This is a genomic window from Billgrantia desiderata (assembly GCF_900108215.1).
GTDB classification, from domain to species: Bacteria; Pseudomonadota; Gammaproteobacteria; order Pseudomonadales; family Halomonadaceae; genus Halomonas; species Halomonas desiderata.
Window position 1 is genome coordinate 57,672 of sequence record NZ_FNVC01000010.1, and the last position, 92,002, is coordinate 149,673.

The 92,002-nt window shown below is 66.3% G+C and carries 82 protein-coding genes (1 of these 82 running past the window's edge); 37 read left to right on the forward strand and 45 right to left on the reverse strand.

Annotated features, from left to right (window positions below; all coding sequences use genetic code 11):
* Nucleotides 1–699, forward strand: the 3' portion of a protein-coding gene (locus tag C4S71_RS11005; RefSeq protein ID WP_103969139.1) for a 2-hydroxyacid dehydrogenase. Its footprint begins 237 nt before the window's first position; 699 of the gene's 936 nt are visible here — the last part of the coding sequence; its start codon lies off the left edge, out of view; its stop codon occupies nucleotides 697–699.
* 75 nt (nucleotides 700–774) lie between these two features.
* On the opposite strand, the gene C4S71_RS11010 is transcribed toward C4S71_RS11005, so the two are convergent.
* Nucleotides 775–2,676, reverse strand: a complete 1,902-nt coding sequence (locus C4S71_RS11010) for a methyl-accepting chemotaxis protein (RefSeq protein WP_235014313.1) — start codon at nucleotides 2,674–2,676, stop codon at nucleotides 775–777.
* Nucleotides 2,677–3,065: 389 nt separating this feature from the next.
* On the opposite strand from C4S71_RS11010, the gene C4S71_RS11015 reads away from it, so the two are divergent.
* The 17 genes from C4S71_RS11015 (at nucleotide 3,066) to C4S71_RS22605 (ending at nucleotide 24,837) form a co-directional block, all read left to right on the forward strand.
* Nucleotides 3,066–3,629 (forward strand): nicotinamidase, encoded by a 564-nt coding sequence (locus tag C4S71_RS11015; RefSeq protein WP_103969141.1) that lies wholly within the window; start codon nucleotides 3,066–3,068, stop codon nucleotides 3,627–3,629.
* Nucleotides 3,626–4,990, forward strand: coding sequence for a nicotinate phosphoribosyltransferase (locus C4S71_RS11020; protein ID WP_103969142.1), 1,365 nt, complete (start codon nucleotides 3,626–3,628; stop codon nucleotides 4,988–4,990). Before C4S71_RS11015 ends, C4S71_RS11020 begins: the two co-directional genes overlap by 4 nt.
* A 72-nt stretch (nucleotides 4,991–5,062) precedes the next feature.
* The gene (locus C4S71_RS11025; protein ID WP_103969143.1) at nucleotides 5,063–5,746 is read left to right on the forward strand and encodes a hypothetical protein; all 684 of its coding nucleotides are present in this window, start codon (nucleotides 5,063–5,065) and stop codon (nucleotides 5,744–5,746) included.
* A gap of 84 nt (nucleotides 5,747–5,830) precedes the next feature.
* Nucleotides 5,831–6,757, forward strand: a complete 927-nt coding sequence (locus C4S71_RS11030) for a LysO family transporter (protein WP_103969144.1) — start codon at nucleotides 5,831–5,833, stop codon at nucleotides 6,755–6,757.
* Nucleotides 6,758–6,925: 168 nt separating this feature from the next.
* Nucleotides 6,926–8,191 (forward strand): ABC transporter substrate-binding protein, encoded by a 1,266-nt coding sequence (locus tag C4S71_RS11035; protein ID WP_103969145.1) that lies wholly within the window; start codon nucleotides 6,926–6,928, stop codon nucleotides 8,189–8,191.
* Between the two features lie 19 nt (nucleotides 8,192–8,210).
* Nucleotides 8,211–9,188, forward strand: a complete 978-nt coding sequence (locus tag C4S71_RS11040; protein WP_103969146.1) for a carbohydrate ABC transporter permease — start codon at nucleotides 8,211–8,213, stop codon at nucleotides 9,186–9,188.
* Nucleotides 9,188–10,030 (forward strand): carbohydrate ABC transporter permease, encoded by an 843-nt coding sequence (locus C4S71_RS11045; RefSeq protein ID WP_086510095.1) that lies wholly within the window; start codon nucleotides 9,188–9,190, stop codon nucleotides 10,028–10,030. The genes C4S71_RS11040 and C4S71_RS11045 overlap by 1 nt, the downstream gene beginning before the upstream one ends.
* Before the next feature lie 94 nt (nucleotides 10,031–10,124).
* On the forward strand, nucleotides 10,125–11,735 hold the full coding sequence (locus C4S71_RS11050; protein ID WP_103969147.1) for an alpha-glucosidase family protein: 1,611 nt from the start codon (nucleotides 10,125–10,127) through the stop codon (nucleotides 11,733–11,735).
* Between the two features lie 76 nt (nucleotides 11,736–11,811).
* Nucleotides 11,812–12,918 (forward strand): ABC transporter ATP-binding protein, encoded by a 1,107-nt coding sequence (locus C4S71_RS11055; protein WP_103969148.1) that lies wholly within the window; start codon nucleotides 11,812–11,814, stop codon nucleotides 12,916–12,918.
* A 30-nt stretch (nucleotides 12,919–12,948) separates the two neighbouring features.
* Nucleotides 12,949–14,601, forward strand: coding sequence for an alpha-amylase family glycosyl hydrolase (locus C4S71_RS11060; RefSeq protein WP_103969149.1), 1,653 nt, complete (start codon nucleotides 12,949–12,951; stop codon nucleotides 14,599–14,601).
* A 75-nt stretch (nucleotides 14,602–14,676) separates the two neighbouring features.
* A complete protein-coding gene (locus tag C4S71_RS11065; protein WP_103969150.1) occupies nucleotides 14,677–15,966 on the forward strand; it encodes an ABC transporter substrate-binding protein in 1,290 nt (429 codons plus the stop codon).
* 180 nt (nucleotides 15,967–16,146) lie between these two features.
* The gene (locus tag C4S71_RS11070) at nucleotides 16,147–17,199 is read left to right on the forward strand and encodes a LacI family DNA-binding transcriptional regulator (protein ID WP_176342856.1); all 1,053 of its coding nucleotides are present in this window, start codon (nucleotides 16,147–16,149) and stop codon (nucleotides 17,197–17,199) included.
* 324 nt (nucleotides 17,200–17,523) lie between these two features.
* Nucleotides 17,524–18,777 (forward strand): efflux RND transporter periplasmic adaptor subunit, encoded by a 1,254-nt coding sequence (locus tag C4S71_RS11075; protein ID WP_235014315.1) that lies wholly within the window; start codon nucleotides 17,524–17,526, stop codon nucleotides 18,775–18,777.
* Nucleotides 18,774–21,881 carry an efflux RND transporter permease subunit gene (locus tag C4S71_RS11080; RefSeq protein ID WP_103969151.1) on the forward strand — a complete coding sequence of 1,036 codons (3,108 nt, stop codon included), beginning with the start codon at nucleotides 18,774–18,776 and terminating at the stop codon, nucleotides 21,879–21,881. Before C4S71_RS11075 ends, C4S71_RS11080 begins: the two co-directional genes overlap by 4 nt.
* On the forward strand, nucleotides 21,878–23,305 hold the full coding sequence (locus tag C4S71_RS11085; protein ID WP_103969152.1) for an ATP-binding protein: 1,428 nt from the start codon (nucleotides 21,878–21,880) through the stop codon (nucleotides 23,303–23,305). Before C4S71_RS11080 ends, C4S71_RS11085 begins: the two co-directional genes overlap by 4 nt.
* A 12-nt stretch (nucleotides 23,306–23,317) precedes the next feature.
* Nucleotides 23,318–24,037: a response regulator gene (locus C4S71_RS11090; RefSeq protein WP_086510102.1), complete on the forward strand. Its 720-nt coding sequence runs from the start codon at nucleotides 23,318–23,320 to the stop codon at nucleotides 24,035–24,037.
* A 155-nt stretch (nucleotides 24,038–24,192) separates the two neighbouring features.
* A complete protein-coding gene (locus C4S71_RS22605) occupies nucleotides 24,193–24,837 on the forward strand; it encodes a hypothetical protein (protein ID WP_191223290.1) in 645 nt (214 codons plus the stop codon).
* A gap of 80 nt (nucleotides 24,838–24,917) precedes the next feature.
* On the opposite strand, the gene C4S71_RS11100 is transcribed toward C4S71_RS22605, so the two are convergent.
* The 3 genes from C4S71_RS11100 to C4S71_RS11110 all read right to left on the reverse strand — a co-directional run bounded on the left by C4S71_RS11100 (nucleotide 24,918) and on the right by C4S71_RS11110 (nucleotide 28,144).
* Complete coding sequence (locus C4S71_RS11100; RefSeq protein ID WP_086510103.1) at nucleotides 24,918–26,237, reverse strand: TRAP transporter large permease; 1,320 nt, start codon at nucleotides 26,235–26,237, stop codon at nucleotides 24,918–24,920.
* On the reverse strand, nucleotides 26,234–26,830 hold the full coding sequence (locus C4S71_RS11105; RefSeq protein WP_086510104.1) for a TRAP transporter small permease subunit: 597 nt from the start codon (nucleotides 26,828–26,830) through the stop codon (nucleotides 26,234–26,236). The genes C4S71_RS11100 and C4S71_RS11105 overlap by 4 nt, the downstream gene beginning before the upstream one ends.
* A 114-nt stretch (nucleotides 26,831–26,944) precedes the next feature.
* Nucleotides 26,945–28,144 carry a TRAP transporter substrate-binding protein gene (locus tag C4S71_RS11110; RefSeq protein ID WP_103969153.1) on the reverse strand — a complete coding sequence of 400 codons (1,200 nt, stop codon included), beginning with the start codon at nucleotides 28,142–28,144 and terminating at the stop codon, nucleotides 26,945–26,947.
* 499 nt (nucleotides 28,145–28,643) lie between these two features.
* Between C4S71_RS11110 and betT the strand changes: the two genes are divergently transcribed.
* Complete coding sequence (gene betT, locus C4S71_RS11115; protein WP_086510141.1) at nucleotides 28,644–30,689, forward strand: choline BCCT transporter BetT; 2,046 nt, start codon at nucleotides 28,644–28,646, stop codon at nucleotides 30,687–30,689.
* A 180-nt stretch (nucleotides 30,690–30,869) separates the two neighbouring features.
* Entirely contained in the window at nucleotides 30,870–32,615 is a 1,746-nt protein-coding gene (gene dauA / locus C4S71_RS11120; RefSeq protein WP_086510106.1) for a C4-dicarboxylic acid transporter DauA, read from the forward strand.
* Between the two features lie 6 nt (nucleotides 32,616–32,621).
* Here dauA and C4S71_RS11125 read toward each other — a convergent pair whose 3' ends face one another.
* The 3 genes from C4S71_RS11125 to C4S71_RS11135 all read right to left on the reverse strand — a co-directional run bounded on the left by C4S71_RS11125 (nucleotide 32,622) and on the right by C4S71_RS11135 (nucleotide 34,452).
* Nucleotides 32,622–33,041, reverse strand: a complete 420-nt coding sequence (locus C4S71_RS11125) for a secondary thiamine-phosphate synthase enzyme YjbQ (RefSeq protein ID WP_086510107.1) — start codon at nucleotides 33,039–33,041, stop codon at nucleotides 32,622–32,624.
* Between the two features lie 146 nt (nucleotides 33,042–33,187).
* Entirely contained in the window at nucleotides 33,188–33,625 is a 438-nt protein-coding gene (locus tag C4S71_RS11130) for a cupin domain-containing protein (RefSeq protein WP_086510108.1), read from the reverse strand.
* A 35-nt stretch (nucleotides 33,626–33,660) separates the two neighbouring features.
* Nucleotides 33,661–34,452, reverse strand: a complete 792-nt coding sequence (locus C4S71_RS11135) for a methyltransferase domain-containing protein (protein WP_103969154.1) — start codon at nucleotides 34,450–34,452, stop codon at nucleotides 33,661–33,663.
* Between the two features lie 170 nt (nucleotides 34,453–34,622).
* Between C4S71_RS11135 and C4S71_RS11140 the strand changes: the two genes are divergently transcribed.
* The 3 genes from C4S71_RS11140 to C4S71_RS11150 are packed head-to-tail and all read left to right on the forward strand — an operon-like array spanning nucleotide 34,623 to nucleotide 36,841.
* Entirely contained in the window at nucleotides 34,623–35,324 is a 702-nt protein-coding gene (locus C4S71_RS11140; protein WP_200825279.1) for a sigma-70 family RNA polymerase sigma factor, read from the forward strand.
* On the forward strand, nucleotides 35,321–35,584 hold the full coding sequence (locus tag C4S71_RS11145) for an anti-sigma factor family protein (protein WP_103969155.1): 264 nt from the start codon (nucleotides 35,321–35,323) through the stop codon (nucleotides 35,582–35,584). The genes C4S71_RS11140 and C4S71_RS11145 overlap by 4 nt, the downstream gene beginning before the upstream one ends.
* Before the next feature lie 12 nt (nucleotides 35,585–35,596).
* On the forward strand, nucleotides 35,597–36,841 hold the full coding sequence (locus tag C4S71_RS11150; RefSeq protein WP_103969156.1) for a MerC family mercury resistance protein: 1,245 nt from the start codon (nucleotides 35,597–35,599) through the stop codon (nucleotides 36,839–36,841).
* A gap of 34 nt (nucleotides 36,842–36,875) precedes the next feature.
* Here C4S71_RS11150 and adhP read toward each other — a convergent pair whose 3' ends face one another.
* The 7 genes from adhP to pedF form a co-directional block, all read right to left on the reverse strand.
* Complete coding sequence (gene adhP, locus C4S71_RS11155) at nucleotides 36,876–37,904, reverse strand: alcohol dehydrogenase AdhP (RefSeq protein WP_103969157.1); 1,029 nt, start codon at nucleotides 37,902–37,904, stop codon at nucleotides 36,876–36,878.
* A 151-nt stretch (nucleotides 37,905–38,055) separates the two neighbouring features.
* The gene (gene exaC / locus C4S71_RS11160) at nucleotides 38,056–39,576 is read right to left on the reverse strand and encodes an acetaldehyde dehydrogenase ExaC (protein ID WP_103969158.1); all 1,521 of its coding nucleotides are present in this window, start codon (nucleotides 39,574–39,576) and stop codon (nucleotides 38,056–38,058) included.
* Between the two features lie 248 nt (nucleotides 39,577–39,824).
* Nucleotides 39,825–41,603: a PQQ-dependent methanol/ethanol family dehydrogenase gene (locus tag C4S71_RS11165; RefSeq protein ID WP_086510114.1), complete on the reverse strand. Its 1,779-nt coding sequence runs from the start codon at nucleotides 41,601–41,603 to the stop codon at nucleotides 39,825–39,827.
* A gap of 278 nt (nucleotides 41,604–41,881) precedes the next feature.
* On the reverse strand, nucleotides 41,882–42,826 hold the full coding sequence (locus C4S71_RS11170) for a quinoprotein relay system zinc metallohydrolase 1 (RefSeq protein ID WP_103969159.1): 945 nt from the start codon (nucleotides 42,824–42,826) through the stop codon (nucleotides 41,882–41,884).
* Nucleotides 42,827–42,828: 2 nt separating this feature from the next.
* Entirely contained in the window at nucleotides 42,829–43,632 is an 804-nt protein-coding gene (locus tag C4S71_RS11175; RefSeq protein WP_160113379.1) for a quinoprotein dehydrogenase-associated SoxYZ-like carrier, read from the reverse strand.
* A gap of 5 nt (nucleotides 43,633–43,637) precedes the next feature.
* Nucleotides 43,638–44,630, reverse strand: a complete 993-nt coding sequence (locus C4S71_RS11180) for a substrate-binding periplasmic protein (protein WP_086510116.1) — start codon at nucleotides 44,628–44,630, stop codon at nucleotides 43,638–43,640.
* A gap of 42 nt (nucleotides 44,631–44,672) precedes the next feature.
* Nucleotides 44,673–45,134 (reverse strand): cytochrome c-550 PedF, encoded by a 462-nt coding sequence (gene pedF / locus C4S71_RS11185; protein ID WP_235014324.1) that lies wholly within the window; start codon nucleotides 45,132–45,134, stop codon nucleotides 44,673–44,675.
* A gap of 309 nt (nucleotides 45,135–45,443) precedes the next feature.
* Between pedF and C4S71_RS11190 the strand changes: the two genes are divergently transcribed.
* From C4S71_RS11190 to C4S71_RS11210, 5 genes are all read left to right on the forward strand, one after another.
* Nucleotides 45,444–45,923, forward strand: a complete 480-nt coding sequence (locus C4S71_RS11190) for a cupredoxin domain-containing protein (protein ID WP_103969161.1) — start codon at nucleotides 45,444–45,446, stop codon at nucleotides 45,921–45,923.
* A 44-nt stretch (nucleotides 45,924–45,967) separates the two neighbouring features.
* The gene (locus C4S71_RS11195; protein ID WP_103969192.1) at nucleotides 45,968–47,152 is read left to right on the forward strand and encodes an ABC transporter substrate-binding protein; all 1,185 of its coding nucleotides are present in this window, start codon (nucleotides 45,968–45,970) and stop codon (nucleotides 47,150–47,152) included.
* 64 nt (nucleotides 47,153–47,216) lie between these two features.
* A complete protein-coding gene (locus tag C4S71_RS11200; protein WP_086510120.1) occupies nucleotides 47,217–48,200 on the forward strand; it encodes a YVTN family beta-propeller repeat protein in 984 nt (327 codons plus the stop codon).
* Nucleotides 48,197–48,925: an ATP-binding cassette domain-containing protein gene (locus tag C4S71_RS11205; RefSeq protein WP_103969162.1), complete on the forward strand. Its 729-nt coding sequence runs from the start codon at nucleotides 48,197–48,199 to the stop codon at nucleotides 48,923–48,925. Before C4S71_RS11200 ends, C4S71_RS11205 begins: the two co-directional genes overlap by 4 nt.
* Nucleotides 48,922–49,728 (forward strand): ABC transporter permease, encoded by an 807-nt coding sequence (locus C4S71_RS11210; protein WP_103969163.1) that lies wholly within the window; start codon nucleotides 48,922–48,924, stop codon nucleotides 49,726–49,728. Before C4S71_RS11205 ends, C4S71_RS11210 begins: the two co-directional genes overlap by 4 nt.
* An 18-nt stretch (nucleotides 49,729–49,746) precedes the next feature.
* On the opposite strand, the gene C4S71_RS11215 is transcribed toward C4S71_RS11210, so the two are convergent.
* From C4S71_RS11215 to C4S71_RS11225, 3 genes are read right to left on the reverse strand one after another with little or no spacing between them, the layout of a single operon-like run.
* Nucleotides 49,747–50,424, reverse strand: coding sequence for an ABC transporter ATP-binding protein (locus C4S71_RS11215; RefSeq protein ID WP_103969193.1), 678 nt, complete (start codon nucleotides 50,422–50,424; stop codon nucleotides 49,747–49,749).
* Entirely contained in the window at nucleotides 50,417–51,193 is a 777-nt protein-coding gene (locus C4S71_RS11220) for an ABC transporter permease (RefSeq protein ID WP_103969164.1), read from the reverse strand. The genes C4S71_RS11215 and C4S71_RS11220 overlap by 8 nt, the downstream gene beginning before the upstream one ends.
* Nucleotides 51,190–52,176 carry an ABC transporter substrate-binding protein gene (locus tag C4S71_RS11225; RefSeq protein WP_200825280.1) on the reverse strand — a complete coding sequence of 329 codons (987 nt, stop codon included), beginning with the start codon at nucleotides 52,174–52,176 and terminating at the stop codon, nucleotides 51,190–51,192. Before C4S71_RS11225 ends, C4S71_RS11220 begins: the two co-directional genes overlap by 4 nt.
* A gap of 131 nt (nucleotides 52,177–52,307) precedes the next feature.
* Between C4S71_RS11225 and C4S71_RS11230 the strand changes: the two genes are divergently transcribed.
* On the forward strand, nucleotides 52,308–52,976 hold the full coding sequence (locus tag C4S71_RS11230) for a rhodanese-like domain-containing protein (protein WP_103969165.1): 669 nt from the start codon (nucleotides 52,308–52,310) through the stop codon (nucleotides 52,974–52,976).
* The gene (locus C4S71_RS11235) at nucleotides 52,943–53,623 is read left to right on the forward strand and encodes a response regulator (RefSeq protein ID WP_103969166.1); all 681 of its coding nucleotides are present in this window, start codon (nucleotides 52,943–52,945) and stop codon (nucleotides 53,621–53,623) included. The genes C4S71_RS11230 and C4S71_RS11235 overlap by 34 nt, the downstream gene beginning before the upstream one ends.
* On the opposite strand, the gene C4S71_RS11240 is transcribed toward C4S71_RS11235, so the two are convergent.
* From C4S71_RS11240 to pqqA, 9 genes are all read right to left on the reverse strand, one after another.
* Nucleotides 53,605–56,199 (reverse strand): hybrid sensor histidine kinase/response regulator, encoded by a 2,595-nt coding sequence (locus C4S71_RS11240; RefSeq protein WP_103969167.1) that lies wholly within the window; start codon nucleotides 56,197–56,199, stop codon nucleotides 53,605–53,607. The genes C4S71_RS11235 and C4S71_RS11240 overlap by 19 nt on opposite strands.
* Nucleotides 56,186–57,373: a nitric oxide-sensing protein NosP gene (gene nosP / locus C4S71_RS11245; RefSeq protein WP_103969168.1), complete on the reverse strand. Its 1,188-nt coding sequence runs from the start codon at nucleotides 57,371–57,373 to the stop codon at nucleotides 56,186–56,188. Before nosP ends, C4S71_RS11240 begins: the two co-directional genes overlap by 14 nt.
* Nucleotides 57,374–57,492: 119 nt before the next feature.
* Nucleotides 57,493–59,232 carry a PAS domain-containing hybrid sensor histidine kinase/response regulator gene (locus tag C4S71_RS11250; RefSeq protein WP_200825281.1) on the reverse strand — a complete coding sequence of 580 codons (1,740 nt, stop codon included), beginning with the start codon at nucleotides 59,230–59,232 and terminating at the stop codon, nucleotides 57,493–57,495.
* Nucleotides 59,233–59,254: 22 nt separating this feature from the next.
* On the reverse strand, nucleotides 59,255–60,418 hold the full coding sequence (gene ercA, locus C4S71_RS11255; RefSeq protein WP_086510128.1) for an alcohol dehydrogenase-like regulatory protein ErcA: 1,164 nt from the start codon (nucleotides 60,416–60,418) through the stop codon (nucleotides 59,255–59,257).
* 290 nt (nucleotides 60,419–60,708) lie between these two features.
* Nucleotides 60,709–61,848 carry a pyrroloquinoline quinone biosynthesis protein PqqE gene (pqqE, locus tag C4S71_RS11260; RefSeq protein WP_103969169.1) on the reverse strand — a complete coding sequence of 380 codons (1,140 nt, stop codon included), beginning with the start codon at nucleotides 61,846–61,848 and terminating at the stop codon, nucleotides 60,709–60,711.
* Nucleotides 61,845–62,117, reverse strand: coding sequence for a pyrroloquinoline quinone biosynthesis peptide chaperone PqqD (gene pqqD, locus C4S71_RS11265; RefSeq protein WP_086510130.1), 273 nt, complete (start codon nucleotides 62,115–62,117; stop codon nucleotides 61,845–61,847). The genes pqqE and pqqD overlap by 4 nt, the downstream gene beginning before the upstream one ends.
* Nucleotides 62,114–62,881 (reverse strand): pyrroloquinoline-quinone synthase PqqC, encoded by a 768-nt coding sequence (gene pqqC, locus C4S71_RS11270; protein ID WP_086510131.1) that lies wholly within the window; start codon nucleotides 62,879–62,881, stop codon nucleotides 62,114–62,116. The genes pqqD and pqqC overlap by 4 nt, the downstream gene beginning before the upstream one ends.
* A 69-nt stretch (nucleotides 62,882–62,950) precedes the next feature.
* Complete coding sequence (gene pqqB / locus C4S71_RS11275; protein WP_103969170.1) at nucleotides 62,951–63,880, reverse strand: pyrroloquinoline quinone biosynthesis protein PqqB; 930 nt, start codon at nucleotides 63,878–63,880, stop codon at nucleotides 62,951–62,953.
* A gap of 54 nt (nucleotides 63,881–63,934) precedes the next feature.
* The gene (gene pqqA / locus C4S71_RS11280) at nucleotides 63,935–64,006 is read right to left on the reverse strand and encodes a pyrroloquinoline quinone precursor peptide PqqA (RefSeq protein WP_010627037.1); all 72 of its coding nucleotides are present in this window, start codon (nucleotides 64,004–64,006) and stop codon (nucleotides 63,935–63,937) included.
* Between the two features lie 378 nt (nucleotides 64,007–64,384).
* On the opposite strand from pqqA, the gene C4S71_RS11285 reads away from it, so the two are divergent.
* A complete protein-coding gene (locus tag C4S71_RS11285; RefSeq protein WP_103969171.1) occupies nucleotides 64,385–65,635 on the forward strand; it encodes a PQQ-dependent sugar dehydrogenase in 1,251 nt (416 codons plus the stop codon).
* Nucleotides 65,636–65,659: 24 nt separating this feature from the next.
* Here C4S71_RS11285 and C4S71_RS11290 read toward each other — a convergent pair whose 3' ends face one another.
* From C4S71_RS11290 to C4S71_RS11300, 3 genes are all read right to left on the reverse strand, one after another.
* Nucleotides 65,660–67,825: an ATP-binding protein gene (locus tag C4S71_RS11290; protein WP_103969172.1), complete on the reverse strand. Its 2,166-nt coding sequence runs from the start codon at nucleotides 67,823–67,825 to the stop codon at nucleotides 65,660–65,662.
* Nucleotides 67,826–67,862: 37 nt separating this feature from the next.
* Nucleotides 67,863–68,264: a putative pterin-binding protein gene (locus C4S71_RS11295; RefSeq protein WP_234239431.1), complete on the reverse strand. Its 402-nt coding sequence runs from the start codon at nucleotides 68,262–68,264 to the stop codon at nucleotides 67,863–67,865.
* 234 nt (nucleotides 68,265–68,498) lie between these two features.
* Nucleotides 68,499–69,314, reverse strand: a complete 816-nt coding sequence (locus tag C4S71_RS11300; RefSeq protein WP_086510150.1) for a DUF2189 domain-containing protein — start codon at nucleotides 69,312–69,314, stop codon at nucleotides 68,499–68,501.
* A gap of 361 nt (nucleotides 69,315–69,675) precedes the next feature.
* Here C4S71_RS11300 and C4S71_RS11305 point away from each other — a divergent pair, with 361 nt between their 5' ends.
* The 4 genes from C4S71_RS11305 (at nucleotide 69,676) to soxZ (ending at nucleotide 73,357) form a co-directional block, all read left to right on the forward strand.
* Nucleotides 69,676–70,050: a c-type cytochrome gene (locus C4S71_RS11305; RefSeq protein ID WP_086510151.1), complete on the forward strand. Its 375-nt coding sequence runs from the start codon at nucleotides 69,676–69,678 to the stop codon at nucleotides 70,048–70,050.
* 8 nt (nucleotides 70,051–70,058) lie between these two features.
* A complete protein-coding gene (locus C4S71_RS11310; RefSeq protein ID WP_086510152.1) occupies nucleotides 70,059–71,375 on the forward strand; it encodes an NAD(P)/FAD-dependent oxidoreductase in 1,317 nt (438 codons plus the stop codon).
* Nucleotides 71,376–71,487: 112 nt separating this feature from the next.
* Nucleotides 71,488–72,513, forward strand: coding sequence for a YeeE/YedE family protein (locus tag C4S71_RS11315; protein WP_103969173.1), 1,026 nt, complete (start codon nucleotides 71,488–71,490; stop codon nucleotides 72,511–72,513).
* A gap of 16 nt (nucleotides 72,514–72,529) precedes the next feature.
* The gene (gene soxZ / locus C4S71_RS11320) at nucleotides 72,530–73,357 is read left to right on the forward strand and encodes a thiosulfate oxidation carrier complex protein SoxZ (protein ID WP_103969174.1); all 828 of its coding nucleotides are present in this window, start codon (nucleotides 72,530–72,532) and stop codon (nucleotides 73,355–73,357) included.
* A gap of 84 nt (nucleotides 73,358–73,441) precedes the next feature.
* On the opposite strand, the gene C4S71_RS11325 is transcribed toward soxZ, so the two are convergent.
* From C4S71_RS11325 to C4S71_RS11340, 4 genes are all read right to left on the reverse strand, one after another.
* On the reverse strand, nucleotides 73,442–73,870 hold the full coding sequence (locus C4S71_RS11325) for a universal stress protein (protein ID WP_086510155.1): 429 nt from the start codon (nucleotides 73,868–73,870) through the stop codon (nucleotides 73,442–73,444).
* Between the two features lie 13 nt (nucleotides 73,871–73,883).
* The gene (locus C4S71_RS11330; protein ID WP_103969175.1) at nucleotides 73,884–76,484 is read right to left on the reverse strand and encodes a TRAP transporter permease; all 2,601 of its coding nucleotides are present in this window, start codon (nucleotides 76,482–76,484) and stop codon (nucleotides 73,884–73,886) included.
* Between the two features lie 132 nt (nucleotides 76,485–76,616).
* The gene (locus C4S71_RS11335) at nucleotides 76,617–77,597 is read right to left on the reverse strand and encodes a TAXI family TRAP transporter solute-binding subunit (RefSeq protein ID WP_103969176.1); all 981 of its coding nucleotides are present in this window, start codon (nucleotides 77,595–77,597) and stop codon (nucleotides 76,617–76,619) included.
* Nucleotides 77,598–77,886: 289 nt separating this feature from the next.
* The gene (locus tag C4S71_RS11340; RefSeq protein ID WP_103969177.1) at nucleotides 77,887–79,275 is read right to left on the reverse strand and encodes a KamA family radical SAM protein; all 1,389 of its coding nucleotides are present in this window, start codon (nucleotides 79,273–79,275) and stop codon (nucleotides 77,887–77,889) included.
* A 286-nt stretch (nucleotides 79,276–79,561) separates the two neighbouring features.
* Here C4S71_RS11340 and C4S71_RS11345 point away from each other — a divergent pair, with 286 nt between their 5' ends.
* Nucleotides 79,562–80,083: a macro domain-containing protein gene (locus tag C4S71_RS11345; RefSeq protein WP_103969178.1), complete on the forward strand. Its 522-nt coding sequence runs from the start codon at nucleotides 79,562–79,564 to the stop codon at nucleotides 80,081–80,083.
* A 147-nt stretch (nucleotides 80,084–80,230) separates the two neighbouring features.
* On the opposite strand, the gene C4S71_RS11350 is transcribed toward C4S71_RS11345, so the two are convergent.
* The 3 genes from C4S71_RS11350 to C4S71_RS11360 form a co-directional block, all read right to left on the reverse strand.
* Complete coding sequence (locus tag C4S71_RS11350) at nucleotides 80,231–81,535, reverse strand: TRAP transporter large permease (protein ID WP_086510160.1); 1,305 nt, start codon at nucleotides 81,533–81,535, stop codon at nucleotides 80,231–80,233.
* Entirely contained in the window at nucleotides 81,525–82,004 is a 480-nt protein-coding gene (locus C4S71_RS11355; protein ID WP_086510161.1) for a TRAP transporter small permease, read from the reverse strand. Before C4S71_RS11355 ends, C4S71_RS11350 begins: the two co-directional genes overlap by 11 nt.
* Nucleotides 82,005–82,077: 73 nt before the next feature.
* Nucleotides 82,078–83,088 (reverse strand): DctP family TRAP transporter solute-binding subunit, encoded by a 1,011-nt coding sequence (locus tag C4S71_RS11360; protein ID WP_103969179.1) that lies wholly within the window; start codon nucleotides 83,086–83,088, stop codon nucleotides 82,078–82,080.
* Between the two features lie 191 nt (nucleotides 83,089–83,279).
* Here C4S71_RS11360 and C4S71_RS11365 point away from each other — a divergent pair, with 191 nt between their 5' ends.
* A complete protein-coding gene (locus C4S71_RS11365; RefSeq protein ID WP_086510163.1) occupies nucleotides 83,280–84,137 on the forward strand; it encodes a DMT family transporter in 858 nt (285 codons plus the stop codon).
* Between the two features lie 21 nt (nucleotides 84,138–84,158).
* Here the strand turns inward: C4S71_RS11365 and C4S71_RS11370 are convergent, their stop codons facing one another.
* The 9 genes from C4S71_RS11370 to C4S71_RS11410 all read right to left on the reverse strand — a co-directional run.
* The gene (locus C4S71_RS11370; RefSeq protein WP_086510164.1) at nucleotides 84,159–85,199 is read right to left on the reverse strand and encodes a LacI family DNA-binding transcriptional regulator; all 1,041 of its coding nucleotides are present in this window, start codon (nucleotides 85,197–85,199) and stop codon (nucleotides 84,159–84,161) included.
* A 76-nt stretch (nucleotides 85,200–85,275) separates the two neighbouring features.
* A complete protein-coding gene (gene kce / locus C4S71_RS11375; RefSeq protein WP_103969180.1) occupies nucleotides 85,276–86,208 on the reverse strand; it encodes a 3,5-dioxohexanoate:acetyl-CoA acetone transferase in 933 nt (310 codons plus the stop codon).
* A 56-nt stretch (nucleotides 86,209–86,264) separates the two neighbouring features.
* Nucleotides 86,265–87,038 (reverse strand): SDR family oxidoreductase, encoded by a 774-nt coding sequence (locus tag C4S71_RS11380; RefSeq protein WP_086510166.1) that lies wholly within the window; start codon nucleotides 87,036–87,038, stop codon nucleotides 86,265–86,267.
* A 39-nt stretch (nucleotides 87,039–87,077) separates the two neighbouring features.
* A complete protein-coding gene (locus C4S71_RS11385) occupies nucleotides 87,078–88,349 on the reverse strand; it encodes a TRAP transporter large permease (RefSeq protein WP_103969181.1) in 1,272 nt (423 codons plus the stop codon).
* Complete coding sequence (locus C4S71_RS11390) at nucleotides 88,349–88,852, reverse strand: TRAP transporter small permease (protein ID WP_086510168.1); 504 nt, start codon at nucleotides 88,850–88,852, stop codon at nucleotides 88,349–88,351. Before C4S71_RS11390 ends, C4S71_RS11385 begins: the two co-directional genes overlap by 1 nt.
* A 59-nt stretch (nucleotides 88,853–88,911) precedes the next feature.
* Nucleotides 88,912–89,910: a TRAP transporter substrate-binding protein gene (locus C4S71_RS11395; protein WP_086510169.1), complete on the reverse strand. Its 999-nt coding sequence runs from the start codon at nucleotides 89,908–89,910 to the stop codon at nucleotides 88,912–88,914.
* Between the two features lie 345 nt (nucleotides 89,911–90,255).
* Nucleotides 90,256–90,801, reverse strand: a complete 546-nt coding sequence (locus C4S71_RS11400) for a DUF192 domain-containing protein (protein ID WP_103969182.1) — start codon at nucleotides 90,799–90,801, stop codon at nucleotides 90,256–90,258.
* Nucleotides 90,798–91,532 (reverse strand): GntR family transcriptional regulator, encoded by a 735-nt coding sequence (locus C4S71_RS11405; RefSeq protein WP_086510171.1) that lies wholly within the window; start codon nucleotides 91,530–91,532, stop codon nucleotides 90,798–90,800. The genes C4S71_RS11400 and C4S71_RS11405 overlap by 4 nt, the downstream gene beginning before the upstream one ends.
* 101 nt (nucleotides 91,533–91,633) lie before the next feature.
* Nucleotides 91,634–92,002, reverse strand: a 369-nt coding sequence (locus C4S71_RS11410) for a pyruvate kinase alpha/beta domain-containing protein (protein ID WP_304481836.1), incomplete at its 5' end; no start/stop codon positions are given.

The following is a 92,002-nucleotide window of genomic DNA, read 5'->3' on the forward strand; positions in this document are numbered from 1 at the left end:
GGCGTACCCATCGTCAAGCTGCGCGATGCCGGCATGGCCGAGCTGATCGGCGACTACGTGCGCTATGGGGTGCTGCACTTTCAGCGCGACTTCGACCGCTACCGCCGCCAGCAGGCGAGTCGGGAATGGCATGAGCATAACGTCACTGCCAAGCGCGACTGGCCGGTGGGCGTGCTCGGCCTTGGCGCCATCGGCGCCAGGGTGGCCGCCATGATCGCCGCCGACGGTTTTCCCGTGCACGGCTGGAGCCGCTCGCCCAAGTCGCTCGAGGGCATTACCTGCCACCACGGCGACGAGGGCCTGGTCGAGCTGCTCGGCCAGATTCGCACCCTGGTGCTGCTGCTGCCCGGCACCAACTCGACCCGCCATATCATCAATGCTGCGGCACTCGCCGCCCTGCCCGAAGGCGCCAGCCTGATCAACCCTGGCCGCGGCAGCCTGATCGACGAGGCGGCACTGCTCGCAGCGCTGGGTGACGGCGAACGGGAAGGCCGGCTGCGTGGTGCCATCCTCGACGCCTTCCCCGAGGAGCCGCTGCCCGAATCGAGCCCGCTGTGGCGGCATCGGCGCATCTGGGTGACGCCGCACATGGCCGGGCCGACCCCGCTGGACGAGGCCGTCGATCAGGTGGCCGAAGCGATCCGCGCCTTCGAGGCCGGCGACGAAGTGGAGAGCGTCGACCCCGAAGCGGGCTACTGATATCGACGCCGGCCTGCGCCGGCAGTAACTGAAACGGCGGGCCCTTGGCCCGCCGCTGCTATCGTCGCTGCCGGTTCAAGCCGGCTGGAGCAAGCGCTCCATGCCGCGATACTCGAGCCGCGATACATCCGAGACTTCCATCATCGACGCGGGCTGCCCCAGGCTGTCGCTGACGCGGAAGCGGGAGATCAGCCTGGCCATCTCTCCGGCCTGGTCGTCCAGCGAACGGCTCGCGGTGGCGACCTGCTCGACCAGCGCCGCGTTCTGCTGGGTGGTGGCCTCGAGCTGGGCCACGGCCTGATTGATCTGCTCGATACCCGCCGACTGTTCGACGCTGGCCGAGGAGATCTCCGCCACCAGATCGGAGACTCGGCGCACGTCCTGGGAGATGGCGGTCAACGCCTCGAAGGTACGCCCCACCAGGCCGTTGCCCGCCTCCACCCTCTGAGTGGTGTTGCCGATCAGTTGGCGAATGCGCTCGGCCTCTTCGGCGCTGCGGCTGGCCAGCTTGCGTACTTCACCGGCCACCACGGCGAAGCCGCGCCCGTGCTCGCCGGCGCGGGCGGCCTCGACCGAGGCATTGAGCGCCAGCAGATTGGTCTGGAAGGCGATGCCGTCGATGGCTTCGACGATGGCCGTGACCTGCCGGTTGGCCTCGAAGATCTGCTGCATGGCCTGGCGCGCCTCCTCGGCCACCCGGCTGGCCTGCTCGGCCTGGGCCACTGCCTGCTCCGTCATGCTGTTGGCCTGGCGCGCATTGTCGGCGGACTGACGCACGGTGGAGGTCATCTGCTCCATGCTGGTGGCGGTTTCCACCAGCGAGGCGGACTGCTCCTCGGTACGACTGGCCAGATCCTCGTTGCCCTGGGCGATCTCGCCGCTGGCCGAGCCTACGCCGCGTGCCCCCTGCTGAATCGAAGCCACCAGTGCTTCCATGCTGTCCGTTGAGTGATTGAAGGCAGCATAGAGCCGCGACAGCTCGTCGCTGCCGGGTACTGCCAGCCGCTGGGTCAGATCGCCGCCGCGCGACTCGATCAGGGCAAGCGCCCGGCGCAGGGGCACGACCATGCTGCGCACCAGCAGGATGGAAAGCACGACGGAGACCAGAATGGCCGCCAGGGCCAGACCGGCGAACGTCCATAGCCCAATGCGAGCCTCGCTTGCCAGACCATGGGCACGGACCTGTACATAGTCGGCCAGCGCCAGCTCCACTGCGCGCAGCCGCTCCAGCTTGCCGGTCTGGGCGTCAAACCAGCGTTCCGCGCGAATGCCATAGCCGCCGTCGATGCCTTGACGCATGGCGATCTGGCGCATCATGGTCAGCTCGCCATTGGCCTCGTGTTCGGTGGTGGCGGCACGATACCGAGCCCACATCTCGGCGTCGGCCTGGATGAGGAAGCTCTCCTCGAACGCTTCCTCTTCGCCGAGCAGGCGGAGAAAGCGGAAATAGACATCCTGTGACATGCTGTTGGCGGCGAAAGCGCTGGCCAACAGCGCCCGCTCTATACCCGCCGTCTCCTTGAGCTCGAGCAGGGAGTAATAGGCACCCAAGCCACGGGAGAGCTCGCCGGCATTGCTCAGCGAACTCAGCCGCCCCACGATCTCGGTCAGGTATGCGTTGATGTCGGTGTAGTAATCAAGGGCATCGAGCCCGCCAATCTCGAGGGCATCTACCTGGCGACGCTTATCGGCCACCTCAGCCAGCAGCGCATCGATCTCCTGCTGTCGCTGGGTAATACCGACGTCGCCACCCACATCGATGCCGGTCCAGGCTGCGCGATAGGCCTCGATCTGCTCGTCGACCAGGCCACGCTGGGCGGCCAGCCGCGTGCCGAAGGCCTCGCCGCGGCTACCGATGAAGCCGACCGACAGGCCGCGCTCCACCTGCAGCTCGTGTATCAGACCACCGAGCTGCACCGACAGACCGGTGAAGCGGTCGACCTGCTGCATGTTGTTGGCAACTTGTTGTCTGTCCATGATGCCGCTCGCGGCCAGCCAGACGATGATGCAAAGGGGCAGTGCCAGCACAAGCATGAACTTGCGTGACACTGGAATGCGGTGAAGGAGGTTTTTCATGTGTTGGAACCCTGCCAAGCTCGAAGATATCGGGAGTCGGGACGTGGCTGGCGTAGCATGCCGTTGTAGTTGTGATATCCGTCGGCCGTCGTGGCGCTGCCTGTCGGCGCGCGAAGGCTTCTTCGGCCGCGCAGCGGGAATCTTGAGAACCGGAGTTCGCCATTCGTCCTGGAATTTGACCGTCATCATTCTTTTCGCCGCGCCGCGGAAATCTGCTTGACCTTCCTACAACGAAGACCGCTAAAGGCATACGCTGTCAGTTACCATTCGTGATCTGCTGGAGGTACGTCATGGCCAAGGTGGAGTACGGACCCGATACCGCACTGCTGGTCGTCGACATGCAGAACGACTTCTGCGAGGGCGGGGCCCTGCCCGTTAAAGGGGGGAGCGCGCTGGTGCCAGGCATCAATGCCGAAATCGATGCCGCCAGGCGCGCCGGTGCGCTGGTGGTGGCCTCGCGGGACTGGCATCCCGTCGACCACATGAGCTTCGTACATCGCGGCGGCCACTGGCCTGTGCACTGCGTGCAGGACACCCCGGGGGCAGGTTTCCACCCCCAGTTGTCCCTGCCCGACGACGTCATACGTCTGAGCAAGGCCACTGCCTTCGACTCCGACGCTTACTCCGCCTTCGAGGGCACCGGCCTGGCCGACTACCTGCGCGAGCGCGGCATCGTACGCGTCGCAGTCTGCGGGCTGGCCATGGACGTCTGCGTCAGGGCCACCGCGCTGGCGGCGCGTCGTGAGAGTTTCTACGTGATCGTGCTCGATGCACTCACGGCGACGGTTGCGCCGGACGCCCGCGGCCACTGCCGGCGCGAGCTAGAAGAAGCCGGCATCGAAGTACGAAAATGAGTGAGGCGACTCCGCTGCAGGTCGAGGACGACGAGCTGGCACTGCTGACCGACCTGTACCAATTGACCATGCTCGAGGCCTACTGGAAGGAGTCGATGCGGGAGCGGGCCACCTTCAGCCTGTTCTTTCGCAAGATGCCTTCCACGCGCCGCTTCATGCTCGCCTGTGGCCAGCAGCACGCCGCGGCAACGATCAGTCGGCTGCGGTTCACCCCAGCGGTGCTGAGGCGCCTCGCTGCGACAGGTCGCTTCCACCCCGAATTCCTCGCCTGGCTCGGCGAATGGCGCTTCAGCGGCGATATCTGGACGCTACCCGAGGGCACGCCGGTGTTCCCCAACGAACCGCTGCTGGAGGTGGACGCCCCTATTGCGGAAGCGCAGTTGATCGAGAGCCTGCTCATGAATCTGGTGCAGCTCGAGACGGTACTGGCCTCCAAGGCCGTGCGTATCGTAATGGCGGCGCGCGGCCGCCCGGTGGTGGACTTCGGCCTGCGCCGCATGCACGGTGTCGATGCCGCCGTGCGTGGCATACGCGCCTACCGCACGGCGGGTCTGTCCGGGACCAGCAACGTGCTGGGCGGCCTGCGGCATGACCTGCCACTGAGCGGCACCATGGCGCACAGCTATATCCTCGCTCACGACAGCGAGACTAACGCGTTCCGTGCCTTCGCCCGGCATTTTCCCGGTACCACGCTGCTGGTGGACACCCACGACACCCTCGAAGGTGTGCGTCAGGTCATCGAACTGCTTCAGGAGGAGCCGGATCTGCGCATCGAGGCCATCCGCCTGGACTCCGGCGATCTCGGCGAACTCGCCCGACGCTCCCGCACGCTGCTCGACGCAGCCGGCCAGACGCATGTCAAGATCATCGCCAGCAGCGGCCTGGACGAATACGAGATCGCCACTCTGCTCGATGCCGACGCGCCGATCGATGCCTTCGGTGTCGGCACCGCCATGGGCGTCTCGGCCGATGCCCCGGTGCTAGACCTCTCCTACAAGCTGGTGGAGTATGCCGGCGTGCCCCGGGTCAAGCACTCGACCGGCAAGGTCAACCTGCCCGGGCGCAAGCAGCTGTTCCGTCGACGGGACCAACAGGGCAACGTCACCGGCGATATCATCGCCCGGCGCGAGGAAGTCATTCCGGATGCCGAGCCGCTGCTGGTGCCGCTGGTGCGCCATGGCCGGCTGGATGAGGCCCACATGGGCGATGCAGGCCGAGCCCGCGAACGGGTCGCCGCCATCTTGCCTCGGCTACCCGAGCGGCTGCGTCGACTGGAGCCTCACGATGACGCCGCCTATCCGGTCATCCTGAGCCCGGCGCTGGAGAGCCTGGCCGCTTTCACCAGGCAAAGCATGGAATAACCGTGCATCACGGAACCAGGTGGGCTGGCGAGGTTCACAGCTACTGTCGCCAACAGCCAAACGGTTCCCGACATGACACCATCATCACGAGCCCTGGCTCGTCTGACTCTCTCCGTTCTGCTGCTGGCCTGGCTTCCGGTCAAGGCCGTGGCGGCCGCGCCCCAGCCCGACGCGCAACTGCAGCCGTTCAGCGCCAGTTACCGCCTGGAAGTGAGGGGCTGGCCCAACGCCACCATCGAGCATGACCTGACTCGGGAGAGCGGCCATTGGCAGAGCCGCATGCAGGCCGCCATCGCCGTGGCCCGAGGCAACGAGCGCAGCCGTTTCATCGTCACGCCTGAGGGCGTGCATTCGGTGAACTACGCCAGCGGCTACTCGCTGTTCGGTGTGGGCGGCAACTATCGTTTGGGCAGCAGCGAACTGGCCGAGCTGCCGGACCGCCAGGCCGCTCTGATCGAACTCTCGCGACGCGCCCTGAACGGCGGCTGCGAGCGCGATACCTGCCGCCTGGTCTACCAGGATCACCGCGGCCGCGAGGAGACCCTCGACTACCGCCTGCTCGGCACCGACGTACTGCAGTTGCCCGCCGGCGAGTTCCAGGCGCTCAAGGTAGAAGTCAGGGAGCCGGACACGCCGGAGCGCAGTATGGTGTTTCACTTCCACCCCGAGTACCCCGGCCTGCTGCTGGCAGTGGACTACCAGCGCGACGGCGAGCGCCGCAGCCGGCTCACCCTGACCTCACTCAGGACCGACTGAGCACGAGACCCGGCGCCGGGCACGAAAGCCTGGTAGAGTTGGCGGTTTTCGCCGCCCTGAGCGGCCGGGCTGAAGGATACCGTCATGCTGTCGGGGCTTTTGATCGTGCTGCTGCCACTGGTGCTGGGCTATCTGGTGCCGGTGCGAAGTCCCGACGTTCTGGCCATCATCAATCGCGGCGTCAGCGCTTCGGTCTACGTCATTCTGCTGTTGATGGGCATCAGCCTGGCGGGGCTGGACGAGCTGGGCCGCGAGCTGTCGCGCATGGGCGGACAGGCACTGACTCTGTTCACGGTGATCACCGCCTGCAACCTGCTGGCGCTGGGGTGGCTGTCGCAGCGTCTGGCCCTGCGCATGGGACCCTCTCCGGTGGTGGCCAATGCGCCTACCACCAAACTGGCCGCACTGGCCGGCTCCCTGGCCCTGGTAGCGGTGGTGGCGGGCGGCGTGCTGATCGGCCTGGCGCTTGCCTGGCTGGGCGGCGATGCCATCTTTCAGCATGCCGAGCTTCTGGCCGAATGGGTGCTCTACGTGCTGCTGGCGCTGATTGGCTGTCAGTTGCGCAACTCCGGCATGCCGCTGCGCCAGATCCTGCTCAACCGCCACGGGCTGGCCATTGCCATGACCCTGGCCGTGAGTTCGCTGATCGGCGGCTTGCTCGCCGCTCCCCTGCTGTCGCTGAGCTGGAACGAGGGCCTGGCGATGGCATCGGGCTTCGGCTGGTATTCGCTCTCGGCGATCCTGGTCGGCGATCAGCTCGGCCCCGTGTTCGGCGGAGTGGCCTTCTTCAACGATCTCAGCCGCGAGCTGCTGGCCTTCATCCTGATCCCGCTGTTCATCAAGCGCCACGCGCCCCTGGCCATCGGCTACGGCGGCGCGACCTCCATGGACTTCACCCTGCCGGTGATCCAGCAGCACGGTGGCGTGGCCTGCGTGCCCATCGCCGTGGTCAGCGGCTTCATCCTCTCGCTGCTGTCGCCGCCGCTGATCCTGTTCTTCCTGTCGCTGTGAGCCGCGGGAGCTATGCTCAGGAAGCAACGGCAAGCGCCAAGCCCACTGTTAGCCGAAAGTCTAGGTTGAACTCTCCAGGCAGAAACGGCTAACTGAGCGGCGAACGATCTTAATCGTTTAAGTCTCCTCAGCCGCCATCGATAACAACAAGCCGACAAGGATACCTGCATGTACAAGAAGACGTTGCTCTCCACCCTCGTCGTTGCCGGAGCCGCCAGCTTCAGTCACGCCCAGGCCGCCGACCTGACCATTTCCTGCGGTGCCGTGGGCGCCGAACTGCAGCTCTGCCAGCAGGGCGTGCGGGCGTGGGAAGAGAAGACCGGTTACAGCGTCGACGTGGTCTCGACCCCCAACTCCTCCACCGAACGCCTGTCGCTCTACCAGCAGATCCTCTCCGCCAACTCCACCGACATCGACATCATGCAGATCGACGTCGTATGGCCGGGCCTGCTCGCCAACCATCTGCTCGACCTGCGCGAAGTGCTGGGCGACGACGCCGGTGAAGGGCACTTCTCCGCCATCGTCGAGAACAACACCATCGACGACCGCCTGGTCGCGATGCCCTGGTTCACCGATGCCGGCGTGCTCTACTACCGCGCCGACCTGCTCGAGCAGTACGGCTTCGAGCCGCCGGAAACCTGGGAAGAGCTGACTGAAGTCGCCCGCGAGATCCAGAACGCCGAGCGCGAGGCAGGCAACAGCCGTATGCATGGCTTCGTCTTCCAGGGCCGCGCCTACGAGGGGCTGACCTGTAACGCCCTGGAGTGGGTGGCCAGTCACGGTGGCGGCACCATCGTCGACCAGGACGGCGAGATCACCATCAACAACCCGCAGGCCGCCGCGGCACTGGACCTTGCCGCCTCCTGGATCGGCGACATCTCGCCCAACGGCGTACTCAACTACACCGAGGAAGAGGCCCGCGGCGTGTTCCAGGGCGGCAACGCCGTGTTCATGCGTAACTGGCCCTATGCCTGGGCGCTGGCTCAGAGCGAGGGCAGCGAGGTACGCGGCAAAGTGGGCGTGACCCAACTGCCCTACAGCGGCGACGGCAGCACTGCCGCCACGCTGGGCGGCTGGAACCTGGCGGTGTCGCGCTACAGCGAGAACCCTGAGCTCGCCGCCGATCTGGTGGCCTTCCTGGCTGGCGAAGAGGAGCAGAAGCGGCGCGCCATCGAGGGTGCCTACAACCCGACCCTCGAAACACTCTACCAGGATGACGAGGTACTCGAGGCGGTGCCCTTCTTCGGCGAACTCTACGAAACCTTCGTCAATGCCGTGGCGCGGCCTTCGGCGCCCACCGGCGATGCCTATGGCCGCGTCAGCAACGCCTTCTTCAGCGCCACTCACGACGTGCTCTCCGGCAACCGCAGCGGTGAGCAGGCGATGAGCGACCTGGACCACGAGCTGGCCCGTCTCAAGCGCCGCAACTGGTAACCCCCTTCAGGAGCCCGCCATGTCGACTCCCGTGACCGAAAGCGCGCCGATCCCGGCGCGCCCCCTACCGGCAAGCTATCGCAGTACCAAGGTGAGGCGGCAGCGAGTACGCGCCGCCTGGCTGTTCCTGGCGCCGATGCTGGTGACCCTGGCCATGGTGGCCGGCTGGCCTCTGCTGCGCACCTTCTACTTCAGCTTCACCGACGCCTCGCTGTCGGACATGAGCGATACCCTGTTCATCGGGCTGGAGAATTACCTGGTCTACGACGACGGCCGCTGGTTCGGCGTGCTGGCCGATCCCATCTGGTGGCGGGCGGTGTGGAACACCGTCTACTTCTCGGTGGTCTCGGTGTCGCTGGAAGTGGTGTTCGGGGTCATCGTCGCCCTGGTGCTCAACGCTGAGTTCAAGGGTCGTACCCTGGTACGCGCCGCGGTGTTGATCCCCTGGGCGATTCCGACCATCGTCTCGGCGCAGATGTGGGCGTGGATGCTCAACGACCAGTTCGGCATCATCAATCATCTGCTGATGGCGCTCGGCATCATCGCCAGCCCCATCGCCTGGACCGCCGATGCCAACTACTCCATGTGGGCGGTGATCATGGTCGACGTGTGGAAGACCACGCCGTTCGTCGCCCTGCTGGTGCTGGCGGCACTGCAGATGCTGCCCAAGGACTGCTACGAAGCGGCCGAGGTCGACGGCATCCACCCGGTCAAGGTGTTCTTCCGCGTCACCCTGCCGCTGATCACCCCCGCACTGATGGTGGCGGTGATCTTCCGCCTGCTCGACGCGCTGCGCGTGTTCGACGTGATCTACGTGCTCACCTCCAACTCCACCAGCACCATGTCGATGTCGATCTACGCTCGTCAACAATTGGTGGAGTTCCAGGACGTAGGCTACGGCAGTGCCGCTTCCACCCTGCTGTTCCTGATCATCGCCCTGGCGACCATCGCCTATCTCTACCTGGGCCGCAAGCAACTGCAACTGGGAGGTGACTGATGACCTCGCGCCAGCTTTCCAAACTCGCAGCGCGTGCCGGCTTCTGGCTGCTGGTGGCCTTGATCGTGGTGGTCGCGGTATTCCCGTTCTACTACGCCATCAAGACCTCCTTCACGCCTTCCGGCGACCTGTTCCGGGTCGAGCTGTGGCCCACGCGAGCCACGCTTGCCAACTACGCGCAGATCTTCTCCCAGCGCAGCTTCCTGCAGGCGATCTTCAACTCGATCCTGGTTGCCACCAGCGTGGTGTTCATCGCGCTGCTGCTGGGCATCACCGCCTCCTACGCCCTGGGGCGGGTACGCTTTCGCGGCCGCACCTCGGTGCTGCTGATCATCCTCGGCGTGTCGATGTTCCCGCAGGTGGCGGTGCTCTCGGGCCTGTTCGAGGTGATCCGCGCGCTCAACCTCTACAACAACCCGGGCGGGCTGATCCTGAGCTACACCATCTTCACCCTGCCCTTCACCGTGTGGGTGCTGACCACCTTCATGCGACAGCTGCCCCTGGAGCTCGAGGAGGCCGCGATCATGGACGGCGCCACGCCCTGGGTGACCATCACCAAGGTGTTCCTGCCGCTGATGTGGCCGGCCATGGCGACCACCGGGCTGCTCGCCTTCATTGCCGCCTGGAACGAGTTCCTCTTCGCCCTGACCTTCACCCTGACCGACAGCCAGCGCACGGTACCGGTAGCGATCGCTCTGCTCTCCGGCGGCAGCGCCTACGAGCTGCCCTGGGCGCCGATCATGGCCGCTTCGGTGGTGGTGACGGTACCGCTGGTGGTGCTGGTGATCATCTTCCAGCGGCGCATCGTCTCGGGACTGACGGCCGGCGCGGTGAAGGGATGAATCGGAGCGGCTGAACCTCGACACGAACGAATTGTCCACGGCGACTCGTACCTGACGAACAACCCAGCCATCGCGGCTTGACCAAGGGAAAACCATGCAAGACAACACCTTCTGGTGGCGCGGCGGCGTCATCTACCAGATCTACCCGCGCAGCTTCATGGACAGCAACGGCGACGGCGTCGGCGACCTGCCCGGCGTCACCGAGCGACTCGACTACGTCGCCTCGCTGGGCGTGGACGGCATCTGGCTGTCGCCCTTCTTCACCTCGCCGATGCGCGACTTCGGTTACGACATCAGCAATTATCGCGACGTCGACCCACTGTTCGGTACCCTGGCGGACTTCAAGGCCCTGCTGGAACGCGCCCATGCACTCGGCCTCAAGGTGATCATCGACCAGGTGATCAGCCACACCTCGGACCAGCACCCCTGGTTCCAGGAGAGTCGCATGAATCGCGACAACCCGCGTGCCGACTGGTACGTGTGGGCCGACCCCAATCCGGACGGCACCGCGCCCAACAACTGGCTGTCGATCTTCGGCGGACCGGCCTGGACCTTCGACAGCCGGCGTCAGCAGTACTACCTGCACAACTTCCTGTCGAGCCAGCCCGACCTCAACTTCCACAACCCCGAGGTGCGCGCCGCCCAGCTCGACAACATGCGCTTCTGGCTGGAGCTGGGGGTCGACGGCTTCCGCCTCGACACGGTCAACTTCTACTTCCACGACCAGCACCTGCGCAGCAACCCGGCGCTGACCATCGACGCCACCCGCACGCTGGGCGCGCCCAAGGAGAACCCCTATACCTGGCAGCGCCACATCTACGACATCAGCCGCCCCGAGAACGTCGAGTTCCTGCGCGAGCTGCGGGCGCTGATGGACGAGTACCCCGGCACCACCACGGTGGGCGAGATCGGCGACGACACGCCGCTGGAGCGCATGGCCGAGTACACCTCGGGCGGCGACAAGCTGCACATGGCCTATACCTTCGACCTGCTCAACGCACCGCGCTCGCCGGACTACATTCGCGGCGTGCTCGAGCGCTTCCAGCAGTTCGCCGGCGATGCCTGGCCGTGCTGGGCGCTGTCCAATCACGACGTGGTGCGCAGCGCCACCCGCTGGGGCAGCGAAGAGTGCGCCTTCGCCTATCCCCGCGTGGCGCTGGCCCTGCTCTTCTCGCTGCGTGGCAGCGTCTGTCTGTACCAGGGCGAGGAGCTCGGCCTGCCCGAGGCCGAGGTGCCCTTCGAGCGCATTCAGGACCCCTACGGCCTGCCACTGTGGCCCGACTTCAAGGGCCGCGACGGCTGCCGCACGCCGATGCCCTGGGACGATACCCCGCTGGCCGGTTTCTCTGACGTGGAGCCGTGGCTGCCGGTGGCCGAACCGCACCTGGCCATGTCGGTGGCACGCCAGCAGGATGAGCCGGACTCGATGCTCAACGCCACCCGCCGCCTGCTGCGCTTCCGCCACCAGCATCCGGCCCTGTTCGACGGCGACATGACGCTGCTCGACCTGGGCGAAGCGCTGGTCGCCTTCACCCGTCAGCGTGGCAGCGACAGGCTGCTGTGCGTCTTCAACCTCACCGGCCAGCCCCAGAGTGCCACGCTGCCCGAGGTGCGCGAGGCGCTGCAGGAGCACGGCTTCCAGTACGAGGTGAGCGGCGGCAGGTTGCATTTACCACCGTACCAAGCCGCCTATTTCCGGCTCTAGGAGTGCCTTTTCAGGCTGCGTAGTGGCAATGTCTTGACAACAACGACCGGCCGTATAGCGGCCGAGGATGAATCGAATGGCAAGCGTCACCCTCGACAAAATCAACAAGGTCTTCGGCAGCACGCACATCATCAAGGATGTGGACCTGGCGATCGGTGAAGGCGAATTCGTGGTCTTCGTCGGCCCTTCGGGCTGCGGCAAGTCCACCCTGCTGCGCCTGATCGCCGGGCTGGAGTCGATCACCGATGGCGAGCTCTCCATCGGCGATCAGGTGGTCAACGAGCTGCCGCCGCGGGAACGCGGCGTGGGCATGGTGTTCCAGTCCTACGCGCTCTACCCGCACATGACCGTGTACGAGAACATGGCCTTCGGCCTCAAGCTGGCCAAGACCGCCAAGGAGACCGTACATGAGCGGGTGATGGCGACGGCACGCATCCTGCAGCTCGAGGAGCTGCTCGAACGCAAGCCCAAGGCGCTCTCCGGCGGCCAGCGCCAGCGCGTGGCCATGGGCCGCGCCATGGCCCGGGAGCCGCGCATCCTGCTGTTCGACGAGCCACTCTCGAACCTCGACGCCTCGCTGCGGGTACAGATGCGCAACGAGATCGCCCGTCTGCACAAGCGGCTAGGCTCGACCATGGTCTACGTCACTCACGACCAGGTCGAGGCGATGACCCTGGCCGACAAGATCGTGGTGCTCAATGGCGGTCGCGTGGAGCAGGTGGGCAGTCCGCAGGAGCTCTATCAGCGCCCGGCAACCAAGTTCGTGGCCGGCTTCATCGGTTCGCCGACGATGAACTTCCTGCCCGCGCGCCTGCTCGGCGCCGATGCCACCGGCTGCCGGATCGGCGCCAACGGGCTGACCGAGCTGGCGCTGCCCCAGGATGCCTCAGGGCATGCCCAGGGGGCTGCGCTGACGCTGGGCATTCGCCCCGAGCACCTGCGCCTGAGCGAGGCCCAGGGCAGTGAGGGCTTCGAGATCGTCAACGTCGAATACCTGGGCAACGAGGTCTACGTCTACCTCGAGCCCAAGGAGGGCGAGACCCTGCTGATTCAGCGCGGCGAAGCACCCACGACGTGGCGGGTCGGTCAGCGCGTGACGCTGGCTCCCGATCCCGAGCACGTGCACCTGTTCGACGCCGGCGGCCGGGCGCTGTCGGTCAAGGCGGCGCGTGCCGTCGCTTGATGACAGGCCGAAATCCCTCAGGAGAAGAGCATGGCGATACGACAGCTTGGCGGCGACCCTGACTGGTGGCGAGGCGCAGTGATCTACCAGATCTATCCGCGCAGTTTTCAGGATAGCCGTGGCGCTGGCATCGGCGATCTCCAAGGGGTAATCGACCGGCTCGATTACATTGCATCGCTGAACGTCGACGCCATCTGGCTGGCCCCCTTCTTCACCTCGCCCATGAAGGACTTCGGCTACGACGTCAGCGATTATCGCGGTGTCGACCCGACTTTCGGCACCCTCGATGATTTCGACCGACTGGTAGAGGCCGCGCATGCCCGCGGTCTGAGGGTGACCATCGACCAAGTGCTCTCCCACTCCTCGGATCAGCATCCTTGGTTCGCCGAAAGCCGGTCGAGCCGCGACAATCCCAAGGCCGACTGGTACGTCTGGGCCAATGCCCGCCCCGACGGCTCGCCCCCCACCAACTGGCAGGCGATCTTCGGTGGCTCGGCCTGGCAATGGGACACTCGTCGCTGCCAGTACTACCTGCACAATTTCCTGGTGGAACAGCCTGACCTCAACTTTCGCAACCCCGAGGTAGTGGAGGCAATCCTCGAGGAGGTACGCTTCTGGCTCGAGCGCGGTGTCGATGGTTTTCGTCTTGATGCCGTCAACTTCTGCACGCATGGTCCGCTCAAGGACAATCCTCCCCGGGAGAAGATCGTCGAGGGCTTCATCGGCGTGCGCCCTGACAACCCCTACGCCTTCCAGAGGCATCTGTACGACAAGACCCAGCCGGAAAACCTGGCCTTCCTGGAGCGGCTGCGCGCGTTGCTCGACGAGTACCCCAGCACTACCACTATCGGCGAAGTAGGCGACGACGACTCACTCGGCGTAATGTCCGAGTACACCCAGGGCGGCAAACGCCTACATATGTGCTACTCCTTCAACCTGCTGACCGACAAGGCTACTCCCGCGGACCTGCTCGCCCCTCTAACCGAAATGGAAGCGCGCATCGGCGACGGCTGGCCTTGCTGGGCGGTGGGCAATCACGACATTACCCGTGTCGCCACGCGTTGGAACGTTGCTAGCGATATGGCAAAGCTGCGCCTCTATCTGGCCTTCCTGCTCACCCAGCGCGGCAGCATCTGTCTCTATCAGGGTGAGGAACTAGGCCTCACCGAGGCCGAACTCACCTTCGAGCAGTTGGTGGACCCAGCCGGCATCACCTTCTGGCCAAGCTACAAGGGCCGAGACGGATGCCGCACCCCCATGCCCTGGGTAGCCGATGCACTCCACGGCGGTTTCACTACCGCGACGCCCTGGTTGCCGGTACCTGAGGCGCACCTCGCCCTGGCGGTGGATAGGCAGGAGCGCGACCCCGGCTCGCTGCTCAACGCCTATCGGGATTTTCTGCTCTTTCGCCGCAATCAGCCTGCCTTGGTCAAGGGCGATATCCACTACCACCCGCTGCAAGGTGACGTCATCTGCTTCGAGCGCCTGCATGGCGATGATCGCCTGCTGGTAGCACTGAACTTCGCCAATGATCCCTGCACCCTAAGCGCTCCGCTCGACGCCAGGCCGCTGGCGGGGGCGCCATCCCTGGTCAATGGCCGCTGGACGGCGGAACGGCTCGAGCTGCCTGCCTTCGGTATTGCCATCGCCCGCTGTCCAAGTGATTTGCCCTGGCAGCCCTGATGCCTGACCGCGTTGCGCTGTCGCCTTGTCCAGAGCCAGATCACCACAACAAGCACAATCCAAGGACCCCACTCCATGACTTGCTTTTCCCGCACTACCCTTGCCCGACAGGTGCTGTTCGGCGCCTTGGTGGCCAGTGGTCTCACGCTTGTCACTACCCAGGCGCAGGCTGCCACAATCACCATTGCCTGCGGTGACGGTGGCAGCGCCGACTTCTGCCCGGAGCTGGCCCGGCAGTGGGCCCAAGAGACCGGCCACGAGGTGGCGGTGGTCACCACTCCCCAGTCGGGCACCGAAACGCTCTCCCTCTACCAGCAGCTGCTCGGCAGCAAGTCCAGCGACATCGACGTACTGATGGTGGATACCGTCTGGCCTGGCCTGCTCGCCGCCCATCTGATAGACCTCGCCGACTACCTGCCCGAAGATGCCTCTGAGGGCTTCTTCCCGGCAATGATCGACAACAATACCGTGGATGATCGTCTGCTTGCCCTACCCTGGTATTCCGACGCTGGCCTGCTCTACTACCGTCGCGACCTACTCGAGAAATACGGCCACGACGTTCCCGAGACCTGGGAGCAACTGACCGAGATCGCCCGCGAGATCCAGAACGCCGAGCGTGAGGCGGGCAACGAGCGCATGCACGGCTTCGTCTTTCAAGGCCGCGCCTACGAGGGCCTGACCACCAATGCCCTGGAGTGGATCGCCAGCTACGGCGGCGGCACCATCGTCGACGATGACGGCAACATCACCGTCAACAATCCTCAGGCCGCCGAGGCGCTGACACTGGCCGCCAGTTGGGTTGGCGACATCGCACCGCGGGGCGTGCGCAACTACATGGAAGAAGAGGCCCGAGGGCTCTTTCAGTCGGGCAATGCAGTGTTCATGCGCAACTGGCCCTATGCCTGGGCACTAGGTCAGGCCGACGGCACTGCTATCCAAGGCAAGTTCGGCGTCGCCCCTCTGCCACACGGCTCGGCAGGAGAGTCGGTAGCCACCCTGGGCGGCTGGAGCTGGGCGGTGTCGCGCTATTCAAAAAATCCCGACCTGGCTGCCGAACTGGTGGCTTACTTGACCGCCGAGGCCCAGCAAAAAGCTCATGCCATCCGCTTCGGCATGAACCCCACTCGGGTAACGCTCTATCAGGACAAGGAGGTACTCGAGGTCCAACCCTTCATCGGCGAGCTCTACGACACTTTGGTGAGCGGCGTGCCGCGCCCGGCCAACGTCACCGGTGAGCACTACACGCGAGTCTCCAACGCCTTCTTTAACCGCGTTCACGACGTGCTCTCCGGCGACCTAACAGCGGAGCAGGCTCTGGGGCAGTTGGAGCGCGAACTCAACCGCATTAGCCGGCGCGGCTGGTGAGTCATCGCGCACACCACAGTCTCTCCCCTTTCCTCTACGAACAGGTGGGGCCAACCGGCCCCACCGTACACAGGTAAAGTTGAAGACGCTGGCATAGAGGCCTGGCAAACCACTGGTCGACAGGTTATGCTAGGCTGCTAACTAAATCGATAAAGCATTCAAAATGGAGACGCTTTCCTCGTGTCCGCACATCGCCGTATCACACTCAAGGATCTGGCCCGCGAGCTCGGCGTCTCCACCGCCACCATATCCAATGCCTTCAACCGGCCCGACCAGCTCTCGCCCGGTCTGCGCGAGCGCATTCTCGCCGAGGCCAAGCGGCTGGGCTATCGCGGTCCCGACGCCAAGGCACGCAGCCTGCGTACCGGGCGTTCGCGCATCATCGCGGTGATTCTGGCCGAAAGCCTCACCTACAGCCTCAACGATGCGGTTTCCAGCGAGTTCCTCTCCGGCGTGGCCGAGGTGCTCGACAGCCAGGGCCATACCCTGCTGCTGCTCTCGGCGCGGCAGGTCAATTGCCAGCTGGTCGACTCGGCAAGCATGGCCGACGGCTTCATCGTCTACGGCCTGATGCCCTCCGCCGAGCTGTTCGACTCGCTGCCCCTGCACGCCGCGCTGGTGGCGGTCGACTTCAACGTGGCGGGCCATCCTTCGATTCATGTCGACAACGAACCTTCCTGCTTCGAGATCGCCGACCACGCGCTGACGGCCGCCCCACGCAAGCGACCGGGCATCGTCAACCTGCGCCTCACGGCGGAACCCTGCAATGGAAGAATCGATCCGCAGTACACCCTGCTCTCGGCCGAACTCACCATTACCCGCTCGCGGCTGGCCGGCTTTCATGCCGCTCTGGAAAAGCACGACTTCGACCTCGAACGGATCCCGATGTGGAACGTGGAGGAGAATACCTTCGAGGTGTGCGCCCCGGTGATCGAGGAGATTCTCGATCTGCCCGACGCCGAGCGCCCCGACCTGCTGCTGTGCATGTCGGACCGTATCGCCCTGACCGCTCTGACCCTGGCCGAGCAGCGCGGCCTGCGCATTCCCGACGACCTGTGTCTGATCGGCTTCGACGGTATCGCCGAGGGCCAGTATCGGGCTCCGCGGCTGACCACGGTGCGCCAGGAGAGCAGCGAGAAAGGACGCCTGGCGGCGCGCATGATCCTGGGCCTGGAGCCGAGCCATTCACGCCTGCTGACGACCGAGATGATACTGGGCGAGACCTGCCCCTAAGGGAACCACTGCACAAATGCCTGCGCGAGCGAATCGCTGCGTTGCGCGGTGCTCGGAATCCTCACATATACCCCATATGCTCCGGTTGACTCGAAGCCTGGGCTTCTCGCCCCTTCGGGGCCAGCCTACGGCTGTTTGTCGCTTCGCTCGGTACTGCGCTCCGTGCGCCTTGCGCTTCATCTCGCTCGCCGACTTGTTCAGCGCTTCCTAGGAGCTGGTCATCAAATAGCAGGCTCGCTTGCACGTTGCTTGCACACTTCATGACCATTGGCTGCATCGCCTTGCGAGATGCTGCATGGGCCCACCCTTCGCCACGAGCCCACGATGCCAGCCTTCCCTCTGTCCTCCATGTCTACTCCCGGTCGCACCGGCCGCCGCCAACGGGGGCGCTTGACCTTGGGCGCTCTGCTGGCCGTGCTGGTGCTGGCGGCAGGCGCGGCCGGGGCCTGGTGGCTGGTCTCGCAGCCGCCCCGCATCGAGCGCCGGGCACCGGTCGAACCGCCCGCCCCGCTGGTGGACACCGTACTGGCACAACGTCAGGCGGCCGCGCCAGCGCTGTACGGCTTCGGTCGGGTGATCGCCGAGCGCGAGGCGCACCTGGCCAGCCGCGTGAGCGGCGAGCTGCTCGAATTCACTGACGCAGCGCTACCCGGCCGCGTGGTCGAGGCCGGCAGCGTGCTGGCACGACTCGACGATGCCGACCTGCGTCTGGCCCTGCGCGAGGCCGAGGCCGCGCTGGCCCAGGCCGAGGCGGCACTGGCCATGGAGCGCGGCGAGCAGCAGCGCGCCGAGACGGAGTATCGCAGCTTCGGCCGCGAGCTCTCCGCCGAGCGCCGCGCGCTGGTGCTGCGCCAGCCGCAGCTGCGTCAGGCCGAGGCCGAAGTGGAGCGCGCCCGTGCCGCCCGCGACCGGGCGCGGCTGGAGCTGGAGCGAGCCACCCTCACCGCCCCCTGGCGGGGGATGGTGCAATCGCGTCTGCTGGGCAGCGGCAGCATGGTGAACAACGGCACCGAGCTGTTGCATCTGGTCGACGTCTCGCGCTTCTGGGTTCGCGTCTCGCTGCCCGGCGAAGCGCTGGGCTGGCTGCACGCCGCCGACGCCAACGGAGCGGGCAGCGGCGTGACGCTCTCGACACGCACCTGGCCCGGCGGCGAGACCCGCCGCGGCGAGGTGATCGCCGTCCTGCCGGCGCTGGAGGAACAGGGCCTGCAGGCCCAGCTGCTGGTGGCGGTCGACGACCCGCTGGGGCTCGACAACGGCGCACCGGCCCTGCGCCTGGGCGACGTGGTGCGCCTGGAGTTCGAGGCGCGCGCGCAGGACGGCCTGTTCGTGCTGCCTGCCGCGGCCCTGCGTCCGGGTGACGAGCTGTGGCTGCTCGACGAGGAGGAGCGTCTGCGCCGCCGCACGGTGAACGTGATCCATCGCGGCGAGACGCGGGTGCTGATCGCCGACGGCCTCGAGGACGGCGAACGAGTGGTCACCTCGCAACTGGGCCAGCCGCGTACCGGCATGCGCCTACGCACACGCATCGCCGACAGCGAGCGTCCGGCCGGTGAACGTCGGGAGTCCCGTTCATGACGCGCCGTGGCCCCATCGCCTGGATGGTCAATCACGGCGTCGCCCCCAACCTGCTGATGGTGCTGCTGATCGTCGGTGGCCTGCTGGCGTCGATGACGATCAAGAAGGAGGTGTTCCCCGAGTTCGAGCTGGAGATCGTCCACGTGGCGATCGGCTATCCCGGCGCCACGCCCGAAGAGGTGGAGCGCAGCCTGCTGCTGCCCATGGAAGCGGCCCTGGCCGACGTCGACGGCATCGACGAGATGACCGCCACCGCCAACGAGGGCGCCGGGCGCGTCTCGCTGAGCCTGATCGACGGGGTCGACGTGATGCGTGCCTATCAGGACATCCAGCAGGCGATCAACGCCATCACCAACCTGCCCGCTGCCGCCGACCCGCCGCGCTTCAGTCTTGCCGGCCGCTCGCGCAGCGTGATGAGCCTGCAGGTGCACGGCTGGGTCGACGAGCGGCTGCTGCACGATGTGGCCGAGGATCTGCGCGCCGAGCTGCAGGCCGCCTCCGGCATCTCGCGGGTGGAGCTGGCGGGCAACCGCGAGCGTGAGGTGCAGATCCTGCTCGACGAAGAGGCCATGCACCGCCATGGCCTCGACCATCGCGGGCTGGCCTCGCGCATCGCCGACGAGGCACTGGATCTCGCCAGCGGCCGGCTGGCCACCGCCGAGGGTGAATGGCTGATCCGCTACCAGGGACGCCGCGACGATGCCCGCGAGTTCGCCGAGCTGCCGCTGGTCGGCACCGCCGACGGCGGCCAACTGCGCCTGGGCGACATCGCCCGGGTGATGGACGGCTTCGCCGAGAGCGATCGCGAGGTGTTGTTCAACGGCGCCCCAGCGCTCAGCCTCGACGTCTACCAGATCGGCAACCAGACACCGATCGGCATTTCCGACGCCGTGCACGCCCAGCTCGAACGGCTGCGGGCCGGCCTGCCCGAAGGGGTCTATCTGAGCGTGTCCCAGGACACCTCGGAGATCTATCGCGACCGCCTCGACCTGCTGCTGAAGAACGCCTGGCTGGGCCTGGCCCTGGTGCTGGTACTGATGGCGCTGTTCCTCGAGGCGCGGCTGGCGTTCTGGGTCACCCTGGGCATCCCCACCGCCTTCCTCGGCGCCATGCTGTTCCTGCCGTGGCTGGGCGTGTCGATCAACATGATGTCGATGTTCGCCTTCATCATCGCGCTGGGCATCGTCGTCGACGACGCCATCATGGTGGGCGAGAACATCCACAGCTATCGCGAGCAGGGCCACTCCCTGCGCGAAGCCGCCGTGCGTGGCGCCCGCGAGATGGCGGTGCCGATCTCCTTCGCCATCCTCTCCAACATCGTCGCCTTCATGCCGCTGCTGTTCCTGCCGGGTTTCCTCGGCATGATCTTCGCCGTCATCCCGGTGGTGGTGGTCACGGTGTTCCTGGTGTCGTGGCTGGAAGCGCTGTTCATTCTGCCCGCGCACCTGGCCCATCGCGCCGGGGGCCGCGAGCCGGCGCCCTGGCTCAGGCCGCTGGACCGCCTGCGCCGTACCCTGCAGAACGGCCTGACGCATTTCACCCAGCAGCGCTTCGAGCCGTTCCTGCAGCACGCCCTGAATCAGCGCCTGCTCACCGTGAGCCTGGCCGTCGCCGTGCTGACCCTGGCCATCGCCTGGAGCATGAGCGGTCGCATGGGCTTCTCGCTGATGCCGCGGGTAGAGTCCGACCGGGTTCAGGCCACGGTGACCCTGCCGGTGGGCAGCCCCATGGCCGACGATCGCCGCATTCGCGATCAGCTGCTCGATGCCGCCATGGCGCTGAGCGAACGCGATGACGGACCGCGCTTCGCCGCCAGCCGCGCCCAGATCGATGGCGACCGTCTGAACGTGCGCCTGACCATCGAGCGCGACACCCTCGACGCCTGGCCGCCGTCGCGAGTCGCGCGGGAGTGGCGCGAAGAGGCCGGCGACATCATGGGCGCCCAAGCGGTGCGCTTCGAGTCGGATTTCGGCGGCCCGGGCGCCGGCGCCGGCCTCACCCTGCGCCTCTCCCACCCCGACAGCCGCGCGCTGGAAGCCGCCGCCACCCGGCTGGCCGACGAGCTGACCGAGTTCGAGGGCCTGACCGACATCGACAGCGGTCTGGCCGACGGCAAGCCGCAGCTCGAACTGCGCCTGGCGCCGGAAGGCCGGGCGCTGGGTCTCACCGGCGCCGACCTGGCCGCGCAGCTGCGCGGCCCGCTGCAGGGCGTCACCGCCATCGAGCAGTTCGTCGGGCGCCACGAGATCAGCGTGGCGGTGCGCCTGCCCAGCGAGGAGCGCGACAGTCTGGGCCACCTCCACCAGTTGCCGATTCGCACGCCGGATGGTCAGGTGGTGCCGCTTGCACGCATCGCCGAGATCCACCTCGGCCGCGCAGCGACCACGCTGCAGCGCGTCGACGGCAGGCGTCAGATCAGCGTCACCGCCGATACCGACAGCGACGCGCAGATCAACCAGGTGGTGGCTACCCTGCAGGCGGACGTCTTCCCCGCCCTGCAGGCGGCCTGGCCGGGACTCGAGCTGACATTGGGCGGTCGCCAGCAGGAAACCGCCGAGAACGTCTCGGCCCTGACCCAGGCTACCTGGCTGACGCTGATCGCGCTGTACGCGCTGCTGGCGATACCGTTTCGCAGCTACCTGCAGCCGCTGCTGGTGCTGGCAGCGATTCCCTTCGGCGTGATCGGCGCCATGGCCGGCCATGCCATCATGGGCTTCGGCCTCTCGGTGATCAGTCTGATGGGCATGCTGGCGCTTTCGGGGGTGGTGATCAACGACGCCCTGGTGCTGATCGACTACGCCAACCGGCGCCGGCGCGAGGGCTTCGGCGCCCGCGAGGCGATCGTCGCCGCGGCGACCCGGCGTCTGCGTCCGATCATGATGACCACCCTGACCACCTTCCTGGGGCTGGCGCCGATGATCTTCGAGACCTCGCGCCAGGCCCGCTTCATGATTCCCATGGCCATCTCGCTGGGCTTCGGCATGCTGTTCGCCACCGTGATCCTGCTGGTGCTGGTACCCTGTCTCTATCTGATGCTTGAGGGGCTGCGCGAGCGATGGGAACGCCTGACCACTACCGTTACCACTCAGGAGACGACCCGATGAGGCCGCGTCTGCTCCGCGCCCCGTTCTCTCGTCTGGGCGTCAAGCTGTTCGTCATCATCCTGTCGGTCAACGTGGCGATCGCCGGGCTGGTCTTCCTGTCGGTATCGCGCAGCCTCGACCGGGGCTTTCTCGACTATCTCGAGACCACTCAGGCGCAACGTGCCGAAACCCTGGCCGAGGGGCTGGGCCAGGAGTGGGCGCGTCGCAACGGCTGGCAGTGGCTGCGCGACTCGCCGCCGGCCTGGGAGCGGCTGGTGCGCCAGCAGCTGTGGCCGGGCGAGCGTCAGCCACCCCAGGGGATCGAACGTCGCCTGGGCGATGCCCGCGACTTCGTGCTGCACGATGCCGAGGGCCTGCCGGTGATCGGCCTGCCCCCGGACGACCAGGAAATGGCCTCGGAGCTCCACTGGCTGCCCATCGAGTACCGCGGTCAGCGGGTCGGCACCCTGGGCTACCGTCCGCCGCAGCAGTTGATGGCGCGCATGGACCGTATCTTCCTCGCGCGCCAGCAGCGCAATCTGGGCATCATCGTCGCCTCCCTCGGCCTGGCCTCGCTGCTGCTGGCCGGTGGGCTGGCCTGGTGGCTGGGCCGTCGCACCCGCAGCATGGCGCTGGCCACGCGCAGCCTGATCGAAGGCGACTACAGCGCCCGCCTGCCGGAGCGCGGCCGCGACGAACTCTCGCGCCTGGCCCGCGACTTCAACATGCTGGCCGCCACCCTGGAGGCAAGCCGTGAGGCGCGCTCGCGCTGGGTGTCGGACATCGCCCACGAGCTGCGCACGCCGCTGGCGGTGCTGCGCGGCGAGATCGAGGCCATGCAGGACGGCATCCGTCCCTTCAATGAAGACAACCTTCACTCGCTGTCCCAGGAGGTGGGTCAGCTCGAGCGCCTGGTGGCCGACCTGCGCCTGCTCTCCCAGAGCGATGCCGGCGCCCTCGAGGTGCAGCTGGCACCGCTCGACCTGGCAGCCAGCCTGGCCTCGCGCCTCGAGGAAGCCGGCGGCTGGCTCGGGGATTGCGGCATGACGCTCACCACCTCGATCCAGGGCCCGGCCTGGATCCGCGGCGACACCCGGCGCCTGCGCCAGCTGTGGACCAATCTGCTCGACAACAGCTGTGCCTACACCACTTCGCCGGGCCAGTTGGACGTCAGCCTGACCCAGGATAGCGAGCGAGTGCGGGTGATCTGGCAGGACAGCCCGCCCGGCGTACCCGAGGCATCGCTGGAGCGACTCACCGAACGCCTCTACCGGGTCGAGGGCTCGCGCAGTCGCGCCAGCGGCGGCAGCGGGCTGGGACTCTCCATCGCCAGCGCTCTGGTCAAGAGTCACGGCGGCACCATGCAGGCCTCACCCTCGCCGCTGGGTGGGTTATGCTGGACGCTCGAGTTTCCGGCCCTGATGGCCGACGAGCGAACCCCATGAGGAAAGGCGCCCATGCATGACTCCGACGCCCCACGTGACACCCTGCTGATCGTCGAGGACGAACCCAAGATCGCCCGTCTGGTAGCCGACTACCTGGAGGGCAGCGGCTTTGCCACCCGCCACATCGACCATGGCGACCAGGTGCTGCCATGGCTGAATGAGCAAGCCGGCGAGGAACGGCTGCCCGCCCTGGTGCTGCTCGACCTGATGCTACCCGGCACCGACGGCCTCACCCTGTGTCGCGAGATTCGCCAGCGCTGGCCCGGCATTGCCATCATCATGCTCACGGCGCGGGTCGAGGAGGTCGACCGCCTGCTGGGCCTGGAGCTCGGCGCCGACGACTACATCTGCAAGCCCTTCAGCCCGCGCGAGGTGGTGGCCCGGGTCAAGGCGGTGCTGCGGCGCAGCCAGGCGCTGCGCGACCCCGCCGCGGCCGGCGGCAGCCAGCTCACCCTCGACGACGAGGGCTGGCGCGCGCTGGCCGACGGCCAGGACCTGGGGCTTACCGCGGTGGAATATCAACTGCTCAAGGTGATGATGCAGGCCCCCGGCCGCATCTTCACCCGCGACCAGCTGATGGACCGCATGTACCGCGATCATCGCATCGTCTCCGAGCGCACCGTGGATAGCCACGTCAAGAAGCTCCGGCGCAAGATCGCCGACATCTGGCCCGAGCGCGAGATCATTCGTTCTGTCTACGGAGTGGGCTACAAGTATCAGCCTGAAGAGTGAGCGTCCCTGCCTGCCCATTCGGCCGACGATGGAATCCAAGCCAGGTTGTCCTGTCGAACGACGACGAGCCTTTGTAGTTGCACGATTGCTGCAAGTTGATTGCACAGGGCCGTACGACACTGCAAGCATCCACTCAACGTGAAGGAGTCACTCGCATGCGCCGTACCATTACCCGAAACATGCTGATGCCCGCCCTGCTCGCCGTCGCCATCGCCCCCATGTCGCTGGCTGCGGTGGCCGCTCCCGGACAGGGCGAAGGCGGCTGGCACGAGCAACGCCAGGAACGTTTCCAGGAGCGGCGCCAGGCGCTGTTCGAGCGTGCCGGACTCGACGAGGAGACCCGCAGCGCCCTGGAAGAGGCCCACGATGAGCACATGCAGGCGCTGCGCGAGCTGCACGAGCAGCACCGCGAGCGCATGGACGAGATCCTCGACGAGGAGCAGCGTGAAGCCCTGCGCGAGGCCAAGCGCGAAATGCGCCAGGAGCACCGCGCCGAGCGTGGCGGTGAGCGTCGTCAGAGCATGCAGCAGCGCCTGACCACTCTGGTCGACAGCTGGGAGCTCTCCGACGAGGAGCGCGAGCGGCTGACCGAACTGCGCGAATCCCTGTATGCCGACATGCAGGAGCTGCGCGGCCAGGAGTTCGACTCCCGCGAGGAGCGCCGCGAAGCGTGGCAGGAACTGCGCGACGAACATCGTGAAGCCTTGACGGAAGTGCTCACCGAAGAGCAGATCGACGCTCTCGAAGCGTTCATGAAATCAGGCAAGCACAAAGGCCACAAGCATCACGGCCGCGGCTGATCGCCAAGCCGCACCAGGTGCGATACGAACGGGCCCGGCATTGCGCCGGGCCCGCTGCGTTTCTTCTGGCATCTTCGCTATCAGTTGTAGAGCACCCCCGGCAGCCAGAAGACGATACTCGGCACCATGTAGAGAATGAACATGGCCACGAACACCAGCAGCAGGAACGGGGCGATGCCGATGAAGATGTCGTTGAGCTCGATGCCCTTGGGCGAGATGCCCTTCAGGTAGAAGGCCGACATCGCCATGGGTGGCGTCAGGAACGAGGTTTGGATGTTGAGCGCCACCAGCACGCCGAAGAACAGCGGGTCGATGCCGAACAAGTGCAGCAGCGGCAGGAAGATCGGCACGAAGATGATGATGATCTCGGTCCATTCCAGCGGCCAGCCGAGGATGAAGATCAGCAGTTGCGCCAGCAGCAGGAACTGCAGCGGCGTCAGCGACATGCCGCTGATCCAGTGCTCGATGAGGGAATGGCCGTCGAGCAGCGAGAACACCGAAGAGAAGATCCACGAGCCGACGAACAGCCAGCACACCATGGCGCTGGTACGCGCGGTGAGAAACACCGCCTCGCGCAGCCGCGCCAGGGTCAGCTGGCGGTAGGCCGCCGCCAGCAGGATGGCGCCCAGCGCACCGATACCCGCAGCTTCGTGAGGCGTGGCCAGGCCGAAGAGGATCGCCCCCAGCACCGACATGATCAGCACGAACAGCGGCACGAAGGAGGTCAGCAGGCCCCGGTAGACCTCTCCCAGCGGCACGTCGAGCTTCTCCGCCGGCAGCTTGGGCGCCACCTTGGGGTTGATCATCGCCCGCCCCATCACGTAGACGATGTACAGCCCCGCCAGCAGCAACCCGGGAATCAGCGCCGCGGCATACAGACGTACCACCGAGACGCCGGCCATCGCCCCGTAGAGGATCAGCATGATGCTCGGCGGGATCAGAATACCGAGGCAGCCCCCGGCACAGATCACGCCGCTCGACATGCGCTTGTCGTAGCCGGCGTTGAGCATGGCGGGCAACGCCAGCAGCCCCATCAGCGTGACCACGGCACCGACGATGCCGGTGGCGGTGGCGAACAGCGCACAGGTGATCAAGCTGGCCACCGCCAGCGAGGCGGGCATGCCGCGAGCGGCAAGCTGCAGGCTGGCGAACAGCCGGTCGAGGATGTTGGCCCGCTCCACCATGTAGCCCATGAACAGGAACAGCGGCACGGCGATCAGCACGTCGTTGGACATCACGCCGTAGGCACGCTGCACCAGCAGCGAGAAAATGATGTCGCCGATGGCGAAGTAGCCGAAGCCGATGCCCATGGCGATCAGCGTGAAGGCGATGGGAAAGCCGAGCATGATCAGCACGATCAGCATGCCCAGCATCAGGATACCGATTTCCGGCTCGCTCATTGGCGGGGCTCCCCTGACTGTTCCTGGGCGGCCTTGATCTCCGCCTCCTTGTTGATGGGAATGGCGATCTCCTCCACGTCACCCAGCCGGCGCGGCCACTTGCCGTGCATGAGGCACATCACGCAGCGGGTCACTTCCGCCACCCCCTGCAGGGCCAACAGCGCCGCGCAGGCGGGAATCACGAACTTGTAGGGCCAGATGGGCGGGCCACCGGGCGTATAGGAGCTGTGCTCGTTCTGACGGTAGGAGATGGCGAAGAAGTCCCAGCCGTAGAACAGCAGCGCGAAGATGCCGGGGTAGAAGAACAGCAGGTAGAGCGCGAGCTCCAGCCCGGCCTGGACGCGGGTGGGGAAGTAGCGCGACACCACGTCGGCCCGCACGTGGGCGTTGTGAGCCAGCGCATAGGCGCCGCTCATCATGAACAGAGTACCGTAGAGCATGTAGCTGGTGTCGTAGGCCCAGGTGGTCGGCGCCCCCATGGCATAGCGCATGAAGACCTCGTAGCTCACCACCAGCGTGAGGATCAGAATCGCCCAGGCAAAGGTCTTGCCCACCCAGGTGCTGAGATGGTCGATGAAGAACACGAAACGCATGGTCACCTCTCACCATCCCTGCGCCACCCACCGGGGTGGCGCAGGACGGAACATGAACCCGGCAACGTCCTGCTCCGGGGCAACATGCCGAACCGGGCCCGCAGGCCCGGCGGCTCACAGGATGGTTGAGGTGTCGGTTGGCGACTTGCCGTAGAAGTGCACGTAGGCCGGCTCCTTGGGGGTGGTGTGCTCGAGGTGGTAGCCCACGACCCGCTCACAGTACTCCCGCTGGTGGTCCACCACCTTCTTGAAGAACTCGTCGCGGGACTCGTTCTCGATCACCTTGTCCCACGCTTCGAGCTGGGCCTGCAGCACCGAGTCGGGTGTGATGTAGGTCTGTACTCCCTGCTGTTCGCGCATACCGTTGAGATCGCGCGGATAGCGCTCCATGGCCTTCCAGTACATCTCGGAAGAGGCCGCCTTGGCGGCATACTGCAGAATGGCCTGGAACTCCTCGGGCAGGCTGTCGTGCCGGTTCCTGTTGAAGATGATCTCGAAAGCCTCGCAATCCTGGTGATAGCTGCGCAGCATCCAGGTCTTGCTGACGTCGGGGAAGCCGAGCAGCCGGTCCGACGAGGGGTTGTTGAACTCGGCGCCGTCGAGCAGGCCGCGGTCCATAGCCGGCACGATGTCGCCCCCGCCCATGATGGTCACGGCCGCGCCGAACTCGCGCATCAGGTCGGCCGCCAGGCCCACGGTGCGGTACTTGAGACCGCGCAGGTCGTCGGCGCTGCGAATCGGCTCCTTGAACCAGCCCAGTGCCTGGGTAGGCATAGGGCCGGTCTGGTAGCCCACCAGCGGCAGCTCGAGCATCTCCAGCAACTCGCCGTAGAGCTCCATGCCGCCGCCGGTCCAGTACCAGGCAAGGAACTGATGGGCATCCCAACCGAAGGGTGGTGGCGTGCCGAACAGCGAGAAGGCCTTGTGCTTGCCGTACCAGTAGGCCGTCACGCCATGGCCGCCGTCGAGCGCGCCGGAGATCACCGCATCCTGCAACTGCAGCGCTCCGACCACGGCACCGGCCGGCAGCAGGTTGAGCCGCAGGCGACCGCCGGACATCTCGTTGACGATGCGCACGTAGTCGGCAGCGAACTCGTGGAAGATATCCTGGTTGGGCCAGGTGCTCTGGAAGCGCAGCGTAGTGGTCTGAGCCACGGCGATACTGGGGAAGCCCACCGCGGCGGCCGCCCCGGCCCCCACGGCCGCTGCCGATCCCGTGAGGAAACGACGACGCGAGGTGTCGGTGGTGGATTTGCTGTCGCTGGCGCTCTGCCCGCCGGCCTGGGCCGCGAGCGTTTTCTTTTCTTGAGCCATCAGATACTCCGGAAACAAGCGTTATCGTTGTACTTCTTGCCCGCACGAGCCGGCACCGGTCCGAGCGGTCTTCCCGAAAGCATCCATGCCGATACTGGCATAGCGTGCATGTTCCCTGACTTGCAGTCGGTTACATCAGGTATAGCTGGGGTAAGTAAGCCTGCAAGCTAACTTTGCGTAGACTCGTTAACGTTTTGCCCGAATCTGTTAACGCAGGGTTGAAGGGCACAGGCAAAGCGCGTATTTTATTTGAACGTTCATTCAAAAATAAGAGCGGCTTTCCGCCATGAAGTTGTCAGCCCTGACGCCATCATTCCAATTCCGCCGCAGCGGCGTACGAACGGTCTCCTTTCGGCTTCGGTAGTCGCCGACGGTTCCGTCAGGTCTGAAGCATTGAATGGTCCTCAGGCGTGCTTTCGATTGTTGCAAAACAATCCAGAGCACGTCTCGACAGGGATTGGCGGAAAGGTTCATTCACTTCGGAATGGAGTTCGCCTACATGGCGCAGAACCTACCCAGCGAGCGTCGCGATCGGCTCAACCCCGTGGTCTTCCACGGCTCGATGGCCGGCATTCTGGTCTTTCTCGTGCTCACCATGACCTTCACCGAACAGGCCGGCGCCTTCTTCGATGCCGGCCTGGCCTGGGTCAGCGAAACCTTCGGCTGGTACTACATGCTGGCGGTGCTGGCCTACCTGGTCTTCGTGATCGCCATCGGCATGTCGCGCTTCGGTCGCATCCGTCTCGGTCCCGACCACTCACGACCGGAGTTCTCGACGCTCTCCTGGGCGGCCATGCTGTTCGCCGCCGGCATCGGCATCGACCTGCTGTTCTTCAGCGTCGCCGAGCCGGTGGCCCACTACCTGATGCCGCCGGAGCTGACTCCCGAAAGCCAGGAGGCCATGCGCGCCGCCGTGGTCCAGACCTTCATGCACTGGGGGCTCTCCGGCTGGGGGCTCTACGTGCTGATGGGCATGGCGCTGGCCTACTTCAGCTATCGCCACCGCCTGCCGCTGGCCATCCGCAGCGCGCTCTACCCGCTGCTGGGCAAGCGTATCCACGGCCCCATCGGTAACGCCGTGGACATCACCGCGGTGATCTCCACCGTGTTCGGCATCGCCACCAGCCTCGGCATCGGCGTGATGCAGCTCAACTACGGCCTGGCCTACATGTTCGACGTGCCCGAGAGCCTCTCGGTGCAGATCATCCTGATCGCGCTGGTGGTGGTGCTCGCCACCATCTCGGTGGTCAGCGGGGTGGAAAAGGGCATCCGCCGGCTGTCGGAGTTCAACATGCTGCTGGCGCTCGCGCTGCTGCTGTTCGTGCTGTTTCAGGGCCACACCCTGCAACTGCTCGACATGGCGGTGAACAACGCCGGCGACTACCTTTCCAGCTTCGTGGCCATGAGCTTCAACACCTATGCCTTCGCCGGTGAAGAGGCCAACGAATGGAAAATGTGGTGGACGATCTTCTTCTGGGGTTGGTGGATCGCCTGGACGCCCTTCGTCGGCCTGTTCCTGGCGCGTATCTCCCGCGGCCGCACCATCCGTCAGTTCGTCGCCGGAGCGCTGGGCATTCCGCTGGCGTTCATGATGGTGTGGATGTCGGTGTTCGGTAACAGCGGCATCGAACTGGTGGCCAACCAGGGCGTCGTCGAGCTCGGCGAACAGGCCCTGAACACTCCGCAGACCACCATGTACACGCTGCTCGAGTACTACCCCTGGGTCGGCCTCACCGCCGCGGTGGTGACGATTCTCGGCATCGTCTTCTTCATCACCTCGGCGGACTCCGGCGCGCTGGTGCTGGCGAACTTCACCTCTATCCTGTCCGACGTGAACCACGACGCCCCGATCAAGCTGCGCATCTTCTGGTCGGCGGTGATCGGCCTGGTGACGGTGGCACTGCTCATGGCAGGCGGCCTGGCGGCGCTGCAGAGCGCGGTGGTGATCACCGCCCTGCCCTTCTCGCTGGTGATATTCGCCATCATGCTCGGCATGTACAAGGCGTTGAAGCTGGAGGGCAGCAAGGCCGAAGCGCGCCGTCGCATTGCCGGCACCGCCCCGGGCGGCGACTGGCGCGAGCGTCTCGACCGCGCCCTGGATACCTCCACCCGTGCGGGCGCCGCCGCCACCCTCGAGCACGCCATTCGCCCGGCGCTGACGCAGTTCGCCCAGGAACTCGAAAGCCGCGGCCAGGAGGCCAACGTGAGCGAGGAGCAGCTCGAAGGCGAGGCGCTGCCCTGCCTGACCCTGCAGGTGGACCTGGAGAATGCTGCCAGCTTCGTCTATCAGGTGTGTCCGCACCGCATGCGCACGCCGAGCTTCCTGCCGGCGGACGACGACTTCTACGTGCGGTTGGACGTCTATCTGGCCGAAGGCGGCCAGGAGAAGGATCTCAACGGCTTCACCCGCGGCCAGGTGATCGCCGACGTACTCTCGGAGTACGAGCGCCATCTGCACTTCCTGGCCCTGGCCGGTCAGGGCGGCAGCGTGCAGGCCATGCCGGGAGCGGTGGGCGAACCGCCGGCGGACGCCAGCCCGGCCTGACCGGCTCGCTTGACCTAGCGCGGCGACACCTTCGGGTGTCGCCGCTTTCTTTTGCAACTTGGGCATAGTCTGAAAAGTCGGCGAGCGCTGGCCGGATAAGACATAGACGTTTGCCGCCTTGTGGCGACGCAATATGCAGGAGTAACGTTATCGTTACCTTGCGCCTCTCTCGGTATCGCCATGGCCCGCTCCCGCTTCCCATCCGGTTTTCGATTCCCCCTGCCCGGCAGCGCGCTGCTCGCCGCCTGGCGAGAGGGTTACGGCCTGGCCGAGCTCAAGCGCGACCTGCTGGCCGGCCTGACCATCGGTATCGTCGCGGTGCCGCTCTCCATGGCCCTGGCCATCGCCACCGGCGTGCCGCCGCAGCACGGTCTGTATACCGCCATCGTGGCCGGCGCCATCATCGCCCTCACCGGCGGCTCGCGCTTCAACATCTCCGGCCCCACCGCCGCTTTCGTGGTCATCCTGTTCCCCATCGTCGCCAGTCATGGTCTCGGTGGGCTGCTGATCGCCACACTGATGGCGGGACTGATCCTGGTGGCGCTGGGGCTGGCGCGATTGGGCAACCTGATCCAGTTCGTGCCCTATCCGGTGGTGCTCGGGTTCACCGCCGGCATCGCCGTGGTGATCGCGCTGCTGCAGCTGCCCGACTTCCTCGGGCTGGACGATGTCGCGCTCGGCGACAGCACGCTGCACAATCTGGTGACCATCCTGCATGCCCTGCCCTCGCTGGCGCCGGCCGAGCTGGGTATCGGCCTGATCACGCTGGGCACGCTGATCCTGTGGCCGCGCTCGAAGCTGCCGGTGCCGGCCCCGCTGGTGGGCCTGGCGGTGGGTACGCTGGCTGCCCTGGCCGCCACCTGGTGGGGCATGGAAGTCGAGACCATTGCCTCGCGTTTCAGTTGGGAATACCAGGGCCAGAGCGGCAGCGGCATTCCGCCCTTCGCCCCGGGGCTGGTGCTGCCCTGGCGCCTGCCGGGGCCGGACGGTCTGCCGCTCACGGTGGATTTCGCGCTGATCCGCGAGCTGCTCGGCCCGGCCTTGGCCATCGCCATGCTGGCTGCCATCGAGTCGCTGCTCTGCGCGGTGGTGGCCGACGGCCTGACGCGCACCCGCCACGACCCCAATGCCGAACTGATCGGCCAGGGGCTGGGTAACATTGCCGCCCCCTTCTTCGGCGGCATCACCGCCACCGCGGCGCTGGCGCGCACGGCCACCAACGTGCGCAGCGGCGCCTTCTCGCCGCTGGCCGCGGTGATCCATGCGCTGGTCGTGCTGCTGGCGGTGGTGGCGCTGGCGGGCGTGCTGGCCCTGGTGCCGATGGCGGCGCTGGCAGCGCTGCTGTTCATCATCGCCTGGAACATGAGCGAGGCGCGCCACTTCATGCACACCTTGAAGAGCGCGCCGGGCAGCGACGTCGCCATCCTGGTGATCTGCTTCCTGCTCACGGTGGTGTTCGACATGGTACTGGCGGTGGCGGTCGGCATCGGCCTTGCCGCGGCGCTGTTCATTCGCCGCATGGCCCATCTGACCCATGCCCGCCGCCTGGAGCCGGGCCACGACGAGGAGAGCCGCGACCTGCCGCGCCAGGTAGCGCTGTATGACATCAACGGGCCGCTGTTCTTCGGCGCCGCGGAGAAGGCCGTATCGTCGCTGCGGGTGGTGGACCCCGAGGTGCGGGTGGTGATGCTCGACATGCGCGACGTGCCGAGCCTGGATGCCACGGCCATCGTTGCCCTGCAGTCGCTGGTCGAGGAACTGAGTGCGCGCCAGGTGGGGTTGATCTTCATCGGCATGCCGGCGCGCATGGTACTCAAGCTCAAGCGCGCCGGCGTCAAGCGTCAGGCCGGGCGCCTGGCCGCCGTGCGCCAGCCCGCCCAGGCCCGCCGGCTGGCCGAGCAGTGGCTGGCCGCGCCGGCCGCTTGAAACGCGCTACTCGCCCTGCAGCGTGGCGATCAGCCGCCGCGCCCCGCCGTGGTCGCGATGCTCGCCGAGCCAGATGCCCTGCCAGGTGCCCAGCGCCAGGCGACCGTCGCGCACCGCCAGGGTCAGTTGGGTGCCGAGCAGGCTGGCGCAGACGTGGGCGGGCATGTCGTCCGGCCCCTCCAGGGTGTGGCGGAAATAGGGCAGATCCCCCGGGATGCGTTCGCGCAGGAAGGCGTCGAGGTCGTGGCGCACGTCCGGGTCGGCGTTCTCGTTGAGGGTCAGCGAGGCCGAGGTGTGCAGCAGCTGCAGATGCAGCAGGCCGACCTTTACCTCGCGCAATTCGGCCAGCGCTGTGGCGATCTCGTCGGTGATCAGATGAAAGCCGCGCGAGCGCGGCGCCAGGCGCAGTTCCTGCTGATGCCACATGATGGCGTTCCTCGTGCGGGGTTTCCGCCATGCTAGCGCGCTATCTCACGACTGCAACAGCACCGCCCCGACGGGCATCACCCTGCACGTTACCATCCAGTGCAGTTGCCGCGGGGTCGCCTCCCCCGCGACAACTGCCACAGCGGTCACTCGCTGGCCACCGTGGTGGGCTGCCCCTCCGCTGCGGCGAACACCACCAGAATCCTGGCATCGCTGTCGCTCACGTTGAAGAGCTGGTGATCGCGATTGAGCGCTTCGACATAGGCCTCTCCCGTGCCGTACACATGAGGATCGCCACCCTCCGTGCGCAGCTCCACCTCACCTTCGAGCACGAAGACATAGACGGGCACCGGGTGTTGATGCAGTGGCGTCCTGCCGCCCGGCTCGATGGTACCGATCACGGAGACGATCTCGGGCGTCCCCTCCGGCCAAGCGATGGTATCGCCATCGCGGGTCACGGTCGTCTTCAACACCGGTGAGGTCGCGAATCCCTCCGGCAAGGCGTTGTCCTGGGCGAGTGCCCAGGGTGGAAGGACCGCAGCCAATCCAAAGGCCAGTGCGATGGGCGTGATGATCGTTTTCATGGTTTCACTCCTCTTCGATATGAAGATCCCGCTACTCAGTGCTTGATCGCCAGCAGCGAGATGCTCTTGACCCCGTAGGTAGCGCAGGCCGCCTGGGCCGACGCGGTCAGGAAGCGGTACTCGGGATGCTCGCGCCAGACCTCGATCTGCAGCCCGGCCGCCTCGATGGCTGCACGATAGGCATCCTGCTGCAGGGCGCCACCGATGCAGGCGGCCCAGAGCGTGGCATTGCAGGAGACGCTCTCGGGTAGCGCCGTTTCGGTGACGATGTCGGCCAGCGCCAGGCGTCCACCGGGGCGCAGCACCCGCGCCGCCTCGGCAAACACCTTGGCCTTGTCGGCGGAGAGGTTGATCACGCCATTGCTGATCACCACATCGACGCTGGCATCGGCGAAGGGCGGCGACTCGATGTAGCCGGCATGAAAGGTGACCTGCTCGAAGCCGGCTTCGCGCGCCAGCCGCTCGGCCTTTCCACGCTGGGCCTCGGTCATGTCGAGCCCCAGCACCTGCCCGCCCGGCCCCGTGGCCAGTGCCGCCAGCAGGCTGTCCATGCCGGAGCCGCTACCGAGGTCGAGTATCGTCTCGCCGGGCTGTATGGCAGCCAGATCGTGGAAATGACCCACCCCTGCGAAGGAGGCGATAGCCGCCGCCGGGATCCGGTCCAGGCCTAGCGGATCGTATCCGAGCCGCTCGGCCAGAGGGCGCCCCATCTCGAAATGGAACTCTCCTGCGGGCGCTTCGGCCACCTCGCGATACATCGCCTTGACGCGCTCCTCCAGCTCCCGGCGGTCCACGCTGGCGGCCGCTGTATTTATCGTGTCGCTCATGACGCTTGCTCCTGTTCGGCTGATATGAACGGCACCGCCTGGTGCCGTACGGCCAGGACGCAGCGCACGGAGAAAGGGTTCCCATGGGAACCGAACGTGGGGATGACGCGTCCTGGCGATGTGCGCTTGCCCAGCAGGGGCGAGCGAGCCAAGCTTCAAGAGGTATCGCCATGACAGTGGCCGGTTCCTTGCCCTGCCAGCCGGGGGCTTCGCCCATCGCCGGAAGCCCGCTTGCCACGGGAACGATCATGCGCTTCGACGATACCGCCAGTCGGCGGGAGTGGTTCGAGCGGCGCCTGGCGCCGCTGTTGGACCGTCTATACGGCACGGCGCTGCGGCTGACCCGCAACCCCGCCGATGCCGAGGATGTCGTTGCCGAGGCCGTGGCCAAGGCCTGGAGCCAGCTCGGCCGGCTGCAAGACCCCGAGCGCTTCGAAGGCTGGCTGTTTCATATTCTCACCAATACCTTCATCAGCGAGTGGCGCCGGCGTCGCTGCCGCCCGCAGAGTGCCAGTGCTGACATCACCGAACCCAGCGAACTCGACAGCGCCAGCTTCACGCTTTTCCAGCAGCTGCATCAGCCCTTTCTGCTGTGGTGGGGAAGCCTCGAAGAGCAGTTCTTCAATGGCCTGCTGCAGGAGGACCTAGAACGGGCACTCGATGCGCTGCCCGATGCCTATCGGGTGACGATTGTGCTGGTCGAGGTGCAGGGCTATACGTATGAAGAAGTCGCGAGACTGCTCGGCATTCCGGTAGGCACCGTGCGCTCGCGGTTGAGCCGGGCACGTTCCCGTTTGCAGAAGATGCTCTGGGACCAGGCCAGGGAAGCAGGCGTTGTGCTCGGCAACAAAGAGGGAGGGACACGAGAATGAATCCCAGGGCAATGAGCTGCGAAGAGGTCATCGAACGACTCTTCGACTACCTCGACCGGGAGCTCGATTCCCAGCAAGCGGCCGATATCGAATGGCATCTGGCACGCTGTCGCGATTGCTTCACGCGGGCCGAGTTCGAACGTCGACTGCGAGCCCGGGTGGCAGCCACCGGCACGGCGAAGGCCCCACCGCGCCTGCACCAGCGCATCAGGATCCTGCTCGACGGCTTCGACGAGCCCGACCCCGGCAGGAACCCGTGAGGAGAACGCAGCATGGTGGCCATACTCGGTTACTCCCGCCCCCAGATCCTGACCGCGGTGCAGCAGATGTACACCGCCGTGGCAGATCGACCCACCGCCCCTTTTCACTTTCCAGTCGGTGTCGCAGCCAGTCGCCGGCTGGGTTATGCCCCCGAACGGCTGGCCACCTTGCCCACCGAGGTCAGCGATGCCTTCGCCGGCGTCGGCTGCCCGTTTCGCGCCGAAGCCATCCGCCGCGGCGACCGGGTGTTGGACATCGGCGCCGGAGCGGGCGGTGACGCCCTGATCGCGCGTCAACTGACCGGCCCCCAGGGACATGTCATCGCCCTCGACCTGACGGCCGCCATGACCCGCCGGCTTCAACAAGCCGCCGAGCGCCACGCCATCGATCACCTGGCCGTGGTTCAAGGCTCCGCCGAACAGCTGCCGCTACCGGACGCCAGCATCGACAGTATCACCAGCAACGGCGCGCTCAACCTGGTGCCGGACAAGCGCCTTGCCATTGCCGAGATGTTTCGCGTACTCAAACCCCACGGTCGCGTACAGCTTGCCGACGTGGTGATCCATCGCCCGGTGTCGGTGGACTGCCATGAAGACCCACGCCTGTGGGTGGAGTGCGTGGTGGGCGCCACGGTGAAGGAGGAACTGCTGGCACTGTTCGAGGAAGCCGGCTTCGAAGACGTCACCATCGTCGGCAGCCATGACTACTTTGCGCTGAGCCCCAGCGCCCAGACCCGTGAGATCGCCGCCGGCTTCGGTGCGCACTCCGTCGAAATCGGCATGCGCCGTGGCGCTCACAAACCCGCCTGGCTTCAGCGCTGGTGGCGTCGTCTCGATCCGCGACGCTGGCTGCGACTGTGGTATCGCCGGGGCTTGCTTGGAATGCTGGCCTGGCTGCTGGCCCTGTTGAGCTGCTATGGCACCCTGGCACTAGTGGCCCTGCTGCCGCTGCTGGGCGTTCACCTGACCCTCGACGAAGGCCTGTGGGCCGGTACCATTGCCGTCCTGGTGTTGCTGACCCTGGCCATGGCAGCGACGGGCATTCGCCGGCATCATACGCCGTGGCCCGCTCTGACGGCAGCCGGCGCAGCGTTGCTGGTGCTCTACGCTTTGTTTATCGATTACGACATGGCATTGGAGCTGAGTGGCTTCGTGCTGCTGGCAGTCGCCGTGGGATGGGACGTGCTCTTGCGTCGTCGAAGTGAAGCCGAGCTGCTAGGGGTGGAAAAAAAATGGCGCGACCGGAGTCGCGCCTGAACGCCGCCAGCTCAGGCGACGAGAGAGCAACCTTTCAGCTGGCCAGGTCGAGCACCACCCGGCCTTCTATCCTGCCTTCATGAAGACGCTGGAAGACGTCGTTGATGTTCTCCAGGCGGTCGGTGCTCACCGTGGCCTTGACCTTGCCCTCGCCGGCGAAGTCGAGCGACTCCTGCAGGTCCTGGCGGGTGCCGACGATGGAGCCACGCACGGTGATGCCGTTGAGCACGGTCTCGAAGATCGGCAACGGGAAGTCGCCGGGCGGCAGGCCGTTGAGCGAGATGGTGCCGCCGCGGCGTACCATGCCCTGGGCCTGCTCGAAGGCCTTGGGCGACACCGCCGTGACCAGCACGCCGTGGGCGCCACCGATGGCCTTCTTGAGATAGGTCACCGGGTCGGTCTTGGCGGCGTTGACCGTCACGCTCGCCCCCAGCCGCTCGGCCAGTGCCAGCTTGGCGTCGTCGATGTCGACCGCGGCCACGTTCAGTCCCATGGCCTTGGCGTACTGCACCGCCATGTGGCCCAGGCCGCCGATGCCCGAAATGACCACCCACTGGCCGGGGCGGGTGTCGGTGACCTTGAGCCCCTTGTAGACGGTGACGCCGGCGCACAGCACCGGGGCAACCTCGACGAAGCCGACATTGTCCGGCAGGTGGCCGGCGTAGTCCGCCACCGCCAGGGTGTAGTCGGCGAAGCCGCCGTTGACCGAATAGCCGGTGTTTTGCTGCGACTCGCACAGGGTTTCCCAGCCACCCAGGCAGTGCTCGCAGTGGCCGCAGGCGGAGTGCAGCCAGGGCACGCCGATACGGTCGCCCTCCTTGAGGTGCTTGACCCCGGCACCGACGGCGGCGACGTGGCCCACGCCTTCGTGGCCGGGAATGAAGGGCGGATTGGGCTTGACCGGCCAGTCGCCGTGGGCGGCGTGCAGGTCGGTATGGCATACACCGGAGGCAGCGATCTTGACCAGCACCTCGCCGGGGCCGGGACGCGGTACCTCGACCTCCTCGATGGCCAACGGTTCGCCGAACTTGCGCACCACGGCGGCTCTCATCGTCTTGTCCATAGCCTTGCTCTCCTTATCTCTCCTGTCGTGTCGGACGGCAGTTGCCGAAGACGGAATCAACGCAATCGCCAGGGCCTGGAGTGGTGGGCCACTCTCGAAAAAAGAGGAAGGACGCCGCCCGGTCGGGCGGCGTGGTTCACGACATGCTGGCTCAGAAGAAGCCGAGCGGGTTGATGTCGTAGCTGACCAGCAGGTTCTTGGTCTGCTGATAGTGCTCGAGCGCCACCTTGTGGGTCTCGCGGCCGACGCCGGACTTCTTGTAGCCGCCGAAGGCGGCGTGAGCCGGGTACTGGTGGTAGCAGTTGGTCCACACGCGGCCGGCCTGGATGCCGCGGCCCATGCGGAAGGCGACGTTGATATCGCGGCTCCACACCCCGGCGCCGAGACCGAACTCGGTGTCGTTGGCGATGGCCAGGGCCTCGGCCTCGTCCTTGAAGGTGGTCACCGCCACCACCGGGCCGAAGATCTCCTCCTGGAACACGCGCATCTTGTTGTTGCCCTTGAGCAGGGTCGGCTGGATGTAGTAGCCCTTGTCATAGGCCGGGTCGAAGCTCTCCTTGTCGCCGCCGGTGAGGAACTCTGCCCCCTCTTCGCGGGCGATGTCCATGTAGGACATGATCTTGTCGAACTGCTCCTGGGAGGCCTGAGCGCCGACCTGCACGTCGGTGTCCAGCGGATTGCCACGCTTGATCTTGCCCACCCGCTCCATGACCTTGGCCATGAAGGCGTCGTAGATGTCTTCCTGGATCAGCGCCCGCGACGGGCAGGTACACACTTCACCCTGGTTGAAGAACGCCAGCACCAGACCCTCGGCGGCCTTCTCGATGAACGCCGGCTCGGCGTCCATGATGTCGGCGAAGTAGATGTTGGGCGACTTGCCGCCCAGCTCCACGGTGGAAGGAATGATGTTGTCGGCGGCGCACTTGAGGATGTGCGCACCCACCGGGGTGGAGCCGGTGAAGGCGATCTTGGCGATGCGCTTGCTGGTGGCCAGCGCCTGACCCGCCTCGGCGCCGTAGCCGTTGACCACGTTGACCACGCCCGGCGGCAGCAGGTCGCCGACCAGCTTCATCAGCTCGAGCACGGAAGCCGGGGTCTGCTCGGCGGGCTTGAGCACCACGCAGTTGCCGGCGGCCAGGGCCGGGGCCAGCTTCCACACTGCCATCAGCAGCGGGAAGTTCCACGGGATGATCTGCCCCACCACGCCCAGCGGCTCGTGGAAGTGATAGGAGACGGTGTTGGCGTCGATGTCGGCGGCGGTGCCTTCCTGAGCGCGGATACAGCCGGCGAAGTAGCGGAAGTGGTCGATGGCCAGCGGCAGGTCGGCGTTGAGGGTCTCGCGCACCGCCTTGCCGTTGTCCCAGGTTTCGGCAACGGCGAGTTTCTCCAGGTTCTGCTCGATACGGTCGGCCATCTTGAGCAGGATGTTGCTGCGCTCGGTGGCGGAGGTCCGGCCCCAGGCGGGAGCGGCGGCATGGGCGGCATCCAGCGCCTTGTCGATGTCCTCGGCGGTGGAGCGTGGAATCTGGCAGAACACTTCGCCGTTGACCGGGCTGACGTTGTCGAAGTACTGGCCCTTGACGGGTGGGACGAACTCGCCGCCGATGTAGTTGCCGTAGCGCTGTTCGAAGGTGATGACGGAACCGGACTGACCGGGATTGGCGTAGATCATGATGCTAGCTCCTGATTGAGTTGTTCTTGCTCGGCAATGCAGAGAAAGGCTGCTTGCTTTCGGGTCGTCGGTGCTGTCGGGTACTGCCCCGGCTCACTCGACCGACCCGCCAGGAAGCGAGTCTTGTAGCCAGTGTAGATACCCTTTGAAGGCCTGCCCCATACTTCATTTGAAGGAGGATGGGGTGGCCTTTGGTAGTAGCCTGCCGGGCCCAGTTGCGGCCCGGCGGGCAACGCTTTCGCCCCCTCTTACTGCGCGTACTCACGCGGCAGCTTGAAGGTCCACAGCATGCCACCCTGGTTGAAGTTCTTGATCACCTCGGCCACCTCGCCGCCCCACAGTGGCACCGCACCGCCCCAGCCGGATACCACCGAGACGTACTGCTCGCCATCCATCTCCCAGGTGATGGGCGTACCGACCACGCCGGAGCCGGTGTTGAAGCCCCACAGCTCCTCGCCGGTGACGGCATCGAATGCCTTGAGATAGCCCTCCGGCGTACCGGTGAAGACCAGGTTGCCGGCGGTGGTCATCACGCCGCCCCACAGCGGGGCGCGATTCTCATGCCGCCAGACTTCTTCGCCGGTGCGCGGATCGACCGCCCGCAGCACACCGATGTAGTCGTCGTTGGCGGGCCGGATGGTGAAGCCCGCGCCCAGGTAGGCCGCCCCCTTGCGGTAGGAGACCGGTTCATTCCAGATATCCATCATCCACTCGTTGGAGGGGATGTAGAAAAGGCCGGTGTCCTGGCTGTAGGCCATGGGGTTCCAGTTCTTGGCTCCCAGGAAGGCCGGATAGGCCTGCACCGACTCGCCTCGCTCATCCGCCACATCCGCCGGATTGCCCGGTCGCCCCGCGGGGTTGAAGATCGGCCGGCCGTTCTCGTCCAGGCCTTCCGCCCAGGTGATCTTGTCGGCGAAGGGGAAGCCGCGAATGAACTCGCCGTTTTCACGGTTCAGCACGTAGAAGAAGCCGTTGCGATCCGCCGTAGCGGCCGCCTTGATCACGCTGCCGTTCTCCTCGTAGTCGAACGAGATCACCTCGTTGACGCCGTCGTAGTCCCAGCCGTCGTTGGGCGTGGCCTGGAAGTGCCACTTGATGCTGCCGTCGTCGGGGTCGATGGCCAGCCGCGAGGAGCTGTAGAGGTTGTCGCCGGGACGCAGGTGAGAGTTCCACGGCGCCGGGTTGCCGGTGCCGATCAGCAGGGTATGGGTGTCGGCGTCGTAGAAGCCGCCCAGCCAGGGGGCGCCGCCGCCCTGCTGCCACATGTCGCCCGGCCAGGTCAGTCCGGCCTCACCGCCGGTGATGCCGTTCTCTACCGCTTCGCCGTTCTCGTAGACGTAGCCCATGTGGCCCTCGATCACCGGTCGGGTCCACAGCTCGTCGCCGGTCTCGGCATCGAAGGCGAAGATCGTGCCCACCACGCCGAACTCGCCGCCGGCCACCCCGGTGATCAGCTTGCCGTCGATCACGATGGGTGCCGCCGAAATCGCGTGGCCCGCCTGGTAGTCGGCCACGCGCTTGATCCACTGCACCCTCCCGGTCTCGCGGTCCAGCGCCACCAGACGTGCATCCAGGGTGCCGAAATAGACCTTGTCGCCATAGATGGCGGCACCGCGGTTGACCACGTCGCAGCAGGGCATGATCCCATCCGGCAGACGCGCCTCGTACTGCCAGATCTCCTCGCCGGTATAGGCATCCACCGCCCAGATACGCGAGTAGGAGCCGGTCACGTACATCACGCCGTCCTTGACCAGCGGCTGGGACTCCTGGCCCCGCTGCTTCTCGCCACCGAAGGAGAAGGCCCACACCGGCCTGAGTTGATGAACGTTGTCGGTATTGAGTGTCGTCAGCGGGCTGTAGCGCTGGCCGTGCAGGCCCATGCCATTGGTGACCACCTGATCGGTGGTGAGATGGTCGTTGAGCATGTCGTCGAAGGTGACGGCCTGGGCCTGGGCGGAAATGGCCAGGGCAAGGGCCGTCAGGGCAAACGGTCGAGACAGCTTGCCGATGGGAAATGACTGAGTCATGACGCTCTCCGGAGGGGCAGTAGGTCAACAGGATTGTTATTCGCTCCAGCGCCGCTCCTGCCAGGCGCTTCACGACTCAATGTGTATCATGTGTTACGGGCCAGCCATGGCCAACAGGGACGACATGCTCTCCTCACTTGGTCGTAATACTCCCCGGCTCCTGAGTGAAAAATGACCCTGAGAATGCAAAAAAGCCACCCGCCTTCCTGCTGACAGGAAGAGAAGTGGCAAGAGCCATGCGCGACAAGAAACGGCAATGAATCGGGGTCGGTGTGGTGTCATCCTCCTTCGGAAATCAGTTCGAGTGCCTCCAGCTCATAGCGCCCGTAGAGGTGCACCACGCTGCGCATCAGCTCGTGGCGAGCCACGGCAATTTCATCGAATCGTTCGGGAATCGGCAGTGCCATGACCTCGCTTGCGGTCATGCCGGCGCCGGCGGCACTGCGCAGGGTGTCGTCCAGCCAGGCGAGATAGTCGTGCATCTGCTCGAAGGGTTCCGTTCCCTCCACCACCGGCCCATGACCGGGCACCAGGTAGCGGAAATCGAGCGCTTCCAGCGTACGCAGCTCCTCACGCCAGACGTCGATCCCCGGTGTGTGCGGCGTGGTCGGTGCACGTTGGTAAAACACCATGTCGGCGGCCAACAGCACACCGGTCGTATGATCCAACAGCACCAGATCGGCGCCCGAATGCCCGCTCATGGCGATCAGCTCGAGCTCCCGGCCGCCGATCGTCACTCGCCCGGGGGTCACCGCTTGCGTGGGCAGTACGACCTCGGTACCGCGCATCCAGTCGCCCAGCGCGCGGTAGAGGTTGTCCGCGAAGTCGTCGCCCTGCGCGGCGAGACGCTGGATGGTGCCCTCCAGGGCATGGAGGATGTCGGCATCGAAGGCCTGATTGCCGAAGACGTGGTCGGGATGGTGATGAGAGAGAAACACATGGGTGATGGGCAGCGCGGTCACCGCCTCTATCGCTTCGCGCATCTGCTCGCCGTAGCGACGCGATGGTCCGGTATCGAACACGACCACCCCTTCCTCGGTGATGAGGAAGGCGGTATTGACGATATTGCCGCCATTGGCGCGGGCAAAATCCTCCCTGGCGCCTTCGAAGACCCATACACCCGGGGCGATCTCCAGCGGCTCGAGAGAGTAGCGATAGGCATCGGCATGGGCGGTGAAATTCCCCACCATCAGACAGCCCAGCAGCAGCAGGACTTGGCGCATGCTCATCCCCCCAGGCGGCTTTCGATGAGGTTGCCGCCATTGTCGCGCAGCAGCAGGGTGATGCCGGCCGGGGCGTCGTCGTGCTCCAGGTCGAAGACGAACAGCGGGTTCTCCGAGGCGGACTCCGACAGCGACATGCTGGCCAGGCGCTGTTGGCTCGCCGTGTGGCGGAGCTCCACGCTCTCGATGTTGAAGCGGGGAATGTTGGCCACCATGCCGGAATCCATGGGGTGCATGACCTGGGCCTTGAGCCGGCTACCGGCCATGCCCCCGGCCGGCGAGAACAGGGCGCCGCGCACCTGGCCGAAGCTGTTCGCCCAGTCGGGGTTGCTGGCGGTGGCGCTGGGCGCAGTGCACCCGCCGCCGGCAGCCTCGACGTGAACGCTGCCGATGTGCCAGGTGTCCTGGTCGTCACGCACCGCGGCGCGCACGGTGGACGCCTGCTGAATGCGGAAGTTGAGCGCCACCGTGCGGATGTCGGCCGCCTCTGGGCGCAGGGTGAAGAGATGCGGCACCGGGTTGAGGTCCACCCAGGCGATCACCTCCTGGACGGCATGGGGAAACGCCGACAGATCGACGGTCAGCGGCACCTGGGTGGCATCCTCGGCGAAGGGCGGCGCCTTGAGTACCACCGTGTCGCTGTGGCGGATGTCGGCCCCCTCACCCAGGTAGCGGGCCAGGTTGTAGTCCCACATCGGTGAGCGAAAGGGATCCTCCGGCACCTCGGCGGCCACCGGCGTGACCGTCAGCCAGGCCAGGGCCAGCAGCCAGACGCAGCGGCACGATTCGGGTAGCAAGCGGGGCATCGCCGTCACTCCGTCTGGCCGAGGATCTCGGCGTAGAAGTCGGGCATGCGGTAGACCAGTGCATGGGCCTGAAAGATGTCGCCCAGGCTGCCCTCGCGCAGCGCACGGTCGACGATCGCCTCGACGGCATAGCCCAGCTGGCGATGGCTTTCGCGCACCGCCATGCCGATGTCCCATTGCTGGCGGGAGATGCCCGGAAACACCGCCTCGGCGAGGCGGAAATCATGCTGCGGATACTGCGCCAGATAATGTTCGAGCTCGCCGCGCATGGCCATGACCCCGGCCACCTCGCCGCGGGCCATGGCGGCGAAGGCATCTCCCACATCACGGTAATGGCGTACGCCATCGCGCAGCTGGCCGCCCATGGTGGCCGTCAGATAAGTGGCCGGCAGGGTGTCGTACTCCGCGCCGATGCGCTGTTGGCGGAAGCTGCCCAGGGTGACCTCGCCCTCGAGCCGGCCGGCATCGTAGGCGATGTCCCACTGCTCACGCTGATAGGGGCCGAACATCACCACGCTCTTGTTGATGTACTCGCCGGTGGAGTCGCGCATGTAGGAGAAGTCGCGGTCGTAGGGCACCCGCATCATCACGTCGGCCACCTGAGTGGGACGCAGATAGTGGCCGCGGGAGACACTGTTGCCAAGATCCCGCCCCAGGCTGCTGCCTGGCTTGATCCAGAAAGGCCGAAACTCCACGCCCAGCCCGGCGGCGATGGCCCGGCCGATCTCGGCATCGATACCGCGCGCCTCTCCCTGCTCGTCGCGATAGGCGTAAGGGGGAAAGTCCTGGTAGAGCCCGATGTTGATATGCCCCGATGCCAGGACCTCATCCAGATCGCGCAGCGCAGGGCGCCGCAGCAGCTCGGCGCTGGCTTGGCTTCGCGTCACCTCGTGGGCGGTTTCGAGTGCTGCCGCCGAGAGTTCGCCCGCACCGCTTGGCGGTGCCAGCAGCAGCCAGCCGGACGCCGCCAGGACGCTGATCCAGTTGCGCTTGCCCATGATGCGCTCCTCCTTCCCGGAAAATCGGTCGGCGGGCGCCCCTCAGGGGGTCACCGATTCGATATAGGTCTTGATCGCCCAGATGGCGGTCTGATCGAGGTTGGACTTGAACGACGGCATCCCCCGCTCGGTGCCATTGACCACGCGCTGCAGATAGAACTCGTCGTCCCACTCCTCGAGGTTGCGCAGATCGGGGGTCAGACCGCCCGACATGGCCTGGATGCCGTGACAGACGGCGCAGTTGCCGGCGTAACCGCGCTCGCCGACTGCAACCGCCTCGTCGTAATGGTCAGCGTGCTGGTTGCCGGAACGGAAGGGGTTTTCCATCAGCGGCGCCTCGCCCAGGTCGGGCAATCCCTTGGTGTCGACCTCCTGGGGCGTGACGTCGCCATGCCCCAGGGCAGCGCTGGCGGCGCCCAGCGACAGGGCCAGCAGCGCCACACCGGCGAGGCGTCGGGAGACGTGAACGGCGGAAGAAAGGACAGGAAGGGGCATGCGGTTCATGGGAGCACCTGTTCTTGTGGTGATTGACTCGTTGTAGTGACTGGCTGGTGGTGACTAGCTGCGTCGAGTCTGGTCACAACGCAGCGCAGCCGCATCGCCACTTTTTGCCCCTTCCCCCTCCTTCCTTGGTCGTAGTTCGCTTTTCCCGCCCTGCTCCCGTCGTAAGCCCTTGGGAGGAGCACAAGGGCCCCATGGTGGCATGGGCCATCTGCGGGTGAAGTGCTGAACTGCTCCACATCCCTCACACGAACGATCGTCACGACAACCCTCATCACGACAACTCTCATCATGACAACAAGGACAACGAACATGACTGACGCCCCCCTTACCTCACCGGTCGCACGCCCCACGCGCCCTACCCACCGCCAGCTCGGCCTGGCACTGCTCGCTGCGGCCCTGGGCCTCTCCTCGACCCTGGCCCTGGCGGCCGGAGATCTCGCCACCCGCCCCGAACGCCTGGAACGGCTGGTGATCGGCACCGGCGAGAGCATGCTCGGCGTATCGGTACGCGAACATCACATGGAGACCGGGCAGTCCTACCGCCTGGTGATCGAGGCCACCGGCATGCAGGAGTGCGCCTGGGTGGCGCCCGGCTTCTTCAAGAACGCCTGGCTGCGCAAGATCGAGGTGGGCAACGTCGAGATCAAGGCGCCCACCCTCACCGAGCTGGAGTTCGAGCGGGAGGGCGAGGCGGAGCTGTTCTTCGTACCCATTCGCCCTGGCACCTACGAATGGGCCTGCGCCGGTCTGGAAGAACGCGGTGTGACTGGCACCTTCATCGTGCAGTGACCTGACCTTTCACTGCCCCACAGGAGCCGATCATGAAGCCGATCATGAAAGAGTCCCCGCTTAGCCGTTGCCTGGCCGGCGGCGTATTCCTCGCTACCTGCCTGCTCGCCCCACTGACTCAGGCCGATACGCTCGAGGTGCGTTTCGGCTACCTGCAGTGGCAGCCCGACCGCGGCCCGGCGCTGGCCCGGCTGACCCCCGAGCCCGAAGACGCCGGCCTGCAGGGGGCGCAGCTGGCGATCAACGACAACCTGAGTACCGGCCGCTTTCTCGGCCAGCACTATCAACTCGAGAGCGCCATCCTGGGCAGTGAGGACGCCCTGCTGGAAGCGCTGGCCGCCATGCTCGACGCCGACATCGAGTTGATCGTGCTGAACGTGCCGGCGACGACCCTGCGCAAGGCGAGCGAGATCGGCGGCGAGCGCGCCCTGCTGTTCAATGCCGGCGCGCGTGACGTCTCGCTGCGCCTCGACGAGTGCTCCCCCTATCTGCTGCACACCGTCCCCAGCCACGCCATGCTCACCGATGCCCTGGCCCAGTGGTTGAACGTGCGCCGCTGGCGCTCGGTGTTTCTGATCAGCGGAACGACCGACGACGACCGGGCCTGGGCCGAGGCCTTCCGCCGCTCGGCGCAGAAGTTCGCCTTGAACGTGGTCACCGACAAGGAGTGGACCTTCGAGGCCGACATGCGCCGCAACGCTTCCGCCGAGCTGCCGCTGTTCACCCAGGGGCCCGACTACGACGTGGTGGTGGTGGCCGACGAGCGCAACGACTTCGGCGACTTCGTGCCCTTCAACACCTGGCTGCCCAGGCCGGTGGTAGGCACCCAGGGCATGTCGCCGGATGCCTGGCACCCGGCCATCGAGGCGTGGGGGGCAGCGCAGTTGCAGAACCGCTTCGCCAAGCAGGCCGAGCGCCCCATGACCGGCACCGACTACGCCGCCTGGGCGGCGGTACGCGCCGTGGGGGAAGCCGTGACGCGCACCGAGAGCGCCGACATGGAGATCCTGCGCGACTACCTGCTCGGCGACGACTTCGAGCTGGCCGCCTTCAAGGGCCGGCCGCTGAGCTTCCGCGACTGGAACGGCCAGCTGCGCCAGCCGGTGCCGCTGGCTCACCCCAACAGCCTGGTGGCCATGGCCCCGTTCGAGGGCTTCCTTCACCAGCACACCGAGCTAGACACCCTGGGCTACGACCGTCCGGAAAGCCGCTGTCGCCTGCGCGACTGACGCCTTGCCCGCCGATCTCCGTGCCTGCCGATCTCCTTGCCTGCCGAACTACAGGAGCAGAACAATGAAACTCCCCATCCGTCTTGCCGCCGCCGTGTTGATGTTTGGCCTCTCCTCATCGCTGTGGGCCCAGAGTCTGGCCTACGTCTCCAACGAGCGCGATCACACCATCTCGGTGATCGACATGGCCACTCTGGAGGTGGTGGACACCTTCCCCGTCGGCCAGCGCCCACGCGGCATCCTGCTCTCCCCCGACGAGAGCCTGCTCTATGTCTGCGCCAGCGACGACGACACCGTTCAGGTGGTCGACCTGGCCACACGCCGCGTCATCGATACCCTGCCCTCCGGCGAGGACCCGGAGCAGTTCGCCCTGCACCCCAACGGGCGGCATCTCTACATCGCCAACGAGGACGATGCCCTGGTCACCGTGCTCGACGTGGAAACCAAGCGCGTGCTGGCCCAGATCGAGGTCGGCATCGAGCCCGAAGGCATGGGGGTGAGCCACGACGGCCGCTGGGCGGTGAACACCAGCGAGACCTCCAACATGCTGCACTGGATCAACACCGAGACCTTCGAGATCGAGAAGAACATCGTCATCGGCTCCCGCCCGCGCCACGTGGAGTTCACCCGTGACGACGCCCTGCTGTGGGCCTCGGCGGAAATCGGCGGCACCGTGCACATCATCGACGTCGAGAGTCTCGAAGAGATCCACACCATCGACTTCCGCATTCCCGGGGTGAATCAGGACCGGGTTCAGCCGGTGGGCATCCAGCTCACCTCCGACGGCCGCTACGCCTTCGTCGCCCTGGGCCCCGCCAACCATATCGCCGTGGTGGATGCCCAGACCTTCGAGGTGCTCGACTACCTGCTGGTGGGCGCCCGGGTGTGGCAGGTGGCGCTCAGCCCGGATGAAAAGACACTGCTCACCACCAACGGCGTGAGCGGCGATGTCTCGGTGATCGACGTGGACAAGCTGGAGGTGATCAAGAGCATCGACGTGGGCCGCTTCCCCTGGGGAGTGAAGATCACCTCGGGAACCCAGTCATGAACGTGCAAGCCCTCGGTATCGGCTATCGCTACCGACACGATCCCGTCCTGCAGGAGGTCAGCTTCACGCTGGCCTCCGGCCGTTTCCACGCCCTGCTGGGCCCCAACGGCGCCGGCAAATCGACCCTGTTCGGCCTGCTCACGCGACTGCTTGCGCTGCAGCAGGGCGATCTGCTGCTGGGCGGCCGCTCGCTCCGGCGCCAGCCGGCCGCGGTGATGCGCCATATGGGCGTGGTGTTTCAGCAGAACGCCCTGGACCTGGATCTCAACGTGATGCAGAACCTGCTCTATCACGCCGCCCTGCACGGCATGTCACCACGCGAGGCCCGCCGGCGCTGCGCCGAAGAGCTCGAGCGCCAGCGGCTGGACGCCCATGCCCGCACGCCGGTGCGCCGGCTCAACGGCGGCCACCGCCGCCGCGTGGAGATCGCCCGCGCCCTGCTGCACCGCCCCGCCCTGCTGCTGCTCGACGAGGCCACCGCCGGGCTCGACCTCGACAGTCGAACGGCACTCAATGCCCACGTGCGGGAGCTGTGTCGCGAACGGGACCTCACCGTGCTGTGGGCCACCCACCTCATCGAGGAAGTCGGCGACGGGGATCGAGTGCTGGTACTGCACCGCGGCCGGCTGCTGGCCGACGAGACCGGCGAGGCGCTGTGCCGCCGCCATGGCGGTACCAGCCTGACCGAGACCTTTCACAGCCTGACCCGGGAGGCCGTGGCATGACACTGCGCGATTACTGGTACTGCTTTGTGGGCGTGCAGAAGCGCGAATGGCTGCGCTTCTGGCAGCAGCGTACGCGCTTCGCCAGCGCCCTGGTCCGGCCATTGCTGTGGCTGGTGGTGTTCGCCGCCGGCTTTCGCATGGTGCTGGGAGTGTCGATCATCCCGCCCTATGTGACCTACATCACCTACGAGACCTACATCGTGCCCGGGCTGTGCGGCATGATCATCCTGTTCAACTCCATGCAGGGCGCGCTCTCGATGGTCTACGACCGTGAGCTGGGCTCCATGCGGGTGCTGCTCACCAGCCCGCTGCCGCGCCCCTTCCTGCTGCTGACCAAGCTGCTGGCCATGGGCAGCGTCTCGGTCGCCCAGGTATACGTCTTCCTGCTCATCGCCCGCTGGGGCGTCGGCGTGCGCTCGCCGCTCGAGGGCTACCTGGCGGTATTACCGGCGCTGCTGCTGGCATCGCTGATGCTGGGGGCGCTGGGCCTGCTGATCGCCACCTGGATCAAGCAACTGGAGAACTTCGCCGGGGTCATGAACTTCGTCATCTTCCCGATGTTCTTTCTCTCCTCGGCGCTCTACCCGCTATGGCGCATGCAGGAAGCCAGCCCCTGGATCTATCAGCTGTGTCTGCTCAACCCCTTCACCCACGCCGTCGAGACGCTGCGCTTCGCGCTTTATCTGCAGTGGAACGGCGAGGCGGCCACCATCACGCTTGCCACCACTCTGGTGCTGGCCACGCTGGCAATCGGCGGCTTTCGGCCGCAGCGGACCAGGCTACTTGGCATGCGCATCAACTAAGCCTGGGGCGAAGAGCGCCTAACTGTCGATAGAGAGGGGCTCTCCGTTCGCCTGGCCGGACGCCTGGCGCCCCAGCGCATCCAGGCGCCGGGCCAGCCCGGCGTGGGCCTCGGCATCGAGCCGGGCATCGTAGCGCAGGTGGGCGGGGCGCCCCGCCAGATACCAGATGCGATTGGCCAGCGCCTCGGCGTCACGCGCCTCGTGGGTCACGCAGATCATGGCCATGGCGGGAAACTGCTTCAGCAGCATGCGGATCAAGCCTTTCAGCTCGTCGGCGCGGTGCGGGTCCAGAGAGGCGAAGGGTTCGTCCAGCAGCAGCAGATCGGGGCGCATGGCCAGGCAGCGTGCCAGGGCGGCACGCCGGGCCATGCCCAGCGACAGCTGATCGGGGTAGCGGTCGGCGGCCTGCTCCAGCCCGACCCGGGCCAGCAGCGGCTTCACCTGGTCGCGGCCGACCCCGACCAGGCGCAGGTTGTCGCGCAGCGTGCGCCAGGGCAGCAGGCGATGCTCCTGAAACAGATAGCCGATGCGCAGCGTCGGCCGCGGCTGGCCCCGCTCCAGGCCGGCCAGGCGGTTGAGCAGTGTGGTCTTGCCGATGCCGGAGGGGCCGAGCAGACAGATATGGTCGCCCGGCGCCACCTTGAGGCTCATGGGCGCCAGGATGGCGTGGCCCGCCGGCACGTCGAACTCAGCCATGTTCGGCTCCGGCATGTTCGACTCCGGTACGGCGCCAGCGTGTGGCGCGGCGCTCCAGCGGCTGCAGCAGACCGAGCTCGATCAGCTGCACGATGGCGATGAACGCCAGGCTGTAGGCCAGCAGTCCGGCCACGTCGAAGACCTGGAACGCCAGATGCAGCTGGAAGCCGACGCCGTCGGAGCGCCCCAGCAGCTCGACCACCAGCACGATCTTCCAGATCAGCGCCAGCCCGCCGCGGGTCGCCGCCATCAGGTAGGGAAACAGCTGCGGCAGCCACACGTGCCACAGGCGCATGGGGGAAGAAAAACCGTAGACACGCGCCATCTGCTCCAGCCTCGGATCGAGACTGCGCGCCCCCTCGCGCAAGGTGACGGCGACGTTGGGTACCTTGTTGATGACCACTGCCAGGATCGCCGCGGCCTCCACCAGCCCGAACCAGACGTAGAGCAGGATGATCAGCACCAGCGCCGGCAGGTTGAGCAGCAGCACCAGCAGCGGGTCCAGCAGGGCATCGAGCCAGGCCAGGCGTCCCATGGCGATGCCGATCAGGCTGCCGAAGGCCATCGCCAGCAGGAAACTGAGCGCGACCCGCTGCAGGGTCACGGCCAGGTGGCGCTGCAGCTCGCCGCTGGCCGCCTCCCGTTGCAGGGTGTTGAGCACCGCCGCCGGCGAGGGCAGCAGGGAGGTGTCCAACTGCCAGGCCAGCACGCCCCACAGCCCCACCAGCAGCGGCAGGACCACCCAGCAGGCGAGCGCCGAGCGCCTCATGGCACGCCGCCCGGTTCGAGCACGAAGAGCCGGGCGGGCATCACCTCCTCCGCGGCACTGCCGGCCATGACCAGCAGCCGTTGCAGCGCCGCCACCCGTGCCTCGTCCAGCGGTTCGGGAATGCCCTGCAGGTAGCCTTGGCGCAGCGCGGTGAAGTGGGCGTCGTCGTTTACGCGCATCAGCGGGCGCAGCGCCTCCCAGTGGTCGGGGTCGTCGCGCAGTTGCCGTTTGGTGCGCGCCACGGCGCGGGCGAAGCCGGCCACCAATGCCTGATGGTCGTCGGCCCAAGAGTCATGGAAGACGTAGCCCAGAATGGGCAAGCCGGTGGGAATGTCCAGACTGGCCAGCAGCGAGTCCATGGGCAGCGCCACGTCGGCCTCACCGGCGGCGGTCAGCTCGGCAGCGAAGTGCCAGAAGGTCACCAGCACGTCGAACTGCCCGCGGCGAAAGGCCTGGCTCAGCAGCGGTGGCGCGCCGAACTGCACCTGCGCCTCACGCTCCAGTGCCATGCCTCGGGCCTGTGCCGCTCGGGTCAGCAGCACCCAGCCCTTGCTGTCGGGGCCACCGGCCACGCCGATGCGCTTGCCGCGCAGGTCCTCGATATCGTGAATGGACGCCCCGGGGGCGGCCAGCACGTCGCCCATCTGCGAGGAATAGGGTAGATAGCGGTAGGAGTGCCCCGCCACATGCCGCGCCTGGGCCCAGGTCAGATCGACCACGGCACCATCCACATCGCCGCTGGAGACGGCGATGCGCGAGGCCGGCAGATTGGCCACCAGGCGCACGTCGAGCACGAAGCCCTCGTCCCGGTCGAGGCCGTGGCGCTGCAGATGGTCCAACTCCCAGTGGGCGGTGCCGAACTGCAGCACGCTGAGGCGCAGCAGCGGCGGCTCGGCGCGCAGGCTGTCGGCGGCGACCAGCAGCGCGAGCAGCAGCGCAGCGCGGGCCAGCGGCAGGAACTTGGCAAGGCTCGGTGTCTTCATGTCTTCAGACTAAGGAGCTGCCTGTCGCGGCAGAATAGTACTTTCGTGCTTTACGCTTCGCGACAAAGGTGCAATTCCGGCTTACGACAAAAGAGAGTCCCATAGCGCTATGAGGCCACAGGAAGCACGGCATGAGGATAGCGAAGCGGATACTGGCCGCCCTGCTGCTGGCGGTACTTTGCCCGGCCACTTCCGGTGCTGCCGCCCCGGGCGAGGATCCGCTGCTGTTCTCGGAGCGGGGCTATCGCATCGACCGCTATCGCAGCCCCACTCCCGCCACCGCACCGGGCGCGGAGACGGTAGACACCGCGGCGGTGGTCGAGCTGCTCGGCGCCAGCCCCCCCGCGCTGGCCATCGACGTGATCAACCTCACCTTTCGCCATGGCCGCTTTCTGCAGAGCGAGCCGCACCGCTCCGTCCCGGGCGCGCTGTGGCTGCCCAATACCGGGCTCGGTCATCTCGACGACGACTGGTACTACAGCCGGCACGATTGGGTGGGCTACCTGCTCGACGAGGTCGGCGCGGCCAGCGGCGGCGACCCGCACCATCCCATCGTGGTGCTGTGCCGTTCGGATTGCTGGCTCTCCTGGAATGCGGTGAAGCGCCTGGCCGAGGCGGGTTACCAGCGTCTTTACTGGTATCGTGACGGTATCGACAGCTGGGAGGCGGACGGCCAGCCGCTGGAGAGCGCCGCCCCGCGCCCGCCGCCATTCGCCGCTACTGGGCGCCAGGCCCCACGACGTACGACTACAAGGATAACGACAAGATGCACGACCACGCCCCCAGCTACCGTATCCTGATCGCCGACGATCATCCGCTGTTTCGCGAGGCCATCGCCCGGGTGGTCGGCGACGGCTTTCCCGGCAGCGAGCTGCTGGAAACGGCGGACCTCGACGCCACCCTCGCCGTGACCGCCGACGAGGAGGACCTGGACCTGATCCTGCTCGACCTCAACATGCCCGGCATGAGCGGCCTCACCGGTCTGCTGCAGCTGCGCAACGAGGCGCCTACCATTCCGGTGGCGATCATCTCCGCCGAAGAGGACAAGAACGTCATGCTGCAGGCGGTCTCCTGCGGGGCGGTCGGCTTTCTGACCAAGTCCTCGCCCAAGGAGCAGTTGATCAAGGCCATCGCCCAGATACTGGAGGGCAACATCTACCTGCCCTCGGAGATCATGCGTGCCAGTGCCGCCCGGGCTCATGAGCCGAACGAGCGCAGCATCAGCGCCGAACAGCTCGAGACCCTGACCCGCAAGCAGATCCAGGTGCTCGAACGCATGACCCGCGGCGAATCCAACAAGATGATCGCCTACAACCTCAACATCGCCGAGACCACGGTCAAGGCCCACGTCTCGGCAATCCTGCGCAAGCTCGGCGTGAGCAACCGAGTCCAGGCGATTCTCTCGGCCAGCGACATCGACTTCAGCCGCTATCTGCGCAAGCCCTGATCCGCTTCCTCGACGAATTCGAGTGGAGTCTCCGCCAGCAGCTGCTGCAACGTGGTTCTCAAGCGCAGCGGCTTGACCGGCTTGTTGAGCAGCTGGAAGCCCAGCTCGCGCACCCGCTGGCGCAGCTCGCGACTGTGATCGGCGGTGATCACCAATACCGGCAGCGGCTCCTGACGTAGTTCGTTGATGCGCTCCGCCAGCGCCACCCCGCTGCGCTCGTGGTCGAGGTGATAGTCGACCACCAGGGCATCGGCCTCGCCGTCGGCCAGGTTCACCCGCGCGGCGAGACGCTCCTCACTCTCGGCGACCACCACCTGACAGCCCCAGCGTTCCAGCAGATGGCGCATGGCCAGGCAGATGGAAGGATCGTTGTCCACCACCCACAGCCGCCGTCCGGCGAGTTCGCGACCGGCCACGCAGCCTACGGGCTGACGCCGCTCGCCGGCCTCGACGCGCTGGGCGTAGGGCAGCGTCACACCGAACAGGGTGCCGTGCCCGACCCGCGACGCCACCCGCACCGGCTGCTGCAGCATGCGCGTGATCTTGTCGACGATGGAGAGACCGAGACCCAGGCCGCGATCCCGCGCGTTGGCCGCCGCCGGCAGACGCCGAAACTCCTGAAAGATCAGCTCGCGCTCCTCTTCGGCGATGCCGCAGCCGGTATCGAGTACCTGGATCTCGAGCCCCTCCCGGCGCCGCCGACAGCCCAGCAGCAGGCGGCCGCGAGGGGTATAGCGCACGGCGTTGCTGAGCAGGTTGCGGATCACCCGGGCGAGCAGCGAGATGTCGCTGCTGACCAGCGCCGACGACGGCACGTAGTGGAACTCCAGACCCTCGCTGGCGGCCACCTGGCGATACTCCCGCGCCAGGCCGTCGAGCAGGTCGCGAATGGCGAAGGGCGCGACCTCGGGAGTGATCACGCCGGCATCCAGCTTGGAGATGTCGACCAGGGTGCCGAGCAGCGCCTCCACGTCCTTCAGCGAATGGCCCACCTGCTGGATCAGCTCCTGATTGGCCGGCGACATCTCCTGCTCCACCAGGGCACCGACGAACAGCCGGGCCGCATTGAGCGGCTGCAACAGGTCATGGCTCACCGCTGCCAGGAACTTGGTCTTGGAGAGGTTGGCCGCCTCGGCCTCGGTCTTGGCCTCGCGCAGTTGGCCTTCGGCGGCCAGCCGCTCCTCGATCTCCTCGCGCAACTGGGCGTTGACCCGGGTCAGCTCCGCGGTACGCTCCCGCACTCGCTGCTCGAGGTTCTGATAGGCATGGTGCAGCGCCTCGGAGGTGCGCCGCTGCTCGGTGATGTCACGGATCAGCACGAAGAAGCCGATCACGCTGCCATCGCTGTCCCGGTGCGGCACGTAGGCCCGCAGCAGCACCCGGTGCTCGCCCTCGGCATTCTGCTCGGGCAGTTCGAAGCTGATGCGCTCCCCCGCCAGCACCCGCTGCAGGTAGGGCATCAGGCGCGCGCAATGCTCCGCCGAATGGAGGTCGCCGAGCGCCGAACCCAGCAGCAGGTCGTGGGGCCAGCCGTACCACTCCTCGTAGACCCGGTTGGTGAACACGTAGCGCAGCTCGCGATCCAGGTAGGCGATCATCGCCGGCACGTGGTCGGTGATGGTACGGATCCAGCGTTCCCGCTCGGCCAGCGCCTCGGCCTGGCGAATGCGCTCGGTGATGTCGGTGTAGGTCAGCACCTGACCGCCGCCCGGCATGGGGTGGCCGCGTACCTCCACCACGCGGCCGTCGCTGAGCCGGCGCTCGCAGGCGGCCAGCACGGCCTGCCCATCGGCGGGGTCGACCAGTTCGCTGGCGCGGCTCAGCTCGGTCAGCGCCAGCGGCAGCGTCAGCCCCGCGAGACCGGTGAGCTGAGAGAAGCGCTGGTTGTGCATCTCCAACTGGCCCTGAGGGGTGACCACGGCAACCCCCTGGGAGAGGCTGTCCAGGGTGGCCTGCAGCAGACGCGACTTCTGCGCCAGGGCATGCTCGCGCTCGGCGTGCTCATGGCGCTTGAGCTCGGTGATATCGACGTAGAGGAACACCCTGCCCCCGCCGCGAATCGGCCGCTGGTTGACCTGCACCCAGCGCCCGTCGTGAAGCTGATAGACGGTGCGCCCCTGGCGCTGCTTGAGCTGCTCGCTGACCACCAAGCCCGAGCTCAGCGCCAGCCGGCGCAGCTCCTCCAGGGTCATGCCGGCGTGTACCTCGATGCCTGCCGGCCGCCAGAACTCGGCGAAGCGGCTGTTGTAGTGACGAATGCGCTGGTCGGCACCGAACAGCACGAAGGCGTCGGTGATGCTCTCGATGGCATCGACCAGGTACTGGTTGGCCTGCTCGGCCCGCTCCCGCGCCTCGCCCAGCAGGCGGTTGCTGGCACGCAGCTCATGCAGGGTCTGGTTGAGCGCGCGGGTTCGCTCGCGCACCTGCTCGGCCAGCAGGGCGGCATGCTCGAAGGCGGCATAGGGCGCGGTACGCGGCAGGTTGCTCGACTCGACCCGCTCGATCAGCGCCGCATTGATGCGCTGAAGCTTGGCGACCTGGCGCTCCAGCTCGCGTTCGCGCTCAGTGGTCGCCACGGGAGCGTCCTATGTAGACCCCGCTGAAGGTCTGGTTGAGGTGCAGGCCGCTGTAGTGCTCGCCGTAGGTGTTGAAGCCGAGGATGCGGCGCTGGCGGTAGAACTCCCCGGCCGCCTGCTGCCGCCCCTCCTGCTCGAGCTCCAGGCGGCGCAGGAAGCAGTCGCAGCCGAGGATGCACTCCGCCGGCCCCAGGCGCCCTTCGATGTCGGCGATTTCGCGGTCGAGATCCGTCAGCAGATCGCTCGCCTGCATGGCCGTGAGCACGATGCCGGTCTCCACGGCGCAGTAGAAGCTCAGGCTGAGGTCGGGATTGACGCTCTGGATGGCGCGTACGTAGGTCTTGTCGTGGAGCCTCACGGCGAGCGGATGACGCGCGAACACCTCGGGGTTCAGTTCTTCCAGCGTACAGCCCACCAGTCGCGCGTACTCCAGAGCCGCCGGCTCGGCGTTGAGTTCCATCACCCGACGCTGCTCCTGATCGGCCGCCGTGACCACCAGCTTCTCGCCGCTGGGGCGCAGGTGGTGGGTCGAGAACACTTCGAAATCCAGCGCGGTGTTGACCATCAGCACCACGGCGGCGCGGTCATGGAAGGCGCCCTCGCCGTACACGTGCGTGCCGGTGAGGCGGTTGTCGTCGCCGGCGCTGCCGCCGAAGTGAGGAATCCCGGCCAGCACCGAGGTCAAGGTCAGCAGCACCTGCTCCTCGCAGGTCGAGAGCCCGTCGAGCAGGGTCATGGCGAAGGTGTGGCCCTTGAGCGGCGCCAGCCCCGAACGGGTACAGTGCTCCATCAGCCGGTCGGTGATGCGCTGGGCGTCGAGCAGAGTGAAACGGTCGAGATCGCGGATCAGCCGATAGTCGAGAGCAAAGGCCCGGCGGTCGAAGCCCACCGCCACGATGGAGCCTCGCGAGTAGCCGTCGCTGCCAAGTTCGCCCGCGGTGGTGCAGCCGCACAGCTTGACGCCCCCCAGATGCGCCTCCAGGGCCGTGGCCAGGGCCGGCAGGTCGTGCTCGGCGGAACAGAAGAACAGCACGCCCTCGAGGTCGGGATGCAGCAGCCGGCTGGCCAGGTACTGGGCCGCCAGCTCGGGGTCTCTGGCGAAGGAGTGCGCCACGCGCAGAGGCTCATCCGGCAAAGCCTGGTCACGGTAATGCGACTTCGCTAATGGCAACATGGCACTCCTCGAGCAAGGCAGGGATCCTGCTTTCAGTCTAGGGCTTGATGCAAAGCAGCAACATAGGACTTGAGTGCCGGAGCACGCTTACACGGCTACGACCAAGGTTGTAGCTTCGCTCATCCCTTCTCTTGGCGCACGATCAGTTGACTGAGCACGGCACGCAGCTTGCCGGGTCGCAGCGGCTTGTGCAGCAGCGGAATACCGCACTCCGCAAGGGTGCGGCGCCAGGCCTCGGAGCGGTCGGCGGTGATCACCACCGCCGGCAGCTGCGGCTGCCGCCAGTGCCGCCGCAGCTTCTCCACCAGCCGGTCGCCGGTCTCTCCGGCATCGAGATGCAGATCCACCAGCAGCACGTCGGGCGCCGCGAGCCGCTGCTCCAGCACTTCGTCGAAATCGTGGGCGGTGTCGCACCGCATGCCCCACTGCTCGAGCAGGGCCTGCATGCCCATCAGGATGCGGCTGTCGTTGTCCACCACCAGCATGCGCCGACCCGTCAGCGGGCTGTCCGGCTGAGCGGCGGCCGACGAGGCAGCCTGGGCAGGCGCCGGGCGGCAGATCGGCACCTGGACGGCAAAGCTCGAGCCCCGCCCAAGGGTGGAGGTCACCGACACCGCCAGCCCCAGCCGCTGGCAAATGCGCTCGACGATGGCCAGCCCGAGCCCCACCCCCTGCCGGTTACGCGCCCGCTCGGCGTTGAGCTGGTGATACTCCTCGAAGATCGCCCGCAGCTGATCCGGCGGAATGCCCGGCCCGCTGTCGTGCACCTCGATGGAAACGACGTCGCCGCGGCGCCGCACGCCCAGCAGTACGCTGCCGGCGTCGGTGTAGCGGCAGGCATTGGAGAGCAGGTTGCGCAACACCCGCCCCAGCAGGCGGTGGTCACTGTCGACGTACAGGCTGCTCTCCACGCAGCGAAAGCGCAGCGCCTTGCGCTGGGCACGCGGCGCATATTCGGCCACCAGGCCGCACAGCATCTGCGCGAGCGGAAAGCACTCGCGCTGCGGCTGGATGCGCTCCTGGTCGAGCCGGGCGATGTCGAGCAGGTCGGTGAGCAGCTCCTCGGCGCCCTCGAGGGAGAGATGGATGCTGTCGACCAGGCGCTGGGCGTCAGCGTCGAGGGCACGCTCGCGCAGAGTGGAAACCAGCAGCCGGGCCGCATTGAGCGGCTGCAGCAAGTCGTGGCTGGCTGCCGCCAGGTAGCGGTCCTTGCTGCGGTTGGCCTCCTGGGCCAGGTCACGGGCGGCGCGCAGCTGCTCCTCGATCAGGCGGCGTTCGGCCACCTCGCCGGCCAGATCGTCATTGAGCTGCTCGAGCCGCTGGGTGCGCTCGCGCACGCGAGCCTCGAGCCGCGCATTGAGCGCCAGCAGCTCCTGGCGCGCACGTTCGCGCTCGGTGATGTCGGCCACGAAACCCTCGACCAGGATCTCGCCGCCCCGGTCCGGCTTGCGCAGCAGGGTCAGGGCCACCGGTACCCGCCTGCCGTCGCAGCCGGCCAGCCAGGTGGTATGGCCTTGCAGGTGGCCCTGCCTGTGCAACAGGCGGGAGACCTCGTCGAATCCCTCGGCATCGGCGAACAGCGCTTCCAGCGACGTGCAGCGTGCCAGCGTGGCGGCCACGTCGGCATCGCCGAGCATGGCCGCCAGCGCCGGATTGGCGGCCAGCAGGCGTCCGCCCAGCGAGGCCTGGAAGATACCGTGCAGGGCGTTCTCGAACAGCCATTTGTAGCGGTTGCGCTCCGCCTCGAGCTCGGCCATGCGCGCCGTCAGCTCGGGGTAGTAGCTCTTGCGCGCCGACTGCTGACCCAAGCCCAGCAGCTGACTGACCGAATAGCCCTCGGGGTCGCCGGCCTTCTTCATCGGCTATCTGTCGCTTGGCGCGTCACATCGCCTCCTCGTACACCACCTGGACGTCGCGGGGGCTGGAGCGGCGCGGATTGGTCAGGATGCAGGGGTCCTCCAGTGCGTGGCGGGCCAGGAACGGCACGTCGCTGGTGTGGACACCGAGCCTGCCCAGGCTGCCCGTCAGGCCCACGGCCCGCTTCAGCTCGATCAGGTGATCGATCAGCCGCGCCTTGACCTGTGTGCTGTTCAACCCGCGACAGTCGATGCCCAGGGTCTCGGCAATGCGGGTGAAGCGCTCCGGCGCGGCCTCGAAGTTGTAGGCCACCACGTGCTCGAGCAGCAGTGAATTGCACAGCCCATGGGGCAGGTCGAGGAAGCCGCCGAGACTGTGCGACATGGCATGTACGGCGCCGAGTATGGCGTTGGAGAACGCCAGCCCCGCCTGCATGCTGCCGAGCATGACCTGGGAACGCAGCTCAAGGTCGTGGGGAGCCTGTACCAGCGCCACCAGATGCCCATTGATCAGGCGCATGGCCTCCAGGGCATGGGCATCGGTGAGCGGTCCGCTGCCGGTGGAGACGAAAGCCTCGATGGCATGCACCAGGGCATCGACGCCGGTGCACGCCGTGAGGAAGGGGCTCATGGTCAGGGTGACCTGGGGGTCGATCAGCGAGACGTCCGGTACCACCGACTTGCTGACGATGGAGAATTTCATGCGCCGCTGCTGGTCGGAGATGATCGCGAACTGGGAGATGTCCGCCGAGGTGCCCGCCGTGGTGGGCACGAAGATCAGCGGCGGGATGGGCACCCGCAGGGTGTCGACGCCTTCGAAGTCGATGATGTGGCCGTCGTGGGCGACGACGATGCCGATGCCCTTGGCGCAATCCATGGGGCTACCGCCGCCGATGGCGACGATGGCCTGGGCGCCCATCTCGCGGTAGGCCATGGCGCCCGCCATGACCTCCTCGGCCCTCGGGTTGGGCGAGACCGAGGTGAAGCGCTGGCTGAAGATGCCCTGCTCCGCCAGATCCGCCTCCACCTCCTCGACCCAGCCGGCCAACACCACGCCGGGGTCCGACACCAGCAGCACCCGCTCGGCGCCGAAGGTGCCCACGAAGTTGGCCACGGCGCGCCGAGCACCGTCGCCGAAGATGATCTCCGGAGCCACGAACTTGCGCAGCTCGTTGATATTGGATGCCATACCGGGTCTCCGCTTGGGAAACACTGCACAAATGCCTGCACGAGCGAATCACTGCGTTGCGCGGTGCGCGGAATCCTTACATATACCTCATATGCTCCGGTTCCTGTGCTCCGGGCGCCTTGTGCTTCACCTCGCTCGGCGATTTGTCCAGCGCTTCCCTTGACGCTGACCGGCAGAGGCGCGGCTGAGATCAGCGGTTTCTTGTTATGTCGTCGTCTCGCGCGGGCGCATTACCGTCATGGTACGAGCCGGCCTGCCCCAGCGCCCTTCGCCCTTGGTCGGGTATCTTCTCAGCCGCGCCAGAAGGTGCGCGAATGCCTTGCCTGCCTCGGCACCAGCGCCGCGATGTCGCCGGCCGACTCGGCGGCCTCGGCCACGGCCCGGTCGATCAGCTCGCGCCGGGGCGACTTGCGGCACACCGGGTCGGCGGCCGCCGGGTCGCCGGTGAGCAGGAACGCCTGACAGCGGCAGCCGCCGTGGTCCTGGTGACGCTCGCTGCAGCTGCCGCAGGGCTCGGGCATCCAGGCGTCACCGCGAAAGCGGTTGAACGCCTCACTGGCGTACCAGATCTCTTCGAGCGAGCCGTCGCGCACATGGGGAAAGGCCATGGGCAGCTCGCGGGCGCTGTGACACGGCAGCACGCTGCCGTCCGGCGCCACGGTGAGAAAGATCGCCCCCCAGCCGCCCATGCACGCCTTGGGGCGCTCGGCAAAGTAGTCGGGCACCACGAACAGCAGACGCATCTCCCGCCCGCGCTCGGCGAGACGCTCGCGCCAGCGCTGCGTCACCGCCTCGGCGCGCTCGACCTGGGCACGGCTCGGCAGCAGACCGGCGCGGTTGAGCTTGGCCCAGCCGTAGTACTGACAGCTGGCCAGCTCCACGGCGTCGGCCCCCAGTTCGTCGCACAGGGCGATCAGCCGGTCGGTGTCGTCGATGTTGTGCCGATGCAGCACCACGTTGAGCACCATGGGATAGCCGGCCGCCTTGACCGCCCTCGCCATGGCCAGCTTGGCGGCATGGGCCTTGGCCGAGCCCGCCACGGCGGCGGCCAGCTCGTCATCCGCGGCCTGCAGGCTGATCTGGATGTGATCCAGCCCCGCCTCGCGCAGCGCCTCGATCCGGGTACCGTCCAGTCCCACCCCGGAAGTGATCAGGTTGGTGTAGAAACCGAGCCGCCGCGCCTCGGCGACCAGCACCTCCAGATCGCGCCGCACCAACGGCTCGCCCCCGGAGAAACCGAGCTGCACGGCGCCCATGGCCCGCGCCTGGCGCAGCACGTCGATCCAGGCATCGGTGTCGAGTTCGTCACGGTAGCGGGCGAAGTCGAGCGGGTTGGAGCAGTAGGGGCACTGCAGCGGGCAACGATAGGTCAGCTCGGCCAGCAGCCACAGGGGCGGGTCGATCGCTTGCGGGGACGCGGCATGGCTCATGGGCCCGCCTCCAGCCAGCCCTGGCGCCCAGCCTCGGCGAGAAACGCCGCCACGTCGTCGGCGATCTCCGCGGCACCGGGGAACTGCGCCTCCAGCTCGGCCACAATGTCCTCCTCATGGCGCCGACCATCGACCAGCGCCAAGATGGCGCCGGCACTCTCGTTGAGCTGCACCATGCCCTCGGGGTAGAGCAGCACGTGACGCTGCTGAGCGGGCTCCCACTGCAGCCGCCAGCCGCGGCGCAGCGCCGGAGCCACCTCCGGGCTCATGCCAGCCCCCGATGGAACACGGCCCGCTCGGTCACGCTGTGGTAGGGCGGACGGCCGAGCTGATAGGCCAGGGTCATGGCGTCGAGCATGCTCCACAGCACGTCGAGCTTGAACTGCAGGATCTCCAGCGCTCGCTGCTGGGTTTCCACGGTGGTGCACACCGTGAGCGCCACCTCCAGGCCATGCTCGACGTCGCGGCGCGCCTCCTTCAGGCGCTTGCGGAAGTAGCCGTAGCCGGCCTCGTCGATCCAGGGGTAGTGGCCCGGCCAGGTATCGAGGCGACTCTGGTGCGCCAGGGGGGCGAACAGCTCGGTGAGCGAGGAGATCGCCCCCTCCTGCCAGCTCGCTCGGCGCACGAAATTGACGTAGGCATCCACCGCGAAGCGCACGCCGGGCAACACGTGCTGCTGCGACCACAGCTCGTCGCGGGTCAGGCCCACCGCTTCGCCCAGGGTCAGCCAGGCCTCGATGCCGCCGGCGTCTTCATCGCGTCCGTCATGGTCGAGCAGGCGCTGAATCCAGCGCCTCCGGGTGTCGGCATCCGGGCAGTTGGCCAGCAGCGCCGCGTCCTTCTGCGGGATCATCACCTGATAGTAGAAGCGGTTGGCCACCCAGCCACGGATCTGCTCCGGCGTGGCACGCCCTTCTGCCATGTCGATCTGATAAGGATGATGGATGTGGTAGTAGGCACCCTTGGCCATCAGGGCCTCACGAAAGGCCTCGGGCGAGAGTGCGGTGGTCGGCGATATTTGCACGGCGTTCATGGCGAGCCCCTCTTTGTTGTTTTGTTTTGTCTTGTCGTCGTCTGTGACGTGGGACGACACTTCTGGCGGCTACAGGATGAGCTGCATGCCGTCGTGGGCGACCTCGATGCTACGCCGGTTCAGCACGGCGCGCTCCGGGGAGGCCTCGTCCAGCACGGGATTGGTGTTGTTGATGTGAATCAGAATGCGCCGCGTCGTCTCCGGCAGCGCATCGAGCTCGGCGATCATGCCCGCTTCGCCGGCCAGCGCCAGATGCCCCATGTCGCGTCCGGTGGCATGGCCGATGCCGAGGCGTATCATCTCGTCGTCGTGCCACAGGGTGCCATCCACCAACACGCAGTCGGCCTGCTGCATCAGCTCCCGTGCCGCCTCGCTCGGCTCGCCCAGGCCCGGCCCGTAGAACAGCGCGCCGCCCGTCAACGTGTCGCGCAGCAGCAGCCCCAGATTGTCGCCGGTGGCCGGTGCGCCACGGCGCGGAGAATAAGGCGGCGCATTGGAGCTCAACGAGAGTGCGGTTATCTCGAGCCCGGGGCAGCTCGGCACCTGGAAGGTGCAGCGCTCACGCTCCCCTGCCAGCGGGATCTCGCGCCAGTTGAGCCCACCGTTCCAGTGGCGCAGCATGGGGAACAGCGGAAAGCCGCTGGAGAGGTCGTCATGCACGCTGGGCGTGCACCAGACGTCGAGCGGACACCCTTCACGCAACGACAGCAGCCCGCTCACGTGATCGATCTGGGCATCTACCAGCAGCACCTCGGCAATGCCGGTGTGGCGCAGGCCACGCCTGGGAAAGAGCGCCGGCGAGGCACCGAGCTGGGCGCGGATGTCTGGTGAGGCGTTGCACAGCAGCCAGCGCTCGCCGTCCATGCTCACCGCGATGGATGACTGGGTTCTCGCCACGAAGCCAGGTTGGCCGAGACGCACGTCGCGGCAGTTGCGACAGTTGCAGTTCCACTGCGGGAACCCACCGCCCGCCGCCGAGCCGAGTATCAGCACCTGCATGGCACTCTCCTGGAGCCGAAACACGGGACCTCTCGGCCCCGTGGCATCGATCGATCAGCGGTTGGCAATGTACAGGGTGACTTCGAAGCCGAGGCGCAGGTCACGAAAGCTGGGCTTGGTCCACATGGCGGTTCCTCCAGGGTTGTTGTCGTGTCGAGTGGCACCGCGCCGATGGGCGACGGCAACCTCAGTAAAGCACTGGTGAGGTCTCGCCAAGACGGTACTTTGGAGGGAGAAACGCCCCTTCATTGGGCCCGGTTCCCAACTTGAGGAGCCCGGTGGGTTTTCCTACGCTGGCTAGGGACCGGCGCTTCACGGCGTCGCTTCCCCTGGGGAAGCGCTGAACAAATTGGCGAGCGAGATGAAGCACAAGGCGCACGGAGCACAGGAACCGGAGCATATGGGGTATATGTGAGGATTCCGCGCACCGCGCAACGCAGTGATTCGTTCGCGCAGACATTTGTCAGTGTTTCTCTCTGTCTCGCCTGCAAGGAGCAATGCGACATGAGGCTATACGGATCCCCTTCCCATCCACGCTTTACGCGTACCCCGCTCGCCCTCGCCGTAACCGGCGGCATGGCATTCGCCGGACTCGCCCACGCCGACGTCCAGGTCACCAATGAAGAGGTGGCCTCCGGCGTGGAGAGCGAAGAAGCCACCCTGACCGTGACTCAGGTGGTGGGCGGTATCGAACACCCCTGGGCCGTCGCCTGGCTGCCAGACGAGCGGATGCTGATCACCGCGCGTCCGGGCCGCCTGTACCTAGTCGATGGCGACGAGGTGACCGAGGTCGGCAACCTGCCCAAGATCGATGCCGAAGAGGATCAGCAGACCGCTCCCGAAGGTGGCAACCAGGGCGGCCTGCTGGATGTCGTCGTGCATCCCGATTACGAGAACAACGGCTGGATCTACTTCACCTACTCCAGCCCCGGCGACGACGACTCGGTCATGGGCGACGACGAGTACGGCACCGGCACGGCGCTGGCCCGCGCCCGCCTGAGCGACGACGGCAGCGAGCTGACCGACCTCGAGACCATCTATGCCCAGGTGCCGCGCACCGCACCCGGCCGTCACTACGGTTCGCGTATCGTCTTTCCCGGCGACGGCAGCGTGATGTTCTCCATCGGCGACCGCGGCATTCGCTACCCCTCCCAGGATCTCACCGATCCGGGTGGCTCGATCATTCGCCTGCACGAGGACGGCGGCGCCTTCGAAGGCAATCCCTTCATCGAGGCGGAGCCGGGCAACCTGCGTCCCGAGATCTTCTCCTACGGCCACCGCAACAATCAGGGGCTGGCACTGCACCCCGAAACCGGCGAGCTGTGGGCCATCGACCATGGCCCTTCCGGTGGCGGCGAGCAGCTCTACGTCGCCGAGGCCGGCAGCAACCACGGCTGGCCTCAGGTCTCCTTCGGACGGGAATACGACACCGACGAGTTCATCGGTATCGGCGAGGTGGCGCCCGGCGTCAAGCCGCCGGTACACGTGTGGGAAGACACCCTGGCCCCCTCGGGGCTGACGTTCTACACCGGGGACGAGTTCCCGGGCTGGCAGGGCAACCTCTTCATCGGGGCGCTCTACGCCGAACGCCTCCATCGCGTGGTGCTGGATGGCGAAGCCATCGCCCATGAAGAGATCCTGCTGGAGAACGAGCTGGGTCGTATTCGCGACGTGCGCCAGGGCCCCGACGGTCTGCTCTACGTGCTTACCGACGAGAGCGACGGCGGGCTCTATCGCATCGAGCCCGAAGCCTGACGCCCGGTATCGAAAGACGCCGCATCAGTCTTGGCAGGCACTCAGCCAGCTCTCCAGCGCCTCTAGGGTGACGGGGATGCTGGCCTGCAGGACCCGAAGCTCGACGGCTGCCTCGTCATGCCGCTCATCGCGCGCGGCAAGTTCGAGGCGCCGTGCCGAGTCGGCAAGCCTGCGCCCGCCGAGACTGCCCGACTCCCCCTTGAGCCGGTGTGCACGCGCGGCAAGTGCCGCCAGATCCCCCTGCTCGAATGCCTGCTCCAGGCTCTCGGTATGCTGCTGCAATTGCTCGCGGTGCACCGCAAGCAAGGCGGCCAGCGCCTCCAGCCCCAGCGACTCGCGCAACTCCCTGAGTACCCCTTCATCCAGCATGTCGGCACTCGCGCGCTCTTCCACACCCTCGACCTGCTCCTTCCCGGACAGACCCTGGCGCAGCGCCGCTGCCAGCTCAGCGCGTCGCAGCGGCTTCGCGAGATAGCCGCTCATGCCGACCGTGAGGCAGCGCTCGCGCTCGGCTCCCGGCCCCCCTGCCGTCATCGCCACGATGGGCACTTCGGCAAGCCAGCCTTCCCTCGAGCGCAGGCGACGAGTCGTTTCCAGGCCGTCCATGCCGGGCATCTGCACGTCCATGAAGATCATGTCGAAGCGCTCACGGCCAGCCATTTCCAAGGCTTTTTCGCCGCTGTCTGCAACGCTGACCGTACAGCCGTGGCGTTCCAGCATCGCCACAGCCACCTGCTGGTTGACCGGGTTGTCTTCGACCAACAGCACCTTCCCGCCAGCAGCAGGTTCCAGAATCGGTTGGAACACCGGTGACTCAGGTTCGCTGGAAACCACCGTTTCCAGCGGCAGAACGACCCAGAAACGGCTGCCCTGGCCGGGGGCGCTGTCGACCCCGATTCTGCCGCCCATGGCTTCCGTCAGGCGACGGCAGATGGCGAGGCCCAGTCCGGTACCGCCGTAGCGCCTGGCGGTCGAGGCGTCTGCCTGTCGAAAGGGTTCGAAAAGCCAGTCCTGCTTCTCCGGCGCGACCCCGGGGCCCGTATCCCTCACGGCGAGCACCAGTTCCCCCTGTTCGCTCAGTGCCGCCTCGACGCAGACCTCACCGTGTTCGGTGAACTTGATGGCGTTGGAGAGCAGATTGAGCAGCACCTGGCGCAGCCGGGCCGGATCGCCCATCACGTGCTCAGGCAGCGCCGAGGACACCGCCGTCGTGAGCTTGAGCCCCTTGGCTTCGGCGTGCGGTCCGAACAGCCGGCAGGCCTCGCCGATCAGCGTGGTCAGGCGAATCGGGCGCCGTTCGAGCTCCAGCTTGCCCGATTCGATCTTGGAGAAGTCGAGTATGTCGTTGATCAGTTCCAGCAGCCGTGCGGCGCTGACATGCAGGGTGCGGGCGTACTCTCGCGATTTCGGATCGATCGGCTGGTCCATGAGCAGATCGCTCATGCCGATGACGCCGTTCAACGGCGTACGAATCTCATGGCTCACGGTGGCCAGAAACTCCGATTTGGCCTGACTGGCAGCCTCGGCACGATGCGCGGTGGCTTGCAGTTCGCGGCTCAGCGACTCCAGAGAACGCCGGGCCTCGGCATTGTCGCGCGCCTCCCGCACCAGAAACACCACCACCATCAGCGCCGCCAGACTCATGGCCATGATCAGCGCCAGCAACAGCGCATACAGCGTCTGCAGCGCCTCCCGGTCGCGGGTGGCCGCTTCGGCGAGGTGGCCATTGACGGCGATGATCAGCTGCTCGGTCAGTCCCCCGACCCGCTCCAGCCGGTCGGACAACACCCAGCGCTCTCCCTGCCCCAACTGGTCGATTTCGTCGAGCAGGCTGTCGATGTCGGTCATGAGCACGACGAGGTCCGGCAGCAGCCGCTTGGCCACCGGGATCTGCTGCAGCAACTGATTGACATCGCCACGCTGCAGCAGGTTTACCCGGCTGTAGATCAGCTCGAAGCGCAGCCGCAGGGCATCCAGCGAGCGGGCGCTGCCGACCTGCTGCACCAGATCGCTGCGCAGCTGGATGATGTCGCGATCGAGCTTGTAGGCATGCCAGGCGGCATCGCCGATGACGCTCTGATGCAACTCCTCCTGACGCCATGCCGCCAACCCTACGACTACCAAAGCGGCAGCGAAGAACAGCAAGGCCGCCACCGCCCCCAGCTTCAGTCGCAGCGGATAGCGCAACATGCTTCAGCGCCCCGTACTGAGGCTTCGCCGCGAGACCTCACTGCACATCGACGGTACCCACATGCCAGACGGAGCGATGGCGAATGGTTTCGTTGAGCAGTTCGGGGTGCTCATCGAAGGGGTAGAGCACCAGCACGGGCCCCAGGTCGCGCACCGCGATGGGCTCGCCGTCGCGCATGACGGCGAGAATCACATCGTAATCGTACAGGTCGGACCAGGGTATCTCGATCTCGTACTCGTTCAGCGACGTTACCCGGACCCGCTCGCCCTCAGCGCCAGCCGCTTCCAGCACGGCACGAAACAGCGGCCCCTCGAAGCGTCCGACGCCCTCCGTCCAGGGCGTGGCCGTCTCGATGACGTGGGGAGAAAGCGTCATCAGTTGGTCCAGGTCAAGCTGCAGCTCGCCGTCCACGTTCGAGTGTTCGATATTGCCCGTCACTCTGAGCAGCACCTCACCTTCGGGTGGCGGCAGCGTCGCAGCCTGCGCAGACAGCAAGGTGGAGGAAAGGAACAAAGCGGCTGCAGCCATTGCACAGCTTGGCCATGATCGAGGCATAGTGGACCGTCCGAGTCATTGGGATGGGCCAAGCGTACGCGAAACTGAAGAAAAGTTCAGGTAGGGAAAGCGTATTCTGGACAGGCAGGAGGCACCGGCCTCCTGCCTGTGGGCGGATCACGATTCCAGCTTCTCCACCGGCTCACAGCGAACCAGATCCTCATAGGCGTGCCAACTGGCATGCCCCAGTACCGGCAGGATCAGCGCCAGGCCGATGTAGAACGTCATCATGCCAATCAGTACGCTGCCGGTCAGGATGACTGCCCACAGCAGCATCGGCTTGAAGTTGCGCGCGACGGTGCGCACGCTCGCTTCGATGCCCTCCATGAAGGTCAGGTCCTGGTCCATCAGCGTCGGAATGGCGACCACACTGATGGAAAAAGCGCCGAAGGCCAGCACGGCTCCCGCCGCGGTGCCTACCGCGATCAGTCCGAGCCCTTCCGGGGTGGTCAGCAGCGAAGCGTAGAGCTCCGCCACGCCCGGCGCCTCGAAGCCGAAGAAGAGCGCAAAGAGCAGGGTCGCCAGGCGAATCCAGGCCAGGAAGAAGATCATCATCATCACGCCCATCATCGCCAGTTGCCCGGCATGGGGGCGCCAGGCGCCGAAAGCGTCGCCGAGGTGCGGCACGCGGCCCTCCTCGAGCGCCCGGCTGATCCCGTAGGAACCCACCGCGACCAGGGGGCCGATGAACATGAAGCCGGCCACCAGCGGCAGCAACCAATGCCACAGGTCGAGGACGATGGCCCCGGCCGTGACGGCGATACTCAGGCCGACCCAGAACATGCCGTAGGCAAGACTGACGGCCGTGGCCCGACGGAAATCCTCGAAACCCGCAGCCAGCCAGGCTCGCGGTCTGTCCATGCCAATGGGGTTGATGGTGATCTTGACGTTGGGTGCGGAGCTCTGCCCTGAGGATTTGGTCGCTGCATTCATTGTCGTACCCCGTTTGGTCGCCATGGTAGGGACTGGCAAGCGTCTTTCCGGCCGGGTGGTTCGGACGACGTCTTGTTGTCTTCGTAATTTCCACTCTAGTTGACCGCGCACAAGAGTGCCGAGCAAAGTTGTCAACGCTGCGCGCGAAACCGCATCGGTCCTTCCACGCTGCCGCGCCCGCCCGGGACGTCGTGGCGGTTGCTGGAATGCTTCAAGGTAATAACAACGGCCGATTGTTGTATATTCAGTCATAAGGGAATGCCGAAGTGTTCCTTCTGAGGGGCTGTCCTTGGCTTTAACATTCCGCTTAGCTTCCCTTACGGATATTCGAACAACAGACAACGCAATCAGGAGCCTGACGATGAAACGGTTCTTTCGCAGGGCGGCTGCACCGGTGCTGGGGGTGCTGCTGTTCGGGGGCATCGCCGCCAAGAGTCTCGCCGAACCCAGTTTCTCCTCCGAGCAGGTTGATCTCATGGCCGCCGCCTGCGCCAACTGCCATGGCACCGACGGTCGCCTGGTAGGCAGCGTGCCGGCCCTCGCCGGGCGGCCCGCCGAGGTTCTCGAGGCGCGGTTGCTCGCGTTCAAGCACGAGGAGCAGAGCGATACCACTATCATGGATCGTATCGCCAAGGGCTTCACCGACGAGGAGCTGGCCGCCCTGGCTGCCCATTTTGCCGCCATCGACCCAGACGGCGATGACGATTCGCAAGCAGAACAAGAACCGCAGGAGTGAGGCGCGCCATGACACAGCATTCCCAACGTTCCGGCATCAATCGTCGGCAACTGATCAAGGGCCTGGGTGCCGCCTCGCTGCTGCCCCTGGTAGGCGGCGTTACGCCCTTCGCCATCGGCGGACAGCACGCCGGTAAGGTCGTCGTCGTGGGCGGCGGCTTCGGTGGTGCTACGGCGGCCAAGTATCTCAAGCGAGCCAATCCGGCCATCGAGGTGATCCTGGTCGAGCCGGCCGAGACCTTCTACACCTGCCCATTCAGCAACCTGCACCTGGGCGGGCTGCGCAGCATGGATGAGATCGCCCACGGCTACGACGAGCTGCAGGATCGCTATGGGGTTCGCGTGATCCATGCCAGGGCCGAGGATGTCGATGCCGCCGCGCACAAGGTCACCCTCTCCACCGGCAGCGAGCTCGACTACGACCGGCTGGTACTCTCCCCGGGGATCGACATCCGCTGGAATGCCCTGGAGGGCTACGACGAAGCGGCTGCCGAGAAGGCGCCCCACGCCTGGAAGGCCGGCAGTCAGACGGAAAAGCTGCGCGCCCAGCTGGAAGCCATGGAGGATGGCGGCACCTTCGTCATGGTGGCCCCGGAGAACCCCTTCCGCTGCCCGCCCGGCCCCTACGAGCGCGCCAGCCTCGTGGCCAATTACCTGGCCCAGTACAAGCCCAAGTCCAAGGTGTTGATCCTCGACGCCAAGGACAACTTCTCCAAGCAGGGGCTGTTCATGGAGGGCTGGGAGCAGCTCTACGGCGACCGTATCGAGTGGGTGGGACTCTCCAACGACGGCCGTGTCACGCGGGTGGACGCCGAGCGCCTGGAGGTGGAAACCGAATTCGGCACCGTGCACAAGGCCGACGTGCTCAACGTCATCCCGCCACAGAAGGCCGGCTGGATCGCCGAACGTGCCGGCGTCACCGACGACTCCGGCTGGGTGCCGGTCAAGCCCGAGACCTTCGAATCGCAGCAGGTCGAGGACATCTACGTGATCGGCGATGCCACCGTCGCCGCGCCGATGCCCAAGTCAGGCTTCTGTGCCAATGCCCAGGCCAAGGTCGTGGCGGCCGCCATCGCCGCTTCGCTCGAGTCGCGCCCGGCCCCCGAGGCCTACTGGACCAATACCTGCTACAGCCTGGTGGGCCCCGAGTACGGTATCTCGGTGGCCGGGGTCTACCGCGTGGTGGACGGCGCGATTGCCGAAGTGGAAGGTTCCGGCGGCGTGAGCCCGACGGGCGCTCCCAGCGCTACGCGGGCGCTGGAAGCCCAGTATGCCGTCGGCTGGTACAACGCCATCTGCCAGGATACATGGGGCACTCAGACCTGAACTCCATCGCGGCAAGGCGCTATACTGCTCGGCCACCCAAGGTGGCGTCATCGAAGGGCCGCCCGCGGGCGGTCCTTTTCATTACATCGCATTTCTCGAGGAGCCGCGCACCATGAGTCATACCGAGCTGGTCGTTTGGGCGGGGTTGGCGATCGGCCTTGTCTTCGGCGCCGTCGGCCAGCTCTCCGGCTTCTGCCTGCTGCGCGGTGTGGTCAACGCCACGACGCAGGGCGATTCACGCAAGCTGCGGGCCTTCGCCGTGGCCATGGGCGTGGCCGTGCTGGGCAGCCAGGGCCTGGTCGCGACCGGGCTGGTCTCGCTCGACGCCTCGCTGTACGCGGTGGACAGGTTCTCCTGGCTGGCCGTGCCGCTGGGCGGCCTGCTCTTCGGTTACGGCATGGCCCTGGCCAACGGCTGCGGGGCCCGCGCCCTGGTGCTGCTCGCCAGCGGCAACCTGCGCAGCTTCGTGGTGCTGGTGTGTCTGGGTCTGGCAGCCTTCATGATGCTGTCGGGCGTGCTTGCCCCGCTGCGGCTGTGGCTCGAGGGCACTACCACGCTGCGCCTGCCCGCGGCCACCCTGCCGAACCTGATCGGCCTGCCGGGCTGGCTGCCGGCACTGCTGGTGGGTGGCGGCCTGTGCGCCTGGGCCTTCACCAGTCCGGCCTTTCGCCACACTCCGCGGGAGTGGGCCAGCGGCCTTGCCATCGGCGCCCTGGTGCCTGCCAGCTGGTACACCACCGGCGTGCTCGGCTTCGACGACTTCGAACCCGTGCGCCTGGCCAGTCTCACCTTCGTCGCGCCCATCGGCGAGTCGCTGCAGTACCTCATGCTCTCCACCGGCACCCGCCTGGGCTTCGGCGTCAGCGTGGTGGGCGGTGTCGTGCTGGGGGCGCTGGCCACGGCGCTGCTGCGGCGGGACTTCCGCCTGCATTCGTTCGACTCGCCGGCCCATATGCTGCGTAGCATGACGGGGGGCGCTCTCATGGGCATAGGCGGCGTGATGTCGCTGGGCTGCTCCATCGGCCAGGGCCTGTCGGGCTTCTCGACGCTGTCGCTCGCCTCGTTCCTCGCCGTGGCCGGCATCGTACTGGGTGCGCGTCTGGGAATTCGCGGGCCGTTGGCGCTGTCAAAGCATTGATCAACTGGAGGAGTCCATGCATCCGTTCCGTCAATCTCGTCACGACGCCTCTCGCCGCCGCCTGCTGCGCGGGCTGGCCCTGGCCTGCGCCGGCCTCGGTCTGGCCGGTCTGGCCATGCCCGGGTTCGCCAACGAGCCCTGGCAGCGCCTGGAAGCCGCTCAGAGCGTGCTGGGCGAGAGCGAGCCCCGCACCGAGGGGCTGACGCTCGACCTGCCGCACGTGTCCGAAGACGGCTCTGCCGTGCCGCTCACGGTCAGCTTCGACGGTGAACTCGCCGAGGGCGATTACATCGAGCGCATCGACCTGTTCGCCAACGGCAACCCCTACCCCGAGGTAGCCACCTTCCGCCTGACGCAGCTGAGCGCCAAGCCGGAGATCTCCACCCGGGTGCGTCTCAACGAGACCCAGCAGGTCATCGCCATCGCCACCAGCCACCAGGGCGAACGTTTCGCCACCTCGCGCGAGGTGCGCATCACCGTGAGCGGCTGTCTGATGCGTAACGGCAACGATGCCAACGACGCGCTCTCCAATCCGCGCGTCAGCGTTTCCTCGGGGCTGTCCGCCGGGGAACCTGCCGAGGTGCGCACGCTGATCAATCACCCCATGGAGACCGGGCTGCGCGAAGGGGATGACGGAGAAACCCTGCCCCGCCACATCGTCGAGCGCTTCAGCGTCTCCATCGATGGCGATGTGGTGTTCGAGGCCGACCTGCACCAGGCGGTTTCCGCCAACCCCTACCTGCGCTTCTTCCTCACTCCCGTGGAGAGTGGAGAGGCCGAGTTCACCTGGCAGGACGACACGGGCGAAACGGCCCGCCATGTGGCCGAGCTGGAGCTGTCCTGATACCGCTCGACGAGCACGCCTGAGCGCAGAAGCCCCGGCCAGTGGCCGGGGCTTCTGCGTTTCCATCATGACGACTCGACGCACTCAGCGCACGATCATCACCGACATCTTGGTGTGATGCACCACGTGCTCGGCGTTGGGGCCCAGCACGTAGTCGGCGAACTTGCGCTTGTTGTGCGACGCCATGACGATCAGATCGACCTCGAGCTTCTTGGCCGACTTGACGATCGCCTCCCAGGGCGAGCCGTCGACGATCACCGACTGCACCTTGATGTCGTCGGGCACGTGCTCGTCGATGAAACGATGCTGGGCCTGGGAAATCGCCTCGTGAGCCTTCTTGGCGAAATCGCGCGGGAAGTAGGAACCCACCAGCGGCATGTGGTAATCCGGCAACACCGTGACCACGTGCAGCGACGCGCCGAAGGTGCGGCACAGGGTCACCGCCGTGGGCAACGCCTTGGCCCACGACGACTCCTCGTTGAGATCCACAGCCAGCAGAATCTTGTCGTACATCTCTGCATCCTCCTCAGGCAGCGTGAGCGGTAGACGACGGCTGCTGAAGCTTGCGCCGACGCTGCAACAGCACCACCAGGCCGAACAGCAGGAAGCCGGGGATCCACATCCACTCCTTGGCCCAGCGATCCACCGGCGCCAGCACCTCGATGATCTCCTGATCGAAGTCGAAGCCGATGTCCGCCGCCAGGCTGCCGAACTCGACGAAGTCGACCGTGGCCTGATCGCCATCGACCCACAGCTCCATGCCCAGCCGCTCCATGCGCTCTTCGGCCGTATCGCCGCGCGGCACCGGCACCAGCAGGTAGGTGGTCATGGGATCGCCGAAGGCGTCTTCGCCGGCGATCTGCACGCGCAGCTGGCTGCCGTCCTCGACCTGGCCCAGCGCCTGAGCGAACTCGGCCGGCGGGATCGACTGATAGGGATCGTGGATACGATCCATCCAGTAGCCGGGGCGGAACAGGGTGAAAGCCACCAGCAGCAGCAGAATCGACTCGTACCAGCGGCTGCGTACCAGCAGGTAGCCCTGGGTTCCCGCGGCGAAGATCAGCATGGCGATGGTCGCGATGATGAATATCACGATGCCCTGAAGCCAGCCGACGTCGATCAACAGAAGATCGGTGTTGAAGATGAACAGGAACGGCAGCGCCGCGGTACGCAGGCTGTAGTAGAACGCCTGGAAGCCGGTGCGCAGCGGATCGCCGCCCGACACCGCGGCCGCGGCGAACGATGCCAGCCCCACCGGCGGCGTCACGTCGGCCATGATGCCGAAGTAGAACACGAACAGGTGCACCGCGATCAGCGGCACGATCAGCCCGTTCTGCTGCCCCAGCATCACGATGACCGGCGCCATCAGCGCCGACACCACGATGTAATTGGCGGTGGTGGGCAGGCCCATGCCTAGGATCAGGCTGAGCACGGCGGTGAGCAGCAGGATCAGCATCAGGTTGCCCATGGCCAGGATCTCGACCACATCGGCCAGTACCAGGCCGACACCGGTCTGCGAGACCGCGCCCACCACGATGCCTGCGGTAGCCGTCGCGATACCGATGCCGATCATGTTGCGGGCACCGGCGACCAGGCCGTCCCACAGGTCGAGGAAACCTTCCTTGATGTCGGCAACGATACGGCTGCGACCACGGAAGAAGGCAGTGATGGGACGCTGAGTGATCATGATGAAGATCATGAACACCGTGGCCCAGAAGGCCGACAGCCCGGGCGACAGACGCTCTACCATCAGGCACCACACCAGCACGATCACCGGCAGGATGTAGTGCAGCCCCACCATCACCGTGGGCTTGGTACGAGGCAGCGTGACGACCTTGGAAGTCGGATCGTCGAGCTCGAGCTCGGGATAGTACGAACCGAGCTTGAGCAGGCCCACGTAGATGGCGGCCAGCCCCACGCCGACGACCCAGGGAGTGGCATCGCCCAGCACCGGCTTGAGCCAGCCCAGGCCGTAGTAGACGGCGAACGAGAGCGCCATCAGCAGGATCAGGCCGGTCAGGAAACCGATCACCTTGTTGAGCAGCGGTCGCACCGGGTTGCTGGAAGGCAGCCCCTTCATGTCGGCCTTGAGCGCTTCCAGATGCACGATGTAGATCAGCGCGATATAGGAGATCACAGCCGGCAGGAAGGCGTGACGAATGACTTCCACATAGGGAATGCCGACGTACTCCACCATCAGGAAGGCCGCCGCCCCCATGACCGGCGGCATGATCTGTCCGTTCACCGACGAGGAGACCTCGACCGCCCCGGCCTTCTCGGCGGAAAATCCCACCCGCTTCATCATCGGAATGGTGAAGGTACCGGTGGTCACGGTATTGGCAATGGAGGAGCCGGAAATCAGGCCGGTCATGCCCGACGCCACCACGGCGGCCTTGGCCGGCCCGCCCTTGTAATGGCCGAGCAGCGAGAAGGCGACCTTGATGAAATAGTTGCCGGCACCGGCCTTGTCGAGCAGCGCGCCGAACAGCACGAAGAGGAAGACAAAGCTGGTCGACACCCCCAAAGCGATACCGAACACCCCCTGGGCCGTGAGCCACTGATGGTTGACCAGGCCGTACAGGCTGACCCCGCGATGGGCCAGAATGCCCGGCATGTAGGGGCCGAAAAGCGAGTAGAGAATGAATATCGAAGCAACGATGGCCAGCGGCGGCCCCAGGGCACGCCGGGTCGCCTCGAGCAGCACCACGATGCCGACCACGCCGACGATCACGTCGCGCAGAATGGGCGAGCCGGGCCGGTCGGAGAGCTCCGCGTAGAAGAGAAAGATATAGGCGGCGCAGAACGCCCCCACCAGCGCCAGCAGCCAGTCCTGCAGCGGTATGCGGTCGCGCGGCGAACGCTTCAGCGCCGGATAGGCCATGAAGGCCAGGAACATGGCAAACGCCAGGTGAATGGAGCGCGCCTCGGTGGCATTGAACACCCCGATGCGGAAGATATAGGGCAGCGGCGAGGCGATCCAGAGCTGGAACAGCGACCAGGCGGCAGCCACACCGACCAGCAGCTTGCCGGGCGCCCCCAGCGGCTTGCGCGCCCCGGTATCGCTGGAGGCGACCATGTCCTCCAAGTCGGCCTCGGGTTTTCGTGGATTCGTCTTTTCGTCAGTCATTACCGTCGTGCCCCATTGGCTTGACTCCTGGGTGCAGCCGCTGCGGGTAACGTCTCGGCAGCTGACCCAAACAGATGCGCGGACCCCGTGGGTCCGCGCATTTTACCGAAGGGAGTGGCTACCCCCTGCCTCTCACTCGATCCAGCCACGCTCACGATAGTAGCGAGCGGCGCCGTCATGCAGCGGTGCAGTCAGACCCTCGGAGATCATGTCCTCTTCGTTGAGGTTCTCGAAGGCCGGATGCAGACGCTTGAAGCGATCGAAGTTCTCGAACACCGCCTTGACGGTCTCGTAGACGACTTCTTCATCCACGGCAGTGGAGGTCACGAAAGTGGCCGCGACGCCGAAGGTCTCGACGTCTTCGTCGTTGCCGCGATAGAGGCCGCCGGGGATCACCGAACGGGTGTAGTAGGGATACTCCTCGATCAGGGCGTCGATCTCATCACCGGTCACCGGGATGATGCGCGCATCGATGGTGGTGGTGGCTTCCTGGATGGAACCGTTGGGGTGACCGACCACGTAGACCATGGCGTCGATGTTGTTGTCGGACAGCGCCGCAGCCTGCTCGGCGGCATCCAGCTGCGACGCCAGCGAGAAGGTACCGGTATCCCAGCCCATGGCCTCCATCACCACGTTCATGGTGTTGCGCTGGCCGGAGCCCGGGTTGCCGATGTTGACGCGCTTGCCGGGGAAATCGGTGAAGTGCTCGATGCCGGAGTCGGCACGCGCGACCACGGTCAGCGGCTCACCGTGCATGGTGAAGACGGCACGCATCTCTTCCCATGGACCATCTGACTCGAAGTTGGCCTCACCGTGATAGGCACGGAACTGCACGTCGGACTGCACCACGCCCATGTCGAGCTCGCCGCTCTTCATGCCGTTGACGTTGGCCACGGAACCGCCGGTGGAGGGGGCGTTACAACGGATGTTGTGCTCGTCGCTGCCGCGGTTCACCATGCGGCATACCGACTGCCCCACCACGTAGTAGACCCCGGTCTGGCCGCCGGTGCCGATGGTGATGAAACGGTCCTGCGCCACGGCCGGGGCAGAGAACATGGCAGCGCCCAACAGGGCTCCCGAGAAGGCGGCTGCGGAAAAAGCATGGCGTTTCATTAACACACCTCTTTAGACGTTATTGGCTAGCCGGTTTTCACCAGCTGCTTTGGCTGAAGCAAGATTCCCTGGTGGCCAAGACGCACGATCCTTGGCCAGCGGTTTCCACCGCTCTCATCTACTTTAGCGAAAAAAACGCCGTCATGATGATGGTCTTTTTCAACTGACTCAATTCTAGTAGGGATTTACGTTAAGTGTACGTTAATTCCTAAATTGCATGACTCATGAAATAGGGGTCTGCTCCTTGCCATGGGCAGCATATGAATGGCATGCGCAACCGTTGCGAACGTCAGGTCGCACTGGCGATCAGCTCCCGCTTGGCACGCTTCATGGCGACGAACTCCGCCTCGTAGAAGAACTCGCTCTCCCCCAGCGCAGGCTCGAGGTGGTTGAGCCAGGTAGCGGTCTCGTCGTACCTGGCGAAGAACGGCCGCTGCACCCAGCCGGCTTCCCTGCCCTGAATGAAGCGCAGCACGAAGACCTTTTCGCCGTGGATCTCGGTGACGCCCTGGATCTCCACCTTGCCCGGGTCGGCAGACATCGACGGCCCCCGGGCGGTACGCGCCAGGCCGGGCACCCGCTGCATGGCCTCGCGGTAGATCTCCCAGGCCCGCACCAGCGGCACCTCGAAGTAGTGACGGGCACCGGTGTCGCGCTCGACGAACATGTAGTAGGGAATCATCCCCAGGCGCACCTGCGTCGTCCACATTCTCGCCCACTGGTCGGCATCGTCGTTGATGTGGCGGAGCAGCGGTGCCTGGGTGCGAATCTCGGCGCCGGTGGCGCGGATACGGCGTATCGCCTCGCGGCAAATGGGGGTGTCCATCTCCTTCCAGTGATTGAAGTGCGCCATGAAGGCGACGTGCTTGCCGGCCGCGGTCAGCTCGCGGAACAGCGCCAGGACGTCATCGGCATCCGGGTCAGTGACGAAGCGGTAAGGCCAGAAGGTGAGGCTCTTGGAGCCGATGCGGATGTCCTGGACGTGATCGAGCTCCGGCGCCATCAGCCCTTCCAGATACATCCTGAGGTGCTTGGCCTTCATCACCATGGGGTCGCCGCCGGTCATCAGCAGATCGGTCACCTCGGTATGCTCGGCCAGATAGCGATGCAGCGATTCGGCTTCGCTGGCGGCGAACTTGAGCGTCTTGTCGCCGACGAACTGCGCCCAGCGGAAGCAGAAAGTGCAGTAGCTGTGGCACACCTGCCCCTGGCTGGGAAAGAACAGCACCGTCTCGCGGTACTTGTGCTGCATGCCGGGCAGCGGCTCGCCGTCGAGCAGCGGCAGATTGAGATCCATCTGGCCCGCCGGATGCGGGTTGAGCTCGGCACGAATGCGCTCGATCACCGGTTTCATCTCGGCGGCGTCGGCGTCGCGGCGCACCAGCTCGGCCACCGCGTCGTAGTGCTCCGGCCTGAGCATGCCGCGCTGGGGAAAGGTAAGCTGGAAGACGGGGTCGGCCGGTACGTCGCTCCAGTCGATCAGCTCCTCGATGACGTACTCGTTGACCCGAAACGGCAGCACCTGGCTGACGACCCGCATGTCGAAACGCAGGTCTTCAGGCAGATTCTGAATCGCCTCGATCTTGTCCAGCTGACGGTGGGTGTAGACCTTGAATTGGCGGGCCTCGATGACCTCGGCCCCTGCATCGCCGAGCTCGATGTTCACACGCTGGTTCATCGTCTCCTCCTGTTGTCGTGGGTCACGGCGGCGCCTGCGCGACGGCGCAACCACGCCGTCACGCCGACCTGAGGTCGGCGAGCCGTGACTTATCGGGGGAGCACATTGGTACCGTTCAGCGCCGCGACTTGCAAGTTTTTGCGTCTATTTGCAACGAATGTCACGAAAACCGAGCGAATACGCAACGATTCGTTCTTTTCTCGCATACGCTGAACCGGCGCGGGAACTTGCCGACCGGCGACCCTTGCCACCAGACTGAAAGGACACAGCAGAGGAGATAGCGACCATGTCCGCTCGCCTGGAATGCCTGCAGGGAGACATCGCCAATCAGCCGGATATCGACGTCGTGGTCAACGCCGCCAACGCCCAGCTGCGCACCGGCGGCGGCGTGGCCGGCGCCCTGCACCGGGCAGCCGGCCCGGAGTTGGAGCGTGCCTGTCGGCCACTGGCGCCGATCGCGCCCGGTCAGGCGGTGATCACCGAAGCCTTCGCCCTGCCCAACCGACATGTGATTCACTGCCTGGGGCCGGTCTACGGTCGCGACAGGCCGGAAGCGGAGCTGCTGGCGGACTGCTATCGCAACGCCCTGGAGCTGGCCGAGCGGCACGGCCTTGCCAGCATCGCCTTCCCTGCCCTTTCGGCCGGCGCCTTCGGCTATCCCCTCGAAGAGGCCGCCCGGGTCGCCCTTGCCACGGTGCGCGAGACGCTGCCTCGCTGCCCCGGCATCGAACGGGTGCGCTTCGTGCTGTTCGATGCCGGCAGCGCCAAGCTCTTCCAAGACACCCTGGAGAGCCTACAAACGGCCTAAGACCAGGAAAAGCTCTGATGCGCGTCGCGAGCGAAGAGAGGTTGGCCGCCGCCGGAACGCAGCGACCGGAGTTGACTGACTGCTCAATGAGGATCGCGAGTACCGCCGGCGGTCAAGATATCGAGCGCAGCAGGGCATCAGAGCTTTTCAGACGTTGTAGCCGAGAGTGCGCGGTAACCACAGGGCGATTTCCGGGAAGATCGCCACCAGCGCCAGGGCGCTGGCCATGGCCAGCACGAACAGCAGCGCCCAGCCCACGGTCTGCTCCAGCCGTATCCTGGCGATGTTGGTGGTCACCATCAGATTGACCGCCACCGGTGGCGTGAACTGGCCGATGGCGATGTTCATCGCCAGCAGGATGCCGAACCACACCGGGTTCCAGCCGAAGTGCTGCATCACCGGGAGCAGGATCGGCATCATGATCAGATAGATCGAGATGGCATCGAGCAGCATGCCGGCCAGCAGCACCGCCAGCATGATCAGGATCAGCAGCAGCACGCCGTTGTCGGTGAGCCCGATGATCCACTCCGCCAGGTGGCGGAAGGTACCGAGCATGGTGCCGGCCCAGGCGAAGATACCGGCCAGGGCGATGATCAGCATGACCACACCGGAGATCACCGCCGCCTCGCCGAGCAAGCTCCACAGATCGCGCCAGCCGATCTCGCGAGTCAGGAACAGCCCGACCAGGGCGCCGTAGGCCACCGCCACCACCGCCGCCTCGGTGGGCGTGAACAGGCCCGAGCGCAGCCCGCCCAGGATCAGCACCGGTGCGAACAGCGCCGGCAGCGCCTGCTTGAAGGTCTCGCCCACCTTGAGCCGTTCCGCTCCCTCCACCGGCGTGCCGCCCTCCCAACCGTAGCGCTTCGAGACCAGCAGCGCCGGCACCAGCAGCGCCAGACCGGCCAGGATGCCGGGAAACAGCCCGGCCGCGAACAGCGCCCGCAGGTCGACCCCGGGCACCACGATGGAGTAGAGAATCAGCGCCACCGAGGGCGGAATCAGGATCGCCGTCGAGGCCGACGCGGCGATCAGCGTGGCCGAGAAGGGCTTGGGGTAGCCGGCCTTGGTCATGCTGGGCAGCATCACCATGGCCACTGCCGCGGCGTCCGCCGGCCCGGAGCCGCTCATGCCGCCCATGATCATGCACACCAGCACCGCCACCAGCGCCAGGCCGCCGTGACGTGGGCCGATCAGGGCCTGGGCGAAGCGCACCAGACGCAGCGCGACCCCGGCGCGCTCGAAGATCAAGCCGGTCATGATGAACAGCGGGATGGCGATCAGCGGGTACTTGGCGATGCTGTTGTAGGTGTTGGTACCGAGGGTGGCCAGCATTTCCGGGGTGAGGCCGACGAGGATGCCCACCGCGCCGGCCAGGGCCAGGGAGAACGCCACCGGCACGCCGGCGATCAAGAGCCCGGCGAAGGCCAGGATCATCCACAGGTCAGGACTCATCGTCGAGCCTCCCGCGCAGGCGGTCGACGGTCTGCTGCACCAGGCGAACCAGCATCGCCGCCGACAGTAGCGGCAGCCACAGCAGGTACCACCACTGCGGCAGGCCGAGCCCCGGCGACAGCGATTCCCACTGGTACTCCTCCCAGGTGAGCTTGGCGCCGAACCAGGTGATCAGCCCCAGCACGATGGCGCCGCACAGCCCCTGGAACAGGATCAGCGCACGCCGTGGCGCAGCCGGCAGGGCCCGCTCGAGCAGGCCGATACGAATGTGGCCGTTGCGCCGCAGCGCCACCGAGGCACCGGCGAAGGTGAGCACCACCAGCAGGAACACCGAGAACTCCTCGGTGAAGGCCAGCGAGCCGCCGGTCACGTAACGCGTGATGACGTTGCCCAGGCTGATCAGCGAAATGATCGCCAGCGCCAGCGAGCCCAGCCAACGCTCGGGCCTGGCATCGGGAGAGAACTTCATGGAAGCCTCGCAATGAAGGCCCGACTCCGCACACGGAGCCGGGGCTAGACGTTTGCCTGAACGTTGATGAGGCTCAGCGAGCCTCGATGGCCTGACGCGCGGCTTCGACCAGCTCCGGGCCGATGCGCGGAATCCACTTGTCGTGCACGCTGCGGGTGGCATTGACGAAGGCGGCATGCTGCTCTTCGGTCAGCTCGGTGACCTGCACGCCACGCTCCTGAATGGCGGCCAGCCGCTCGCTCTCCTGCTCGCGGGTCATGGCGATCTCCCACTCGCCGGCCTCGACGGCGGTCTCACGCAGGATCTCGCGATGCTCTTCGGAGAGCGAATCCCATACGCGCTGGTTGACGGCGAAGATCAGCGGATCGTTCATGTAGTTCCACAGGGTCAGGTGCTCCTGGCCCACCTGATCGATGCGCGCCACGTCGAACACCGACAGCGGGTTCTCCTGACCGTCCACGGCACCGGTGGTCAGCGCCGGCTGGGCGTCGGTCCAGCTCATCTGGGTGGGGTCGGCACCCAGTGCGGTGAAGGTGTCCTGGAACAGCGGCGAGCCGACCACGCGTATCTTCAAGCCGTTGAGGTCGCTGGGCTCGCTGATCGGACCGCGCGAGTTGGAGAGCTGGCGGAAGCCGTTCTCGCCCCAGGCCAGCGGAATCACGCCGCGGGATTCGATGGCCTCGAAGACCATCTCGCCGGCCTCGCCGCCGGTCACCGCATCGACCGCCGCCTCGTCGGGCATGAAGAAGGGCAGCGAGAAGAGGTTGAGCTCCGGCACCTGGGGCGACCAGTTGATGGTCGAGCCCACGGCCATGTCGATCAGACCGGAACGCATGGCGGAGAACTCACGGGTCTGGTCGCCGGCCACCAGCTGCGAGTTGGGGTAGACGCGCAGGGTCAGCTCGCCACCGGTGCGCTCTTCCACCAGTTCGGCCCACTTCTCCGCCGCCTGGCCCCAGGGGAAGGCGTCGGAGAGCACGGTGGAAACGGAAAGCTCCCGCGCCTGCGCCGAGAGCGAGGCCGTGAGCACGGCGGCACCGGCCAGGGCCGCGGCGATACGGGTGATACGACGTGGTGAATTCATGACGTGTCCTTGCAGCAGGGGCCGGCTCCGACAGGGCCAGCCGTGATTATCGTTCTGGCGGGCATCGACAATTTCGCCTCGCCTCGACATTCTACGATGTCGGGCGTTGAATGGTAGTCCGTTAACGATATCGGCGACGCACGGCACCGGGCTGCCATCCTCGCCGGGGCGAATACGACAAGGAGTCAGCCGTGCCAGTGCGCGACCTGCTGCTGGGCCTCTCGATCGTGGTGATCTGGGCCTTGAACATCATCGTCATCAAATGGGGGGTGACGGAACTGCCGCCGCTGCTGCTCACCACCCTGCGCTTTCTTCTGGTGGCGGCGCTGCTGGTGCCCTTCCATCCGGTGGCGCGTCGTCATCTGCCCTTCCTGCTGCTGCTCTCCGCCACCTTCGGCACCCTGCACTTCGCCCTGCTGTTCATCGGCCTGGGCCAGGCGGAAGCCGGCACCGGCGCCCTGCTGGTGCAGATGGGCACGCCCTTCGCCACGCTGCTGGCGGTGCTGTTCCTGGGCGAACGCCTGAGCGTCAAGCGCGTGGCCGGCCTCGTGCTGTCGTTCGGCGGGGTGGTGGTACTGGCCGGCGGCCCCAGCCTGCCCTCGGCGCTGCCCATGACGCTGCTGCTGCTCAGCGCCTTCGGCTGGGCCGTGTCGCAGCTGCTGATCAAGATGGGGCCCAATATCCCACCGCTGGCACTGGCCGGCTGGACGGCCCTGCTCGCCGTGCCCCAGGTGGCCATCGGCTCCTGGTGGTTCGAAAGCGGCCAGGTCAGCGCCATGGCCACCGCCGGCTGGTTCGGCTGGGGCGCGGTGTTCTATACCGCGGTGATGTCGTCAATCGTCGCCTACGGCATGTGGTACGGCCTGCTGCGGCGCCACCCGGTGAGCCGACTGGCCCCGCTGAGCCTGATGGTGCCGATGGGCGCGGTCGTGCTGGGCATCGTGCTGCTGGGCGAGAGTCTCAACGCCCATGTGCTGATCGGCGGCGTCATGGTCATCGCCGGCGTGGCACTGATCGTGATTCGCTTTCGCGCCCTGCTCGGCCGCTGACGGTCGAGACGGCGGCCCTTTTCACTCCGTCTCCGATGCCGCTTCCGCCCCGGCACCGCCCGGCCTGCGCGTGCTTCCTCTCAGCATCGGCGTCACCGGCAGCATGATGTGCTCGGGCTCGGTATCGGCGTGAGCGATCTGCTCGAGCAACAGCTCCGTGGCCTTGACCACCATCTGCTCGACCGGCTGCTGCAGCGTCGTCAGCGAATGGCTTGGCCAGGTCGACATGGGGATGTCGTCGAAGCCGACGATCGACACGTCTTGCGGCACCGCAAGGCCGAGTTCATGGCGCAGCGTCTCCATGGCGGCAATGGCCATGAGGTCGTTGGCGGCAAACAGCGCATCCGGCACGCTGGGCGCAGCGAACAGGCGCCGTGTGGCCTGGCAGGCGTCGAGGTAGCGGTAGTTGCCGACCTCGACGGCGTGGCACTGCTGCCCCCGCGACGCCAGGCCCGCCACGAACCCCGCGTAGCGCTGCTGGCTGGTCGAGGAGTCCTCCAGGCCGGCCAGGTAGGCGATGCGCCGATGCCCCAGGCTGGCCAGGTAGCTGCCCGCCCAGAACCCGCCGCGGTGATTGTCGCAGCCGACCTGGCTGATGCCGGCGTAGTTGACGGTACGGTTGACGATCACCACAGGGATGCCGAAGTCCGCCACCGTTTCTGCCTGCTCGGTGTCCAGGGTGATGGCGAGCATGAGCACCCCCTCGACCTGGCTTCTGATGATCTCCTCGATCACCGAGTCGAAGCCCCGATCGGAGGGGGCGAAGAACAGCAGCAGGTGATACCCCTGCTTCTGGAAGAAGCGCGACGCCCGCTCCAGCACGAAGGTATAGAACGGGTTCTCGAGGCTGTAGGTCACCACCGCGATGGTGCGGCTCGAGCGCGTGATGAGCGAGCGGGCGATGGTGTTGGGGCGATAGCCCAGCTCGCGCGCCGCCTCCATCACCTTCTTACGGGTCTTGTCCGAAACACTGGCATTGGGCGAGAAGCTGCGACTGACGGCCGACTGCGACACGCCGGCCAGTCGGGCCACATCGCGGGAGGTTACGGATTTCCTTTTCATGCATGGAGCTCGCAGCGGGCGGATACCGAAATGACGGGAATCGTACCACTTTGCCACGGCAGGCGCCGGTAGCGGCTCAGAAGCCGACCCGGTCGCCGCCCTTCAATTCCAGGATCTCGCGCGCCTCGTCCGCTGTGGCCACGGCCAGCGAGAGCCCTTCCAGCAGCTCGCGCACCTTGCGCACCTGGCTGGCGTTGCTCTCCGCCAGCCGCCCCGGCCCAAGCCACAGGGAGTCCTCCAGCCCCACCCGCACGTGCCCGCCCATGGCGGCGGCCTGGGCCGCGATGCGCATCTGATTGCTGCCCGCTCCCAGCACGGACCAGGCATAGCCGTCGCCGAACAGCCTGTCGGCGGTGCGACGCATGTGCATGACGTCCTCGGCGTGGGGGCCGATGCCGCCCAGAATGCCGAACACGCTCTGCACGAAGAGCCGCCCACCGACGACGCCGCGATCCACCAGGTTGCGCAGATTGTAGAGATGGCCGATGTCATAGCACTCACATTCGAAACGCGTGCCGTTGCGCGCCCCCAGGGTCATGGTCTTCTCGATGTCGGCAAAGGTGTTCTTGAACACCAGGTCGCGGCTGTTCTCCAGGTGCTCGCGCTCCCACTCGTGCTCGAACGCCTGGAAGCGCTCAAGCATCGGGAACAGCCCGAAGTTCATCGAGCCCATGTTCATCGAGGCCAGCTCCGGCTGGAACTCGATGGCGGGCCGCATGCGCTCCTCCACCGTCATGTGCGGGCTGCCGCCCGTGGTGAGGTTGATCACCGCATCGGTGGAGGCCTTGATCCGCGGCAGGAACTTCTCGAACACCGCAGGATCCTGAGTCGGCCTGCCGGTGCTGGGGTCGCGGGCATGCAGGTGCAGAATGGCGGCACCCGCCTCGGCGGCGGCGATGGCCGCCTCGGCGATCTCCTCGGGCGTCACCGGCAGATGGGGCGACATGGAAGGCGTATGGATGGCGCCGGTGACGGCACAGGTGATGATGACTTTACGTTGCGTCGCCATGAAAGACCTCGCTGTTCTGATTCAGGAATCGTGGAGCCGAGCCACGCGCCAAGCCCTTACAGCGACTCGACGTTGGCGCAGACGCTGAGCGCCTGACCGGAAATGTTGGCGCCTCCGGGAGAGGCCAGGAACAGGGCCATGGCCGCGATGTCGCTGGGCTCGACCATCTTGCGCATCGACACCTTGGCCAGGTTCTCCTGCTCCATCTCGTCGCGGCCGATGCCGCGCTGCGCGGCGCGGTCGGCGATCACCCGCTCGATGCGCGGGCCGCGTACGATACCCGGCAGGATCGCGTTGACCCTGACGCCCGCCGGGCCGAGCTCGCAGGCCAGGCTCTTGGTCAACCCCACCACGCCCCATTTGCTGGCGGCATAGGGCGTGCGATAGGCGAAGCCGAGGCGTCCCGCCACCGACGCCATGTTGAGCAGCACGCCCCGGCTCTCGCGCAGAGCGCCGGCGGCCCGTTTGGCCACGTAATATTGACCGTTGAGATTGATGTCGATGGTCTGTCGCCACGCTTCGCTCTCGATCTCGTCGATCCCGGCCGTCGGCCCGGCGATGCCGGCGTTGTTGACCACCACGTCCAGCCCGCCCAGGCCGGCCGCCTCGTCGAACAGACGCGCCACCTCCGCCTCGCGGCTGACGTCCGCCCGGGTTGCCGCGATGCCCTCGGGCAGCGCAGCCAGGGCGGCTTCGTCGACGTCGCACACATGCACGCGCGCCCCGGCCTCATGGAAGGCCTGGGCAATGGCCAGGCCGATGCCGTTGGCGCCCGCCGTCACCAGCACTCTCAGGCCCTGCCGCGGAATCAGGCTGTCTACCACTTTCATTGTCGTGTCTCCCGGATGGGTGGAACGGCCGTCGCCCCGCTAGCGCAGCGAGGGCAGCCAGGTGGAGAGGAACGGCACCACGCTGATGATGAAGAGATTGACCAGCACGATGGCGACGAAAGGCAGGATCGACCAGGTCAGCCGGGCCACGCCGACCTTGGAGATCTGCGACGCCACGAACAGGTTGAGGCCCACCGGCGGCGTGAACATGCCCATGGCCAGGTTGACCACCATGATGATGCCGAAATGCACCGGGTCGAAGCCGAAGCTCACCGCGATGGGCAGCAGGATCGGCACGAAGATCAGGATCGCCGCGGCGGCCTCGATGAACATGCCGGCCATCAGCAGCAGCACATTGACCAGCACGATGAACAGCAGCGGGCTGTCGATGGCGCCGATGACGAAGTTGGAGAGCATCGACGGCACCCGCAGGCTCTGCAGGATCCTGCCGTACAGCCCGGCGGCGCCGATGATGCTGAGCACCACGGCGGTGGTGACGGCGGCCTCCTGGAGGATGCCGACGATGTCCTTGAGCGAGATTTCGCGGTAGATCACGAAGCCGACGAGGAAGGAGTAGACCACGGCGATCACCGCCGCCTCCGTCGGCGTGAAGATACCGCCATAGATGCCACCGAGGATGATCACCGGCATCAGGATCGCCAGCAGCGCCTTGCGCCCCGCCGTGAACATCTCGCGCCAGGAGCTGCGCTCGCCGCCGCCGTGACCGTGGTAGCGGGCGTAGCCGTAGGCGAAGAGCAGCAGGCTCAGGGTGATCATGAGGCCCGGCAGGATGCCGGCGACGAACATGTCGCCCACCGAGACGTTGGCGGCGATGCCGTAGAGGATCAGCGGAATGCTCGGCGGGATGATCACCCCCAGCGCCCCGGAGGCCGCCTGATTGGCCGCCGCGTAGCCGGAGGCATAGCCCTTGGCGATCATCGCCGGGATCAGGATCGCGCCGATGGCGGCGGTGGTGGCCGCCCCCGAGCCCGAGATGGCGGCAAAGAACAGCGAGGTGACGATGGCCACCATGGCCAGTCCGCCGGTCATGCTCCCCACCATGGTATTGGAGAAGTCCACCAGCCGCCGGGAGATGCCGCCGCTCTGCATCAGGTAGCCCGCCAGGATGAAGAACGGAATCGCCATCAGCGGGAAGGAGTTGACCGAGGTGATGTACTGCTGGGCCACGATCAGCATCGGCATCAGCTCGCCCTGCCACACCGTGATGGCCGATGCCAGGCCCAACGAGAAGGCGATCGGCACGCCGATGACGAACAGCACGATCAGCAGCAGGAAAAGCAGCAGCGCCATCAGCCCCTCTCCTCTTTTTCGTGGCCCGTGACCTCGTCGATCAGCAGCGCCACCGAATTGACCAGGATGACGATCCCGCCCAGGGGCACGGCAAGGTAGGGCCACATCATCGACACCCGGGTACTGGGCGCCGTCTGGTTGGCGACCCGGCCCACCATCTCGAAGCCGTACTTGACCAGGATGAAGGCGAACAGCGCCGAGGCCAGCACGACCAGGACGCGCATCACGCGCGCCAGCCTCGGCCCGGCGAACTCGAGCACGATGTCGACCGAGATCATCAGCCCCTTGCGATAGGCGTAGCCGGCGCCGATGAAGGTGAGCCAGATCATGGCGAAGCGGGCGATCTCATCGGAGAAGTAGAGCGGTCTTCCCACCACGAATCGCGCGAAGACCTGCCAGAAGATCAGCACGGTCATGACCAGCAACAGCCCGGCGAGCCCCCAGCCGATCAGGCGATTGAACAGGTCGATGCCCCTGTTGGTTTGCCGCAATAACGTCTTCATGACTGCCTCGTGTCGCTAGTTGACGGCGCGGGCGGCAGACCGCCGCCCGCGGGCCACACTCAATACTCGAAATTGATGGCAGCCTCGACGAGGTCCTCGCCCACGGTGGGAGCCCACTTCTCGATGACCGGCTGCACCGCCTCGCGGAAGGGCTCCAGGTCGGGCTCGGTGACGGTCATGCCCAGCTCCGCCAGCTGGACCAGGTAGCGCTGCTCGAGCTCCTGGCTGGCCTCGCGCTGAACCGGCAAGGCCAACTGCGCCGCTTCCAGGATGATTGCCTGGTCCTCTTCGCTGAACGAATTGAACAGGTCCAGCCCCATCATCAGCGGTGCCGGCGAATAGACGTGCTGGGTCATGTTCAGGTAATCCTGAACCTCGTAGAAATTGACGTCGTAGATGGTCGGCAGCGGGTTTTCCTGGCTATCCATGACCCCCTGCTGCAAGGCGGTGTAGACCTCGGTCCAGGCCATCGGCGTGGCATTGGCGCCCAGCGCCTCCCAGGTGTCCACCTGGACGCGGCTCTCCTGGGTGCGGTGATTGATGCCGCGCAGGTCGTCCGGGTGATTCAGCTCCCGCACCGAATTGGTGTTGTGGCGGAAGCCGTTCTCCATCCAGGCCAGGATCTTGACGTTCATGCCCTCCTCGGCCAGCTGAGCGAGATGCTCGCCGTGCTCGCTGTCGAGAAAGGCATAGGCGTGGTCGTGGTTCTCGAAGACGTAGGGAAGATCGAAGAGCAGGAACTCGTCGACGAAGCCGCCCATGGGGCCGGTCGAGGAGATGCCGGCGTCGACGATGCCGAATCCCATGCCCTCGACGACCTCGCGCTCAGCACCCAGGGCATTGTCATAGTGGGGGTCGATGGACAGGCGGCCCTCGGAGAGGCGCTCCAGCTCCTCACCGAACTTCAGCACGCCAATGCCCTGCTGCGAGTCGGGCCCCAGAGGCAGGCTGACGTCGATGACACGCTCCGTGCCGGCCTGGGCAGCGGCAACCATGGCAAGTGACAGCGCCATCGCCAACGGCGCCTTGAGGAAAACGGGGTGGGTATTACGCGTCATGTTGCGGCTCCTTTCGAGTTGTCGTTGTGGTCATCCAGGAATTCGTATGCATCTCCTTTCGCTCCCGCTATCAGAAGCGAGCTGCGTAACGTTTAGATCAAAATAGACTACGTATGCAAATCGGTTGAATAAAATCCACCGAAACCAGGCCACAAGTGTATGACCGAAAAGAAAATATACTTTAGTATTAGAGATAGAATACGTATGCCAAAAATTGCAGGCATCGTCGTGCCACGAGTACTCGCGCAGGCGCAGCTCAGGCTCGCAGCGAGCGACGCACTGTCATGCAAATGCGCTGCAACGATAGCGGCGGCGTAGCGATTGATCTCAGGGGTCGCGATGATCTCAGGGGTCGCGAAGGTGGGCGCACTTCGAGGCACTGCCGGGCCAGATGACGCAGTCGCCCACCCCGATGTCGTGCGCCTCGAAATAGCCGGCGTTGACCTCCAGCGCCGCGTGGTAGGTCACGCCCGCCAGGGTGACCGGGCAGTCGTAGGGGTTTTGCGACGGGCAAGGCTGCATGGTGGCCTTGGCCGCGATACGCCCTTCGGCGTCGATGAAGGCAATATCCAGCGGGATACGGGTGCGGTACATCCAGAAGCCGCCCTGGGGCGGCTGAGGCTCCGCGTAGAGAAACAGCATGCCGGCTTCCGCCGCCAGATGGTCGCGATCCATCAGCCCCTTCTGGCGCTCGGCCGAGCTGCGCGCCAGCTCCACCTCGAGCCGATGGCGCTCGTCCTCGGTCACGATCTCCAGCGGTGCCCGTTCGAGCGTGGACGGCTCCCCGGCGCCGGCCGGCCACTGCCAGACGAGCAGCAGGCCGCCGAGCAGGGCCAGAACGGCAGCCTGGCTCCTGCGCGTACCGAGCGTCAGGTCTGCCGGGGGGTTCAAGGTATCGCACCCTCACGCTGACCGAGAATCGCCATCAGATCGATGCGCGTCTCTCGTGTGCTGAGGTCCAGCAGCCCTTCCAGTGCCTGAAGATGCTCGTGGATGCAGCGCCGGGCCGCCTCACCGTCGCCGCTGCGCAAGTGGGCGAGCAGCGCCGGATGGTCCTCGGCCAGGTAGCAGCTCGCCAGACCGGCCCGTTTGTATAGGGCAATGACGATGGAGGTACGCAGGATCAGGTCGGTGAGCATGGCGCCGAGCACCCGGTTGGGCGAATGCTCGGCGAGCAGGTGGTGGATCGCCAGGGAGTGCTCGATGCGGGCCGCCTCGTCGCCTCGGGCATGTGCTTCGGCTTCGCGTTCGACGCGCGCGGCGATCTCCCCCAGCAGCTCGGCGTCGAGGCGGCCGGCCAGCAGTGCCGCCACCTCACCCTCCACCAGGCGTCGTGCAGCGAAGGTCTCGCGGGTCTCCTCGATGCTCGGTGCGCGCACCCGGGCGACCTGGTTGGGCTGCTGGCTGACGACGTGGTCGGCAGCCAGCCGGGTCAGCGCCTTGCGCACCACCGAGCGGCTGACGCCGAAGATCTCACCCAGCGCCACCTCGGGCAGGCGCGTACCCGGCGGCAGACGCTGGGTCAGCACCGCCGCGCGCACCTTGTCGACGATGAAACGATCGCTGATCCTGCCGCCTGCCCGGGTTTCGGCGGCAACCTCGTCCTGCCAGGTGGTGCTCATGGCCTGCCCTCTCGCCTTGTCATGGGCTTACCTTCGCACGTTTCCTTCATTCTGACCACAGGAAGCAGGCTTCCTGTATACAAAAACCGAGCGATACCAAATCAAGCCTGGTGCTTCTCGGAAACATCGAGAATCTTCAGGGTATTGGTCCCACCGTGGGCGTTCATGTGATCGCCCCGGGTCAGGATGACATGATCCCCCGGTTCGGCAATCCCCTGTTGCACCAGCAGCGCCAGCGCCCGGTCGTTGAGCTCGCTGGCGGCCATCGCGCTGGTGTCGAACGGCAGCGAGACCACGCCGCGGTAGAGCGCCATGCGCCGCTGGGCGATGGGGCTGTGGGCCAGCCCGACGATGGGCAGCCCCGAGCGGATGCGCGAGGCGATCAGCGGGGTGTAGCCGGTCGAGGTCATGCAGGCGATGGCGGCCACCCCGGTGAGGTGGTTGGCGGCGTACATGGCCGACAGCGCGAT

Bases quoted from the DNA above. Each gene is read 5' to 3' on its own strand.
- C4S71_RS11010 (WP_235014313.1), bottom strand. From the start codon at position 2,676: ATGGACAGACAACAAGTTGCCAACAACATGCAGCAGGTCGACCGCTTC.
- C4S71_RS11015 (WP_103969141.1), top strand. From the start codon at position 3,066: ATGGCCAAGGTGGAGTACGGACCCGATACCGCACTGCTGGTCGTCGAC.
- C4S71_RS11020 (WP_103969142.1), top strand. From the start codon at position 3,626: ATGAGTGAGGCGACTCCGCTGCAGGTCGAGGACGACGAGCTGGCACTG.
- C4S71_RS11025 (WP_103969143.1), top strand. From the start codon at position 5,063: ATGACACCATCATCACGAGCCCTGGCTCGTCTGACTCTCTCCGTTCTG.
- C4S71_RS11030 (WP_103969144.1), top strand. From the start codon at position 5,831: ATGCTGTCGGGGCTTTTGATCGTGCTGCTGCCACTGGTGCTGGGCTAT.
- C4S71_RS11035 (WP_103969145.1), top strand. From the start codon at position 6,926: ATGTACAAGAAGACGTTGCTCTCCACCCTCGTCGTTGCCGGAGCCGCC.
- C4S71_RS11040 (WP_103969146.1), top strand. From the start codon at position 8,211: ATGTCGACTCCCGTGACCGAAAGCGCGCCGATCCCGGCGCGCCCCCTA.
- C4S71_RS11045 (WP_086510095.1), top strand. From the start codon at position 9,188: ATGACCTCGCGCCAGCTTTCCAAACTCGCAGCGCGTGCCGGCTTCTGG.
- C4S71_RS11050 (WP_103969147.1), top strand. From the start codon at position 10,125: ATGCAAGACAACACCTTCTGGTGGCGCGGCGGCGTCATCTACCAGATC.
- C4S71_RS11055 (WP_103969148.1), top strand. From the start codon at position 11,812: ATGGCAAGCGTCACCCTCGACAAAATCAACAAGGTCTTCGGCAGCACG.
- C4S71_RS11060 (WP_103969149.1), top strand. From the start codon at position 12,949: ATGGCGATACGACAGCTTGGCGGCGACCCTGACTGGTGGCGAGGCGCA.
- C4S71_RS11065 (WP_103969150.1), top strand. From the start codon at position 14,677: ATGACTTGCTTTTCCCGCACTACCCTTGCCCGACAGGTGCTGTTCGGC.
- C4S71_RS11075 (WP_235014315.1), top strand. From the start codon at position 17,524: ATGCCAGCCTTCCCTCTGTCCTCCATGTCTACTCCCGGTCGCACCGGC.
- C4S71_RS11080 (WP_103969151.1), top strand. From the start codon at position 18,774: ATGACGCGCCGTGGCCCCATCGCCTGGATGGTCAATCACGGCGTCGCC.
- C4S71_RS11085 (WP_103969152.1), top strand. From the start codon at position 21,878: ATGAGGCCGCGTCTGCTCCGCGCCCCGTTCTCTCGTCTGGGCGTCAAG.
- C4S71_RS11090 (WP_086510102.1), top strand. From the start codon at position 23,318: ATGCATGACTCCGACGCCCCACGTGACACCCTGCTGATCGTCGAGGAC.
- C4S71_RS22605 (WP_191223290.1), top strand. From the start codon at position 24,193: ATGCGCCGTACCATTACCCGAAACATGCTGATGCCCGCCCTGCTCGCC.
- C4S71_RS11100 (WP_086510103.1), bottom strand. From the start codon at position 26,237: ATGAGCGAGCCGGAAATCGGTATCCTGATGCTGGGCATGCTGATCGTG.
- C4S71_RS11105 (WP_086510104.1), bottom strand. From the start codon at position 26,830: ATGCGTTTCGTGTTCTTCATCGACCATCTCAGCACCTGGGTGGGCAAG.
- C4S71_RS11110 (WP_103969153.1), bottom strand. From the start codon at position 28,144: ATGGCTCAAGAAAAGAAAACGCTCGCGGCCCAGGCCGGCGGGCAGAGC.
- betT (WP_086510141.1), top strand. From the start codon at position 28,644: ATGGCGCAGAACCTACCCAGCGAGCGTCGCGATCGGCTCAACCCCGTG.
- dauA (WP_086510106.1), top strand. From the start codon at position 30,870: ATGGCCCGCTCCCGCTTCCCATCCGGTTTTCGATTCCCCCTGCCCGGC.
- C4S71_RS11125 (WP_086510107.1), bottom strand. From the start codon at position 33,041: ATGTGGCATCAGCAGGAACTGCGCCTGGCGCCGCGCTCGCGCGGCTTT.
- C4S71_RS11130 (WP_086510108.1), bottom strand. From the start codon at position 33,625: ATGAAAACGATCATCACGCCCATCGCACTGGCCTTTGGATTGGCTGCG.
- C4S71_RS11135 (WP_103969154.1), bottom strand. From the start codon at position 34,452: ATGAGCGACACGATAAATACAGCGGCCGCCAGCGTGGACCGCCGGGAG.
- C4S71_RS11140 (WP_200825279.1), top strand. From the start codon at position 34,623: ATGACAGTGGCCGGTTCCTTGCCCTGCCAGCCGGGGGCTTCGCCCATC.
- C4S71_RS11145 (WP_103969155.1), top strand. From the start codon at position 35,321: ATGAATCCCAGGGCAATGAGCTGCGAAGAGGTCATCGAACGACTCTTC.
- C4S71_RS11150 (WP_103969156.1), top strand. From the start codon at position 35,597: ATGGTGGCCATACTCGGTTACTCCCGCCCCCAGATCCTGACCGCGGTG.
- adhP (WP_103969157.1), bottom strand. From the start codon at position 37,904: ATGGACAAGACGATGAGAGCCGCCGTGGTGCGCAAGTTCGGCGAACCG.
- exaC (WP_103969158.1), bottom strand. From the start codon at position 39,576: ATGATCTACGCCAATCCCGGTCAGTCCGGTTCCGTCATCACCTTCGAA.
- C4S71_RS11165 (WP_086510114.1), bottom strand. From the start codon at position 41,603: ATGACTCAGTCATTTCCCATCGGCAAGCTGTCTCGACCGTTTGCCCTG.
- C4S71_RS11170 (WP_103969159.1), bottom strand. From the start codon at position 42,826: ATGCGCCAAGTCCTGCTGCTGCTGGGCTGTCTGATGGTGGGGAATTTC.
- C4S71_RS11175 (WP_160113379.1), bottom strand. From the start codon at position 43,632: ATGCCCCGCTTGCTACCCGAATCGTGCCGCTGCGTCTGGCTGCTGGCC.
- C4S71_RS11180 (WP_086510116.1), bottom strand. From the start codon at position 44,630: ATGGGCAAGCGCAACTGGATCAGCGTCCTGGCGGCGTCCGGCTGGCTG.
- pedF (WP_235014324.1), bottom strand. From the start codon at position 45,134: ATGAACCGCATGCCCCTTCCTGTCCTTTCTTCCGCCGTTCACGTCTCC.
- C4S71_RS11190 (WP_103969161.1), top strand. From the start codon at position 45,444: ATGACTGACGCCCCCCTTACCTCACCGGTCGCACGCCCCACGCGCCCT.
- C4S71_RS11195 (WP_103969192.1), top strand. From the start codon at position 45,968: ATGAAAGAGTCCCCGCTTAGCCGTTGCCTGGCCGGCGGCGTATTCCTC.
- C4S71_RS11200 (WP_086510120.1), top strand. From the start codon at position 47,217: ATGAAACTCCCCATCCGTCTTGCCGCCGCCGTGTTGATGTTTGGCCTC.
- C4S71_RS11205 (WP_103969162.1), top strand. From the start codon at position 48,197: ATGAACGTGCAAGCCCTCGGTATCGGCTATCGCTACCGACACGATCCC.
- C4S71_RS11210 (WP_103969163.1), top strand. From the start codon at position 48,922: ATGACACTGCGCGATTACTGGTACTGCTTTGTGGGCGTGCAGAAGCGC.
- C4S71_RS11215 (WP_103969193.1), bottom strand. From the start codon at position 50,424: ATGGCTGAGTTCGACGTGCCGGCGGGCCACGCCATCCTGGCGCCCATG.
- C4S71_RS11220 (WP_103969164.1), bottom strand. From the start codon at position 51,193: ATGAGGCGCTCGGCGCTCGCCTGCTGGGTGGTCCTGCCGCTGCTGGTG.
- C4S71_RS11225 (WP_200825280.1), bottom strand. From the start codon at position 52,176: ATGAAGACACCGAGCCTTGCCAAGTTCCTGCCGCTGGCCCGCGCTGCG.
- C4S71_RS11230 (WP_103969165.1), top strand. From the start codon at position 52,308: ATGAGGATAGCGAAGCGGATACTGGCCGCCCTGCTGCTGGCGGTACTT.
- C4S71_RS11235 (WP_103969166.1), top strand. From the start codon at position 52,943: ATGCACGACCACGCCCCCAGCTACCGTATCCTGATCGCCGACGATCAT.
- nosP (WP_103969168.1), bottom strand. From the start codon at position 57,373: ATGTTGCCATTAGCGAAGTCGCATTACCGTGACCAGGCTTTGCCGGAT.
- C4S71_RS11250 (WP_200825281.1), bottom strand. From the start codon at position 59,232: ATGAAGAAGGCCGGCGACCCCGAGGGCTATTCGGTCAGTCAGCTGCTG.
- ercA (WP_086510128.1), bottom strand. From the start codon at position 60,418: ATGGCATCCAATATCAACGAGCTGCGCAAGTTCGTGGCTCCGGAGATC.
- pqqE (WP_103969169.1), bottom strand. From the start codon at position 61,848: ATGAGCCATGCCGCGTCCCCGCAAGCGATCGACCCGCCCCTGTGGCTG.
- pqqD (WP_086510130.1), bottom strand. From the start codon at position 62,117: ATGAGCCCGGAGGTGGCTCCGGCGCTGCGCCGCGGCTGGCGGCTGCAG.
- pqqC (WP_086510131.1), bottom strand. From the start codon at position 62,881: ATGAACGCCGTGCAAATATCGCCGACCACCGCACTCTCGCCCGAGGCC.
- pqqB (WP_103969170.1), bottom strand. From the start codon at position 63,880: ATGCAGGTGCTGATACTCGGCTCGGCGGCGGGCGGTGGGTTCCCGCAG.
- C4S71_RS11285 (WP_103969171.1), top strand. From the start codon at position 64,385: ATGAGGCTATACGGATCCCCTTCCCATCCACGCTTTACGCGTACCCCG.
- C4S71_RS11290 (WP_103969172.1), bottom strand. From the start codon at position 67,825: ATGTTGCGCTATCCGCTGCGACTGAAGCTGGGGGCGGTGGCGGCCTTG.
- C4S71_RS11300 (WP_086510150.1), bottom strand. From the start codon at position 69,314: ATGAATGCAGCGACCAAATCCTCAGGGCAGAGCTCCGCACCCAACGTC.
- C4S71_RS11305 (WP_086510151.1), top strand. From the start codon at position 69,676: ATGAAACGGTTCTTTCGCAGGGCGGCTGCACCGGTGCTGGGGGTGCTG.
- C4S71_RS11310 (WP_086510152.1), top strand. From the start codon at position 70,059: ATGACACAGCATTCCCAACGTTCCGGCATCAATCGTCGGCAACTGATC.
- C4S71_RS11315 (WP_103969173.1), top strand. From the start codon at position 71,488: ATGAGTCATACCGAGCTGGTCGTTTGGGCGGGGTTGGCGATCGGCCTT.
- soxZ (WP_103969174.1), top strand. From the start codon at position 72,530: ATGCATCCGTTCCGTCAATCTCGTCACGACGCCTCTCGCCGCCGCCTG.
- C4S71_RS11325 (WP_086510155.1), bottom strand. From the start codon at position 73,870: ATGTACGACAAGATTCTGCTGGCTGTGGATCTCAACGAGGAGTCGTCG.
- C4S71_RS11330 (WP_103969175.1), bottom strand. From the start codon at position 76,484: ATGACTGACGAAAAGACGAATCCACGAAAACCCGAGGCCGACTTGGAG.
- C4S71_RS11335 (WP_103969176.1), bottom strand. From the start codon at position 77,597: ATGAAACGCCATGCTTTTTCCGCAGCCGCCTTCTCGGGAGCCCTGTTG.
- C4S71_RS11340 (WP_103969177.1), bottom strand. From the start codon at position 79,275: ATGAACCAGCGTGTGAACATCGAGCTCGGCGATGCAGGGGCCGAGGTC.
- C4S71_RS11345 (WP_103969178.1), top strand. From the start codon at position 79,562: ATGTCCGCTCGCCTGGAATGCCTGCAGGGAGACATCGCCAATCAGCCG.
- C4S71_RS11350 (WP_086510160.1), bottom strand. From the start codon at position 81,535: ATGAGTCCTGACCTGTGGATGATCCTGGCCTTCGCCGGGCTCTTGATC.
- C4S71_RS11355 (WP_086510161.1), bottom strand. From the start codon at position 82,004: ATGAAGTTCTCTCCCGATGCCAGGCCCGAGCGTTGGCTGGGCTCGCTG.
- C4S71_RS11360 (WP_103969179.1), bottom strand. From the start codon at position 83,088: ATGAATTCACCACGTCGTATCACCCGTATCGCCGCGGCCCTGGCCGGT.
- C4S71_RS11370 (WP_086510164.1), bottom strand. From the start codon at position 85,199: ATGAAAAGGAAATCCGTAACCTCCCGCGATGTGGCCCGACTGGCCGGC.
- kce (WP_103969180.1), bottom strand. From the start codon at position 86,208: ATGGCGACGCAACGTAAAGTCATCATCACCTGTGCCGTCACCGGCGCC.
- C4S71_RS11380 (WP_086510166.1), bottom strand. From the start codon at position 87,038: ATGAAAGTGGTAGACAGCCTGATTCCGCGGCAGGGCCTGAGAGTGCTG.
- C4S71_RS11385 (WP_103969181.1), bottom strand. From the start codon at position 88,349: ATGGCGCTGCTGCTTTTCCTGCTGCTGATCGTGCTGTTCGTCATCGGC.
- C4S71_RS11390 (WP_086510168.1), bottom strand. From the start codon at position 88,852: ATGAAGACGTTATTGCGGCAAACCAACAGGGGCATCGACCTGTTCAAT.
- C4S71_RS11395 (WP_086510169.1), bottom strand. From the start codon at position 89,910: ATGACGCGTAATACCCACCCCGTTTTCCTCAAGGCGCCGTTGGCGATG.
- C4S71_RS11405 (WP_086510171.1), bottom strand. From the start codon at position 91,532: ATGAGCACCACCTGGCAGGACGAGGTTGCCGCCGAAACCCGGGCAGGC.